Annotated in this window: 107 protein-coding genes and 3 pseudogenes (1 of these 110 only partly in view); 54 read left to right on the forward strand and 56 right to left on the reverse strand. The window is 71.2% G+C overall.

Annotated features, from left to right (window positions below; all coding sequences use genetic code 11):
* The first annotated feature begins 3 nt into the window (after nt 1-3).
* From ACWCQM_RS30165 to ACWCQM_RS30180, 4 genes are all read left to right on the forward strand, one after another.
* Nucleotides 4-111 (forward strand): hypothetical protein, encoded by a 108-nt coding sequence (locus ACWCQM_RS30165; protein ID WP_450918359.1) that lies wholly within the window; start codon nt 4-6, stop codon nt 109-111.
* A gap of 50 nt (nt 112-161) precedes the next feature.
* Complete coding sequence (locus tag ACWCQM_RS30170; RefSeq protein ID WP_450918251.1) at nt 162-1439, forward strand: thymidine phosphorylase; 1278 nt, start codon at nt 162-164, stop codon at nt 1437-1439.
* Nucleotides 1440-1537: 98 nt separating this feature from the next.
* Nucleotides 1538-2128 carry a Uma2 family endonuclease gene (locus ACWCQM_RS30175; RefSeq protein WP_450918252.1) on the forward strand — a complete coding sequence of 197 codons (591 nt, stop codon included), beginning with the start codon at nt 1538-1540 and terminating at the stop codon, nt 2126-2128.
* Between the two features lie 21 nt (nt 2129-2149).
* A complete protein-coding gene (locus tag ACWCQM_RS30180; protein WP_450918253.1) occupies nt 2150-2494 on the forward strand; it encodes an STAS domain-containing protein in 345 nt (114 codons plus the stop codon).
* A 7-nt stretch (nt 2495-2501) separates the two neighbouring features.
* Here the strand turns inward: ACWCQM_RS30180 and ACWCQM_RS30185 are convergent, their stop codons facing one another.
* The 4 genes from ACWCQM_RS30185 to ACWCQM_RS30200 all read right to left on the reverse strand — a co-directional run bounded on the left by ACWCQM_RS30185 (nt 2502) and on the right by ACWCQM_RS30200 (nt 6008).
* The gene (locus ACWCQM_RS30185; RefSeq protein WP_450918254.1) at nt 2502-2810 is read right to left on the reverse strand and encodes a hypothetical protein; all 309 of its coding nucleotides are present in this window, start codon (nt 2808-2810) and stop codon (nt 2502-2504) included.
* Nucleotides 2807-3820, reverse strand: a complete 1014-nt coding sequence (locus tag ACWCQM_RS30190) for a sigma-70 family RNA polymerase sigma factor (protein ID WP_450918255.1) — start codon at nt 3818-3820, stop codon at nt 2807-2809. Before ACWCQM_RS30190 ends, ACWCQM_RS30185 begins: the two co-directional genes overlap by 4 nt.
* Nucleotides 3821-3890: 70 nt before the next feature.
* Complete coding sequence (locus ACWCQM_RS30195; protein ID WP_450918256.1) at nt 3891-4607, reverse strand: L,D-transpeptidase family protein; 717 nt, start codon at nt 4605-4607, stop codon at nt 3891-3893.
* Nucleotides 4608-4697: 90 nt separating this feature from the next.
* On the reverse strand, nt 4698-6008 hold the full coding sequence (locus tag ACWCQM_RS30200) for an MFS transporter (protein WP_450918257.1): 1311 nt from the start codon (nt 6006-6008) through the stop codon (nt 4698-4700).
* A gap of 62 nt (nt 6009-6070) precedes the next feature.
* Between ACWCQM_RS30200 and ACWCQM_RS30205 the strand changes: the two genes are divergently transcribed.
* Complete coding sequence (locus tag ACWCQM_RS30205) at nt 6071-7024, forward strand: LysR family transcriptional regulator (protein ID WP_450918258.1); 954 nt, start codon at nt 6071-6073, stop codon at nt 7022-7024.
* A gap of 124 nt (nt 7025-7148) precedes the next feature.
* Here the strand turns inward: ACWCQM_RS30205 and ACWCQM_RS30210 are convergent, their stop codons facing one another.
* Entirely contained in the window at nt 7149-7907 is a 759-nt protein-coding gene (locus ACWCQM_RS30210; RefSeq protein ID WP_450918259.1) for an alpha/beta hydrolase family protein, read from the reverse strand.
* A 103-nt stretch (nt 7908-8010) separates the two neighbouring features.
* On the opposite strand from ACWCQM_RS30210, the gene ACWCQM_RS30215 reads away from it, so the two are divergent.
* Together ACWCQM_RS30215 and ACWCQM_RS30220 are read left to right on the forward strand one after the other, a co-directional pair.
* Nucleotides 8011-9165: an adenosine deaminase gene (locus ACWCQM_RS30215; protein WP_450918260.1), complete on the forward strand. Its 1155-nt coding sequence runs from the start codon at nt 8011-8013 to the stop codon at nt 9163-9165.
* 134 nt (nt 9166-9299) lie between these two features.
* Nucleotides 9300-9596 carry a hypothetical protein gene (locus tag ACWCQM_RS30220; protein WP_450918261.1) on the forward strand — a complete coding sequence of 99 codons (297 nt, stop codon included), beginning with the start codon at nt 9300-9302 and terminating at the stop codon, nt 9594-9596.
* Nucleotides 9597-9682: 86 nt separating this feature from the next.
* Here ACWCQM_RS30220 and ACWCQM_RS30225 read toward each other — a convergent pair whose 3' ends face one another.
* From ACWCQM_RS30225 to afsQ1, 5 genes are all read right to left on the reverse strand, one after another.
* Nucleotides 9683-9886 carry a PspC domain-containing protein gene (locus tag ACWCQM_RS30225; protein WP_073744506.1) on the reverse strand — a complete coding sequence of 68 codons (204 nt, stop codon included), beginning with the start codon at nt 9884-9886 and terminating at the stop codon, nt 9683-9685.
* Nucleotides 9887-9977: 91 nt separating this feature from the next.
* Complete coding sequence (locus tag ACWCQM_RS30230; RefSeq protein WP_450918262.1) at nt 9978-10553, reverse strand: VanZ family protein; 576 nt, start codon at nt 10551-10553, stop codon at nt 9978-9980.
* Between the two features lie 105 nt (nt 10554-10658).
* Complete coding sequence (locus ACWCQM_RS30235; RefSeq protein WP_450918360.1) at nt 10659-11291, reverse strand: hypothetical protein; 633 nt, start codon at nt 11289-11291, stop codon at nt 10659-10661.
* Entirely contained in the window at nt 11291-12823 is a 1533-nt protein-coding gene (locus ACWCQM_RS30240) for an ATP-binding protein (RefSeq protein WP_450918263.1), read from the reverse strand. Before ACWCQM_RS30240 ends, ACWCQM_RS30235 begins: the two co-directional genes overlap by 1 nt.
* Nucleotides 12820-13497, reverse strand: coding sequence for a two-component system response regulator AfsQ1 (gene afsQ1, locus ACWCQM_RS30245; protein WP_015578482.1), 678 nt, complete (start codon nt 13495-13497; stop codon nt 12820-12822). The genes ACWCQM_RS30240 and afsQ1 overlap by 4 nt, the downstream gene beginning before the upstream one ends.
* 182 nt (nt 13498-13679) lie before the next feature.
* On the opposite strand from afsQ1, the gene ACWCQM_RS30250 reads away from it, so the two are divergent.
* A complete protein-coding gene (locus ACWCQM_RS30250) occupies nt 13680-14426 on the forward strand; it encodes a SigE family RNA polymerase sigma factor (protein ID WP_450918264.1) in 747 nt (248 codons plus the stop codon).
* A 273-nt stretch (nt 14427-14699) separates the two neighbouring features.
* Here the strand turns inward: ACWCQM_RS30250 and ACWCQM_RS30255 are convergent, their stop codons facing one another.
* The gene (locus tag ACWCQM_RS30255) at nt 14700-15404 is read right to left on the reverse strand and encodes a uridine kinase family protein (RefSeq protein WP_450918265.1); all 705 of its coding nucleotides are present in this window, start codon (nt 15402-15404) and stop codon (nt 14700-14702) included.
* A gap of 63 nt (nt 15405-15467) precedes the next feature.
* Here ACWCQM_RS30255 and ACWCQM_RS30260 point away from each other — a divergent pair, with 63 nt between their 5' ends.
* Nucleotides 15468-15893 carry a hypothetical protein gene (locus ACWCQM_RS30260; protein WP_450918266.1) on the forward strand — a complete coding sequence of 142 codons (426 nt, stop codon included), beginning with the start codon at nt 15468-15470 and terminating at the stop codon, nt 15891-15893.
* Nucleotides 15894-15954: 61 nt separating this feature from the next.
* Here ACWCQM_RS30260 and ACWCQM_RS30265 read toward each other — a convergent pair whose 3' ends face one another.
* The 3 genes from ACWCQM_RS30265 to deoC are packed head-to-tail and all read right to left on the reverse strand — an operon-like array spanning nt 15955 to nt 19284.
* On the reverse strand, nt 15955-16902 hold the full coding sequence (locus ACWCQM_RS30265; protein WP_450918267.1) for an aldehyde dehydrogenase family protein: 948 nt from the start codon (nt 16900-16902) through the stop codon (nt 15955-15957).
* Entirely contained in the window at nt 16895-18331 is a 1437-nt protein-coding gene (locus ACWCQM_RS30270; protein WP_450918268.1) for an aldehyde dehydrogenase family protein, read from the reverse strand. Before ACWCQM_RS30270 ends, ACWCQM_RS30265 begins: the two co-directional genes overlap by 8 nt.
* A 5-nt stretch (nt 18332-18336) precedes the next feature.
* Nucleotides 18337-19284, reverse strand: a complete 948-nt coding sequence (gene deoC, locus ACWCQM_RS30275) for a deoxyribose-phosphate aldolase (protein ID WP_450918269.1) — start codon at nt 19282-19284, stop codon at nt 18337-18339.
* A 124-nt stretch (nt 19285-19408) separates the two neighbouring features.
* On the opposite strand from deoC, the gene ACWCQM_RS30280 reads away from it, so the two are divergent.
* Complete coding sequence (locus tag ACWCQM_RS30280; protein ID WP_450918270.1) at nt 19409-20047, forward strand: PH domain-containing protein; 639 nt, start codon at nt 19409-19411, stop codon at nt 20045-20047.
* Nucleotides 20048-20219: 172 nt separating this feature from the next.
* Here ACWCQM_RS30280 and ACWCQM_RS30285 read toward each other — a convergent pair whose 3' ends face one another.
* A complete protein-coding gene (locus ACWCQM_RS30285) occupies nt 20220-20465 on the reverse strand; it encodes a hypothetical protein (protein WP_450918271.1) in 246 nt (81 codons plus the stop codon).
* Entirely contained in the window at nt 20462-20665 is a 204-nt protein-coding gene (locus ACWCQM_RS30290) for a hypothetical protein (RefSeq protein ID WP_450918272.1), read from the reverse strand. Before ACWCQM_RS30290 ends, ACWCQM_RS30285 begins: the two co-directional genes overlap by 4 nt.
* 171 nt (nt 20666-20836) lie before the next feature.
* Here ACWCQM_RS30290 and ACWCQM_RS30295 point away from each other — a divergent pair.
* Both ACWCQM_RS30295 and ACWCQM_RS30300 read left to right on the forward strand, forming a co-directional pair.
* Nucleotides 20837-21579 (forward strand): annotated as a pseudogene (locus ACWCQM_RS30295) (DUF6879 family protein).
* A gap of 3 nt (nt 21580-21582) precedes the next feature.
* The gene (locus ACWCQM_RS30300; RefSeq protein ID WP_450918273.1) at nt 21583-22434 is read left to right on the forward strand and encodes a helix-turn-helix domain-containing protein; all 852 of its coding nucleotides are present in this window, start codon (nt 21583-21585) and stop codon (nt 22432-22434) included.
* A gap of 316 nt (nt 22435-22750) precedes the next feature.
* Here ACWCQM_RS30300 and ACWCQM_RS30305 read toward each other — a convergent pair whose 3' ends face one another.
* The 3 genes from ACWCQM_RS30305 to ACWCQM_RS30315 all read right to left on the reverse strand — a co-directional run bounded on the left by ACWCQM_RS30305 (nt 22751) and on the right by ACWCQM_RS30315 (nt 26130).
* Complete coding sequence (locus tag ACWCQM_RS30305; protein WP_450918274.1) at nt 22751-24391, reverse strand: phospho-sugar mutase; 1641 nt, start codon at nt 24389-24391, stop codon at nt 22751-22753.
* Nucleotides 24392-24763: 372 nt separating this feature from the next.
* A complete protein-coding gene (locus ACWCQM_RS30310; RefSeq protein ID WP_450918275.1) occupies nt 24764-25588 on the reverse strand; it encodes a purine-nucleoside phosphorylase in 825 nt (274 codons plus the stop codon).
* Nucleotides 25589-25692: 104 nt separating this feature from the next.
* Nucleotides 25693-26130 carry a gamma-glutamylcyclotransferase gene (locus tag ACWCQM_RS30315; RefSeq protein ID WP_307125293.1) on the reverse strand — a complete coding sequence of 146 codons (438 nt, stop codon included), beginning with the start codon at nt 26128-26130 and terminating at the stop codon, nt 25693-25695.
* A gap of 250 nt (nt 26131-26380) precedes the next feature.
* Here ACWCQM_RS30315 and ACWCQM_RS30320 point away from each other — a divergent pair, with 250 nt between their 5' ends.
* Nucleotides 26381-27820: an NAD(P)H-quinone dehydrogenase gene (locus ACWCQM_RS30320; protein ID WP_450918276.1), complete on the forward strand. Its 1440-nt coding sequence runs from the start codon at nt 26381-26383 to the stop codon at nt 27818-27820.
* 134 nt (nt 27821-27954) lie between these two features.
* Nucleotides 27955-28929 carry a DeoR/GlpR family DNA-binding transcription regulator gene (locus ACWCQM_RS30325; protein WP_267073963.1) on the forward strand — a complete coding sequence of 325 codons (975 nt, stop codon included), beginning with the start codon at nt 27955-27957 and terminating at the stop codon, nt 28927-28929.
* A 23-nt stretch (nt 28930-28952) separates the two neighbouring features.
* Here ACWCQM_RS30325 and ACWCQM_RS30330 read toward each other — a convergent pair whose 3' ends face one another.
* Together ACWCQM_RS30330 and ACWCQM_RS30335 are read right to left on the reverse strand one after the other, a co-directional pair.
* Nucleotides 28953-29582, reverse strand: coding sequence for a TetR/AcrR family transcriptional regulator (locus ACWCQM_RS30330; RefSeq protein WP_450918277.1), 630 nt, complete (start codon nt 29580-29582; stop codon nt 28953-28955).
* 88 nt (nt 29583-29670) lie between these two features.
* Nucleotides 29671-31425 (reverse strand): acetyl/propionyl/methylcrotonyl-CoA carboxylase subunit alpha, encoded by a 1755-nt coding sequence (locus ACWCQM_RS30335; RefSeq protein ID WP_450918278.1) that lies wholly within the window; start codon nt 31423-31425, stop codon nt 29671-29673.
* A gap of 388 nt (nt 31426-31813) precedes the next feature.
* Here ACWCQM_RS30335 and ACWCQM_RS30340 point away from each other — a divergent pair, with 388 nt between their 5' ends.
* Complete coding sequence (locus ACWCQM_RS30340) at nt 31814-32254, forward strand: hypothetical protein (protein WP_450918279.1); 441 nt, start codon at nt 31814-31816, stop codon at nt 32252-32254.
* Here ACWCQM_RS30340 and ACWCQM_RS30345 read toward each other — a convergent pair whose 3' ends face one another.
* The 4 genes from ACWCQM_RS30345 to ACWCQM_RS30360 all read right to left on the reverse strand — a co-directional run bounded on the left by ACWCQM_RS30345 (nt 32255) and on the right by ACWCQM_RS30360 (nt 34890).
* The gene (locus ACWCQM_RS30345; protein WP_450918280.1) at nt 32255-32866 is read right to left on the reverse strand and encodes a nucleoside triphosphate pyrophosphatase; all 612 of its coding nucleotides are present in this window, start codon (nt 32864-32866) and stop codon (nt 32255-32257) included.
* Between the two features lie 19 nt (nt 32867-32885).
* Nucleotides 32886-33014, reverse strand: a complete 129-nt coding sequence (mmpB, locus tag ACWCQM_RS30350; RefSeq protein ID WP_099174806.1) for a morphogenic membrane protein MmpB — start codon at nt 33012-33014, stop codon at nt 32886-32888.
* A gap of 73 nt (nt 33015-33087) precedes the next feature.
* The gene (locus tag ACWCQM_RS30355; protein WP_267073958.1) at nt 33088-33294 is read right to left on the reverse strand and encodes an acyl-CoA carboxylase epsilon subunit; all 207 of its coding nucleotides are present in this window, start codon (nt 33292-33294) and stop codon (nt 33088-33090) included.
* Between the two features lie 15 nt (nt 33295-33309).
* Entirely contained in the window at nt 33310-34890 is a 1581-nt protein-coding gene (locus ACWCQM_RS30360; protein WP_073744545.1) for an acyl-CoA carboxylase subunit beta, read from the reverse strand.
* 175 nt (nt 34891-35065) lie between these two features.
* On the opposite strand from ACWCQM_RS30360, the gene ACWCQM_RS30365 reads away from it, so the two are divergent.
* From ACWCQM_RS30365 to hutH, 5 genes are all read left to right on the forward strand, one after another.
* Nucleotides 35066-35935: a biotin--[acetyl-CoA-carboxylase] ligase gene (locus tag ACWCQM_RS30365; RefSeq protein WP_450918281.1), complete on the forward strand. Its 870-nt coding sequence runs from the start codon at nt 35066-35068 to the stop codon at nt 35933-35935.
* A gap of 165 nt (nt 35936-36100) precedes the next feature.
* Complete coding sequence (locus ACWCQM_RS30370) at nt 36101-37300, forward strand: adenylate/guanylate cyclase domain-containing protein (RefSeq protein ID WP_450918282.1); 1200 nt, start codon at nt 36101-36103, stop codon at nt 37298-37300.
* An 83-nt stretch (nt 37301-37383) separates the two neighbouring features.
* Nucleotides 37384-38196 carry an enoyl-CoA hydratase/isomerase family protein gene (locus ACWCQM_RS30375; RefSeq protein WP_450918283.1) on the forward strand — a complete coding sequence of 271 codons (813 nt, stop codon included), beginning with the start codon at nt 37384-37386 and terminating at the stop codon, nt 38194-38196.
* Nucleotides 38197-38260: 64 nt separating this feature from the next.
* Nucleotides 38261-39427: a diguanylate cyclase domain-containing protein gene (locus ACWCQM_RS30380; RefSeq protein ID WP_450918284.1), complete on the forward strand. Its 1167-nt coding sequence runs from the start codon at nt 38261-38263 to the stop codon at nt 39425-39427.
* Between the two features lie 78 nt (nt 39428-39505).
* Nucleotides 39506-41065 (forward strand): histidine ammonia-lyase, encoded by a 1560-nt coding sequence (hutH, locus tag ACWCQM_RS30385; protein ID WP_450918285.1) that lies wholly within the window; start codon nt 39506-39508, stop codon nt 41063-41065.
* 61 nt (nt 41066-41126) lie between these two features.
* Here hutH and ACWCQM_RS30390 read toward each other — a convergent pair whose 3' ends face one another.
* Nucleotides 41127-41447, reverse strand: a complete 321-nt coding sequence (locus ACWCQM_RS30390; protein ID WP_450918286.1) for a hypothetical protein — start codon at nt 41445-41447, stop codon at nt 41127-41129.
* Between the two features lie 108 nt (nt 41448-41555).
* On the opposite strand from ACWCQM_RS30390, the gene ACWCQM_RS30395 reads away from it, so the two are divergent.
* The 5 genes from ACWCQM_RS30395 (at nt 41556) to gdhA (ending at nt 47437) form a co-directional block, all read left to right on the forward strand.
* Complete coding sequence (locus tag ACWCQM_RS30395; protein WP_450918287.1) at nt 41556-41957, forward strand: hypothetical protein; 402 nt, start codon at nt 41556-41558, stop codon at nt 41955-41957.
* A 181-nt stretch (nt 41958-42138) separates the two neighbouring features.
* Nucleotides 42139-43401, forward strand: a complete 1263-nt coding sequence (locus tag ACWCQM_RS30400) for a L,D-transpeptidase (protein ID WP_450918288.1) — start codon at nt 42139-42141, stop codon at nt 43399-43401.
* 142 nt (nt 43402-43543) lie between these two features.
* Nucleotides 43544-45025, forward strand: a complete 1482-nt coding sequence (locus tag ACWCQM_RS30405) for an ABC transporter permease (protein ID WP_450918289.1) — start codon at nt 43544-43546, stop codon at nt 45023-45025.
* Nucleotides 45026-45072: 47 nt separating this feature from the next.
* Nucleotides 45073-45756 (forward strand): ABC transporter ATP-binding protein, encoded by a 684-nt coding sequence (locus ACWCQM_RS30410; protein ID WP_073744565.1) that lies wholly within the window; start codon nt 45073-45075, stop codon nt 45754-45756.
* A 295-nt stretch (nt 45757-46051) separates the two neighbouring features.
* Nucleotides 46052-47437 (forward strand): NADP-specific glutamate dehydrogenase, encoded by a 1386-nt coding sequence (gdhA, locus tag ACWCQM_RS30415; RefSeq protein WP_450918290.1) that lies wholly within the window; start codon nt 46052-46054, stop codon nt 47435-47437.
* 100 nt (nt 47438-47537) lie between these two features.
* On the opposite strand, the gene ACWCQM_RS30420 is transcribed toward gdhA, so the two are convergent.
* The gene (locus ACWCQM_RS30420; RefSeq protein ID WP_267073946.1) at nt 47538-47915 is read right to left on the reverse strand and encodes a YrdB family protein; all 378 of its coding nucleotides are present in this window, start codon (nt 47913-47915) and stop codon (nt 47538-47540) included.
* A 25-nt stretch (nt 47916-47940) separates the two neighbouring features.
* Entirely contained in the window at nt 47941-50100 is a 2160-nt protein-coding gene (locus ACWCQM_RS30425) for a sigma-70 family RNA polymerase sigma factor (protein WP_450918291.1), read from the reverse strand.
* Nucleotides 50101-50390: 290 nt separating this feature from the next.
* Between ACWCQM_RS30425 and ACWCQM_RS30430 the strand changes: the two genes are divergently transcribed.
* The gene (locus ACWCQM_RS30430) at nt 50391-51833 is read left to right on the forward strand and encodes an RICIN domain-containing protein (RefSeq protein WP_450918292.1); all 1443 of its coding nucleotides are present in this window, start codon (nt 50391-50393) and stop codon (nt 51831-51833) included.
* 92 nt (nt 51834-51925) lie between these two features.
* Here the strand turns inward: ACWCQM_RS30430 and ACWCQM_RS30435 are convergent, their stop codons facing one another.
* Entirely contained in the window at nt 51926-52297 is a 372-nt protein-coding gene (locus tag ACWCQM_RS30435; RefSeq protein WP_450918293.1) for a winged helix-turn-helix transcriptional regulator, read from the reverse strand.
* A gap of 83 nt (nt 52298-52380) precedes the next feature.
* On the opposite strand from ACWCQM_RS30435, the gene ACWCQM_RS30440 reads away from it, so the two are divergent.
* Entirely contained in the window at nt 52381-53310 is a 930-nt protein-coding gene (locus tag ACWCQM_RS30440; protein ID WP_450918294.1) for an NAD(P)-dependent oxidoreductase, read from the forward strand.
* Between the two features lie 137 nt (nt 53311-53447).
* On the forward strand, nt 53448-53813 hold the full coding sequence (locus tag ACWCQM_RS30445; RefSeq protein ID WP_450918295.1) for a helix-turn-helix domain-containing protein: 366 nt from the start codon (nt 53448-53450) through the stop codon (nt 53811-53813).
* 61 nt (nt 53814-53874) lie between these two features.
* On the opposite strand, the gene adhP is transcribed toward ACWCQM_RS30445, so the two are convergent.
* The 4 genes from adhP to ACWCQM_RS30465 form a co-directional block, all read right to left on the reverse strand.
* Nucleotides 53875-54906, reverse strand: coding sequence for an alcohol dehydrogenase AdhP (gene adhP / locus ACWCQM_RS30450; protein ID WP_450918296.1), 1032 nt, complete (start codon nt 54904-54906; stop codon nt 53875-53877).
* A gap of 207 nt (nt 54907-55113) precedes the next feature.
* Complete coding sequence (gene msrA, locus ACWCQM_RS30455) at nt 55114-55818, reverse strand: peptide-methionine (S)-S-oxide reductase MsrA (RefSeq protein ID WP_450918297.1); 705 nt, start codon at nt 55816-55818, stop codon at nt 55114-55116.
* 69 nt (nt 55819-55887) lie between these two features.
* Nucleotides 55888-56046 carry a hypothetical protein gene (locus tag ACWCQM_RS30460; RefSeq protein ID WP_450918298.1) on the reverse strand — a complete coding sequence of 53 codons (159 nt, stop codon included), beginning with the start codon at nt 56044-56046 and terminating at the stop codon, nt 55888-55890.
* A 31-nt stretch (nt 56047-56077) separates the two neighbouring features.
* Complete coding sequence (locus ACWCQM_RS30465; protein WP_450918299.1) at nt 56078-57181, reverse strand: hypothetical protein; 1104 nt, start codon at nt 57179-57181, stop codon at nt 56078-56080.
* Nucleotides 57182-57260: 79 nt separating this feature from the next.
* Here ACWCQM_RS30465 and ACWCQM_RS30470 point away from each other — a divergent pair, with 79 nt between their 5' ends.
* Nucleotides 57261-58406 (forward strand): cystathionine gamma-synthase, encoded by a 1146-nt coding sequence (locus ACWCQM_RS30470; protein WP_267073938.1) that lies wholly within the window; start codon nt 57261-57263, stop codon nt 58404-58406.
* 110 nt (nt 58407-58516) lie between these two features.
* On the opposite strand, the gene ACWCQM_RS30475 is transcribed toward ACWCQM_RS30470, so the two are convergent.
* Complete coding sequence (locus ACWCQM_RS30475; RefSeq protein WP_450918300.1) at nt 58517-58714, reverse strand: DUF1059 domain-containing protein; 198 nt, start codon at nt 58712-58714, stop codon at nt 58517-58519.
* Nucleotides 58715-58792: 78 nt separating this feature from the next.
* Nucleotides 58793-59323, reverse strand: a complete 531-nt coding sequence (locus tag ACWCQM_RS30480; protein ID WP_450918301.1) for a MarR family winged helix-turn-helix transcriptional regulator — start codon at nt 59321-59323, stop codon at nt 58793-58795.
* Nucleotides 59324-59480: 157 nt separating this feature from the next.
* On the opposite strand from ACWCQM_RS30480, the gene ilvA reads away from it, so the two are divergent.
* The 3 genes from ilvA to ACWCQM_RS30495 all read left to right on the forward strand — a co-directional run bounded on the left by ilvA (nt 59481) and on the right by ACWCQM_RS30495 (nt 62766).
* The gene (gene ilvA, locus ACWCQM_RS30485) at nt 59481-60710 is read left to right on the forward strand and encodes a threonine ammonia-lyase (protein WP_267073935.1); all 1230 of its coding nucleotides are present in this window, start codon (nt 59481-59483) and stop codon (nt 60708-60710) included.
* Nucleotides 60711-60880: 170 nt separating this feature from the next.
* Nucleotides 60881-61918, forward strand: a complete 1038-nt coding sequence (locus ACWCQM_RS30490) for an ATP-binding cassette domain-containing protein (protein ID WP_450918302.1) — start codon at nt 60881-60883, stop codon at nt 61916-61918.
* Nucleotides 61915-62766 (forward strand): ABC transporter permease, encoded by an 852-nt coding sequence (locus ACWCQM_RS30495; protein ID WP_450918303.1) that lies wholly within the window; start codon nt 61915-61917, stop codon nt 62764-62766. Before ACWCQM_RS30490 ends, ACWCQM_RS30495 begins: the two co-directional genes overlap by 4 nt.
* A 56-nt stretch (nt 62767-62822) precedes the next feature.
* Here ACWCQM_RS30495 and greA read toward each other — a convergent pair whose 3' ends face one another.
* Nucleotides 62823-63320, reverse strand: a complete 498-nt coding sequence (gene greA, locus ACWCQM_RS30500) for a transcription elongation factor GreA (RefSeq protein ID WP_145803723.1) — start codon at nt 63318-63320, stop codon at nt 62823-62825.
* Nucleotides 63321-63508: 188 nt separating this feature from the next.
* Nucleotides 63509-63910, reverse strand: a complete 402-nt coding sequence (locus tag ACWCQM_RS30505) for a DUF4307 domain-containing protein (protein ID WP_450918304.1) — start codon at nt 63908-63910, stop codon at nt 63509-63511.
* Between the two features lie 97 nt (nt 63911-64007).
* Between ACWCQM_RS30505 and mca the strand changes: the two genes are divergently transcribed.
* Both mca and ACWCQM_RS30515 read left to right on the forward strand, forming a co-directional pair.
* Nucleotides 64008-64889, forward strand: a complete 882-nt coding sequence (mca, locus tag ACWCQM_RS30510) for a mycothiol conjugate amidase Mca (protein ID WP_450918305.1) — start codon at nt 64008-64010, stop codon at nt 64887-64889.
* Nucleotide 64890: 1 nt separating this feature from the next.
* Nucleotides 64891-65169 carry a hypothetical protein gene (locus ACWCQM_RS30515; protein ID WP_450918306.1) on the forward strand — a complete coding sequence of 93 codons (279 nt, stop codon included), beginning with the start codon at nt 64891-64893 and terminating at the stop codon, nt 65167-65169.
* A gap of 278 nt (nt 65170-65447) precedes the next feature.
* On the opposite strand, the gene ACWCQM_RS30520 is transcribed toward ACWCQM_RS30515, so the two are convergent.
* Both ACWCQM_RS30520 and ACWCQM_RS30525 read right to left on the reverse strand, forming a co-directional pair.
* On the reverse strand, nt 65448-68666 hold the full coding sequence (locus ACWCQM_RS30520; protein ID WP_450918307.1) for a tetratricopeptide repeat protein: 3219 nt from the start codon (nt 68664-68666) through the stop codon (nt 65448-65450).
* 75 nt (nt 68667-68741) lie between these two features.
* Nucleotides 68742-69656 (reverse strand): LysR family transcriptional regulator, encoded by a 915-nt coding sequence (locus ACWCQM_RS30525; RefSeq protein ID WP_450918308.1) that lies wholly within the window; start codon nt 69654-69656, stop codon nt 68742-68744.
* 146 nt (nt 69657-69802) lie between these two features.
* On the opposite strand from ACWCQM_RS30525, the gene ACWCQM_RS30530 reads away from it, so the two are divergent.
* Nucleotides 69803-70855: a DMT family transporter gene (locus ACWCQM_RS30530; RefSeq protein WP_450918309.1), complete on the forward strand. Its 1053-nt coding sequence runs from the start codon at nt 69803-69805 to the stop codon at nt 70853-70855.
* A gap of 2 nt (nt 70856-70857) precedes the next feature.
* Here ACWCQM_RS30530 and ACWCQM_RS30535 read toward each other — a convergent pair.
* Nucleotides 70858-71088, reverse strand: a pseudogene (locus tag ACWCQM_RS30535) (Uma2 family endonuclease); the annotation flags it as partial.
* Between the two features lie 104 nt (nt 71089-71192).
* Here ACWCQM_RS30535 and ACWCQM_RS30540 point away from each other — a divergent pair.
* Nucleotides 71193-71296 (forward strand): annotated as a pseudogene (locus ACWCQM_RS30540) (DUF255 domain-containing protein); the annotation flags it as partial.
* A gap of 34 nt (nt 71297-71330) precedes the next feature.
* On the opposite strand, the gene ACWCQM_RS30545 reads toward ACWCQM_RS30540, so the two are convergent.
* The 6 genes from ACWCQM_RS30545 to ACWCQM_RS30570 all read right to left on the reverse strand — a co-directional run bounded on the left by ACWCQM_RS30545 (nt 71331) and on the right by ACWCQM_RS30570 (nt 76565).
* Nucleotides 71331-71738, reverse strand: coding sequence for a PIN domain-containing protein (locus ACWCQM_RS30545; RefSeq protein ID WP_450918310.1), 408 nt, complete (start codon nt 71736-71738; stop codon nt 71331-71333).
* Nucleotides 71735-71998, reverse strand: coding sequence for a hypothetical protein (locus tag ACWCQM_RS30550; RefSeq protein WP_450918311.1), 264 nt, complete (start codon nt 71996-71998; stop codon nt 71735-71737). Before ACWCQM_RS30550 ends, ACWCQM_RS30545 begins: the two co-directional genes overlap by 4 nt.
* 114 nt (nt 71999-72112) lie before the next feature.
* Nucleotides 72113-72652: a hypothetical protein gene (locus tag ACWCQM_RS30555; RefSeq protein WP_450918312.1), complete on the reverse strand. Its 540-nt coding sequence runs from the start codon at nt 72650-72652 to the stop codon at nt 72113-72115.
* Nucleotides 72653-72672: 20 nt separating this feature from the next.
* Nucleotides 72673-74661: a hypothetical protein gene (locus ACWCQM_RS30560; protein ID WP_450918313.1), complete on the reverse strand. Its 1989-nt coding sequence runs from the start codon at nt 74659-74661 to the stop codon at nt 72673-72675.
* A complete protein-coding gene (locus tag ACWCQM_RS30565) occupies nt 74658-75821 on the reverse strand; it encodes a 5'-methylthioadenosine/S-adenosylhomocysteine nucleosidase family protein (RefSeq protein WP_450918314.1) in 1164 nt (387 codons plus the stop codon). The genes ACWCQM_RS30560 and ACWCQM_RS30565 overlap by 4 nt, the downstream gene beginning before the upstream one ends.
* Nucleotides 75822-76565: an NUDIX hydrolase gene (locus ACWCQM_RS30570; protein WP_450918315.1), complete on the reverse strand. Its 744-nt coding sequence runs from the start codon at nt 76563-76565 to the stop codon at nt 75822-75824.
* A 264-nt stretch (nt 76566-76829) separates the two neighbouring features.
* Here ACWCQM_RS30570 and ACWCQM_RS30575 point away from each other — a divergent pair, with 264 nt between their 5' ends.
* The gene (locus tag ACWCQM_RS30575; RefSeq protein ID WP_450918316.1) at nt 76830-78851 is read left to right on the forward strand and encodes a thioredoxin domain-containing protein; all 2022 of its coding nucleotides are present in this window, start codon (nt 76830-76832) and stop codon (nt 78849-78851) included.
* Between the two features lie 57 nt (nt 78852-78908).
* Here the strand turns inward: ACWCQM_RS30575 and trhA are convergent, their stop codons facing one another.
* A complete protein-coding gene (gene trhA / locus ACWCQM_RS30580; protein ID WP_450918317.1) occupies nt 78909-79586 on the reverse strand; it encodes a PAQR family membrane homeostasis protein TrhA in 678 nt (225 codons plus the stop codon).
* 207 nt (nt 79587-79793) lie between these two features.
* Here trhA and ACWCQM_RS30585 point away from each other — a divergent pair, with 207 nt between their 5' ends.
* Entirely contained in the window at nt 79794-81620 is a 1827-nt protein-coding gene (locus tag ACWCQM_RS30585; RefSeq protein WP_450918318.1) for a phosphoenolpyruvate carboxykinase (GTP), read from the forward strand.
* A 270-nt stretch (nt 81621-81890) separates the two neighbouring features.
* Entirely contained in the window at nt 81891-83627 is a 1737-nt protein-coding gene (locus ACWCQM_RS30590; RefSeq protein ID WP_450918319.1) for an Ig-like domain repeat protein, read from the forward strand.
* A gap of 119 nt (nt 83628-83746) precedes the next feature.
* Here ACWCQM_RS30590 and ACWCQM_RS30595 read toward each other — a convergent pair whose 3' ends face one another.
* The 4 genes from ACWCQM_RS30595 to eno form a co-directional block, all read right to left on the reverse strand.
* The gene (locus ACWCQM_RS30595; protein WP_450918320.1) at nt 83747-84145 is read right to left on the reverse strand and encodes an SCO4983 family protein; all 399 of its coding nucleotides are present in this window, start codon (nt 84143-84145) and stop codon (nt 83747-83749) included.
* A gap of 125 nt (nt 84146-84270) precedes the next feature.
* Nucleotides 84271-85482, reverse strand: a complete 1212-nt coding sequence (locus ACWCQM_RS30600; RefSeq protein WP_073744621.1) for a pyridoxal phosphate-dependent aminotransferase — start codon at nt 85480-85482, stop codon at nt 84271-84273.
* A gap of 258 nt (nt 85483-85740) precedes the next feature.
* On the reverse strand, nt 85741-86553 hold the full coding sequence (locus ACWCQM_RS30605; RefSeq protein ID WP_450918321.1) for an arylamine N-acetyltransferase family protein: 813 nt from the start codon (nt 86551-86553) through the stop codon (nt 85741-85743).
* A 248-nt stretch (nt 86554-86801) separates the two neighbouring features.
* Nucleotides 86802-88103, reverse strand: a complete 1302-nt coding sequence (gene eno / locus ACWCQM_RS30610; RefSeq protein ID WP_450918322.1) for a phosphopyruvate hydratase — start codon at nt 88101-88103, stop codon at nt 86802-86804.
* Between the two features lie 177 nt (nt 88104-88280).
* On the opposite strand from eno, the gene ACWCQM_RS30615 reads away from it, so the two are divergent.
* Nucleotides 88281-88703: a MarR family winged helix-turn-helix transcriptional regulator gene (locus ACWCQM_RS30615; RefSeq protein WP_450918323.1), complete on the forward strand. Its 423-nt coding sequence runs from the start codon at nt 88281-88283 to the stop codon at nt 88701-88703.
* A gap of 12 nt (nt 88704-88715) precedes the next feature.
* Here the strand turns inward: ACWCQM_RS30615 and ACWCQM_RS30620 are convergent, their stop codons facing one another.
* The gene (locus tag ACWCQM_RS30620) at nt 88716-89240 is read right to left on the reverse strand and encodes a MarR family winged helix-turn-helix transcriptional regulator (protein WP_450918324.1); all 525 of its coding nucleotides are present in this window, start codon (nt 89238-89240) and stop codon (nt 88716-88718) included.
* A gap of 39 nt (nt 89241-89279) precedes the next feature.
* Here ACWCQM_RS30620 and ACWCQM_RS30625 point away from each other — a divergent pair, with 39 nt between their 5' ends.
* Nucleotides 89280-90176 carry an EamA family transporter gene (locus ACWCQM_RS30625; protein WP_450918325.1) on the forward strand — a complete coding sequence of 299 codons (897 nt, stop codon included), beginning with the start codon at nt 89280-89282 and terminating at the stop codon, nt 90174-90176.
* Nucleotides 90177-90353: 177 nt separating this feature from the next.
* On the forward strand, nt 90354-91199 hold the full coding sequence (locus ACWCQM_RS30630) for a S1 family peptidase (RefSeq protein ID WP_450918326.1): 846 nt from the start codon (nt 90354-90356) through the stop codon (nt 91197-91199).
* A 162-nt stretch (nt 91200-91361) separates the two neighbouring features.
* Here the strand turns inward: ACWCQM_RS30630 and ACWCQM_RS30635 are convergent, their stop codons facing one another.
* The gene (locus tag ACWCQM_RS30635; RefSeq protein ID WP_450918327.1) at nt 91362-92984 is read right to left on the reverse strand and encodes an N-acyl-D-amino-acid deacylase family protein; all 1623 of its coding nucleotides are present in this window, start codon (nt 92982-92984) and stop codon (nt 91362-91364) included.
* Between the two features lie 41 nt (nt 92985-93025).
* Entirely contained in the window at nt 93026-94357 is a 1332-nt protein-coding gene (locus ACWCQM_RS30640; RefSeq protein WP_450918328.1) for an amino acid deaminase, read from the reverse strand.
* A 106-nt stretch (nt 94358-94463) separates the two neighbouring features.
* Between ACWCQM_RS30640 and ACWCQM_RS30645 the strand changes: the two genes are divergently transcribed.
* The 4 genes from ACWCQM_RS30645 (at nt 94464) to ACWCQM_RS30660 (ending at nt 98309) form a co-directional block, all read left to right on the forward strand.
* The gene (locus tag ACWCQM_RS30645) at nt 94464-95513 is read left to right on the forward strand and encodes a sugar kinase (RefSeq protein ID WP_450918329.1); all 1050 of its coding nucleotides are present in this window, start codon (nt 94464-94466) and stop codon (nt 95511-95513) included.
* Nucleotides 95510-96268, forward strand: a complete 759-nt coding sequence (locus ACWCQM_RS30650; protein ID WP_356737729.1) for an IclR family transcriptional regulator — start codon at nt 95510-95512, stop codon at nt 96266-96268. Before ACWCQM_RS30645 ends, ACWCQM_RS30650 begins: the two co-directional genes overlap by 4 nt.
* 6 nt (nt 96269-96274) lie before the next feature.
* Entirely contained in the window at nt 96275-96685 is a 411-nt protein-coding gene (locus ACWCQM_RS30655; RefSeq protein WP_073744645.1) for a RidA family protein, read from the forward strand.
* A 151-nt stretch (nt 96686-96836) separates the two neighbouring features.
* Nucleotides 96837-98309 carry a GntP family permease gene (locus ACWCQM_RS30660; protein WP_073744647.1) on the forward strand — a complete coding sequence of 491 codons (1473 nt, stop codon included), beginning with the start codon at nt 96837-96839 and terminating at the stop codon, nt 98307-98309.
* 66 nt (nt 98310-98375) lie between these two features.
* Here ACWCQM_RS30660 and ACWCQM_RS30665 read toward each other — a convergent pair whose 3' ends face one another.
* Complete coding sequence (locus ACWCQM_RS30665; protein WP_450918330.1) at nt 98376-100475, reverse strand: serine/threonine-protein kinase; 2100 nt, start codon at nt 100473-100475, stop codon at nt 98376-98378.
* A gap of 184 nt (nt 100476-100659) precedes the next feature.
* On the opposite strand from ACWCQM_RS30665, the gene ACWCQM_RS30670 reads away from it, so the two are divergent.
* Nucleotides 100660-101973 (forward strand): Nramp family divalent metal transporter, encoded by a 1314-nt coding sequence (locus tag ACWCQM_RS30670; protein WP_450918331.1) that lies wholly within the window; start codon nt 100660-100662, stop codon nt 101971-101973.
* 82 nt (nt 101974-102055) lie between these two features.
* On the opposite strand, the gene ACWCQM_RS30675 is transcribed toward ACWCQM_RS30670, so the two are convergent.
* Nucleotides 102056-103789, reverse strand: coding sequence for a chitinase (locus ACWCQM_RS30675; RefSeq protein ID WP_450918332.1), 1734 nt, complete (start codon nt 103787-103789; stop codon nt 102056-102058).
* Between the two features lie 557 nt (nt 103790-104346).
* Here ACWCQM_RS30675 and ACWCQM_RS30680 point away from each other — a divergent pair.
* The 7 genes from ACWCQM_RS30680 to ACWCQM_RS30710 form a co-directional block, all read left to right on the forward strand.
* Nucleotides 104347-105213, forward strand: a complete 867-nt coding sequence (locus tag ACWCQM_RS30680) for a hypothetical protein (protein ID WP_450918333.1) — start codon at nt 104347-104349, stop codon at nt 105211-105213.
* A gap of 130 nt (nt 105214-105343) precedes the next feature.
* Nucleotides 105344-106051, forward strand: coding sequence for a Flp pilus assembly protein CpaB (gene cpaB, locus ACWCQM_RS30685; protein ID WP_267073904.1), 708 nt, complete (start codon nt 105344-105346; stop codon nt 106049-106051).
* 7 nt (nt 106052-106058) lie between these two features.
* On the forward strand, nt 106059-107351 hold the full coding sequence (locus ACWCQM_RS30690) for an AAA family ATPase (protein WP_450918334.1): 1293 nt from the start codon (nt 106059-106061) through the stop codon (nt 107349-107351).
* Entirely contained in the window at nt 107348-107770 is a 423-nt protein-coding gene (locus tag ACWCQM_RS30695) for a TadE/TadG family type IV pilus assembly protein (protein ID WP_450918335.1), read from the forward strand. Before ACWCQM_RS30690 ends, ACWCQM_RS30695 begins: the two co-directional genes overlap by 4 nt.
* Nucleotides 107771-107773: 3 nt before the next feature.
* The gene (locus ACWCQM_RS30700; protein ID WP_450918336.1) at nt 107774-108145 is read left to right on the forward strand and encodes a TadE/TadG family type IV pilus assembly protein; all 372 of its coding nucleotides are present in this window, start codon (nt 107774-107776) and stop codon (nt 108143-108145) included.
* 60 nt (nt 108146-108205) lie between these two features.
* Nucleotides 108206-109543: a CpaF family protein gene (locus ACWCQM_RS30705; protein ID WP_450918337.1), complete on the forward strand. Its 1338-nt coding sequence runs from the start codon at nt 108206-108208 to the stop codon at nt 109541-109543.
* A gap of 10 nt (nt 109544-109553) precedes the next feature.
* A protein-coding gene (locus ACWCQM_RS30710) for a type II secretion system F family protein (protein ID WP_450918338.1) crosses the window boundary here: on the forward strand, nt 109554-110220 show its 5' portion. 272 nt of this gene lie beyond the right edge of the window; the window shows 667 of its 939 coding nt (coding positions 1-667); its start codon is at nt 109554-109556; its stop codon lies off the right edge, out of view.

Below are 110220 nucleotides of genomic sequence, written 5' to 3' on the forward strand. Positions count from 1 at the left end.
ACGGTGTTCGTGTTCCCTGGTCAGGGTTCGCAGTGGGTGGGGATGGGTGCGGCGCTGCTGGACGGCCCGCCCGGAACGGCGCGGCGGAACGTTCACTCTCTATGCGCGTAGAGTCAGTCAGGACTCTCGCCCACCCCTCCGGCCGGAAGGACTCACCTCCCATGGACGCCATCTCCGTCATCCGCACCAAGCGGGACCGGGGCGAGCTCAGCCCCGAGCAGATCGACTGGGTCATCGACGCGTACACCCGCGGCGAGGTCGCCGACGAGCAGATGTCCGCGCTGGCCATGGCCATCCTGCTGAACGGGATGAACCGCACCGAGATCGCCCGCTGGACCGCCGCGATGATCGCCTCCGGCGAGCGCATGGACTTCGGCGCGCTCTCCCGTCCCACCACCGACAAGCACTCCACCGGCGGCGTCGGCGACAAGATCACCCTGCCGCTCGCCCCGCTGGTCGCCGCCTGCGGCGCGGCCGTCCCGCAGCTCAGCGGCCGGGGCCTCGGCCACACCGGCGGCACCCTCGACAAGCTGGAGTCCATCCCCGGCTGGCGCGCCCAGCTCTCCAACGCCGAGATGCTCGACGTGCTGGACACCACCGGCGCCGTGATCTGCGCGGCGGGCGACGGCCTGGCCCCCGCCGACAAGAAGCTGTACGCGCTGCGCGATGTCACCGGCACCGTCGAGGCCATCCCGCTCATCGCCAGCTCGATCATGTCCAAGAAGATCGCCGAGGGCACCGGCGCGCTCGTCCTGGACGTCAAGGTCGGCTCCGGCGCCTTCATGAAGACCATCGAGGACGCCCGCGAACTGGCCTCCACCATGGTCGCGCTCGGCACCGACAGCGGCGTCCGCACCGTCGCGCTGCTCACCGACATGGCGACCCCGCTCGGCCTGACGGCCGGCAACGCCCTGGAGGTCCGTGAGTCCGTCGAGGTCCTCGCGGGCGGCGGCCCGAGGGACGTCATCGACCTGACCCTGGCGCTTGCCCGCGAGATGCTCGACGCCGCCGGCCTCAAGGACGCCGACCCGGAGAAGGCACTCGCCGACGGCTCCGCGATGGACGTCTGGCGCCGCATGATCTCCGCCCAGGGAGGCGACCCGGACGCCGCCCTCCCCGTCGCCCGTGAGCAGCACGTGATCAGCGCCCCGTCCTCGGGCGTGCTGACCCGCCTCGACGCCTACGACATCGGCGTCGCCGCCTGGCGCCTCGGCGCGGGCCGCGCGCGCAAGGAGGACCCGGTGCAGGCGGGCGCGGGCATCGAGCTGCACGCCAAGCCGGGCGACACGGTGACGGAGGGCCGGCCGCTGCTGACCCTGCACACGGACACCCCCGAGAAGTTCGAGTACGCGCTGAAGGCCCTGCCCGGCTCGTACGACATCGCCCCGGCCGGCACGCCCTTCACCGCCACGCCGGTGGTGCGGGAGCGTATCGCCTGACCTGCGGTTTTCTCTTTCGGGTGAACGGGACCGGTGGACCACCGCCGGTCCCGTTCGGCATGCTGTTATCGGTGACGCACCGATAAGAGGAGACCGCCATGAGCGCACTCACTGTCGATCCCGGGCCGGGCCACGGCCAGGACTGGGACGACCTCGTCCGGATCTGGGAGGAGACGGACGCACCCGAGGGCTGCAAGGTGGAGATCATCGAGGGGATCGTCACCGTGTCGCCACCGCCGTCCAAGGACCACAACACCACTGCGGAACTGCTTCAGCGCAGGCTGTACTCCGTCATCCCGGAGGACTGGGGGATCTACCAGACGCTCGGTGTCTCCGTGCCCGGACGGGCCGGGCTGTACATCCCCGACCTCGTCGTCCTGCCCCGCGAGGTCGCGTCGGGGCCGGGCAATCGCGTATCGGCGGAAGACGTCCGGCTCGTCGTGGAGATCACCTCGCCGGCCAATGCCAACCACGACCGCATCGGCAAGGCGCACGGCTACGCGAAGGCCGGCATCGAGCTGTTCCTCCTGCTCGACCCGTGGCACACCGGGCGCCCGACCGCGACCCTGTACGGGGAGCCGAGCGACGGCACCTACCGGGTCCTGGAAGCGGTCGAGTACGGCGAGACGCTGACGCTGCCGAAGCCGTTCGGGCTGGACCTGGACACCGGGATCTTCCCGGTGAGCTGAGGCACACGTGCACGGGGGCCGATGAGTTTCCGGCATCCCGCCGGTCTCCCTGGTGTGGATGCCCCGACACCGAACGCCCTCGTCCTCACCGGCCGCGTCACCCGCGCCGATGTGCCGGACCTCTGCGCCCGGCTGGAGGCGCTGCTGAGCCGCGCCCCCGGGGCCGCCGTGGTGGAGTGCGACGTGGGCGGTGTCGTACGCCCCGACCTGGCCCTCGTCGAGGCGATGGCGCGGCTGGGACTCGTCGCCCGCAGGGCCGGGGGCGTCGAGCTGCGGCTGCTCAACGTTCCGGCCGAACTCGGGGCGCTGCTCGATCTGGTGGGGCTGACCGATGTGGTGCGCAACGTCCGGCCGGTCGCGGAGTGATCCGGGCTCAGCGGGCCGTGGCGTGATCGCGTATGACCGTGGCGCAGAAGTTCTGCCTGTCGGGTGGGGCCTCGTAACCCTCCCGGGCCTTCGCGAGCGACGCAACGGCGCTCGGCGAGTCCGAGGGCGGGGGTGTCGCCGTCGGGCACGAGCCCTCCGGCTGCGGCCCGGGCTCGGGGTTGCCGCTCGTCACGCCGGACGTGGGCGAGGGACCCGGGCCCGCCGTGGCGGACGGCTCGCCCAGCAGCAGCGTCGCCGCCCAGCCACCCGCCACCAGCAGTGCCCAGCCGATCACCACAGGGCGTCGCACCCTCACGCGTCGGCATCCAGGTGGTCCGGGAGCCCGAACAGCGGGAACCAGCGCGGGGTGTCCAGGAAGCAGTGCATCCCTGTGATGGCGCCGTCCGCGATGTCGATGACCTGGACCGCCCACGGCACGAAGCCCGGACCGTCCGGATTCGGCTTGTAGTGCGCGAAGGCCGGGGTGCCGTTGGCCTCGGTCGCCACCAGCCGGGAGCCCTCGCAGCTCGCGCCGATGCTGAGCATGAAGCCCGCGATGTCGTCGTGCCCCTGGAGCCAGAGGTCGAACGGCGGCATGGTCATCACGGCGTCCTCATGGAGCAGCGCCGTCAGCGCCGCCATGTCGTACCCCTCGAAGGCCGCCACATAGCGGTCCAGCAGCTTGCGCTGCTCCTCGTCCAGCGGGTTCGCGGTATCCGGCACCGTGCTGTCCGTGTCGGCGAGTGTCGCCCGGGCCCGCTGCAAGGCACTGTTGACCGAGGCGACCGAGGTGTCCAGCAGCTCGGCGACCTCGCTCGCCTTCCACGCCAGGACCTCGCGCAGGATCAGCACCGCGCGCTGCTTGGGCGGCAGATGCTGGAGCGCGGCCACGAACGCGAGGCGCACCGACTCACGGGCCACGGCGGCCTCCGCCGGGTCCGCCACCGTCGGCAGGATGCGGCCGTCGGGCATCGGCTCCAGCCAGGTGTTCTCGGGCAGAGGGCTGAGAGCGGCCTGGGCGAGCGGGGTCGGGCCGGTCAGATCCACCGGCCTGGCCCGCTTGTTGCCCGCCTTCAGCATGTCCAGGCAGACGTTCGTCGCGATCCTGTACAGCCAGGAGCGCAGCGAGGAACGGCCCTCGAACTTCTCGAAGTTGCGCCAGGCGCGCACCAGCGTCTCCTGGACCGCGTCCTCCGCCTCGAAGGCCGCGCCGAGCATCCGGTAGCAGTAACCGGTCAGCTCGACGCGGTGTCCCTCCAGACGGCTGTCGATGTCAGCCGCCGCCGTCAGATCACTCATCGCTCCACCCCTGTTGCGCTGTGACACCGCTCTCCCAGCACTGTGGAAGCTACCGCAGGGCACTGACAACGGGGGCGGGAAGCGAGGAAGCCGCTGCTCAGGTGCCGGGCTTGCGTCCGTAGACGAAGACGTCGTCGCCGTTCTTCAACAGGTTCCAGTATGACTTCGCGTCCGAGGGGCGCATGTTGACGCAGCCCGCCGATCCCGGGTTGTTGTACATGGACTTGGTGACGGAGTGGAACGCCTGCCCGCCGTCGAAGAACTGCGCGTACGGCATGGACACGTCGTAGAGCGTCGACCAGTGGTCGATGTTGCGCCAGTAGATCTTCTTGACGCCGGTGCGCGTCTCGTCACCGTTGCGCCCCGTGCGCACCGGGACCGGGCCGAACTTCAGCTTGGCGCCGTCCTGGATCCAGCTCAGCTGCCGGGTGAGGTCCACGCAGGCGATGCGGCCCTTGTTCGTGGGGCACTTCTTCGCCTTGTTCGGGGTCTTGCCCGCCGCCTTCTGCGCGGTGATCGTCTTCATCGTGCGCCAGGTGACCGGGCCCGCGTAGCCGATCGCCGGGGTGATGCCCTTGGAGACCTGGAACGAGCGGATCGCCTTGCAGTCCGCCGCCGACTGCTTCCCGTCGGCCGTCCGCCCCAGCCACTTCTCGACCTGCTTCTGGTACGGGCCCTTCGACGCCGTGCAGGACGCCGCCTGGGCGGCCGTCCCGGTGCTCAGGACCAGGGCGGGTGCCGCCACCAGCCCGGCGACGGACAGGACGGCCGCGCGCCGCGCCCGTACGCCGCGTATCTTCCCCATGCTTCTCATGTACGACTGCTCCCCTTCGCGTTCGCCCGCGGTGTGGTGACTCCGCTTGTTGGACGTGCGTCGGGGAGCCGCGGTTGTGCCGGGCAGGTCTCAGTTGTGCACCGTTGCGACCGCGCCGGCGCGGAGCCGCTCGGTCCGGGCCGCCCGGGTCCCGTACAGGGTGATCGACAGGACACCGAGGACCGCCAGGACCCCCAGCGTGACCGTGCCCGCCCAGCCGCCCGTGTGGAAGGCGACCGCGCCGAGCGTGCCGCCCGCGCTGGAGCCCAGGTAGTACGCGGACTGGTAGAGCGCGGAGGCCTGGGCGCGGCCCGAGGTCGCCGTGCGGCTCACCGAGGACGAGGCGACCGCGTGCCCGGCGAAGAAGCCGGCCGTGATCAGGACCAGGCCCGCCAGGACCGCCGCCAGCTGGTCGGCCAGGGACAGCAGCAGACCCGCGGCCGTCGTGGAGACGGCGAGGTAGAGCGCGCCCCGGCGGCCCAGCCGGGCGACGAGCTTGCCCGCGGCGGCGGAGGAGACCGTACCGACGAGGTAGACCAGGAAGATCGAGCCGACGATGCCCTGCGGGAGGCCGAAGGGCTCCTCGACGAGCCGGTAGCCGATCACGGTGTACACCGCACCGAACACCGTCATGAACAGCGCGCCGATCGCGTACAGGCGGCGCAGCAGCGGGTTGGAGAGGTGACCGGTGACGGTCTTCGCCAGGGCCTTCGGGTTGAGCGTGGCGGGGCTGAAGTGCCGCGCCCTGGGGATCAGGAAGTGGAAGACCACCGCGCAGGCCACGGCGAGCAGCCCGATCGCGCCGAGCGCCACACGCCAGCCCCACAGCTGGGCCACCCAGCCGGCCAGGATGCGCCCGCTCATGCCACCGATGCTGTTGCCCGCGACGAACAGCCCGATCGCGGCGACCAGGGCCTTGGGCCGCACCTCCTCGGCCAGGTAGGCCATCGCGGAGGCGGGGAGCCCGGCCAGCGCCGCGCCCTGGACCGCGCGCAGCGCGATCAGCCAGCCGAGCGAGGGGGCGAAGGGGATGAGCAGACCGATCACCACGGCGACGGCCAGGGAGGCCGTCATCATCTGGCGCCGCCCGAAGCGCTCGGAGAGCGCGCTCAGCGGGAGGACGCACAGGGCCAGAGCGCCGGTCGCCGCGGAGACCGTCCAGCTCGCCTGTCCCGCCGTGGCGCCGAAGGACGCGGAGACGGCGGGCAGCAGGGCCTGGGTGGAGTAGAGGAGTGCGAAGGTCGCGATCCCCGCCGCGAAGAGAGCGAAGCTCATCCGGCGGTAACCGGGACCACCAGGGGTGAGGCGGTCCGGGACGGCGGGGGAGGCGACGGCGGCGGCGGATGACGGAGCGGCGGCGTCCAGCAGGATGGTGGACGCCCCGGTACTGGCAGGAGGCATACGGCGAACGTAGACCTCACCGTTTCATGCGTCCAATGCATGAAACGGCCATAATCGTTCCCATGGTGCATCAATACAGTTCAGGGCCTCGGCTGTCACCGAGCAGTTACGAAGAAGACATCCGGGCCGTACTCGCTCCCCGCCTCGCGTACTTCGAGGCGGTGGCCCGCCACGAGCACGTCACCCGTGCCGCGCACGAGCTCGGCGTCCCGCAGTCGACGTTGTCGCGCGCCATGGTGAGGCTGGAACAGGACCTGGGCGTCGCCCTGTTCGCCCGCCGGGGCCGCACCGTCTCGCTCACCCCCGCGGGCCGCACCTTCCTCGGCTCCGCCGAACGCGCGCTGGCCGAGGTGGAGAAGGCGGCCGACTCCGTGCGCGCGGACGCCGACCCCACGGCGGGCAAGGTCGCCTTCGGCTTCCTGCACACCATGGGCTCCGAGACCGTGCCCGCCCTGATCCGCGCCTTCCGGGCCGACCATCCCCGGGTCCGTTTCCAGCTCGTCCAGAACTACGGCGAGGCCATGATCGACCGGCTGCGGGCGGGCGGCCTGGACCTCTGCCTGACCTCGCCCGTGCCCGACGCCCCGGACCTCGTCGCGATGCGCCTGGACGAGCAGCGGCTGCGTCTGGTCGTCCCCGACGACCACCGGCTCGCCGGGCGCCGGCGCATCCGCCTCGCCGAGGCCGCCGACGAAACGTTCGTCACCCTCGAACCCGGCTACGGACTGCGGCGGATCACCGACGACCTCTGCGCGGAGGCGGGATTCATCCCGCGCGTCGCGTTCGAGGGCGAGGAGGCGGAGACCCTGCGTGGCCTGGTCGCGGCCGGGCTCGGGGTGGCGCTGCTCCCGCCGCCCGCCGTCGCCAGGCCCGGTGTGGTCGAGCTGACGGTGACGGCGCCGCGCGCCGCCCGCGAGATCGGGGTGGCCTGGCTCGACGGCCATCCCGACACGCCGCCGGTGGCCGCCTTCAAGCGCTTCCTGCTCTCCCGCAGGGGAAGCCTCCTGCCGGACTGAGCCCCGAGCCGTCGGAAGCCGTCCTCGGCATGTCCACGAGCCGCCACCGCACACCGCCCCCAGTGCCACCGCGAGCCGCCCTCAGTGTCTCCGCGAGCCGTCCTGGTGTCTCCGCGAGCCGCCCTCAGTGCCGCAGCGAGCGCCCGAACCCCGCTGCCAGCGGCATCCGCAGCCCCAGAGGAGGGGGCGCGGCGAACGCGTCCGCGACCGGGCGGGCGTACGACCTGGCGAACAGCGAGCCCCGTATGAAGTCCGCAGCCAGCGCGACCACTTCGGAGCGGTGCTGGCGCAACGCGTGCCCGTCCGAGTGCACTTCGAAGCGGCAGGTGTGCCGGTTGGCCTTCTTGGCCCGCTCCGCCAGCCGGTAGGAGAGCTCCGGATCGGTCCTCTCGTCGTTCGTGCCGTGCACGATCAGCACCCGGCGCCCCGCGAGGTGCTTCACCGGCTCGGGCTCCCGCTCCGGGTGCTCCGGCAGCCAGGGGGCCATCGCCAGCACGGAGTTGACGGCGGAGTGCCCCGCGCCGCGCAGTGCCGCCCGGCCCCCCATGCCGTGCCCGACGAGACACACCGGGATGTCGCCGTAGCGGCGTACGACCTCGTCGGCCGCCCAGTGGGCGTCGGCCGCCGGATCGGCGCCCTCGTTCCAGCCGCGGGTGCGGTAGCGGACGACGTGCACCGCGAGCCCGTCGTCCTCGCCCGCGCGGGCCAGCATCCGGGCGAACGGCAGCTGTGCCGCGTACGAGAAGGCGGAGGGACGGCGTAGTGATTCGGACTCGCCGTCCGGGAGCAGCAGGGCCACGCCGCTGACCTCGGGTGCTGCTCCGGCCGTGTGGACGGCCCGTCCCAGCCTGGCGGCAGGCAGGGGAAGTGCGCGCTGTGCCATAACAGAACAGTGTCAGAAGGGCAGGTGTATTCCATCTGGCTTCACGGTCACTGTTACGCATCGGCAGTCGGCGCTCTACGCGCGTAGGCGCTAGAGTGCCCGGATGACGAGCCAGAGCCCGGATGTCCCCGGTCCCGACCAGATCCGCCGCGCGCCCAAGGTGCTGCTCCACGACCATCTCGACGGCGGCCTGCGCCCCGGCACCATCGTCGAACTGGCCCTCGCGCAGGGCTACGACGCCCTGCCGGAGACCGAGCCCGACAAGCTCGGCGTCTGGTTCCGCGAGGCGGCCGACTCCGGCTCCCTGGAACGCTATCTGGAGACGTTCGCGCACACCTGCGCCGTGATGCAGACCCGCGACGCGCTGGTCCGGGTGGCCGCCGAGTGCGCCGAGGACCTCGCCGAGGACGGCGTCGTCTACGCCGAGGTGCGGTACGCGCCGGAGCAGCACCTCACCGCGGGACTGTCACTCGAAGAGGTCGTCGAGGCGGTCAACGAGGGTTTCCGCGAGGGCGAACGCCGGGCGCGCGCCAACGGCCACCGCGTCCGGGTCGGCGCCCTGCTCACCGCGATGCGGCACGCCGCCCGCGCCCTGGAGATCGCCGAACTCGCCAACCGCTACCGTGACCTGGGTGTGGTCGGCTTCGACATCGCGGGCGCCGAGGCGGGCTTCCCGCCCACCCGGCACCTCGACGCGTTCGAGTACCTCAAGCGCGAGAACAACCACTTCACCATCCACGCCGGCGAGGCCTTCGGACTGCCGTCGATCTGGCAGGCCCTGCAGTGGTGCGGCGCGGACCGCCTCGGCCACGGCGTGCGGATCATCGACGACATCGAGGTCGCCGGCGACGGCAGCGTGACGCTGGGCCGTCTCGCCTCCTACGTACGCGACAAGCGCATCCCGCTGGAGCTCTGCCCGACCTCCAACCTCCAGACCGGTGCCGCGGCCTCGTACGCCGAGCACCCCATCGGGCTGCTCCGGAAGCTGCATTTCCGCGCCACCGTGAACACCGACAACCGGCTGATGAGCGGGACGAGCATGAGCCAGGAATTCGAGCGGCTGACCGAGACATTCGGATACACGCTCGACGACATGCAGTGGTTCACAGTCAATGCGATGAAATCAGCGTTCATTCCTTTCGATGAACGTCTGGCGATGATCAACGATGTCGTGAAGCCCGGTTACGCGGAACTGAAATCGGAGTGGCTCTTCCGTCAGACGGCTGCGACCAGCGGTTCTTCCTTCGCCGCCGGCTGAGAGAGGCGGACGGGGAACGGCCGGGAGCATCGAATCCCGGCCGTTTTCCGTGTCCCGGCATGTTTGCGGCGGGGGTGCGTCGCTGACTACGTTGCAGAGCCGCTCACATCCCCTTCCCCAAGGATGAATGTCACATGAAGCAGTCTGCTGTCAGGATTCTCGGTGTCGCCGCTCTCGGTGCCGCTTTCGCCGCCGCCGGCGCGGGCAGTGCCTCCGCCGTCGCCGTGCCCGTCGACGCCCTGGCCGGCGCGCTCCCCGCCGGTGTCGCGCTCGACTCCGTGACGGACGCCGTGCCCGCCGTGCAGAAGGCCGCCGGCGGCCTGCTCGACCAGCAGCAGCGCGGCAGCAGCGACCTCTCGGCGCCCGGCACCAACCTGCTCGGCGGCCTGCCCGCCGGCGGACTGACCGGCGCCCTGCCGATCGGCGGCTGACCACCCGCGGTCCCCGTACACGCATGTGGGGCGCGCACCCGGACCGGGTGCGCGCCCCACAGCTGTTCTCCCCGTGGCCGTGCCGGTCACCAGGCCGTCGCGGCAGGGGACTTCTCCGACGGCAGCAGCAGCCAGAGCGCCAGATAGAGCAGGAACTGGGGGCCGGGGAGCAGGCACGACACCAGGAAGATGATCCGCATCGTGCTCGCGGAGGTGCCGAAGCGCCGTGCCAGCGCCGCGCACACCCCACCGATCATGCGTCCCTCGACGGGTCGGACAAGTGCGGCCATGGTGGGCTCCTTCGTGAACCGTTCCGGGGAGCGGCTCCGTCGCGCTCCCACTGACTCCATGGTCGCTCCACGAGGGGGACAAAGCATCGCTCTACGGGGCGATACCGACCCTGGTAATCGTCGGGGTCGCCCCCTGGGGGGCCTCACCCAGGTAGCTCCGCGCCCCGTTCCTGATCCGGGACAGGTCGCCCGCCCCCGCCCGGTTGCCCCGGCGCAGCCGCGCCCTGGACAGCGGGACGACCAGCAGATGGGCCAGCGCCACGCCCACGGTGTTCAGCAGCAGGGAGTCCACGTCGACGACCTGGCCCGGCACGCCCGTCTGCGCCAGCTCGATGGCCATCGAGATCAGCGAGCCCGCCGCCACCGTGCGGGCCAGTGAGGCCCACGGGGAGACCAGCAGCCGGCCCCCGGCCATCGGCAGCAGTATGCCCAGCGGGGCCAGCAGCAGGAGCCCCTCACCGATGCGGCGGGCCGCCTCGGCCGGGCCCAGCGCCAGATCCGCCCTGATCCCGGCGAACGGGTGGAGGTTCGCCGCCGTCATCCAGGGCACGTCCAGCGGGCGCAGCGTCAGCCAGCCGACGAACAGCAGATGCGCGAGGAGCAGGGATACCCCCGCCGCGCGGAAGCGGATGACGGCCTGGCCGTCCGAACTGTGACGCACGTCCACCAAGACGCCACGACCGGCAGGATCGGTTCCGCCCCGTCCGGGGAAGGGTCTGTGACGAGCGGCACGACCCCGCGCGATCCCGCCCACAGCCCGCCCTCCCCGCTCTCAGGATGGCTCGGCAGCGCCCAGCGTGGGCACGTCCATGGGCCGGTTCCTGGTCTCCGCCGTGCACAGATAGCCCCGCGGGGCGTAGTCGCCGGGCCCGCCGAGCAGCACCGAGCCACCGCCCCCGATGGCCTCGTTCCCGGCGTAGGTGCACACGACCTGGGCGAGCGCCTCCGCAGGCAGGTCCTCCGGCTGCTCGCTGAGGCGGAGCGTGCCCGCCGGGTCGCCCTTCCGGGCCTCGGACGCCCGCAGCCCCGACGGTACGACGGTGGAGAAGCCCGCGCGCCGCTCCCCGGCGGACGGCTCCTGCTGGAGCTCGCCCAGCAGCGCCTGCGCGACCGCCAGCCGGTCGGACCGGGCCTCGTCCACCTCGACGGCGCGGTCCAGGGACACCAGCTGCGAGGCGCAGACCAGATAGATCCGTACGGAGACGCTCTCCGCCGGCGCGGCCGAATCCGCAGACGACGTCCTGCACGGCATCCGGGACGGCGCCGCCCCCGCGTCGACCGGCACCGAGGTGCTCCTGATCCCGCACCCGGCCGCCAGCGCCGCACCCGCCACGACCGCGGCCAGCACGGCGGCGGCCCGGCGCGGACCTCCGCGCCGGGCACCGTACGCCCGCTCGCTGCGCATCACTTCGCGTCGCCCTTCTCGTTGCTGTCGGGGTCGTCGTCCCCCGGAGCGCCGGTCAGGCTCTCCGCGTCGCGGGGGAGCCGCAGCACGAACACCGCGCCCTCGCCGTCCGGCAGGTTCGACGCGGTGATGTCACCGCCGTGGATGTGCGCGTTCTCCACCGCGATCGACAGGCCGAGACCGCTGCCCTCGGAACGGGGCCTGGACGCGCTCGCCTTGTAGAAACGGTCGAAGACGTGCGGCAGGACCTCCTCGGGGATGCCCGGCCCGTGGTCGCGGACCTCGATGACCAGCTCGTCGTCGTCGGTCCGCACGGACACCCGCACCGGTGAGCCGCCGTGCTTGAGGGCGTTGCCGATCAGATTCGCCAGGATCACGTCGAGCCGGCGGGGATCGAGCCGCACCATGATGCCGCGCTCCGCGTCCAGGTCGACGGCGTCCAGCCAGGCACGGGCGTCGATGCAGGCGGTCACCTGGTCGGCGACGTCGACCGTGTCCAGGACGAGGCGGGCCGTACCCGCGTCGAAGCGGGTGACCTCCATGAGGTTCTCGACCAGGTCGTTCAGCCGGCGGGTCTCGCTCACCACCAGGTGCACCGCGGGAGCGATCATCGGATCGAGGCTGTCCGCCTCGTCCTCCAGCACCTCGGCGACCGCCGTGATCGCCGTCAGCGGGGTCCGCAGCTCGTGCGACATGTCGGCGACGAACCTGCGGCTCGACTCCTCCCGCGCGCTCATGTCCGCGACCTTCTTCTCCAGCGAGCTCGCGGCCTTGTTGAACGTATGGGACAGCTCGGCCAGTTCATCCGTGCCCGACACCACGAGCCGGGTGTCCAGCTTGCCCTCGCCGAGCTTGCGCGCCGCGTCGCCCAGCCGCTGCACCGGCCGCAGCACGGTCGTCGCCGCCGCCTGGGCGAGCAGCGCCGAGCCGACGAGGGCCAGAGCGGTCGCGATCCCCAACGACCATGCCAGCGAGCTGAGATCCTCGCGCTCCTGGTCCAGCGACTTCAGCATGTAGCCGGAGGGGCCACCACCGATGATCTTCGTGCCGGCCACCAGATAGGGGGTGCCGCCGATCGTCGTCCGCTGCCAGAACAGGTGGTACTCATGGGTGTTGCTCGACGTCAGCGGCTGCTTCTTGTTCACCTGCTTCTGGAGCGAGGCCGGCACGTCGACCTTGGTGAAGGAGTCGATGTCGGACGACCCCGTGACCGGCTTGCCCTCGGACGTGCCGACCAGCAGCACGTGATAGCCGGGACCGCTGCTCGCCATCTGCTCGGCGGTGTCCCGCAGTTCCGCCGCCGTGGGCTGGAGCGGCAGCGAGGCCGCGCGGTTCTGCATCTGCCGGCGGAAGTCGCCGAGCGCCGCGTCCTGCGTACGCGTCAGGACGGCCTCGCGGTTGAGCCAGTACGCGATGCCCGACGCGGACACCGCGGCGGTCAGGGCCACCAGCGCGAACACGATCAGCAGCCGCAGCCGCAGGCTGGTCCAGCGAAGACCCGCGCGTATGGAACGCTTCGCGGAATCGCTCACTGAGGCGAGTCCAGCCGGTAGCCCACACCGCGCACGGTACGGATCAGGGTCGGCGAGGACGGCACGTCCTCCACCTTCGCCCGCAGCCGCTGCACACAGGCGTCCACCAGCCGGGAGTCACCGAGATAGTCGTGCTCCCACACCAGGCGCAGCAACTGCTGCCGGGACAGGGCCTGTCCGGGCCTGCGGCTCAGTTCGAGCAGGAGCCGCAGCTCGGTCGGGGTCAGCTGGAGGTCCTCCCCGTTCTTGGTGACCGTCATCGCCGAACGGTCGATGACGACACTCCCGAACGTCGCGGAATCGGTGGACTCCCGCTCCCCGCGGCGCAGTACGGCACGGATACGCGCGTCGAGCACGCGGCCCTGTACGGGTTTCACCACATAGTCGTCCGCGCCGGACTCCAGTCCCACCACGACGTCGATGTCGTCGCTGCGCGCGGTCAGCAGAATGATCGGCAGCTGGTCGGTACGCCGGATCCTCCGGCACACCTCGAAACCGTCGATCCCGGGCAGCATCACATCCAGCACGACCAGGTCCGGACGCTGCTCCCTGAGCAGCTCCAGGCCGTCCTCTCCCGTCGCCGCGGTGGCCACACGGTGGCCCTGGCGTGACAGCGAGAGTTCGAGGGCCGTGCGGATGGCGTCATCGTCCTCGATCAGCAACAGGAAAGGCACGGGGCTCATTCTGGCCCATGGTGGTGCCACGTTTCGACAATCCCCCCTACCCGATCCGCCGGCGCGACCGGCCGACATGCCCTGTGACAGGTCTGTGACAGTCGGGGGACAGCGCCATGAAACTGCCCCGGCAAGCTCATTGGCACACGGAACGAACGGACTCCACCGATGGGGGGCGCCACATGAACGCACTGCACAGCACCACCTCAAGCGCAGTTGTCACGCGCCTTCACGACGTCGGGCGGGGTCCGGAGAAGTCCGGCGCCGGAGTACGGGGGTGCGTCCGTGGCGCCGGGCGTCAGCACACGTCGTATCTGACGATGGTTGACGCGTCCACGGGGGAGAACGGGGGAAGCGCGTACGGGGAGGTCCCGGGGGAGCGGAAGCCCGCGGCGAAGACCGAGGACGCCGAAGCGGCGTTCACGGCCTACGTCCAGGAGCGCCGCGCCTCCCTGTACGCGACCGCCTACCACCTGACCGGCGACCGGTTCGAGGCCGAGGACCTGCTGCAGAGCGCCCTCTTCTCGACGTACCGGGCGTGGGACAGGATCAGCGACAAGGCGGCGGTCGGGGGTTACCTCCGCCGCACCATGACCAACCTGCACATCAGCGCGTGGCGCAGGCGCAAGCTCAACGAATACCCGACCGAGGAGCTGCCGGAGACGGTGGGCGACACGGACGCGATGCGGGGCACGGAACTGCGGGCGGTGCTCTGGCAGGCGCTCGCGCGGCTGCCCGAACTCCAGCGCACCATGCTGGTCCTCCGCTACTACGAGGGCCGCACGGACCCGGAGATCGCGTCCATCCTCGACATCAGTGTCGGCACGGTGAAGTCGAGCATCTGGCGGTCGCTCCGCCGGCTGCGCGAGGACGAGGTCCTCAGCTTCGGCCGTGACGAGGAGGAGTCCTTCGGCGAGCTGGTGGCCTGAGGTCTGCGGGGGGCACGGGGGAAACAAGGGATACGGGGGACCACGGGGGATACGGGGGGACCACGGGGGAAGCGCCGCCGCTTCGGGGGAGGCGGCGGTACGGGGGAAAGCGCAGCGGGGGCGGACAGGCCGGGGGGTCCTGTCCGCCCCCGCTCGTCGTGTGCGTGCCGGTGATCACTCAGCCGGACGACTTCGGGGAGGGCGCCGACGACGGCCGTGGCTGCCACCGCGGGCGGCCGGTGCCTCGCGGCGCTGGACCGCATGCCGGGAGGGTCAGTTCGACACCCGGCTGCGCGGGGCCCGGCAGCGGCCGGCGGCTGCTGCGGCGAGCCTGCCGAGGGCCTCGTCCCTGCCGCAGGGGTGGGCGCCCAGCGCGGTCTGGCGGGCCACGATGCCCCGCTCGGCCCGCATCAGCCGCCAGCCGCGCCGCAGCAGGAACGGCACGGACTTCCGGCCCTCCCGCAGATCCCGCGCCAGCCGCCGCCGGAACGTCGTGGAGGGGCGCCCGCGCAGGCACAGTGCGTCCGCGAGCAGGCCCAGCTCCTGGCAGCGCGCCACGATGTCCGCCGCGAAGATGCCCTCGGCGACGAACAGGGGGGTGCGCTCGATGTCGAGCGTCTCGTGGCCGGTCCGCGAGCTCGTGGAGATGTCGTACAGCGGTACGTCCGTGCGGCCGGTGCCGCACAGCTCGGCTATGGCCGCGACGGCCGCGTCGGCGTCCCAGGACAGCGCCGAGTCCCAGTCGATGTCCGTGCTGCCGGTGACCCGGGGCAGTGTCGGATCGTTTTCCTCCTTGTAGAAGTCGTCCAGGCGCAGCACCGGGAGACCGCTGCGGGCCGCGAGGGACGACTTGCCGGAGCCGGAGGGACCGGCGAGCAGCACGACGCGAGTGGGGATCGGTTGGGAACTCACAGAACAGAAGTGTGAGGCATTGACCCGCGCAGGGGATCCCCGGGAGGTCCTGTTGGTATCGAGCATCACACCTCAACTACTCTGCGCGCACGAATGATTACTCGACACGTCCCGATCAGGTGGGAGAACATGGCACGTCACGCACTGTCCAAACCCCGGCACCGCGCCCTGCTGCGCGCCGGTCTGACCCTCACCGCGCTGGGCGCGGCGCTCGGCGCCGGAGGTGCCGCCGCCCAGGCGGCGCCGCTGCCCGCGACGCCCGCCACCGGCGCGGACACCGCGGACAGCACGCTGGGGGCGGTGTCCGACGCCGCGGCGCCCGCACTGACCAGCGCGCTGGGCTACGGCCTCGCGGGGGCCGTCAAGCCCGTCACGGACCTCCAGCTCGACCCGCTCGCGGGCACGGGCGTGGACCCGCTGGACAACGCGGTGGGCGCCCAGATCGCCGACTTCAAGCCGGTGACCACGGCGCTGGTCACCGACCCGCTGACCAGCGGGGCCGCGCTCGGCGACCTGCCCGTCATCGGAGAGGTGACCGGTCTGATCACCGGCTGACCCGCCGTGCGCACGGGTGCGGGGCCGCCCGGAAGGGGCGGCCCCGCACCCGTGCGACGGGTCAGTACGAGGAGCCGGAGGCTCCCAGGGCGCCCGTGGGGTGCCAGACCGTCTTCGTCTCCAGGAAGGCCGTCAGCCGGCGCGTGCCGGGATCCGCCGACCAGTCCTCCCCGTCCACAGCCTGTGGACGGTCACTGTCGCGCGACTCCTGCCCGGTGCCGTGGCGGACGGCGAGCGGGCGGAGGACCCGCTTCAGGTTGTCGGCCGCCGCGGCCTCCAGCTCCCTGGCGAGGTCCGCGTCCGCGCCCGTGAGGTCGATGGCGTTGACGTCCTGGTGGGACGCCAGCGGGGCCGCGAGCTCCGCCGTCCTCCCCGACAGGATGTTGACCACACCGCCCGGCAGGTCCGAGGTCGCCAGGACCTCGCCCAGTGAGAGCGCGGGCAGCGGCGCACCGGCCGAGGCGAGGACGACCGCCGTGTTGCCCGTGGCGATCACCGGGGCGACCACCGAGACCAGACCGAGGAAAGAGGACTCCTGCGGCGCCAGGACGGTCACCACACCCGTCGGCTCCGGGGTCGAGAGATTGAGGAACGGACCCGCGACGGGGTTCGCCCCGCCCACGATCTGGCCGATCTTGTCGGTCCAGCCCGCGTACCAGACCCAGCGGTCCACCGCCGCGTCGACGACGGCCGCGGCCTTGGACTTCGAGAGCCCCTCGGCGTCGGCCACCTCGCGCACGAACTGCTCGCGGCGGCCCTCCAGCATCTCCGCGACGCGGTAGAGAATCTGGCCGCGGTTGTACGCCGTCGCCCCCGACCAGCCGCCGAACGCCTTGCGCGCGGCCACGACCGCGTCACGCGCGTCCTTGCGGGAGGACTGCGGGGCGTTCGCCAGCCACCTGCCCTTCGAGTCCGTCACCTCGTACACCCGGCCGCTCTCGGAGCGGGGGAACTTGCCCCCGACGTACAGCTTGTAGGTCTTGAAGACGCTCAGTCGCCCGTCAGACATCGAGGTAGGCCTCCAGACCGTGACGGCCGCCCTCGCGGCCGAAGCCCGACTCCTTGTATCCGCCGAACGGCGAGGTCGGGTCGAACTTGTTGAACGTGTTGGCCCAGACGACACCCGCGCGGAGCTTGTTCGCCACCGCGAGGATGCGGGAGCCCTTCTCCGTCCAGATGCCCGCCGAGAGGCCGTACTGGCTGTTGTTGGCCTTGGCGACGGCCTCGTCCGGCGTGCGGAAGGTCAGTACCGACAGCACAGGGCCGAAGATCTCGTCGCGGGCGACGGTGTGCGCCTGCGTGACGTCGGTGAAGAGCGTCGGGGCGAACCAGTAGCCAGAGGAAGGCAGTTCGCACGGCGCCGTCCAGCGCTCCGCGCCCTCCGCCTCGCCGGTCTCGACGAGCGCGGTGATCCGGGAGAGCTGCTCCGCGGAGTTGATCGCGCCGATGTCGGTGTTCTTGTCCAGCGGGTCGCCGAGGCGGAGCGTGGACAGCCGGCGCTTGAGGGAGTGCAGCACCTCGTCGCGCACCGACTCCTGCACGAGGAGCCGCGAGCCCGCGCAGCAGACCTGGCCCTGGTTGAAGAAGATGCCGGTGACGATGCCCTCGACGGCCTGGTCGACGGGGGCGTCGTCGAAGACGATGTTGGCGCCCTTGCCGCCCAGTTCCAGCGTGGCCTTCTTGTCCGTGCCCGCGATCTGCCGGGCGATGGCCTTGCCGACGGCGGTCGAACCCGTGAAGGCGACCTTGTTCACGTCCGGGTGCTCGACCAGCGCCGAGCCCGCGTCGCCGTACCCCGTCAGGATGTTGACGACGCCCTTGGGCAGGCCCGCCTGCCGGCAGATGTCGGCGAAGAACAGCGCCGACAGCGGCGTGGTCTCCGCCGGCTTCAGCACCACGGTGTTGCCGGTGGCGAGCGCCGGGGCGATCTTCCACGCCAGCATCAGCAACGGGAAGTTCCACGGGATGATCTGGCCGGCCACACCGAGCGGCCGCGGGTCCGCCCCGTAGCCCGCGTGGTCCAGCTTGTCGGCCCATCCCGCGTAGTAGAAGAAGTGCGCGGCGACCAGCGGGAGGTCCGCGTCACGCGTCTCCCGGATGGGCTTGCCGTTGTCCAGGGTCTCCAGGACGGCGAGCTCGCGGGAGCGCTCCTGGATGATCCGGGCGATCCGGAACAGGTATTTGGCGCGCTCGGAGCCGGGCAGCGCCGACCACTTCTCGAACGCCCTGCGGGCCGCCTTCACGGCCCGGTCCACGTCCTCGGCGCCCGCCCGCGCGACCTCGGAGAGCACCTCCTCCGTGGAGGGGCTGACCGTCTTGAAGACCTGCCCGTCGGCGGCCTCGGTGAACTCGCCGTCGATGAACAGACCGTAGGAGGGGGCGATGTCGACGACGGAGCGGGACTCCGGAGCCGGTGCGTAGTCGAATGCAGATGCCATGGGGATCAGTCCACCGTCACGTAATCGGGGCCGGAGTAACGGCCGGTGCTGAGCTTCTGGCGCTGCATCAGCAGGTCGTTCAGCAGGCTGGAGGCGCCGAAGCGGAACCAGTGGTTGTCCAGCCAGTCCTCGCCCGCCGTCTCGTTCACCAGGACGAGGAACTTGACCGCGTCCTTGGAGGTACGGATGCCGCCGGCGGGCTTCACGCCGATCTGGACGCCCGTCTGCTCGCGGAAGTCGCGCACGGCCTCCAGCATCAGCAGGGTGTTCGCCGGGGTCGCGTTGGTCCCGACCTTGCCGGTCGAGGTCTTGATGAAGTCCGCGCCCGCCAGCATCCCGAGCCAGGAGGCCCGCCGGATGTTGTCGTACGTGGAGAGCTCGCCGGTCTCGAAGATCACCTTGAGCCGCGCGGAGCCGCACTCGGCCTTCACGGCGAGGATCTCCTCGTAGACCTTGAGGTAGCGGCCGGAGAGGAAGGCCCCGCGGTCGATCACCATGTCGATCTCGTCGGCCCCGGCCGCCACGGCGTCACGGACGTCCGCGAGCTTGACGTCCAGCGCGGCACGTCCGGCGGGGAAGGCCGTCGCGACGGACGCCACCTTCACCCCGGAGCCGGCCAGCGCGGCGACGGCGGTCGCCGCCATGTCGGGGTAGACGCAGACCGCGGCGGTGCGCGGGGTCGTGCGGTCGGTCGGGTCGGGGTGGACGGCCTTGGCGGCGAGCGCCCGGACCTTGCCCGGGGTGTCCGCGCCTTCCAGCGTCGTCAGGTCGATCATCGAGATGGCGAGATCGATGGCGTACGCCTTGGCGGTCGTCTTGATCGAACGGGTCCCGAGAGAGGCGGCGCGCGCTTCGAGACCGACGGCGTCGACGCCGGGCAGCCCGTGCAGGAAGCGGCGCAGCGCACTGTCGGACGCCGTCGCGTCGGCGAATGCTGGTGCAGTGGTGGGCATGGTCACCACATGAGCATATCTACGCGCGTAGCGACCTGTACAGGGCCCTCCCCGTTTCGGGCCTTCCCCAGGACGGGCAAGGCCGCGCCCCGTCGGCCGCCCCGCTTCAGGCAGAATCGGGACCATGACGAGCCCCACACCCCCCGCCGAGCCCGCCTACGCCGACCGGACCTTCCGGTCGGGTGCCGGCCTGGTCAGCGGCATCCTGCTGATCCTGCTGGTCGGCTGGATCGGTGGCGACGCGGTATTCCAGGGCAGGGGATGGGTGCCATGGCTGGCGCTGGCCTCGCTGCTCATGGTGGTCCCGCTGATCGTCGCGTTCACGCTGCGGCCGGCGGTCTTCGCCGACGAGGAGCGCATCCGCATCCGTAACCCGTTCCGCACGATCGTGCTGCCCTGGAGCGACGTCTCCACCGTGCGCGCGGCGTACTCCAGCGAGATCTTCACCCACAGCGGTGCGAAGTACCAGCTGTGGGCGGTCCCGGTCTCGCTGCGCGAGCGCAAGCGGGCGGCCAGGAGGGCCGGCCAGCAGGCACACGACGACCCGTACGGCCGGACCTCCGTGCACGCCGACGTCCGCGACTCCCAGGCCCGCGCTGCGGCGGCCGACCGGACCGTGAACGACCTGCGGGAGCTGGCCGAGCGGGCCGCCGCCCGCAAGGAGCCGGGCACCACCACCGCGTCCGTGCGCTGGGCGTACGAGGTGATCGCCCCGGCCGCGGTCGGCGCGGTGCTGCTCGTGGTGCTGCTCGCGATCGGCTGAACCCGACGGTCCGGCTTTTTTCGGCACGCGCGCTTCACGGCGGCCTCAATGGATCGCGCTTGCCGCACCGACGTCACGACGGGACGGCGGGGGTGGGGCCAGATGCGCTGAGGGTGGCCGCCGACCTGGGCTGGGAAGACCTGGTGCGGGACGCCATCGCCCGGTGGAGTCGCTAAGTCTTGTCGGCCTCGGTCACCGGCTTGATGCGTTCCAAGGGCACGTCCCATTCCTGGCCGCCGCCCCGGGGGCGCATGAACGCCTGACGCTTACGCAGCTTGCCGTTCGACTTGTAGCGCTCCTCGATCACGCCTACCAGCAGCCCCGTGCGCTCCGAGACCGTGTCCATCACGAGCGTCTCGTGCGGCCATGGCAGCTTCCCGTGGTTGAGGGTCGTAGCTGGCTTCCGGTGCTGGGTCACTCGCGGCCTGCTTGCTGAAGTGTTTCGGCGAGGCGGGCGGCCACGTCCGCGCGCACCCGCCCCAGTTCAACGAGCCGTAGCGCGGGGGATGCGGGGTCCACTCGCAGCGACGGAAGCACGATTCCGACTTCGGCCAGCGCTGCCCGAAGGGATTCCGTTGCCACGTAGGGGTCAATGTCCTGCTGTTCCTTGGTTGCCATGAGCCGGACGCTAGAAGTGAGCGGCTGGCTGGCGATAGGCTGCTTTCTCGAATTTGCTCGATGGGGCGCGAGTATTGCTGCTGTTTGCTCGTGGACCCGGCCTGGCCCCGTGGTACCGAGCTGAGGCTCCGGACATGCTGCTGATCAACACCCCTGGAAGGGAGAGCGTCCATGGCTCGTCAGCTGCGATTCACCGGGACAGACAGCAAGGTCGACGGTTGCCCCGCCCTGCACACGGACGAAGGCACCGGCGAGATCATCGTTCAAGGACGCCCGTCACCGACCCGGAAGACCTCGCGCAGCTCCAGCACTTCGGGCCGGACGATGCAGCGGTGGCCGTGCCCCGCGAACTGCTCGTGAACTGGGGGCCGAAGGAGATGGAGCGGGTGCCGGAGATCGTCGACCGGGCCACCTTCCGCCGACTGTTCGAGACCTTCAAACACACCGCCTGGCGGCTGGAAACCCGACGCGGCTACGCCTCTGACCGTGAGGACCCCGACTTTCAGGAGTTCCTGGCCACCGGCTCCTCGCCGTGCGATCCCAACGAGCCCTGGTTCGTCAACATCAAGGCTCAGACCGAAACAGGCAAGCGCGTCGGCCGGGTGCGCATCGCTGACAAGCCGATGACCACCGAGCAGCGGTTCCTGCTCGACTACGCCCGGCACAACGCGGCGGTCGGCGAGGACATGCGCTACCTGTGGCGCGAGGACGCGGCCGACCTGCCCGCCGAGGACTTCTGGATCTTCGACTCACGTATCGTCGCCGTGCTGCGCTTCGATGGCGCCGACAACATCACGGACATCGAGCTGATCACCGAACCGGCTGAGGTCGTGCGGTACGCCGTCGTGCGTGACGCGGCGATGCACCACGCCATCCCGTTCGACCAGTTCGCCGAGTCCGAACAGAGCGCATGACCGGTGAGCACGGACTACCAGCAAGCCAGGGTGGCCCTGGGCGCGCGACTGCGCGAACTTCGGTTCACCTGCCCTGGTGGTCGGCTCACCGGTCAGCAGCTCGCGCAGCGGCTCGGCTGGCAGGGCTCCAAGGTCAGCAAGCTGGAGAACGGCAGGCAGACGGCCACCCCCGAGGACCTGAGGGCGTGGGCTGACGCGACCGAGCAGCCGGGTACGTACGCCGAGCTCGCCGCCCGGCTGGCCGGGTTTGAGTCGCACATCAGGTCATGGCGCAGGGCGCTGGCGAACGGGTTCAAGCCGCTGCACGAGGGCTTGAGCGCGGAGATCGACCGCACCTCACAGATGCGGATCTGGGAAGAGTCGGTGGTTCCCGGCCTGTTGCAGACCCCGGAGTACGCCCGCCACGTCATCCAACGCTATGCGGAGCTGCTCGGCGGAGCCAGCGACATCGAGGCCGCCGTGCGCTCCCGGACGCAGCGTCAGGAGTGGCTGTATCGCCCCGGTCGAAAGCTGCACGTCCTGATGTGGGAAGCCGGGTTGCGGTCGCTGATCTGCCCGCCCTCGGTGCTGGTCGCCCAGCTCGACCGTCTCACCGGGATGATCGGCATGGACACGGTGGAGCTGGGCGTCATCCCCTTCACGGCCTCCGTCAAGATCGTGCCCGCCAACGGGTTCTGGGTCCTTGATGACCGCCTGGTGGTCGCGGAGGACTGGCACGCCGAGATGTGGCTGGACGACGCCGACAACGTCGCCTTGTACTCGAAGGTCTGGCGGACCCTCCGCGAGTCGGCTGTGTACGGGGCCGACGCCCACAACGTCATCAACTCGGCCAGGCGCGCGCTGAACCCGGGTTGACGGGTCGTCTGGGCCGAGGGCTTCCGTGGGGTCTCGCCGGGCCTCGTGCCGGCGGGTACGGCCGGACGGCCCTGGGCGGGTACCGGAAGGCCGCCGGAGACCCCACGGGAGGCCGGGGCGATATATGCGACCTTCCCGGAAGGGAAACACCCGCTTGAAGCCGTCAGGGGCGGTGGTCATCACACCACCGCCCTCCTGTGCGGGGCCGTCATGGAGGCACTGAACGCCGCCGCGCGAGCGGAAGCCGAAGCCGCCGTGCCCCGGACACCGCCGGTGTCCGGGGCACGGAAGGCCGGATTCCCGCGCGGGCTGTCCGTCAGAGACCGGCAGCCGCCGCCAGGTCCCTCCGGACAGCGGCCAGCAGTTCCGCGCCCTTCGCCCGGGCCTCGGGGAGCCCTTCCCTGTCCGCGACCGGGACCACGGCCTCCAGATAGCACTTGAGCTTCGGCTCGGTGCCGCTCGGGCGGACGATGACCCGGGCTCCCGTCAGGTGGTAGCGCAGGCCGTCGGTGGGCGGCAGCGCGTCCGTGCCCAGGGAGAGGTCCTCGGCCGAGGTCACCGGGAGGCCGGCCAGGGAGACCGGGGGAGTCTCCCGCAGGCGCCGCATGGCGTCCGCGATGACCGTGAGGTCCTCCACCCGCACCGACAGCTGGTCCGTGGCGTGCAGACCGTGTTCCAGCGCGAGGTCGTCGAGCAGGTCCAGGAGGGTGCGGCCCTCCTCCTTCAGCGCCGAGGCCAACTCGGTGATCAGCAGGGCCGCCGTGATGCCGTCCTTGTCGCGGACGCCCTCCGGGTCCACGCAGTAGCCGAGCGCCTCCTCGTAGCCGTAGCGCAGGCCCTCGACACGGGCGATCCACTTGAAGCCGGTCAGCGTCTCCTCGTGGCCGAGACCGGCCTTCGCGGCGATCCGGCCGAGGAGCGACGAGGACACGATCGACTCGGCGAACACCCCGGAGACGCCGCGGCTGACCAGATGGGCGGCGAGCAGCGCGCCGACCTCGTCGCCGCGCAGCATCCGCCAGCCGCCCTCGGCCGACGCGTCCGGGACGGCCACGGCGCAGCGGTCGGCGTCCGGGTCGTTCGCGATGACGAGGTCCGGCCGCGCCCGGCGCGCGGTCGCGAAGGCGAGATCCATGGCGCCGGGCTCTTCCGGATTGGGGAAGGCGACGGTGGGGAACGCGGGGTCGGGATCGGCCTGTTCGGCCACGAGCACGGGCTCGGGGAACCCCGCCCGGGCGAAGGCGGCCGTGAGCACGGCGGTGCCCACGCCGTGCAGCGCGGTGTGGACGGTCCTGGCGGTACGGGGCGAACCGGGGCTGAGAACTGCGTCCGTACGGGCGAGATACGCCTCCAGGACCTCCTCGCCGAGGGTCTCCCAGCCCGACTCCGGGCGGGGCACGCCGTCGAGGGCGCCGACCGCCGCGATGGCGGCGGCGATCTCCGCGTCGGCGGGGGGCACGATCTGCGAGCCGTCGCCGAGATAGACCTTGTAGCCGTTGTCGCGCGGCGGGTTGTGGCTGGCGGTGACCTCCACGCCCGCGACGGCTCCCAGATGCCGTATGGCGTACGCGAGGACGGGGGTCGGCAGCGGGCGGGGCAGCACGGCGGCGCGCAGGCCGGCGCCGGTCATCACGGCCGCGGTGTCGCGGGCGAAGTCGGCCGACTTGTAGCGGGCGTCGTAGCCGATCACGACGAGGCCGCCCGTGCCGCCGTTCGCCTGGAGATACGCGGCGAGGCCGGCGGCGGCGCGGATCACGACCGACCGGTTCATCCGCATCGGGCCCGCGCCGAGCTCACCGCGCAGGCCCGCGGTGCCGAACTGGAGCGTGCCCGAGAAGCGCTCGGCGAGCGCGTCGAGGTCCCCGGCGTCGACGAGTCCGGCGAGCTCGGCGCGCGTGTCGGGGTCCGGGTCCTCGGCGAGCCAGGCCCTGGCCTGCGTGATGGGGTCCTGCTGCACGGTGTCCGCCTTTCTGCGGGATGCGGGGTGCGGGTGCGGGGTGGGTGTGCCGCTGCGCGGGGCGGGCCGGGGCTCTGCCCCGGGCCCCGCGCCTCAATCGCCGGCGGGGCTTGATCTGGTGGCCCAGTGTCGTGGGAGACGGCGCTCCGGCGCGGGTTTTCGGGGGCTCTGCCCCCGGGCCCCCGCGCCTCAAACGCCGGCGAGGCTGGATGCGGTCTCATGCAGCGGCGAGGCTGGATGCGGTCTCATGCAGAGGTGAGGCTGGATGCGTCTCATGCAGCGGTGAGGCTGGATGCGGCCTCAATCGCCGGCGAGGCTGGATGCGGTCTCATGCAGCGGCGACGCTGGATGCGGTCTCATGCAGCGGCGAGGCTAGATCCGTTCCAGCACCCGTGCCAGCAGCGCGCCCATCCGGGTGGCCGAGTCGCGGCCGGCCTGGAGGACCTCCTCGTGGTTGAGGGGTTCGCCGCTCAGGCCCGCCGCGAGGTTCGTGACCAGGGAGATGCCCAGCACCTCCGCGCCCGCCTCACGCGCCGCGATCGCCTCGAGCACCGTGGACATGCCGACCAGGTCGCCACCCATGACCCGGACCATGTTGATCTCGGCCGGGGTCTCGTAGTGCGGGCCGGGGAACTGCACGTACACGCCCTCTTCGAGCGTCTCGTCGATCTCCTTGCACAGGGCGCGCAGCCGCGGCGAGTACAGGTCGGTCAGGTCGATGAAGTTCGCGCCGACGATCGGCGAGGCCGCCGTGAGGTTGATGTGGTCGCTGATGAGGACCGGCTGGCCCGGGCGCATGCCCTCGCGCAGCCCTCCGCAGCCGTTCGTCAGGATGACGGTCCTGCAGCCCGCCGCGGCGGCCGTACGCACGCCGTGGGCGACGGCGGCGACGCCCCGGCCCTCGTAGAAGTGCGTGCGGCCGAGGAAGACCAGGGCACGCTTCTCGCCGATCCTGTACGAGCGGATCGTGCCGCCGTGCCCCTCGACCGCGGGCGCCGGGAATCCGGGCAGCGCGGTGACCGGGAACTCGGCCTCCGGAGTGCCGAGCGCATCGCCGGCGGGGGCCCACCCGGAGCCCATCACCAGGGCGACGTCATGGGTCTCGGCGCCGGTCAGCTCGCGCAGGCGGGCGGCGGCGTCGGCGGCGGCGGAGTGGGGGTCGCCCTGGACGTGGTCCGGAATAACAGATGCGTTCACGCGGATGAGGGTAACCGGTGATTCCCTACGCGCGTAGATGCGTCCGCTCAGAGTCTGGCCGGTCGTGCTCGTACTTTCGTACAGAAGGCGTCGGGGGGCGGTGCTCAGCAGGGGTGCTTGCGCAGGCCCATCACATAGTCGTGCGGCGCGCCCGCCGACTCGGCGGCGTCCGCCACCTCGCCCAGATAACGCGCGGAGGGCAGCCCGCCCTCGTAGCCGTTGAGGACGTACATCCAGGCGGGCTCCTCGCCGTCCAGGGTGTGTACCCGCACCCGCATCCGGCGGTAGATGTCGAGGCCGACACCCTCCCAGCGGTCCATGGAGTCCTCGTCCATGGGGGCCAGGTCGTACAACGCGACGAAGACCTGGGAACGGGGGGCCTCCACCACCGTGGCCAGCGCGCCCTCCCAGCCCATCTGCTCCCCGCCGAACGTCAGCCGCCAGCCGTTGAGCCAGCCCGTGCCGCGCAGCGGGGAGTGCGGAGCGCGGCGCGTCATCAGCCGCGCGTCGAGGTTGCCGGCGTACGCGGCGTAGAGCGACATGGGGTCGAGGGTACGGGAGGTGACGGGGGTGCGCGGGTTGCGGCGGGGAAGACCCCCGGTCGTGGGGGCCGGCGGGGCCGTGGAGGCCGTGGCCGGGCCAGGGCGGTTCCCGTATGGAGGGCCCCGGGGCGAAGCAGCTTGGCGCGTGCGGGACAATGAATTACGTACTGCATACGCCGGGGCGATCCCCCGGACCCCCGGCCGGGGCGGCAGACGGCCGTGGGATGACACCACGCGAGGCGGACTTTTCGTGACCCGGATCGTGATCATCGGCGGCGGCCCCGGCGGCTACGAGGCGGCACTGGTCGGCGCCCAGCTCGGCGCGGAGGTGACCGTCGTCGACTGCGACGGCCTCGGCGGCGCGTCGGTGCTGACCGACTGCGTGCCCTCCAAGACCCTGATCGCGACGGCCGAGGTGATGACCACCTTCGACTCCTCCTACGAGGAGCTCGGCATCATCGTCGCGGACGACACCCCGCACATGGAACAGGCCGCTCGGGTCGTCGGCGTCGACCTGGGCAAGGTCAACCGGCGTGTCAAGCGCCTCGCGCTCGCCCAGTCCCACGACATCACCGCCTCGGTCACCCGTGCGGGTGCCAGGGTCATGCGCGGCCGCGGCCGGCTCGACGGTCTCCAGGCCGCCGACGGGTCCCGCCAGGTCGTGGTGACCGCGGCCGACGGCACCGAGGAGCGGCTCACCGCCGACGCCGTGCTGATAGCGACCGGTGGCCACCCCCGGGAGATCCCGGACGCGCAGCCCGACGGCGAGCGCATCCTCAACTGGACCCAGGTCTACGACCTCGACCAGCTCCCCGAGGAGCTCATCGTGGTCGGCTCCGGTGTCACCGGAGCCGAGTTCGCGGGCGCCTACCAGGCGCTCGGCTCGCGGGTGACCCTCGTCTCCTCCCGCGACCGGGTGCTCCCGGGCGAGGACCCGGACGCCGCCGCCGTCCTGGAGGACGTCTTCAGGCGCCGCGGCATGAACGTCATGGCCCGCTCCCGCGCCCAGTCCGCCAAGCGCGTCGGCGACCGCGTCGAGGTCACCCTCGCGGACGGCCGTGTCATCTCCGGCACCCACTGCCTGATGGCGGTCGGCGCGATCCCGAACACCGCGGGCATGGGCCTGGAGGAGGCGGGCGTCCTGCTCAAGGAGTCCGGCCACATCCGGACCGACCGGGTCTCCCGCACCAGCGCCCCCGGGGTGTACGCCGCCGGTGACGTCACCGGGATCTTCGCGCTGGCCTCGGTCGCGGCGATGCAGGGCCGGATCGCGATGTACCACTTCCTCGGCGACGCGGTGGCTCCGCTGAACCTGAAGACGGTCTCCGCGAACGTCTTCACCGACCCCGAGATCGCCACCGTGGGTTACAGCCAGGCCGACGTCGACTCCGGCAAGATCGACGCCCGTGTCGTGAAGCTGCCGCTGCTGCGCAACCCGCGCGCCAAGATGCAGGGCATCCGGGACGGCTTCGTCAAGATCTTCTGCCGGCCCGGTACGGGCATCGTCGTCGGCGGCTGTGTCGTCGCCCCGCGCGCCAGCGAGCTGATCCACCCGATCTCGCTCGCGGTGGACAACAACCTGACGGTGGAGCAGATCGCCAACGCCTTCACCGTGTACCCCTCGCTCTCCGGATCGATCGCCGAAGTGGCCCGGCAGTTGCACACCCGCAAGAGCGCGGGCGAGGCGTAGCGCCCGGCGGCCACGGGCCGCGGCGTGACATGGGCGGGGCCCCTATACCACCAGGGGGCCCCGCGCATGTACAACTTCTGTTATTCGGCGCAAACTGCTGAAAAGCAACCTACGGCCAGGTTACTGTCAGTTTCGTGTTCGCTGCAGAACGTCGTCAATTGATCCTCGAAATGGTGCGCGCCAACGGGGCGGTATCGCTCCGTGAGCTCGCCCGCGTCGTCCAGACCTCCGAAGTGACCGTACGGCGGGACGTGCGGGCACTGGAGGCAGAAGGACTCCTCGACCGCCGGCACGGCGGTGCGGTCTTGCCGGGCGGTTTTACGCGGGAGTCCGGCTTTCCGCAGAAATCCCATCTCTCCACCGCGGAGAAGACGGCCATCGCCGACCTGGCGGCCGGTCTGGTCGGTGAAGGCGAGGCCATCGTGGTCGGCGCCGGAACGACCACGCAGGAGCTGGCCCGCCGGCTCGCGCGTGTGCCGGGCCTCACCGTGGTCACCAACTCACTGCTGGTCGCCCAGGCGTTGGCCCATGCCAACCGGGTGGAAGTGGTGATGACCGGCGGCACCCTGCGCGGGAGCAACTACGCGCTGGTCGGCAGCGGGGCGGAGCAGTCCCTCCAGGGGCTGCGGGTCTCCCGGGCCTTCCTCTCCGGGAGCGGGCTGACCGCGGAGCGCGGGCTGTCCACGTCCAACATGCTCTCGGCGAGTGTGGACCGGGCGCTGGTGCAGGCGGCGGCGGAGGTGGTGGTCCTCGCCGACCACACGAAGCTCGGCTCCGACACCATGTTCCAGACGGTGCCCACGGAACTGATCACCCGTCTGGTGACGGACGAACCGCCGGTCCATGACGAGCGTGCGGCCACGGAGCTCCAGGCGCTCGCCGACCAGGGTGTGGAGATCACGGTGGCGGGACCCGACACGGAGTCCCGCTCCGGAGGTGACCATGTGCCGCCCGGACGCCAGCCCCGGCAGGAGATGCCGCTGCCGGGGCAGCGGCGCACACAGGGCGGCCACGGGGCGCCCGGTGGGGGACTCGGACCGCAGCTGCGGAGCGCCGCCGCGCTGGCGGACGGTCCGGTGGGACGGGTCGCGGATCTCCGGCGCAGGTAGGGGCGCGGGCCCGGAGGCGCCCGTCAGGCCGGGGCGCCGGGCGGGGCCGAGGGCACGGGGCCGGCGGCCGGGTCGGCCTTCAGGCCGCGCAGGGTGAGGCGCAGCAGGCGGTCGGCCAGGGCAGGGTCGGCCGGGGTCTGCTCCGCGGCCAGCGCGATCGCGTTCGTCAGCTGCAGCAGGTCGTCGATCGACACGTCGGTCCGCACCGAGCCGCTCGACTGCGCGCGCGCCAGCAGCCGCGCCCCTGCCTGGCGCAGGGGCACATGGCAGGGCGTCAGCGCCGAAGTCTCGTTGCCCGAAGCGGACATGAGGGCCCCCGCCAGGCCGCGGTACTCGCCCGCATGGGTGATGATCGCGCCCAGCCAGTCCACCAGGGCGGTGCACGGCTGCTCGGCCCGCTCCAGTTCGCCGGAGCGCGCGATGAGCGCGGTCAGGGCCTCCTGGAACACCGCGTTGATCAGCGCCTCGCGGTGGGGGAAGTGCCGGTAGAGCGTGCCGATGCCGACCCCCGCCCGGCGGGCGATGTCCTCCAGCGAGGCATCCGTGCCGTGCGCCGCGAAGGACGCGCGGGCCTCGCCCACCAGCCGGTCGTAGTTGCGGCGTGCGTCCGCGCGCATGGGCCGGGCCGGTGTCGCCGCGGTGCTCATCGCCATCGCCCTGTCCTCCTGCCGTCCGCCTCGCTCCCAGGATGCCACTGGGGGCCCGGCGGATGCCGGGCCCCCAGTGCGGAAGAGCGAGTGCTCAGTCCTTGATCTCGCAGATCGCGGCGCCGGACGAGACCGAGGTGCCGACCTCGGCCGACAGGCCCTTCACCGTGCCGGAGCGGTGCGCGTTGAGCGGCTGCTCCATCTTCATGGCTTCGAGTACGACGATGAGGTCGCCCTCCTTGACCTCCTGGCCCTCCTCGACGGCGATCTTGACGATCGTGCCCTGCATCGGGGAGGCCAGCGTGTCACCGGAGGCCGCGGAACCGGCCTTCTTCGCCGCGCGGCGCTTCGGCTTCGCACCGGCCGCCAGGCCCGTACGCGCCAGGCTCATGCCGAGCGAGGAGGGCAGCGAGACCTCCAGGCGCTTGCCGCCGACCTCGACGACCACGGTCTCGCGGCCGGACTCCTCGTCCGCGTCCTGGTCGGCGGGCACCGCGAACGGCTTGATCTCGTTGACGAACTCCGTCTCGATCCACCGGGTGTGGACCCGGAACGGGTCCGAGGTGAACGCCGGGTCGACCACGACCGCGCGGTGGAACGGGATGGCCGTGGCCATGCCCTCCACCTGGAACTCGGCCAGCGCACGCGCGGCGCGCTGCAGCGCCTGCTCGCGGGTCGCTCCGGTCACGATCAGCTTGGCCAGCAGGGAGTCCCACGCCGGGCCGATGACCGAACCCGACTCGACGCCCGCGTCCAGCCGGACGCCCGGGCCGGTCGGCGGGGCGAAGGAGGTGACGGTGCCCGGGGCGGGCAGGAAGCCGCGGCCCGGGTCCTCGCCGTTGATCCGGAACTCGAACGAGTGACCGCGCACGGCCGGGTCGCCGTAACCGAGCTCCTCGCCGTCGGCGATGCGGAACATCTCGCGCACGAGGTCGAGGCCGGTGACCTCCTCGGTGACCGGGTGCTCGACCTGGAGGCGGGTGTTGACCTCCAGGAAGGAGATCGTGCCGTCCAGGCCCACGAGGAACTCGACCGTGCCGGCGCCGACGTAGCCGGCCTCCTTCAGGATCGCCTTCGACGCGGCGTACAGCTGCGCGTTCTGGTCCTCGGTCAGGAACGGCGCGGGGGCCTCCTCGACCAGCTTCTGGTGGCGGCGCTGGAGCGAGCAGTCACGCGTCGACACGACCACCACGTTGCCGTGGGAGTCGGCCAGGCACTGGGTCTCCACGTGGCGCGGCTTGTCGAGGTAGCGCTCGACGAAGCACTCGCCGCGGCCGAACGCCGCGACGGCCTCACGGACCGCCGAGTCGTACAGCTCGGGGATCTCCTCCAGCGTGCGGGCCACCTTGAGGCCGCGCCCGCCACCGCCGAAGGCCGCCTTGATGGCGATCGGCAGGCCGTTCTTCTCGGCGAACTCCACGACCTCGGCCGAGCCGCTCACCGGGTCCGGCGTGCCGGCCACCAGCGGGGCGCCGGCGCGCTGCGCGATGTGACGGGCCGCGACCTTGTCGCCGAGGTCCCGGATGGCGTGCGGCGGCGGACCGATCCACGTCAGACCGGCGTCCAGCACTGCCTGGGCGAACTCCGCGTTCTCCGAGAGGAAGCCGTAACCGGGGTGGATCGCGTCCGCCCCCGAATCCTTCGCGGCCTGGAGCACCTTGGCCATGTCCAGATAGCTGGCGGCCGGAGTGTCACCGCCCAGAGCGAACGCCTCGTCGGCCGCGCGCACATGCAGAGCGTCCCGGTCCGGATCGGCGTAGACGGCTACGCTCGCGATTCCGGCATCCCGGCAAGCCCGAGCAACACGGACAGCGATTTCGCCACGGTTGGCGATGAGCACCTTGCGCACGATGACTCCCTCCTTGAGAACAAGCTGAGTTTAGGGACTACCAACACGGCCCTACGACCCGTCCCCAGTAGTGAACTTGCCCACACGGAGTGTGATTCGAGGCTTCCTCGAGTCGCGAAATCCCTTGTCGCACCACGGTACGCCGGGATCCTGAACCGCACAGTAGCCACGAAGTGTGGCCCAAGTCTCTGTCCGGACGGTCAACGCCGCGCGGCGTTTCTTTGTGGACTCCCTACGAACGGCCGAGGGAATCTTTGCCGCGGCGCCGATGACCGGACGCCGGGGCGGCGTGGCGCGGGAGTGAACGGTGCGCGGTCCCTTGTCCGGAGCATTACTCGTTAGTAGGGTCCGCGCTACGCACGTACTGCAGGTAACAGGGGGTGGCGCCATGGTGCGCAGACCAGTGGCCTTCGTGACCGCGATCGTTCTGTTCGCGGAAGCCGTGGGCATCGTGATCGTCAACGCCGTCCTCGCCACGGTGGCCGACAACCAGAGCATGTCGCTCGCCGGGATCGATCCGGACGCCATGGTCACCGGCACGTGGGTGATGGGCGGCGTCTCCGGGGCCCTGCTGGTGCTCTGCGGGCTGATACCGCTGCTGGCGGGGATACGCGACCGGGCGCCCGGACGCCTCGCCAGGATCACCCTCATCGCCTGCGCGGTCGTGCACGGCGTGCTGGGCGCGCTGGCGGTCGGGCTGATCGGCTGGCCGGCGTTCGTGTTCCTGATGGCCGTCCTGGCGCTGATCGTGCTCACCCTGGTGGTGTACGAGCGCCGGGAGCCGGAGGCCGCGAAGACCGGCCCCGAGGAGGCTCCGGCGCCGGTGTGATCAGACCCACAAGTCGGTGACGGAGACGCCCAGTTCACCCAGCAGGCCGCGCAGCAGCGGCAGGGAGAGCCCGATGACGTTGCCGTGGCTGCCCTCGATCCCCTCGACGAACGGCGCCGAGCGGCCGTCCAGGGTGAACGCCCCCGCCACGTGGAGCGGCTCGCCCGAGGCGACGTAGGCCGCCACCTCGGCGTCCGTGGGCTCGCCGAACCTGACGACGGTGGACGCGGTCGCCGACGCCGTGCGGCCGGTGGCCGTGTCGATGACGCTGTGGCCCGTCCGCAGGACGCCGGACCGGCCGCGCATCGACTTCCAGCGGGCGGTGGCCTCCTCGGCGTCGGCGGGCTTGCCGTACGCCTCGCCGTCCAGTTCCAGCACCGAGTCGCAGCCGATGACGAGCGCGCCCGCGGCCTCGGGGCGGGCCGCCACCGCGGCTGCCTTCGCCTCGGCCAGTACGAGCGCCAGCTCGGCCGGGGTCGGCGCGGTGATCGCGTCCTCGTCCACACCGCTGACGATCACCTCGGGGGCGAAGCCCGCCTGGCGCAGGAGACCGAGACGGGCGGGGGAGGCGGAGGCGAGCACGAGGCGGCGCTGATCAGTCATACCGGCCATCGTAGGCGCGTCCGGAACGTCATCGGGTGCCCAGGACGAACATCGCCACGACCATGGCCAGCGCCAGCAGCAGCCCCGCCCGCCGCATCATGTCCTGGGCGTCGCGCAGTTCCTTGGGAGGCTTGTTCTCGGGGTCGGACCACAGCATGGTTCCGATGGTGCTCCGGACACGGCTGCGGCGCCTGAGTACGCGTACTCAAGCGCCGCTGACGTGCCCGGTCTCAGGAGGGCCAGTACGTCCGCGCCCAGGAGCGGGGCCCCGGCCGCAGCGCGCCCCGGCGGGCGATGCGCCCCGGGTCGGACCACTGTTCGGGCGGCAGCGGGGCGCCCGACGGCACCTCGGTCAGCGCCGCGGCGCGCGCCCGGACCACGGCGAGCGCGGCGGCGAGCTCCTCCGGGGTCGGATTGCCCCGTACGACCTTGATCATGGTGGCTCCCGGTGGCTAGAGGGGGATGTTGCCGTGCTTCTTCGGCGGCAGCGACTCGCGCTTCGTACGGAGCTGGCGCAGGCCCTTCACCAGGTGCGCGCGGGTGTCGGACGGCATGATCACCGCGTCGACGTAACCGCGCTCGGCCGCGACGTACGGGTTGAGCAGCGCGTCCTCGTAGTCGGCCATCAGCTCGGCGCGGGTGGCGTCCGGGTCGTCGGCGGCGGCGATCGTGCGGCGGTGCAGGATGTTCACCGCGCCCTGCGCGCCCATGACGGCGATCTGCGCGGTCGGCCACGCCAGGTTCAGGTCGGCGCCCAGGTGCTTGGAGCCCATGACGTCGTAGGCGCCGCCGAAGGCCTTGCGGGTGATCACGGTGATCAGCGGGACGGTCGCCTCGGCGTAGGCGTAGATGAGCTTGGCGCCGCGGCGGATGATGCCGCCGTACTCCTGGTCGACTCCCGGCAGGAAGCCCGGTACGTCGACGAAGGTGAGGACCGGCACGTTGAACGCGTCGCACGTGCGGACGAAGCGTGCGGCCTTCTCGCTCGCGTTGATGTCCAGACAGCCGGCGAACTGCATCGGCTGGTTGGCGACGATGCCGACCGGGTAGCCCTCGACGCGTCCGAAGCCGGTGATGATGTTCGGCGCGAACAGGGCCTGGGTCTCCAGGAACTCGCCGTCGTCGAGCACGTGCTCGATCGCGGTGTGCATGTCGTACGGCTGGTTCGCCGAGTCCGGGATGAGGGTGTCGAGCTCGCGGTCCTCGTCCGTGGTCTCCAGATCGGCTTCCTCCGGGAAGGCCGGGGCCTCCGAGAGGTTGTTCGACGGGAGGTAGGACAGCAGGGACTTGACGTACTCGATGGCGTCCTTCTCGTCGCCCGCCATGTGGTGCGCCACGCCGGACGTGGTGTTGTGCGTGCGGGCGCCGCCCAGCTCCTCGAAGCCGACGTCCTCACCGGTGACCGTCTTGATGACGTCGGGCCCGGTGATGAACATGTGCGAGGTCTGGTCGACCATGACCGTGAAGTCGGTGATCGCGGGAGAGTAGACCGCGCCGCCCGCGCACGGCCCGACGATCAGTGAGATCTGCGGGACGACCCCCGACGCGTGGACGTTGCGGCGGAAGATCTCGGCGAACAGGCCGAGCGCGGCCACGCCCTCCTGGATGCGGGCGCCCCCGCCGTCGTTGATGCCGATGACCGGGCAGCCGGTCTTCATCGCGAAGTCCATGACCTTGACGATCTTCTCGCCGTAGACCTCGCCCAGCGAGCCGCCGAAGATCGTGAAGTCCTGCGAGTACACGCAGACGGGGCGGCCGTCGACCGTGCCGTATCCGGTGACGACCCCGTCCCCGTAGGGGCGGTTCTTCTCGATGCCGAAATTGGTGGACCGGTGCCTCGCGAACTCGTCCAGCTCCACGAAGGAGCCCTCGTCGAGCAGGAGCTCGACGCGTTCCCGGGCGGTCAACTTGCCCTTGGCGTGCTGCTTTTCCACGGCACGGGCGGAACCCGCGTGTGTGGCCTCGTCGATACGGCGCTGGAGGTCCGCGATCTTGCCCGCGGTGGTGTGGATGTCGCTCTGCGGCTCGGACATCGGGTGGCGGCTCCCTGCCTGGTCACGGGGACGGCTGGTACATCCAGTAGAAGTGCTGGACCCATGTGTGCTCGACGGCTACCTGCTCGTCGGCCGGTGTTAGCTACTGATCCGTAGCGTATCGGCGCGGATACGGTTCGGCAGTGCGTCGTTGGCCACACCTAATGTGGGTTGCATGACACCTCCCGATGCGCCACACAACCGCTGGTCGGACCTCGACAGGCCGCCTCTGAACGTCGCGGCGCTCCGCCGCGGGCTGCTGAGACCGGACGGGCTGTGGACCTCGCTGGACGTCGTCGAGGCGACCGGCTCCACCAACTCCGACCTCGCGGCACGGGCGGCGGGCGGCGGGCTCGCGGAGGGCGCGGTGCTGGTCGCGGAGGAGCAGACCGCGGGGCGCGGACGCCTCGACCGGAGCTGGACGGCGCCGCCCCGCTCGGGCATCTTCCTCTCCGTCTACCTGACCCCCGGCGGCGTACCCGTCGAGCGGTGGGGCTGGCTGCCGCTGCTCACCGGTGTCGCCGCCGCGACGGGCCTCGCGCAGTCGGCGGGCGTCGACATGGCACTGAAATGGCCCAACGACCTCCTGGTGACCATCGCCGGCACCGAGCGCAAGACCGGCGGCATCCTCGCCGAGCGCGCGGGGGAGGGCGTCGTCATCGGCATCGGCCTCAACATCTCGCTGCGCGCGGCCGAGCTGCCGGCCCCGCACGCCGGTTCGCTGGCGCTCGCCGGAGCCGTCTCCACCGACCGCGAGACCCTGCTGCGGGCCGTACTGCGTTCACTCGAACAGTGGTACGGGCAGTGGCGCGACGCGAACGGCGACGCCGCCGAGAGCGGGCTCCAGGCCGCCTACGCGGCGGGCTGCGCCACCCTGGACCGCACGGTGCGGGCCGAGCTGCCCGGCGACCGGTCCGTCGTCGGCGAGGCCGTCGCGATCGACGGGGACGGGCGGCTGGTGCTGGCCACGGGCGACGGGCTCCAGGAGCCGGTGTCGGCCGGAGACATCGTCCACCTGCGCGGGGAGGAGGGCGGTCTCACCTGATCCGGCGCTCGGGGGTGTGCGTCCGCACATACGGGTGATGTCACGTATGACGGACCCGTAACCATGTCACCGGGGACGTGAGCCAGGGCACACCTGCCGTATCGTTGAGGCGATCCAGCGACAGATCGGCAGGGCAGTGCGCAGGGAACGGGCAGGAGGCGGCCGGTGACCGTCGACGACACGAACTCCGACGACGGCGCGGAGCCCTCGTCGGGGCCGTCGGTCCACTCGACACCGCATCACGAGGTCGACCACACGGCCGAACCGACCGACGACCCTCTCGCGATCCGGCTGGAGTCCCTGATCCTGGGGGCCGACCGCCGCTACACGCCGTTCCAGGCGGCCAGGACCGCCGGGGTATCCATGGACCTGGCCTCCCGGTTCTGGCGGGCCATGGGGTTCGCCGACATCGGGCAGGCCAAGGCGCTCACCGAGGCCGACGTGCTGGCACTGCGGCGCCTCGCCGGTCTCGTCGAGGCCGGACTGCTCAGCGAGCCGATGGCGATCCAGGTGGCCCGGTCCACCGGCCAGACCACGGCCCGGCTCGCCGAGTGGCAGATCGACTCCTTCCTGGAGGGGCTGACCGAGCCCCCCGAGCCCGGAATGACCCGTACCGAGGTCACGTATCCGCTGATCGAACTCCTCCTGCCGGAGCTCCAGGAGTTCCTGGTCTACGTGTGGCGGCGCCAGCTGGCGGCGGCCACCGGGCGGGTCGTGCAGACCGGGGACGACGAGGAGATGGTCGACCGGCGCCTCGCGGTGGGCTTCGCCGACCTCGTGGGCTTCACCCGGCTGACCCGGCGGCTGGAGGAGGAGGAGCTCGGTGAGCTGGTCGAGTCCTTCGAGACGACCTCGGCCGACCTGGTCGCCGCGCACGGCGGACGGCTCATCAAGACCCTGGGCGACGAGGTGCTCTTCGCGGCGGACGACGCGGGCACGGCGGGCGAGATAGCGCTCCGGCTGGTCGAGGCGATGTCCCAGGACACCACGATGCCCGCGCTGCGGGTGGGCATCGCGTTCGGCACGGTCACGACGCGCATGGGCGACGTCTTCGGTACGACGGTGAATCTGGCCAGCCGGCTCACGTCGATAGCGCCCAAGGACGCGGTGCTGGTCGACGGGGCCTTCGCCCAGGAGCTGATCAGGAACGGCGACGCCCCCGCGTCCGAGGCGCAGGCGGCCGAGGAGGCCGCGGCGGCGGCGGAGCGGGTGCGGCTGGCGGAGAAGGAGGGCCGGGCGCCGGACGAGGAGCCACCGCTGCCGACGTACCGCTTCGGGCTGCAGCCCATGTGGCAGCGGCCGGTGCGAGGGCTGGGCGTGGTCGAGCCCTGGCTCCTGGCCCGCCGGGGCAAACCGGCCGGCTGAGCCGCTGCCCTGGGACTCAACCCCGCGCGGCGGACGGCCCACCCTAGGATTCCGGTAACGCTCGTTAACCGGAGGGGTGCAGCATGGGTGTCACGTCCGAGCAGAGGTTCGGGGAATTCGTCGTCGTACGGCGCCACGAGGGCCAGGACCATGTCGCCGAGCTCGTGCTCGACCGGCCCAGGGCGATGAACGCGGTGAGCACCGCGATGGCGGTGGCCGTCGCCGAGGCGTGCGACGCGCTCGGGGCCGACCGGGACGTGCGGGCGACCGTACTCACGTCCAGCAGTGAGCGGGCCTTCTGTGTGGGCGCCGACCTCAAGGAGCGGAACTCCTTCAGTGACGCCGAGCTGGTGCGGCAGCGGCCCACCGCGCGGGCCGCGTACACCGGCGTGCTGGAGCTTCCGATGCCCGTCGTCGCCGCGGTGCACGGCTTCGCCCTCGGCGGCGGCTTCGAGCTCGCGCTGGCCTGCGACGTGATCGTGGCCGACCGCACGGCCGTGGTCGGCCTGCCCGAGGTCTCCGTCGGCGTCATCCCCGGCGGCGGTGGTACGCAGCTGCTGCCCCGCAGGGTCGGCGCGGCCCGTGCGGCCGAGCTGGTCTTCAGCGCGCGCCGGGTGGAGGCGGACGAGGCGCGTGAGCTCGGCCTGGTCGACGAGCTGGTCGAGGCCGGCCGGGACCGGGAGGCCGCGCTCGCCCTGGGCGCCCGGATCGCGGCGAACTCCCCGGTGGGGCTCAGGGCCGCCAAGCGGGCCCTGCGGCTGGGGCAGGGCCTGGATCTGCGGGCGGGGCTGGAGGTCGAGGACGCGGCCTGGCGGTCGGTGGCCTTCTCCGGGGACCGGGCCGAGGGCGTCGCGGCGTTCAACGAGAAGCGGAAGCCCAGCTGGCCCGGCGAGTGAGGCCCTGAAGATCATCAGCGCCGTCAACTGATCAAATCAGATCAAACCTACCTAAGCTGGGGCAATGGGCGGTGATGATGCGCGGTTGCGCGCGGTGGTGGCGCTTGCGCAGACGATGGCGGCGGCGTACACCCCGCGCGATTCGTGGCACGCGGCGGCGGTAGGGGCGTGCGAGGCGCTGGGCGGCAGCTTCGCCGCCCTGTCCGTGTGGGAGCGGGAGCAGGGCAGGCTGCGCGTGCTGGTGAACGCGGGGGAGCGGGCCGAGGGGGAGGAGCAGTTCCCCGAGGCCGAGGCCTACCCCGTGCACCAGTTCCCGGAGATCACCGAGTTCCTGCACGAGCGCTGGGCGGGCGGCGGCGAACCCGACGCCTGGGTGGAGACCGCCGACGGCACCCAGGCCCCGGGCGCACCGGCCCGGGGCGCCCGGCCGTTCTGTCATCAGCGCGTCGCGGCGCTGCGCAGGCGCGGCCGGGGCTGCTGCGTGGTCGCCCCGATCGTGCTGCACGGGAGGGCCTGGGGTGAGCTCTACGTGGCCCGCCCGGCGGGAGCCCCGGTCTTCGACCGGGACGACGCGGACTTCGCGACCGTGCTGGCCGCGGTCGTCGCGGCGGGCATCGCGCAGACCGAGCGGCTCGAAGAGGTCCGCCAGCTGGCCTTCACCGATCCGCTGACCGGCCTCGCGAACCGCAGGGCCGTCGACATCCGGCTCGACGAGGCGCTGGAGCTGCACCGCGCCGAGGGGGCCGTGGTCAGCCTGGCCGTCTGCGATCTGAACGGCCTCAAGACGGTCAACGACACGCACGGCCACGCCGTCGGCGACCGCCTGCTGGAACGTTTCGGCTCCGTGCTCTCGCTCTGCGGCGCCATGCTCCCCGGCGCGCTGGCCGCGCGCCTCGGCGGCGACGAGTTCTGTCTGCTGACCGTGGGGCCGTCCGCCGACGACGTCGTCCGGGTGTCCGAGGAGCTCTGCGCACGGGCCGTCGCCCTGGAGCTCGGCAACGGGGTCGCCTGCGGGGTCGCGTCCACGGGTGACGACATCGGCCCGGTCCAGTCCGCGCGCCGGCTCTTCCGGCTGGCGGACGCCGCCCAGTACCAGGCGAAGGCGGCGCACTCCCGTAAACCGGTCGTGGCGGGGCGCGACGGTGATGTGATCCGGCTCGCCGACTCCCCGCCCCGCTCGCCGCACGATCGCCGCCGGCTCCGGGGAAACCCGCCGAACGGTGACCGGTGACCGCCGCGAGACCCGTGTAAGGGGTCAAACCCACGACCACTGGTGACATGGCGGGTTTCAGTCCGTAGGCTTCTGAATATGGATATGCATACAGTCGTGGTGGGGACGTCCGGCACCACCGCCGACGACGTCATCGCCGTGGCACGCCAGGGCGCCCGGGTCGAACTCTCGGCCGCCGCCGTCGAAGCCCTCGCCGCCGCCCGCGAGATCGTCGACGCGCTCGCCGCCAAGCCCGAGCCGGTCTACGGCGTCTCCACCGGCTTCGGCGCCCTCGCCAGCCGTCACATCAGCCCCGGTCTGCGCGCGCAGCTCCAGCGCAACATCGTCCGCTCGCACGCGGCGGGCATGGGCCCCCACGTCGAGCGCGAGGTCGTCCGCGCCCTGATGTTCCTGCGGCTCAAGACCCTGGCCTCCGGCCGCACCGGCGTACGCCCCGAAGTCGCGCAGACCATGGCCGACGTGCTCAACGCGGGCATCACCCCCGTCGTCCACGAGTACGGCTCGCTCGGCTGCTCCGGCGACCTCGCCCCGCTCTCGCACTGCGCGCTGACCCTGATGGGCGAGGGCGACGCCGAGGGCGCCGACGGCGTCGTGCGGCCCGCGGCCGAGCTCCTCGCCGCGCACGGCATCACCCCCGTCGAGCTGCGCGAGAAGGAGGGGCTCGCGCTCCTCAACGGCACCGACGGCATGCTCGGGATGCTCGTCATGGCCCTCGCGGACCTGAAGAGCCTCTACACCAGCGCCGACATCACCGCCGCGCTCTCCCTGGAGGCGCTGCTCGGCACGGACAAGGTGCTCGCCCCGGAGCTGCACGCCATCCGCCCGCACCCCGGCCAGGGCGTCTCCGCCGACAACATGCTGCGGGTCCTCGCCGGGTCCGGCCTCACGGGGCGGCACGCCGACATCACGTCCGACGCCCCCCGGGTCCAGGACGCCTACTCCGTGCGCTGCGCGCCCCAGGTCAACGGCGCCGGCCGCGACACCCTCGCGCACGGGCGGCTCGTCGCGGACCGCGAACTGGCCTCGGCGGTGGACAACCCGGTCGTCCTTCCGGACGGGCGGGTCGAGTCCAACGGCAACTTCCACGGCGCGCCCGTCGCGTACGTCCTCGACTTCCTGGCGATCGCCGCCGCCGACCTCGGTTCGATCACCGAGCGCCGCACGGACCGGCTGCTGGACAAGAACCGCTCGCACGGGCTGCCGCCGTTCCTCGCCGACGACGCCGGGGTCGACTCGGGGCTGATGATCGCCCAGTACACCCAGGCCGCCCTGGTCAGCGAGATGAAGCGGCTCGCGGTCCCGGCGTCCGTCGACTCGATCCCGTCCTCCGCGATGCAGGAGGACCATGTCTCGATGGGCTGGTCGGCCGCGCGCAAGCTCCGTACCGCCGTCACCGCCCTCGCCCGGATCGTGGCCGTCGAGCTGTACGCGGCGACCCGTGGCGTGGAACTGCGTGCCGCCGAGGGGCTGACCCCCGGGCCCGCCTCGCTCGCCGTCATCGAGGCGCTGCGGGCCGCGGGCGTGCGGGGCCCCGGGCCCGACCGCTTCCTCTCCCCGGACCTGGCCGCCGCGGACGCCTTCGTACGGGAGGGCCGGCTCATCGCCGCGGTGGAACCGGTGACCGGGCCGCTGGCCTGATCCGGCCGGCGCACACGGAAGGGCTGCCGCGTCCGGGGGGACGCGGCAGCCCTTCCGTCGCTCAGAAACCGGTGCCCGGTACGGTGCCCCGGCGCATCGAGAACGCGATGAACCCCGCACCGACGCAGAGCGAGGCCGTGCCGCCGACGACGTACGGAGTCGTGTCGACGCCCGTGCCGGTGTCGGCGAGCGTTTCGCCGGAGATGAACTCCCCTGTGGCGGACCCCTGTCGGGCCTGCCCGGAGGAATCGGCGGTCGAGCCGGTGGAACTGCTCCGCGTGTCCGCCCCGCCGGTCGCGTTGGCGGAGGGGACGAACCAGAGAGCGCAGAGCAGGGTGCCTGCCGCTGTGGTGGTCAGCAGCGTGCGACGAGCGATGGACACAGAATCGATCCCCTTGCGACAGCCGTCAGTTAGCCCCCCGGGCCGATGCTAAGCAAAGCAGCGGGTCGGAGGAAACCCACAGCTCCCGGGGGCCTTACGCTCCCGCGTATGAGCACTTCGGAGACACCCGTATTTGTTCGGCTTCGCGTGGAGATGGTCCTGGAGATCAGCGACGCGGACGCCCTGACCGGAACGGCGCTGGAGAGCATCGCCGCCGATTTCACCGCCGAGGGAGCCTCCGCCGAGGAGTCGCCCGAGGAACGTACGCATGCCGAGGAGACGGTCAGGGCAGACGGAGCGGAAGCCCTCGCCTCGCTGATCGACCCCTTCGATCTGATCAGCCAGGTGCCCGGCGTCGAGCTGGCCCAGGCCTCCTGGAGCAGCGAGACGATCGACTACGACCCCGACGCCGAGGAATGGGCCGCCGGAGAGGACGGGGACGAGGCGTACTACGGGATCGAGGACAATGACACCGACGACGAAGAAGGCGGCGGGAACACGGAACGCTGACGCCCGCGGGGCCCTCCTCACGGGTGACGGGAACCAGCGCCCCCGCGGGCGCGTCGATCAGTGGTGTTCCCCACATCCACGCCGGATGTGGAACGGAACACCCGGTCGGAGTGTTCTTGGAACATTGACGGGGAATCGCCGTCGGGCGACCCTGTCCGGGGATCTTGGGGAATCGGCAACGATGGAGAAGCGTGTGATGACGGACAGCAAGCGGCGCAGGGGCCTCATGGCCGCGTCCGCACTGCTCGGCGGCGTACTGGTGCTTTCGGCCTGTAGCGACGACGGCGGCAACACGGGCGCGAGCGCCGAGAGCTCGAAGACGTCACAGGCGCAGGTGGACGAGGCCGCGGCGAAGGACGCTTCCGAGGCGCAGATAACGATCGCGCCGAAGAACGGTGCGACCAACGCGAGCATCAACAACGCCGCGATCGTCACCGTCGCCAAGGGCAAGCTGACCGAGGTCACCATGACCACGTCGGCGGGTGACGCCGTCGAGGGCACCCTCGCGGCCGACGGTTCCAGCTGGAAGCCCAGCGGCCAGCTGGAGCGCTCGACGACGTACAGGATCAGCGCCACGGCCGCCGACTCGGACGGCCGTGAGGCGCACGCCAACAGCTCCTTCACCACGGTCTCGCCCGAGAACAGCTTCATCGGGAACTTCACCCCCGAGGACGGCTCCACCGTCGGCGTCGGCATGCCCGTCTCGATCAACTTCAACAAGGCGATCACGAACAAGCAGGCCGTCCAGGACGGCATCACCGTGACGTCGAGCAGCGGCCAGGAAGTCGTCGGGCACTGGTTCAACAACCAGCGCCTCGACCTGCGCCCCGAGGACTACTGGCAGGGCGGCTCCACCGTCACGCTGAAGCTGGCGCTGGACGGCGTCGAGGGCGCCGACGGCGTCGTGGGCGTGCAGCAGAAGACGGTCACCTTCAAGATCGGCCGCAACCAGGTCTCCACCGTGGACGCCAAGGCGAAGACCATGACCGTCACCCGGGACGGCAAGACGGTGAAGACCATCCCGATCTCCGCCGGTTCCTCCGAGAACCCGACGTACAACGGCCAGATGGTGATCTCCGAGAAGTTCAAGGAGACCCGCATGGACGGTGCGACGGTCGGCTTCACGGACGACGACGGCAAGGGCGAGTACGACATCAAGGACGTGCCGCACGCCATGCGGCTGTCCACGTCGGGCACCTTCATCCACGGCAACTACTGGGGCGCCAAGTCGATCTTCGGCAGCGCGAACACCAGTCACGGCTGTGTCGGCCTCTCCGACACCCAGGGCGCCGACGACCCGAACACCCCCGCCGCCTGGCTGTACAACAACTCCATGGTCGGCGACGTGGTGATCGTCAAGAACTCCCCGGACAAGACCATCGCCCCGGACAACGGCCTCAACGGCTGGAACATGAGCTGGTCGGAGTGGACCGCCGGCTCCTGATCCCGTAGCAGGCACCCCTTTCCCCGCACGAAGGCGGCGGCACCCGGACGACCCGGGCGCCGCCGCCTTCGTCGTACGCGTTCTCATGCTGCTCTCATCGGAGACTTAACTCCTCATCACACCCGGTCCATATCTTCGCGCCATGTTCTTCACCTACCTCCGGCGCGAGCTGCGCCGCCGCAGAAAGGCGGCGCTCGTCGTCGCCTCGGGGCTCGCCCTCGGTATTGCGCTGGTCATCATCGTCAGCTCCGTCTCCTCGGGCATGAGCAAGGCCCAGGACAAGGTCCTCCAGTCGCTGTACGGGCTCGGCACCGACATGACGGTGACCAAGGCGGCGGCCGCCCCGGGCTCCGGGGGCAACGAGCGGCCCCGGTTCGAGTTCGACGCCCAGGACGACGAGGACGAGACCCAGAGCACCGACCGGGTCATGGTCCAGGGCTTCCAGACGCTGGCCGCCAGCACCGTCGACAAGGTCGGCAAGCAGACCGGTGTCGCGGACGCGGTCGGCGGGCTCAGCCTGACGGTCATGAAGGTGGACGGCCAGTTCACCCGGGGCCAGTTCAAGCAGGACGAGAGCTCGGGCAGCTCGGGCTCCGGCCAGGGCGGGCCCGGCGGCGGCCAGGGCGGCGGGCAGCCGCAGGGTGAGGTCCGGGGCGGCGGAGCGTCATTCGACGTCAACTCCTTCACCGTGTACGGCACCGACGTCACCCAGCAGGGCCTCGGCCCGCTGACCTCCTCCAAGATCACCAAGGGCCGGACGTTCAAGGCCACCGAGACGGACGCCAAGGTCGCGGTCGTCGACTCCGCCTACGCCAAGGAGAAGGAGCTCGCGGTCGGCAAGACCGTCACCATCTCCGGCACCACGTACAAGATCGTCGGCGTCTCCACCGCGGACAGCGGCGACGCGGCGGCCAACGTCTACATCCCGCTGAAGCAGGCGCAGACCGTCGCCGACTCCAAGGACAAGGTCACCACGGTCTACGTCCAGGCCGCGGACTCGCAGCAGATCGACACCGTCAAGGCCGCCATCCAGAAGAACATCTCGGGCACGACGGTCACCACCTCCGCCGACCTGGCCGACACGGTCTCCGGCTCCCTCTCCACCGCCTCCGACCTGGCCTCCAGCGTCGGCAAGTGGCTCTCCATCGCCGTGCTGGTCGCCGCGTTCCTCGTCGCCGGCCTGCTCACCTCCTCCGCGGTCAGCCGCCGCGTCCGGGAGTTCGGCACCCTCAAGGCCCTCGGCTGGAAGAGCGGCCGGGTCACCCGCCAGGTCATCGGTGAGGCCCTCGTCAACGGCCTGATGGGCGGCGTCCTCGGCATCGCCATCGGCCTCGCGGGCGCGTACGTCGTGACCGCCATCAGCCCCACCCTCACCGCACAGCTCGGCTCCTCCGGCGGGGGCGGCGGTGGCGGCGGCATGGGCGGCGGAGGCCCGATGGGCGGCGGCCCCGGCCGTCAGACCGCGGCCAAGACCCTCGACATCGCACTCACCGCACCGGTCTCCCTCAGCACGATCCTCGTCGCCGTCGTCCTGGCGGTCGCGGGCGGACTGATCGCGGGAGCCTTCGGCGGCTGGCGGGCCTCCCGGCTGCGGCCGGCAGACGCGCTGCGCCGCGTCGCGTGACACCCGCTCCGCCCCTCCCCTCCCGTACGTACAGCAGGAGTCCACACGTGTATCAGCTCAAGGGCGTCACCAAGCGCTACATGCGCGGCAAGAGCCCCGTCGACGCGCTCGCCGGTGTCGATCTGACCATCGAGGACGGCGGCCGGCTCGTCATCCAGGGTCCCACCGGCGGGGGCAAGTCCACGCTCCTGCAGATGCTCGGCGGACTGGACCGGCCCACCTCCGGCACCATCGAGCTCGACGGTGTCGACCTGGCGAAGCTCCCCGAGTCCCGGCTCACCAAGGTGCGAGCCGAGTCCATCGGATTCGTCTTCCAGAGCTTCAACCTGATCCCGACGCTCACCGCCCAGGAGAACGTCGAGACCGCGCTCGTCCCCCTCGGGATCGGCGCGAAGGCCCGCCGTGAGCGCGCCGCCGAGGCCCTGGAGTCCGTCGGCCTCGGCGACCGCCCCACCCACCTGCCGAGCGAGATGTCCGGCGGCCAGCAGCAGCGCGTCGCCATCGCCCGGGCCCTGGTCAAGCGGCCGAAGGTGCTGCTCGCCGACGAGCCGACCGGCAACCTCGACGAGTCCATGCGCGACGAGATCATGGAGCTGCTCGACGGGCTGTGGAAGGAGCACGGGCTCACCTTCGTGATGGTCACCCACGACAGCTCCCTCGCCCGCAAGGCCCCGAGGGTGGCGACCATCCGCAAGGGGAAGGTCACCGTCACGGAGAACGCGGCGGCCTGAACCACGGCGGCACGGACCTCACGGCCATGGCTTTCCGGCTGTGAGGTCCGTCACCCGTACGGGTCCCCCGTGGTGGTATCCGCACGGTCCGTCCGCTCCCCAGGGAGCGGACTTAGTCGTATACAAGGCCATATATCAGGGCGAACAACCCTGCCCACTCCGTGGATGTCGCTCCGGCGGGACCGGGCCGCGCTGCCAGACTTGGCGGGTGCAACCGGCCCCCACGGGCCGCAGGCGTCTCCGGGGACAGGGAGCGCCGACGCGCACGAGCCCACCCACGGAAGGTCTTGATCAGATGCCGGCCAGCTCCGACTCCCTCTCCCTCACCGCGCACACCGCCGCGAACCGTGTCATCGAGCCGCTCTACGCGGAGATCCTGCGGCGCAACCAGGGCGAGCTGGAGTTCCATCAGGCGGTGCGCGAGGTCCTCGAAACCCTCGGCCCCGTGCTGGCACAGCGGCCGGAGTTCGTCGACGCCCGGATCATCGAGCGGATCTGCGAGCCCGAGCGCCAGCTGATCTTCCGGGTGCCGTGGTCGGACGACGCCGGCGACATCCACGTCAACCGCGGCTTCCGCGTCGAGTTCTCCAGCGCCCTCGGTCCCTACAAGGGCGGGCTGCGCTTCCACCCCTCGGTCAACCTCGGCATCGTGAAGTTCCTCGGCTTCGAGCAGATCTTCAAGAACGCCCTCACCGGCATGCCCATCGGCGGCGGCAAGGGCGGCGCGGACTTCGACCCCAAGGGGCGCTCCGATGCCGAGGTCATGCGCTTCTGCCAGTCCTTCATGACCGAACTCCACCGCCACCTCGGGGAGTACACCGACGTCCCCGCCGGTGACATCGGCGTCGGCGGCCGGGAGATCGGCTACCTCTTCGGCCAGTACAAGCGGATCACCAACCGCTACGAGTCCGGAGTGCTCACCGGAAAGGGCCTCGGCTGGGGCGGCGCCCAGGCCCGCACCGAGGCGACCGGCTACGGCTGCGTCCTGTTCACCGCCGAGATGCTGCGGGTACGCGGCGAGTCCCTCGACGGCCAGCGCATCGCGGTGTCCGGCTCCGGCAACGTGGCCATCTACGCCATCGAGAAGGCCCAGCAGCTCGGCGCGACCGTCGTGACCTGCTCCGACTCGGGTGGTTACGTCGTCGACGAGAAGGGCATCGACCTCGCCCTGCTCAAGGAGATCAAGGAGACCGGCCGCGGCCGGATCTCCGAGTACGCCGAGCGGCGCGGCGACCATGTGCGCTACGTCGCCGGTACGGGCGTCTGGAGCGTCCCGGTGGACGTGGCCCTGCCCTGCGCCACCCAGAACGAGCTCCACGAGGCCGACGCGCTGACCCTCGTGCGCAACGGGGTCAAGGCGGTCGCCGAGGGCGCCAACATGCCCACCACCCCGGAGGCCGTCCACGTCCTCCAGGAGGCGGGCGTCGCCTTCGCCCCCGGCAAGGCGGCCAACGCGGGCGGCGTGGCCACCAGCGCCCTGGAGATGCAGCAGAACGCCTCCCGCGACTCCTGGACCTTCGCCCACACCGAGGAGCGGCTCGCGGAGATCATGCGGCACATCCATGACTCCTGCCACACGACCGCCGAGAAGTACGGCAGCCCCGGCAACTACGTGGTGGGCGCGAACATCGCGGGCTTCGAGATCGTCGCCGACGCGATGCTGGCGCAGGGCCTGATCTGACGGGACGGCGTCGCGTGGGCCGGTGCGGCGTCGCGGGGGCGGCGGGCACCCGCCCCCGCGACCCGCGCCGGGGCGGTGCCCGAGGGGCCCCGGACGCACGCTACCGGCGCCTGTAGTACTCCGCGCAGCCCGTGTTCGCCGCCGTCACCGCGGCCAGCACCCAGGCAGCCACGGGGTGCCCCGTCCCGTACACCGCCGCCGCGCCGCCGCCGAGGACCAGGGCCTTCACGGCCAGTACCCCCGCGAGCGGCAGCGAGAAGCGGGCGCGGGGCGCGGCGAACAGGCCCCACAGCGCCACGGCCGCCGCCGGTGTCCCGATGCCCAGGGCCGCCGACGCCGCCGCACCCTCCGGCGCCGTGAAGCCCCACCAGGCCAGAGCGCCGATCGCGACCAGCTCCAGGACGAACGCCAGCACCTCGTTCGCCGCGAACCAGGGGCGGTCCCACGGGAGAGCGCGGTGGTCATTGCCCGCCGTCATACGGAGTCCTCTCGCACGGGGACCCTCACGACGGGTCCCCCTGGGGTGTCATACGGGCGCCCGGCGCGGTGCCGGACGAGGTGAGGAACGCGGTACGGGGCAGGGTCGCGTCGGCCGCACGCGCCGCCTCGGCGGTGGACGGGTCGGTGGTGGTGAACACCGGCGCGGCGCCGCCGTCCCAGGTGTTGCCCTCGGAGCTGGCGGAATCCGCGAGCACCGCGTCCCGCCCCTCGTCGCTGTCCACCGCCGCGTTGGAGCTCAGCACGGAGGCGGCGGTCGGCAGATGGAAGTTCGTGCCGTTGCGGAAAGCCGTGTTGCGGGTGAGGCGGACCGCGCCCGGGTTCCCCTCGTCGTTGAAGCCGTGCCCGGCGTTGTCCCAGGCCGCGTCGTCGACGAGCACATGGGCGACGGAGGCCGAGGTGTGGCCGCCACCGAGCGTGAAGCCGTTGCCGTTGCGGTAGGACCAGGAGCCGCGCACGGTCACCGGGCTGGTGAAGCCGCCGAGGTCGATCCCGTCCGCTCCGTTGCCGTACGCACGGCAGCCGCTCACCGTGTTCCCGCTGCCCGAACCGAACTTGACCGCCAGGCCGACACCGCCCGCGTCGCCGGGCCCGTTGGCGTAGAAGTCGCTGTCCAGCACGGTGTTGTTCTCGGTGCCCGCGTCGCGCAGGGTGAGCCCGGACTCCGCGTTGCCGTGCATGGACAGGCCGCGGAAGACGGTGTTCCGGCAGCCGACGCAGACGTACGCGTGACTTGCCGAGCCCCGGATCTCCAGGCCCTGCACGGTCCAGTTGTCCGCCTCCTGCGTGACGGCCCAGGAGGAGGCCGGCAGCCCGGAGGCGTCGATGACGGGCCGCTCGCCCCGGTAGTTGCTGAGCGTGATGCGCCGGTCCGTTGTGCCGTCCGTGGTCAGGGACGTCTCCTCGGTGGGGCGGTAGGTCCCGCCGCGCAGCGCGATCGTCTGACCGGGGCGTACGACGGAGGCGGCCTTGGCCAGCGTGGCGTAGGGACGGGCCCGGCTGCCGTCCCCGTCGTCCGAACCGTCGGGCGCCAGATAGATGTCGGCGCTGGTCACACCGATCGCCGTGCCCGTCCGGCGCTCGGCGCGCGCCGCCGGGGACGCGGACGCCGACGCCGACGGCGAGGCGGTGGGCCTCCGGGAGGGCGTCGCGGGGACCGTGGCCGCCGGCTGCGCGGGGCGGCTCACCGCAGGGGGCGCGGCACGTGGTGCGGGGGCCGGGGAGTGCCACACCGGATAGGTCAGCGCCCCGGCCGCCACGGCGAGCGCCGCCGCCGACGCCGCGACCGATTTGGCCGTGAGGTGGTGCAGCAGATCGTGCACCCGGCCGGTGGCCGCCTGCCCGAGCAGGGAGGCCGCCTCCGCCGTGGTGCGTACGCCTTCCGCCAGCCCGCCGGGCACCGGCAGCAGCCCGAGCCCCGGCAGCAGCTTCTCCGGGGCGACCAGGCCCGTCCCCTGCGCCCCGCACTGCGGGCACTCGCGAACATGGCGGGTGAGCCGCTTGCGCCAGAGCGCGCCCGTGCCGCCGTCCCAGCCCTGAGTGGCCTCGGCCAGGCCGGGACAGCGGGGGGTGACGGCGAGGGCGCGTACGACCGTACGGGCCTCCTCCAGCCGCAGCTTCATGCGGCGGACCCGTACGGCGGTGTGCCGGGCGTTCAGACCGATGGCGTGGGCGACGTCGGCACGGGCGATGCGGCCCGCCTCCTCCTCCCACCACAGGGCGAGCAGCCGCCGGTCGTCCTCGTCCAGCCAGCGTGCCGCGAGGGCCAGATCCCGTCGCTGGCCCGAGAGTTCGAGCTCGGCCACGGTGCGTTCGGCGAAGTCGGTGAGCGGATCCGCGACGTTCTCCACCTCGTGTCCGTTGAGCCGGTCGCGGGCCGTACGCCGCTGGTACTGCTGCACCTCCCGGTAGGCGATGGCCACCGCCCAGGAACGGAACCGCTCCGGCTCGCGCAGTGACGGCAGCGCGCGGACGATCCGCAGCATGACCTCCTGCACGAGATCGTCGACATCCGCGTGCCCGTTCAGCGCCCGCCCGACGATTCCGTATACCAACGGCAGGTGTGCGGCGAGGAGTTCCTCCAGGGCCCGGGCGTCACCCCTGCGGGCGTCACCGACCAGCCCCGGTGTGTCGCGCACCGCCCGGCCGGTCCCGCTGTCCGTCATCCCGTCACGGCTCCTCACTCGCTTCGCGGCCGGTCACCGGCGCCCTCGCTGATGTGGACCTGCCGACCCGGGCCCAGAGGCAGGCATCGTGGCACAAGGGCCGGAAGCCGTAAAGAAGTTGTCGCTCCCGCCACCGCCGTCACCTGCGGCGCAGCCGTCCCGCCGGTACCGGCTCCCCGTCGCGGAAAAAGTTTCTTCCGGATTTCTGTCATCCACACCCGCCCCACGCATCTACCCGGGCACTGCGGCTCACAGCACCGCATGGTCCGGCCCATCCGAAGGAGCGAACGATGACCGAGAAACCGAACAGGCGGCGGCGTGCACCGGCCGTCGCGATCGTGCTGGGGGGTGTCCTGGCGGGAGCGCTGGCTGCTCCGGCGGGCGCCGCGGCGCTGCCGTCGGCGGGGGGTGTGTATCAGCTGGCGGTGAAGAAGAGCGGGAAGTGCGTCGACGTGCCCGGGGCGTCGTCGGCGAACGGTGCGCTGTTGCAGCAGTGGGGGTGTACGGAGGGTGCTGCGTGGCAGCAGTTCACGCTGACGGCGGACGGGTCGGGCGTGTACCGGCTGGTGAACAAGTCGAGCGGTAAGTGCGTGGATGTGCCTGCCGGTTCGAAGGTGAGCGGGGTGCAGCTCCAGCAGTGGGGCTGCGCCAGTCAGGCCAACCAGCAGTGGACGCTGACGGCGAGCGGGACGGACACGTTCCAGGTCATCAACGTGAACAGCGGTCTGTGCATGAGTCTCAAGGACGCCTCCACGGCCAGTGGTGCCGCGATCATCCAGGAGACCTGCACCGCCAACAGCAACAAGCAGTGGGCCTTCACGTCGGTCTCCGGGCGCACCTGGTCCGACAAGGCCGACGGCTTCGCCTCCACCGGGGGCGGCACCACGGGTGGGGCGGCCGGCCCGACCGTCACCGTGACGAACTACGCGGACCTGGTGAAGTACGCCACCGCCACGACCCCCTATGTGATCAAGGTGGCCGCCGCGATCACGGTCAGCCCGTACGGCCATGAGATACCGGTCAAGTCCGACAAGACGATCATCGGCGTCGGTACCTCGGGCCAGATCGTCGGCGGCGGCTTCTTCCTCGGCACCGGCATCCACAACGTCATCATCCGTAACCTCACCATCCGCGACACCCGGATGACCGAGGACGACCCCGATGACAAGGACTACGACTACGACGGTATCCAGATGGACACCGCCGACCACATATGGATCGACCACAACCGCATCGAGCGGATGAACGACGGGCTCATCGACAGCCGCAAGGACACCAGCTACCTGACCGTTTCCTGGAACGTCATGGGCGAGCAGAACAAGGCCTTCGGCATCGGCTGGACGGAGAACGTCACCGCGCGGATGACGATCCACCACAACTGGATCCACGACACCAACCAGCGCAACCCCAGCATCGACAACGTCGCCTACGCGCACCTCTACAACAACTACATGCAGAACGTGACGTCGTACGGGAACCTGTCACGCGGGGCCTCGAAGACCGTCATCGAGAACAGCTACTACCAGAGCGTCAACAACCCGTACTACCCCGACACCACTGCCGCGTCCCTCACCCAGACCGGCAGCATCTGCGTCTCCTGCACCGGCAAGCAGCAGACCAACGGGACGACGTTCAAGCCGGGTGACCACTACAGCTACACCCTGGACCCGGCCGCGGACGTCCCCTCCCTGCTCAAGCAGTACGCCGGACCGCAGAGCAGCATCGGCGGCTGAGCCGCCCGGCGGCAGACGTCATGCCGCCGTCCGTCGCACGGGCCCGGTACGGGACAGAGCGTGTCCCGTGCCGGGCCCGGTGCGATGCGAGCTCAGGTGGGGAAGCCGGCAGCCACATCGACCGCTTCGAGCCGTTCGCGACGCGTCCGCTCGGTCCCCCACATCCCGAGTGGCGCCAGCGCCTGATTGAGCGTGTGCCCGTGCTCGGTGAGGGAGTACTCGACCCGCGGCGGCACCTCGGCGTACACCTTCCGGTGCACGAGGCCGTCCTCCTCCATCTCGCGCAGGTGCTGCGTCAGCATCTTCTCGCTCACCCCCGCCAGGCCGCGGCGCAACTCACTGAAGCGGCGCACCCCGTGGGCGTCGAGCTCCCAGAGGATCAGCCCCTTCCACTTGCCGCTCACCACATCGAGCGCCGCGTCGATACCGCAGATGTAAGGCCCGCGTCTCGGCACCTTGGCCATCGGTGATCCCCTAACTCAATGGTAAGTACCGCAGTAAATAGTGGGTACTTCCGAGAGTAATGACGCTCGCCGAGCATGGAGGGGTGAACGAGCCACAGAACCTCACCCCCCGTCAGGGCAGCGCCGCTGTCACCGTGATCGGGCTCGGCCCGATGGGCCAGGCCATGACGCGCACGCTTCTCGCCGCCGGCCACCACGTCACCGTCTGGAACCGCACCCCGGGCCGGGCCGACGGCGTCGTCGCCGACGGAGCGACGCTCGCCGGGACACCCCGCGAGGCGGTCGAGAAGAGCGGCCTCGTGCTCCTCAGCCTCACCGACTACCAGGCGATGTACGACATCCTCGGCAGCGCCACCGGATCGCTCGCCGGCCGGACTCTGGTCAACCTGAGCTCCGACACCCCCGAGCGGACCCGGGAGGCGGCCACCTGGGCGGCAGGCCACGGGGCCACCTTCCTCACCGGAGGTGTCATGGTCCCCGCGCCGATGGTCGGCACCGAAGCCGCCTACGTCTACTACAGCGGGCCCGGCGAGGCGATGCGCACCCATCAGCCGGCTCTGGCACTGCTCGGCACACCCAGGTACGTGGGCGAGGACCCGGGTCTCGCCCAGCTGATGTACCAGGCGCAGCTCACCGTCTTCCTCACCACGCTGTCCGGACTGATGCACGCCACCGCGATGCTGGGGGCGGCGGGGCTGAAGGCACGGGATGTGCTGCCGGAACTGCTCGCCACCGCCGACTCGACCGGCGACATCATGCGGGCCGGCGAGGACAGCCCCGGCGCCGCGCTGGACGCCGGGGAGCACCCCGGCGACCTCAGCACGGTCACCATGATGGGTGCGACGGCCGACCACATCGTCGACGCCAGCAGGTCGCTCGGCCTGGACCTCGCGCTCCCGCTGGCGGTGCGGACCCACTACCGGCGCGCGATCGACGACGGACACGGAGGCGACAACTGGACGCGCATCATCGACGGCATCCGTGCACCGCGCCGCTCGGAGCCCGCCCCGTGACGTGTCTTCGGGACCCGCGTCTTCGGGACCCGCGTCTTCGGGACCCGGGAACGGTGACCGTTCTGCCGACAGCAGATCCGCCCGGCGCGCAGCGGCTTCCCCACCCGCGCCGGGCGCACCGCTCCTAGGCTGGAGCGATGAGCAGCCACGCATCGAACCGGGCCCGCGTCATCCCTCTGCGTCCCGTCCCCGCGACACCGGGGCCCGCCCCTGCCAAGGAGCCCCTCTGGCGGGACGTCGTCGGCGACGTCCTGCGCCGGGAGCGCCTCACGCAGGAGCGGACGCTCAAGGACGTGGCCGAGGCCGCCCGGATCTCCGTGCCGTACCTCTCCGAGATCGAGCGCGGACGCAAGGAGGCCTCGTCCGAGGTGCTCGCCGCGGCGGCCCGTTCGCTCGGGCTCGGGCTGGCTGACGTGCTGTCCCTGGCCGGGACGGAGCTCGCCCGACAGAGGCGGACGGCTCCCGTCGGGGGCCCCATGGGCGGGGTGCTGCTGGCCGCCTGAGCGGGCGGCGCGCCCAGGGGGAGGCGCTCGGACCCGGGCCGCGCCACCAGGGGCGCGCTCGTCAGTGGCTCATGTCCATCACCACGCGGCCGTCGATGCGCCCCGCGGTCATCTCGGCCAGGATCTCGTTGATGTCGGCCAGCGGCCGGACGGTGTACGTCGGCTCGATCAGGCCCCGCGCGAAGAAGTCGATGGCCTCCGACAGGTCGGCGCGGGTCCCCACGATCGAACCCCGGACTGTCAGGCCGAACAGCACGGTGGAGAAGATGTCCAGCGGGAACTGCTCGGGCGGCAGCCCCACCAGCGAGAGCGTCCCGCCCCGCCGCAGTGCGCCCACGGCCTGGGAGAACGCCGCCCCGTTGACGGCGGTCACCAGCCCGCCGTGCACCCCGCCCCCGGTGAACTCCTGGATCGCGGCGGCCGGGTCGGGGACGGTGAGCGCGTTGACCGCCAGTTCGGCGCCGTGGCGGCGGGCCAGCGCGCACTTCTCGTCCGAGACGTCGACGGCGACCACCCGCATCCCCATGGCACGCGCGTACTGCACCGCGATGTGGCCGAGGCCGCCGATTCCCGAGATGAGCACCCACTGGCCCGGCTTCACCTCGGACTCCTTGAGGCCCTTGTAGACCGTCACCCCCGCGCAGAGGATCGGTGCGACCGCCGAGAGGTCCACGCCCGGCGGGATCACGGGGGCGTAGGCGGCGTCCACCAGCATGTACTGGCCGAAGGAACCGTCGACCGAGTAGCCGCCGTTCCGCTGGTTGGGACAGAGGGTCTCCCGGCCGGTCTCGCAGAACTCGCACGCCCCGCAGGCCGACCAGAACCACGCGTTGCCGACGGTGTCGCCGGCCTTGAGTCGCGAGACCCCGTCGCCGACGGCGACGACCTCGCCCACCCCCTCGTGGCCCGGGATGAAGGGGACCGTGGGCTTCACCGGCCAGTCGCCCTGCGCCGCGTGCAGATCGGTGTGGCAGACGCCGGAGTAGAGCACCTTGACCAGGGCCTGACCGGGCCCGGGATCCGGGAGCGGCACCTCCTCGATGACGAGCGGTGCCGTGAAGTCCTTGACCACTGCTGCCTTCATGACCGGCATGGCGGAGCCTCCGAGTGGGGGAGAGGGAATCCTTGGTTCCTGACCAGCAGTCTGCGATGGCTCCGCACCCGGCGCGACCGGTGGCCGGAGTGAGGCCCAGGTGATCGCCGGCCGGTACCGCATGCGCACCGTCCCCGGCACCAGGGGGTGCCGGGGACGGTGCGCATGCCGTGCGTGCGGGCCGGGGGACGGCCCGGGAACCTGCGGTCAGGCCCCCGGCGCCGGCGCGATGCCCGTCGGGCAGGCGCGGCCCCAGTTCGTCTCGGAGGGCGACTCCAGGGTGGCTCCCGTGCCGCCGATGCCGCAGTAACCGTCGGGGTTCTTGTCGAGATACTGCTGGTGGTACGCCTCGGCGGGCCAGAAGGTGCGGCCCTCGGCCGGGAGGATCTCCGTGGTGATCGTGCCGTAGCCGGCGCCCGTCAGCACCTGCTGGTAGGCCTCGCGGGACGCCTCGGCCGCCTCCGCCTGCTCGGGGGAGTGGGTGTAGAGCGCCGAGCGGTACTGCGTGCCGACGTCGTTGCCCTGGCGGAAGCCCTGGGTCGGGTTGTGGGACTCCCAGAAGAGCTTCAGGAGCTCGGCGTAGCTCACGACCTTCGGGTCGAAGACGACACGGACCGCCTCCGTGTGGCCCGTCAGGCCCGAGCAGGTCTCCTCGTACGACGGGTTCTCGGTGTAGCCGCCCTGGTAGCCGACGAGCGTCGTCCAGACGCCCTCGGTCTGCCAGAACTTGCGCTCGGCGCCCCAGAAACAGCCCAGCGCGAAGTCGGCGACCTCCAGGCCCTGCGGGTACGGGCCGGTCAGCGGGTTGCCGAGGACCGTGTGGCGGGACGGCACCGTGAATTCGGGGGTGGGACGGCCGCGCAGGGCCTCCTCGGGGGTGGGGAGCTGCGGTGTGCGGTGGGTCAGGAACATGCGGGGGCTCCTCCGGGGGTCGGGGTTCGCTCCGTACAACGCCGCGGGGGCGTCGTGGATTCCACGGTCTCAGGCGGCGGGGGCCGGGGGATCGCGGCGTTCGTCACCCTCGCGGACGCCGGACGCCGGCGACTCGTAGGAGGCCAGGTAGGCGGCCGTCTTCCTGCGTGTCCGCAGCCAGAAGAAGACGGCGAGGCCCAGCAGGATCAGCGGGATCAGTCGTTCCATGGATGTGCCGGTCCAATCCGAGGAGTGCGGGTCAGTGGGGCAGGGTCGCGGGGCTGCCGCCGTTCGCCTCGTACCCGGCGACGGCCAGCGCGCGGTACACCGTGTACTCGGCGGCCGGGTCCGGGTTCTGGGTCCAGGGCAGCGCGCCCACGTGCCCGTCGATGTGGACGAGCTGGTGCATCGCCTCCGACCAGCGCTCCATGCGCACGAGAAAGAGGACCAGCAGGTGCCGGACATGCGCGAGCATCGGGTCGTCGGCGCGGGCCGCGTGCACGGCGAACATCGCGCCCTCGACCGCCTTCGTCACGACGACGCCCCGGTAGAAGCCCTGCACCAGATTGACCTCGGGCAGATGCTCGTACACCGCGAACAGCGGCAGCGCGGCGAGCAGCGAGCCCTGCGGGGCGCGGGCGGCGGCCGTCGTCGCGAAGCGGTCGGCCTCCTCGCGGGAACCGTGCCACTTCTCGCACCAGAAGTGCAGCGCCGCGATGTGCGCCCCCATGTGCGCGGGCGCGCGGTCGATGATCTTCGCCCAGAGCTGGTCGAACTGCTCGTGGGAATAGCCCAGTCCCCGGGCGGCGGCCAGCTCCACGATGTACGGCACGGGGTCGCCCGGCGCCAGCAGGGCGGCCTCGCCGCAGACCGCGCGGGCCTCCTCCAGGATGATCCGGAAGTCGTCGGTGCCCACCGTGCCCGTGCGCCACGCCTGCTGCACCAGGAACTCCGCGTGCACCGCCGCGGCGCCCGCGTCCTTCGGGGCCTCGGCCCGCCACGCCCTCAGCCACGCGCCGCCCGTGCCGGGCTGCCGGGCCAGCTCCAGCGACGCCGCGCCGGCGAACGCCTGCACCCGCTGCCAGCGGGTCTCGCCCTCCTTGGGCGTGCCCGCGAGCAGCTGCGAGGCGGCCCGCCACTCCTGGGTGCGCTGCACGACGTCGAGCACATCGAGGAGGTCCTGGTCGGGCCCGGGCATCCGGACGTCCAGCTCCTCCTGGCGCGCGAAGCCGTATGTGTCCGGGTCGGCGGCGTCGGGCGAACCGGGCGCGACCTGGCGGATTCCGCCACGGCGGCGCAGCATGAGCGGGCCGACGACAGCGACGAGCATGCACACGGCGAGCAGGAACCAGAGAATCTCCATGCGGCCCATTGTCCCCGGACGGGTAACGGAGCGGCGAGTGGCCCGTAACCACCCGTCGGACGAACTACGCTCGGGCCCCATGAGCGACCAGCACAGCTTCGAGACCCTCGCGATCCACGCCGGCAACACGGCGGATCCCCTCACCGGCGCAGTGGTCCCCCCGATCTACCAGGTGTCCACGTACAAGCAGGACGGTGTCGGCGGACTGCGCGGCGGCTACGAGTACAGCCGCAGCGCCAACCCGACGCGCACCGCGCTGGAGGAGAACCTCGCGGCGCTGGAGGGCGGCCGGCGCGGGCTCGCCTTCGCGTCGGGGCTCGCCGCCGAGGACTGCCTCCTGCGTACGCTGCTGACCCCCGGCGACCACGTCGTCATCCCGAACGACGCCTACGGCGGCACGTTCCGGCTGTTCGCGAAGGTCGCCTCGCGCTGGGGCGTGGAGTTCTCGGTCGCCGACACCTCGGACATCGGCGCCGTCCGTGCGGCGATCACCCCCCGGACCAAGGCGATCTGGGTGGAGACCCCCTCCAACCCGCTGCTCGGGATCACCGACATCGCGGCCGTCGCCGGAGTGGCCCGGCAGGCGGGTGCGCGGCTCGTCGTCGACAACACCTTCGCCAGCCCCTACCTCCAGCAGCCGCTCTCGCTCGGCGCCGACGTCGTGGTGCACTCCACCACCAAGTACATGGGCGGCCACTCGGACGTCGTGGGCGGCGCGCTCGTCGTCAGCGACCCGGAGCTGGCCGAGGAGCTCGCCTACCACCAGAACGCGATGGGCGCCGTCGCCGGGCCCTTCGACGCGTGGCTGGTGCTGCGCGGCATCAAGACCCTCGCGGTGCGCATGGACCGCCACGACGAGAACGCCACCAAGGTCGCCGACCTGCTGACCCGGCACCCCAAGGTGACCCAGGTCCTCTACCCGGGGCTGCCGGAGCACCCCGGACACGAGGTCGCCGCCAAGCAGATGAAGGCCTTCGGCGGGATGGTGTCGTTCCGGGTCGCGGGCGGCGAGGAGGCGGCGGTCGAGGTCTGCAACAGGGCGAAGCTCTTCACGCTCGGTGAGTCGCTCGGCGGCGTCGAATCGCTCCTGGAGCACCCCGGCCGCATGACGCACGCCTCCGCCGCCGGCTCCCCGCTGGAGGTGCCCGCCGACCTGGTCCGGCTGTCCGTCGGCATCGAGAACGCCGACGACCTGCTGGCCGACCTGACGCAGGCGCTCGGCTGACGGGACAGCCCTCATGCCCGGCGGCCAGGAGCGACATGCTCCTGGCCGCCGGGCGGACCGGTGCTCACAGCTCCCGACATCGGTCGTGTGGGGCGCCGGTCTCGTCGCCGTCAGTGACTGACGGCGACCTTCTCGTCCTCCAGCATGCCCTTGATCTGCTCACGCAGCTCCGGGCTGTCCTTGTGCTCGTGCACCGACACCGCGTGCTCGGCGGCGGCCCGGACGACTTCGTCCTCCTCACCCGAAATGGCGAGTGAGCAGTTGGAGACGCTCGGATACTTGCGGCAGTCTGCGATCTTCCGTGTCATGGCGGCCTCCTCGGCTCGCGAGTCCACGCCCTTCAAGGGTAGATCGCAACGGCCGGACGGACAGGCCGGGAGCGCCGGTCAGCTCTCCGGCGCCGGCTGGTGCGCGGCCTGCCGCGCCGCCAGCGAGGAGTTGAACCGGGTCAGCAGGAGGCAGAACGTGTCCCGCTCCTCCTCGCTCCAGCCCTCGGTGACCTGCGACATCAGCTCACGCCGGGAGGCGCGGACCTCCTCCAGGCGGGCCTGGCCGCGCGGCGACAGCTGCAGCACGACGGCGCGCCCGTCCTCCGGGTGGGAGGTGCGCTTGACCAGCCCCGTGTCGACGAGCGGGGCGACCTGCCGGGTCACCGTCGAGGAGTCGATCCCCATGCCGGCGGCCAGCGCCTTGACGCCCATCGGGCCTTCCACATCGAGCCGGTTCAGCAGCAGGTAGGCCGCCCGGTCCATCGAGTTGCGGACCTGGCCGACGCCGCCGAGGCGCGTCTGCTCGGCACGGCGGGCGAAGACGGCCACCTGATGCTGGAGAACATCGAGAAGGTGGTCCGTTCCCGGATGTCCGGGGGTCGCGCCCCCGGAAGGAGACGCGGCAGTCGTCATGTCCTGAGGGGGCATGGCCGGAGGCTCTCTTCGTGCGGTGTCGGATGGGTGGGGGACAGAGTACGCGGCCACGGGGCAACGTGTACCAGCGCTGCACAAACCTGTGGACACCACCGCAGGCCGCCATGAGATGCGTCGGCCCCGGGCGCTCCGAGCTGCAAGACTTGCCGTCATGACCTTCCGTACGTCAGCCCCCTTCCCTCCCCTCATCCTCGACGACATCCGAGGGGCGCAGAAGATGCTGTCCGGGGTGGCCAGAACGACCGGCATGGAGGGCAGCCGTCATCTGAGCTCACTCGTCGGAGCGCCCGTCCACTTCAAGTGCGAGAACCTCCAGCGCACCGGTTCGTTCAAACTGCGCGGCGCGTACGTGCGGATCGCGGGCCTCAGCCCCGTCGAACGGGCCGCCGGAGTCGTGGCCGCGAGTGCCGGGAACCATGCGCAGGGTGTCGCACTCGCCTCTTCGCTGCTCGGCGTACGTTCTACGGTCTTCATGCCGGTCGGCGCCCCCCTCCCCAAGGTCGCCGCGACCCGTGAGTACGGTGCCGAGGTCCGGCTGCACGGGCACGTGGTGGACGAGACGCTCGCCGCCGCCCAGGAGTACGCGGAGCAGACCGGGGCCGTCTTCATCCACCCCTTCGACCACCCGGACGTCATCGCGGGCCAGGGCACCGTGGGCCTGGAGATCCTGGAGCAGTGCCCCGAGGTGCGCACGATCGTCGTGGGCATCGGCGGGGGCGGGCTCGCGGCCGGTATCGCCGTGGCGGTGAAGGCGCTGCGCCCCGACGTCAGGATCGTCGGCGTCCAGGCGGCGGGTGCGGCGGCCTTCCCGCCCTCGCTGTCGGCCGGGCATCCGGTGGCGCTCGACTCGGTGCAGACCATGGCCGACGGGATCAAAGTGGGGCGCCCCGGCGATCTCACGTTCCCGCTGGTCCAGGAGCTGGTGGACGAGGTCCGTACGGTCTCCGAGGACGAGCTCTCCAGCGCCCTGCTGCTCTGCCTGGAGCGGGCCAAGATGGTCGTGGAGCCGGCCGGGGCGATCCCCGTGGCGGCGCTGCTCAGTGATCCGAAGGCGTTCCGCGGCCCCGTCGTCGCCGTGCTGTCGGGCGGCAACGTGGACCCCCTGCTGATACAGCGCATCCTGACGCACGGCATGGTCGCGGCGGGCCGCTACCTGAGCCTGCGGCTCCGGCTCACCGACCGGCCCGGCGCACTGGCCGCGATGCTCGCCACCCTGTCCGTCGCCGACGCCAACGTGCTCGACATCCAGCACGTACGGACCGATCCCCGGCTCGGGCTCACCGAGGCGGAGGTGGAACTCCACCTGGAGACCAAGGGACCGGAGCACTGCGAGGAGGTCGCCACGGCGCTGCGGGACGCGGGCTACACGGTGAGGGCCTGAAGGACCTGAGGGACGGGGGCCGGCCGGGGGAACCGGGTGCAAAACCGGTTGTGGGCCGCCCCGGTTGCCCATAGCGTGCACCGCCGAGCGGTCCGCAGCGGGCGTGCGTGCGCCGGGAATCCTAGGATCTGCTCAGGACGTCACCCGAGAAACCACTGGGGGAATCCCGTATGCCAGGCGCCATCTATGCCGAAGGCCTGGTGAAGACCTTCGGCGATGTACGAGCACTGGGCGGCGTCGATTTCGACGTACCCGAAGGCACCGTCCTCGGCCTGCTGGGGCCGAACGGCGCAGGCAAGACGACCGCCGTACGCGTCCTGACCACCCTGCTCCAGCCGGACAGCGGCCGGGCCGTGGTGGCGGGCATCGACGTACTGAAGAACCCCAACGAGGTACGCCGCTCGATCGGCCTCTCCGGCCAGTTCGCCGCAGTCGACGAGTACCTCACCGGCCGCGAGAACCTCCAGATGGTCGGGCAGCTCTACCAGATGAGCTCGCGCGACGCGAAAAAGCGGGCGGGGGAGCTGCTGGAGAAGTTCAACCTCGCCGACGCCGCCGACCGCACCGCGAAGACGTACTCCGGAGGCATGCGCCGCCGCCTCGACCTGGCGGCGGCGCTCGTCGTCTCCCCGCCCGTCATGTTCATGGACGAGCCCACCACCGGCCTCGACCCGCGCAACCGGCAGCAGCTCTGGGAGGTCATCCAGGAGCTCGTCGCGGGCGGCACGACGCTGCTGCTGACCACGCAGTACCTGGAGGAGGCCGACCACCTCGCCCACGACATCTGCGTCATCGACCACGGCAAGGTGATCGCCCGCGGCACCTCCGACGAGCTGAAGGCCCGCACCGGCGGCGAACGCGTCGAGGTCGTCGTCCACCGGCCGGACGAGATCGGCCCGGCCCGCTCGGTGCTCGCCACGTACGGCAAGGGCGAGATCTCCGTCGCCGAGCACACGCGCAAGCTGACGGTCCCGGTCACCGGCGGGGCCAAGCTGCTCGCCGAGGTCATCCGCGACCTGGACGCCCGCGGGGTGGAGATCGACGACATCGGGCTGCGCCGCCCCACCCTCGACGACGTCTTCATCTCCCTCACCGGCCACGCCGCCGAGCTGGAGAAGAACGGCCAGGACCCGTCGGCCGAGGCCGCTCAGGTCCGGAAGGACGCCGCCGGGGCCGCAGAGGCCGGCGAGAAGGAGGACGCGAAGTGACCGCCGTGACGGAGACTCCGGCGCCGCGCAAGTCACGCGGTGCCCTCGCCCAGTCGGTGGCGGATTCGCTCGTCGTCGCCAAGCGCAATCTGATCCGCATGGCCAGGATTCCCGAGATGGTGATCTTCGGCCTGGTGCAGCCCATCATGTTCGTGGTGCTGTTCACCTATGTGTTCGGCGGATCGATCAAGGTCGGGGACTCGATCTCCCCCCAGGCCTACCGTGAGTTCCTGATGGCCGGCATCTTCGCGCAGACCGTCACGTTCGCCACCGCGGGCGCCGGCGCGGGCATCGCGGACGACATGCACAAGGGGCTCATCGACCGCTTCAGGTCGCTGCCCATGGCCAGGGGCGCCGTCCTCACCGGGCGCACGATCGCCGACCTCGTGCAGACCGCCCTCACGCTCGTCGTCCTCGCGGGCGTCGCGCTCATCGTGGGTTGGCGGACCCACGAGAACCTCGGCAAGGTGCTGCTCGGCTTCCTGCTGCTGCTCCTGCTCGGCTACGCCTTCTCCTGGATCGGCGCGCTGATCGGCCTCGTCGTCCGCACACCGGAGGCGGCCACGTCCGGCGGGCTGATCTGGCTGTTCCCGCTGACGTTCATCTCGAACGCCTTCGTGGACGCCAACCAGATGCCGACGTTCCTCCGCTACATCGCGGAGTGGAACCCGTTCAGCGCCACCGTGCAGGCCTGCCGCGTGCTGTTCGGGAACCTGCCGCCGGGCTTCGTGACACCGGACGCCTGGCCCATGCAGCACCCGATCACGGCTTCGGTCCTCTGGTCGGTGATCATCCTCGTGGTCTTCCGCACGCTGGCGGTCCGCAAGTACCGCTCCGCGACCGCCTGACCCCGCCCACGACAAAGCCCCGGCCGCGCGGCCGGGGCTCCGTCGTGCGCCGAGGCTCAGCCCTGGTACGGCTTCGCAGAGATGATCTTCACGGTGGCCTTCTTGCCGTTGGGCAGCTCGTACTCCGCGTCGTCACCCACCCGCTTGCCGTTCACGCCCGTGCCGAGCGGCGACTGCGGGGAGTACGTCTCGATGTCGGTGCTCGCGTACTCGCGGGAGGCGAGCAGGAAGGTGACCGTGTCGTCCGGGTCGCCGTCGAAGGCGATCGTCACGACCATGCCGGGCTCGACCACGCCGTCGTCGGCGGGGGCCTCGCCGACCTTCGCGTGCTCCAGGAGCTGGGTCAGCTGACGGACCCGGAGCTCCATCTTGCCCTGCTCCTCCTTGGCCGCGTGGTAACCGCCGTTCTCGCGGAGGTCACCCTCCTCACGGGCCGCCGCGATCTTGACGGAGATCTCCGTGCGCGCGGGACCAGACAGGTACTCCAGCTCTGCCTTCAGCTGGTTGTACGCCTCCGGCGTGAGCCAGGTGACGTTATCGCTGGTCTGGGTCACAGGGTGCTCCTCGTCGGTGCTGGGAATACAAAGCAACGCCCTACCCCAAGCATGCGCTGCCACGGGTGGGCGAAACAACGAGCCTAACAATTCCGCGCGAAAAGGGGGAGAAGGTAAATCGTCACACGCGCGTTCCCGCAGGTCGGCGCGGGAGCGTGCGCATCACGGGCGGCGCGCTCCCGGTGCGGTCAGCCCGCGGAGCAGGCGACGAGCTCCACCGCGGTCGCCCTGGATGTGGTGCGCAGGGAGACCACGTCGTCGATCCGCTCGGAGCGCTGGTCGAAGCGGAAGTCCGCGCGCCCCACCTCGGCACCGTCCTCACTCAGGGCGCGCAGGGTGCAGTGCCCGTCGGCGGCCCGCTCCTTGCGCACCTCCAGGTGGGCTTCGGCGCGGCTGTCGGAGGCGATCCGGGACTTGATGACCTCGGCGCTGATGTCCTGGCCGGAAACGTAGTCGTAGCCGAACCAGCCGATCATGCCGAGGAAGGCGACGCCCAGCACGGAGCCGATGATCTTCAGCTTGCGGTCCGCGCGCTGGTCCCGGGACCGGCCGTAGCGCTCCTCGGGCAAGGCCTCGCGCACCGCCGCCATGATCGTTCCTCCTGTACAGGGGATCGTGGAATTTTCCACCCCCCGGTTCAGTCACTATAGAAGCCGACCTTCGCGACCAATCACTGAGGACCGAGTCTTGACCGAGCAGCTGAGACTGATGGCCGTTCACGCCCACCCCGACGACGAGTCGAGCAAGGGCGCGGCCACCATGGCCAAGTACGTGTCCGAGGGGGTGGACGTCCTGGTCGTCACCTGCACGGGAGGCGAGCGGGGTTCCATCCTCAACCCGAAGCTTCAGGGGGACGCGTACATCGAGGAGCACATCCACGAGGTGCGCAAGAAGGAGATGGACGAGGCCCGGGAGATCCTGGGCATCAAGCAGGAGTGGCTCGGCTTCGTCGACTCGGGTCTGCCCGAGGGCGACCCGTTGCCGCCGCTGCCCGAGGGCTGCTTCGCCCTGGAGGACGACGAGACGGCGGCGGGGCGTCTCGTCGCGAAGATCCGCGCGTTCCGGCCGCAGGTGATCACCACCTATGACGAGAACGGCGGGTATCCGCACCCGGACCACATCAAGACCCACACCATCTCGATGATCGCCTTCGAGGCGGCGGCGGACACCGAGAGGTTCTCCGAGGCCGAGTTCGGCCCCGCGTGGCAGCCGCAGAAGCTCTACTACAACCAGGGCTTCAACAAGCCGCGCACGGTGGCCCTGCACGAGGCGCTGCTCGCCCGCGGGCTGGAGTCACCGTACGGCGACTGGCTGAAGCGGTGGGACGAGTTCGAGCGCGCCGAACGCACGCTGACCACGCACATCCCGTGCGACGACTTCTTCGAGATCCGTGACAAGGCGCTGATCGCGCACGCCACGCAGATCGATCCGGACGGCGGCTGGTTCCGCGTCCCGATGGACGTCCAGCGGGAGGTCTGGCCGACCGAGGAGTACGAGCTGGCCAAGTCCCTGGTCGCCACATCCCTCCCCGAGAGCGACCTCTTCGCGGGCATCCGCGACAATGCCTGATATGTACGCGACCCAGGCACTGACGCAGCTCGTCCCGTTCGCCGCCGATGAGCTCGACAAGAACAAGGTGACTCCCGGCGTCCTCGGCTTCCTCGTCTTCGCGGCGCTCGCCGTGGGGGTCTGGCTGCTGATGAAGTCGATGAACCGCCACATGGGCAAGGTCAACTTCGAGGAGGCCCCCGACCTGGCGGCGCAGGCGGAGCCCGCGGCCGACGGCGGGAAGGCCCAGGCCGGCGCTCCGAGCGCCGCGGGGACGTCGAGCCCGTCCGGCAAGGGCTGACACGGCAAGGGCCGGCACGGGGCGCCTGCGCGGGCGCGGGCGGGCGGCGGCGCGGTGCCGCTGTGGGTACGGGCTGACGTGGCGCGGGCCGCTGTGGGTACGGGCTGACGTGGCGCGGGCGGGCGGCGGCGCGGTGCCGCTGTGGGTACGGGCTGATGTGGCGCGGGCCGCTGTGGGTACGGGCTGCCATGGCGCGGTGACGGCGAGGGCGGGGCAGTGGCTCCGGCCCGCCCCGCCCTTCGCCCTGCCCCGTCCCCCCGGCTCTTCCCGGCGTCGCCTCAGGGGCGTACGCCCACCGGCACCCCCATGACCTCACGGGCGTGCCGGGACGGGGTCAGGCCGAGGCGCCAGGCCTGCCAGCCGTCGTCCAGGTCCACCCCGCGGTTCAGGACGACCCGGAAGGCCTCCGCGCAGTCCTCCAGTTTGGTGTCCCGCAGCGGGTGGGAGGCCTCCAGGAGGTCCGCCAGCTCCTGCTGGGCCACCGCCGTGCCCACCTCGCTGCCGCCCGGCGAGGCGTAGGGCAGCAGCGTGCAGCGCAGGAACGCCGCCCAGTCGCCGCCCCTGGCATCGCCGTACGAGGCGAACAGGGTGATCGCTTCGCCGCACATCTCCAGGGCCTGCGCCGCGCGGTTGTTGCCGCCGTCGATCAGGGCCAGCTCCAGGCAGGTCCAGGCCTCCCCGTGGGGCACCCCGATCCGCCGGAAGTCGGCCCGCGCGTCCATCAGGAGCTGGCGGGCGAAGCCGGAGTTGCGCAGGTTCCCGGTCTGCGCGGCGCGCTGGTCGCGGGTGACCCGGCCCGAGTGGTGGCGGGCGCAGGCCAGCCCGTACACGTCCCGCATCCGGGAGAACATCGTGCGGGCCCGCTCCAGCTCCCGCACCGCCTGGTCGGTGTCGCCGTCCTCCTCCAGCGCCTGCCCCAGGTAGTAGCGCGTCCAGGCCTCGCCCCGCGCGTCCTCGTTACCCCGGTGCCGGGCGAGGGCACCGCGCAGCTGCTCCACCGCCGGTGCGTGGTCGCCCTCCAGCAGCCGGGCGCGGGCCAGCTGGGTCAGGGCCCACGCCTCCCCGCGCTCGTCCCGGGTGCGGCCGTACAGCTCCAGCGCGGTCGTCAGCTCCTCCTCGGCCCTGCTGACCTCGCCCATCCGCAGGCAGACCTGGCCGAGCTGGAAGTGCGACCAGGCCTCGCCGTGCAGAGACTCACCCTCGCGGTGCAGGGTCAGCGCGGTGTCCAGCAGGGTCAGCGCCTCGGCCAGATTGGCCCGGTCGCGCTCGACGGCGGCCAGGGCGTGCAGGGACCAGGCGCGGTCCTCGGCCTGCTCGGGCGATGCCTGGAGGCCGAGCGCCTCCCGCAGCCGCGCCGAGGCCTCGGTCAGATTGCCCTGGTGGTGCAGCGTGATGCCGAGCGAGCAGAGCGCGAGGGCCGCGCCCGCGTCGTTGTGCGCCTCGCGGTAGAGGCCGACGACGGAGGACAGCGTCGTACGGGCCTTGTCGAGCTCGCCGAGCTGACGGGCCGCGATTCCCGTACGCCACTGGACCGACCGCTCCAGGAGCCCTTGGTCGACCGCCTGCGTCAGCTCACTGATCTCGCCGAGGCGGTAGAGGTCGCCGCGCAGCAGGCAGTAGTCGCACAGGGCGCCCAGCAGATGGAGCACCGCCCCCTGGTCGACGCCCTCCGCGTGCCGCAGCGCCGAGGTGATGAAGCTCGACTCGTCGTCCAGCCAGCGCAGTGCGGCGTCCAGCGAGCTGAAGCCGTGCGAGCCGAACTGCCCGGCGCGGGTGGACATCTTGCCGTCCACCATGCGGATCACGGCGTCCGCGAGCTCCGCGTAGTTCTGGATGAGGCGTTCCTGCGCGGCGGTACGGTCCGCCGCCGGCTCCTCGTCGGCCAGCCTGGCCAGGGCGAAGGCCCGCACGAGGTCGTGCAGCCGGTAGCGCGCGCCCCGCACATGGGACAGGAGCCCGGCCCGGGACAGCGTCTCCAGCAGCCGGCCGGCCTCCTGCTCGTCGGCGGACAGCAGCGAAGCCGCGGCGGCGGCCCCCAGGCTGGACCGCCCGGCCAGCGCGAGCCGCCGCAGCAGCCGCCTGGCCGGCTCGGGCTGGTCGGTGTAGCGCAGCCACAGCGCCCGCTCGACCGGCGCCACCGGACCGTACGCGCCGAGGGCGGTGGCGAGCTCGGCGCGGTTGCGCGCACCGAGCGCGGAGCCGGCGACGCGCAGGGCGAGCGGCAGCCCGCCGCAGAGCTCGACGACGGTGTCGGTCGACGGGTAGTCGTACGGGCCGGCCTCCTCGTCACCGGCCGACTCGCGCAGCAGCTCCTCGGCGCCCGCCGCGTCCAGCCCGCCCACATGCAGGTGATGGACCCGGGCCGGGATGTCGGCGGGCAGTTCGAGGGCCTCGCGGGCGGTGACGAGGACCAGGCTGTCGGAGCGTTCGGGCACGAGCGTGCGGACCTGGGCGGCGTCGGTGGCGTCGTCCAGGATGATCGTCACGGGGGTCCCCGTCAGATGCTGGTGGTAGAGCTCGCTCAGGCGCCGCACGTGCTGCTCGGCGGAGGACCTCTCCCGGAACAGGAGCTGTTCACGGGGCGCGCCCAGCCGGTTGAGCAGGTGCAGCAGGGCGTCCCGGGTGGGCAGCGGACTCTCGCCCGCCACGTCCCCGCGCAGATCGACCACGCACGCCCCGCGGAACTGGTCCCTGAGCGCATGGGCGGCCCGCACCGCGAGCGTGGTGCGCCCGGCGCCCGGGGGGCCGTGCAGGACGACGACCGTCGGCCTGGTCTCCGTCGCGGCACGGGCGGCGTGCACCCACTGGGCGATCTGGGCGAGTTCGGCCCGGCGCCCGGCGAACGGCCCTTCCGCGGCCGGCAGATGGCCGAAGGACTGTTCGAGGAGTGAGCGGGTGCGGGCGGCCGCGCTGCGGTCGCCCCCGCGCAGCTGCGCCACCACGGACGCGGCGGCCTTCTTCGGCGGACGGTTCGCGGCGGTCAGCATGCGCTGCTGGTCGAGGAACGGGCGGATGCCCCGTACCTCCAGAGCCGTCAGCCACTGGAGGCGCAGCTGTTCGGGGCCGCCGGGCTGGTTCAGCTCTCCCGCCCTGCGATGGGCGGCGGGCCAGTGGGCGACGGTCACCCGGGCGACCGTCGCCGTGGTCCCCGCGACGGCGACGACGGCGCCCGCGCCCAGGGCGAGCCCGGTGGCGGTACCGAGCGCCAGGTCCGCGCCGAAGGCCGCCGCCGCCGCGACACCCGTCACCAGCAGGGGTGTTCCGAGTGATGCCTTGCTGAACCGCGCCGACAGCGGCTGCGCACCCGTCCCCGCGGCGTCGAGCGCCCGGGTGTACGCGGCGTACTCCTCGGCCGCCCCCGCCGCCATCGTGTCGAGCGCACCCCGCGCCCGTGCCAGCAGTGCCCCGGAGTCCGTCCGGCCTCCCGTCCGCCGCGCCTCCTCCTCCACGGCACGTACCAACAGCCGTTCGGCTTCCGCCCGATGGCTGTCCCGCATGCGTCCCCCCAGGTTCCGGTGCGTCCGGCCCGACCAGTGGCCGTCGTAGCCACCCAGTGTCCTGCGTACGGGCCGTCAGCGCGAGGGAGCCGCCGGGCCGGCGGTGACGGCCGCCTCCCGCAGCGCCTCCATCAGGTCGCTCAGTGCGGGCTGCTGGAGCGACACCTCCCGCGCGGCGGCCGAGATCACGCGCACGGGTTCGGGGTTGCGGACCGGGCGCACGACGACGCCGGGGTGCCGGCTGCGCAGTCCGAGCCCGGGCATCAGGCTCACGCCGAGACCGGCGGCGACGAAGCCCTGCGCGGTGGCGTAGTCCTCGCTCTGGATGGCGAAGTCGGGGCTGAAGCCGGCCGCCGCGCAGGATTCGGTCACCGCTTCCAGACAGGGCCCGGGCGGCTCGCAGCCGACCCACTGCTCGCCGGAGAGCTCATGCAGCTCGATGACCTCCTGGCCGGCGAGCGGATGGCCGAGCGGGAGCACGGCGGCGTACGGGTCGTCGAGGAGGTGGACGAGCCGGAAGCCGCTGCCGATGCGGCCCGACGCCTGCACGACGACGGCGATGTCGGCCCGGCCGTGCACCAGTTCCTGGAACGGGTCCTCCGGATCGGTGAGTTCGGCGTCGATGCGGACGCCGGGATGCGCGGCGCGGAGCCCGGCCAGGGCGGGCGCCACCAGCGTGGAGCCGGCCGAGGCGAAGTAGCGGATCGACAGGCGCCCGGTGCGTCCGGCGCGGAGATCGGCGAGAGCGGTCTCCGCCTGGGCCACCGCCGAGCTGATCAGCGCCGCGTGCTCGGTCAGCAGCAGACCGGCGGCCGTCGGCCGCACCCCCCGGCCCACCCGCTCCAGCAGTGCCGTGCCCGCCTGCTTCTCCAGGGCCGCCATCTGCTGGCTCACGGCGGACGGCGTGTAGCCGAGGTGTGCCGCGGCGGCGGTGACCGTGCCGCTGGTGACCACCGCGCGCAGGACCTGTAGTCGCCTCACATCAAGCATGTAGCAGAGCTTAACAGATCAGGTAGAACCATTTGCTTGTCATTAAGTCTCGGCTGGGGCACCTTCGAAGAGCCGCGACGGACCGTGAATCCGGCGGCACCCAGGAGCCCTGGCGCGAACCGAGTGCTGAACCACGTGGAGGAAGCATGATGAACGGCAGTACGCGGAGTCTCCGGGGCGGACTGCGGGTGGCGGTCCTCGCCCTGCTGTGGGGCTCGACGTTCCTCTGGATCGAGCTGGCCCTGCGGGGCCTCTCCCCGCTCCAGGTCACCTTCGCCCGCTGTGCCCTCGGAGCGCTCGTCCTCGTCGTCGCCTGCCGGGTGGCGGGGCACCGGCTGCCCCGGGGCGTCGCCGTATGGCGGCACATCGCCGTCGCGGCCTTCTTCTGCAACGCCCTGCCGTTCGCGCTGTTCAGCCTGGGCCAGCAGAGCGTCGGCTCCGGTCTCGCGGGCGTCCTGAACGCCACGACCCCGCTCTGGTCGCTCGCCCTGGGCCTCGCCCTCGGCTCCGAACGCGGCCTCCGTCCCGTACGCCTGACGGGCCTTCTGCTCGGCTTCGCCGGCACGGTCCTCATCTTCGCCCCCTGGCGGACGACCGGTGCCGCCGGCTGGGGTGCCCTCGCCATCATCGGCGCCGCGGCCAGCTACGCCGTCGCGTTCACGTACATGGGCCGCACCCTGGTCCGGAGGGGCACCCCCACCCTCTCGCTCTCCGCCGCCCAGCTCGTCGCCGCGAGCGGACTGACCGCGGTGGCGGTGCCCTTCGGAGGCCTGGATTCCATCGACCCCGGCCCGACGGTGGTCGTCGCGGCCGTCGTCCTCGGCGTCCTCTGCACCGCGATCACCTTCCACCTCACGTACCGGATCATCAACGACGAGGGCGCCACCAGCGCCGCCGTGGTCGGCTACCTCCTGCCCGTCGTCTCCGTACTGCTCGGAGCGGTCGTGCTGGGCGAGGAGATCGGGGTACGGGTGGTGCTGGGCATGGCCGTCGTGCTCGTCGGAGTCGGGATGACACGGCGTCAGGGCCCGTCTGGGGTCACCGGGGAGGAGGAGCTGAGCGAACCGGCCGCCGACGGGGCGGTCGGCTCATCGTCGCGCGCCACCGTGAGGCGCGGTCAGACGGCGCCGAGGTCGACGGAGACGGAGAAGGGCGCGGCTGTCCTGATCGCGCCGGTGAACAGCTCGCCGTCCCTTTAAGCCAGGCGGACGTCGAAGTCCGTGTCGGCGTTCCAGTCCGGGCCTGCGGCGGCGTCCAGGGCGTTGCCCAGGATGCGCGCCAGTCGGTTGTGCCGCTTGGAGGCGCTCGGGCGCACGACGACCATTCCGTCGACGATCTCGATGCAGGCGCACTGCTCCTCGGACCAGGAGTCGTACTGCTCCGCGCTGATCTGGGTGTGCATCCACGTGGGTGTCGGCATCTCGGCGGTCATGGTGTACCTCCGTAGAGGGGCCTCGGCAGTCCCGGCGCTGCTGGGTTCAGCGTACTGGCCGGTGATGCGAGGATGCTCGGCTTCGGAGGGCGCCCCGGTCCGACCTGCCCGTCGACTGGTCGCCGTGGTCGCCCGAGGCGTTCGAGGAGGCCCGGCGGCGTGGTGTCCTGGTGCACTCGGCGTCGGCCACTCCAGCTGCCTCTGGTGCCGGTGAACTCGTCGAAACCAGTGGTCGGCGGTGCTTACACGTCCTTGATGATCACGCGTTGCCCGCACAGCTTCGACCAGTCGTCACGGTCCGAGGTCAGAACGATCACGGGAGGGGGAACGCGGAGTGAGAGCGCGGCAACGAGGGCGTCGATCGCGTACTTGTGCCCGTGCAGCCCGCCCGCGTCCTGAAGCAGTTCCACCGCGGTCAGGGAATCCTCCTGGCTGACAGGTTCCACCCGCAGCCGGGAGAGCACCCACTTCAAGCGCGCCAGATCGGTCTTCCCGTGTACGGCTTCGACAATGGTCAGCGCGGACACGAGGACAGGGACCGCGGCCTGGCGGGAGGCTTCGATGCGAGCCGCCATTCTGCGGTCGTTGCGCAGGAGCAGGGAGAGCGCCTCGGAGTCGAGCACCAGCGAGCGGGCCGGCTGCTCCTTCACGCGGCGCCCCTTTCCGCCTTCTCGTCTCCGAACAGTTCGCGACGGGCGGCTTCGATCTCCTGCTCCGTGAGTGCGCCGTACTCCTCCTCGTGGGATGCCACGATCTCGGCGAGCCCGTCCATGGCGAGCTGGTGCCTGACAGCTTCGGTGATGTAACCGGACAGCCCTCGGCGGCCGGTCCTTGACCGGAGTTCACTGACCAGCTCCGAGGGCATGGAAACAGAGATGTTCTCGGTGACTCCGGATCGGTTCTGCTTCATGGACTCAGTGTAAGACCATGTCTATTACATTCGCGAGATCGTCCGTGCGCCTGCCTGTACGCGTCGTGGAAGCAGCCCCGCAGCCCAGGAGGCCGTCCGGCGACAGGGCAGGCGCTACCGCTCCGCACGGCGCAGGAACTGCCAGGCCAGCACCGCCAGGGTGAGCGTCTGTACAAGTGAAGTGAGCACGAGAAAGGGCTGTACGGCGGGGGAGCACCAGAACACGGTCATGCAGACCATGGGCAGGATGAGGTACGTGAACAGGTCCACCGCAGTCTGAAGCCGCTTGCGCATGGCGCGACCCGCAACGGTGCGGTGATAGATCTCCCAGCCGAACACCGTGCCGTGGACGGAGGCGAGCGCCCCGAGACGCGGTCCGAGTTGGTCGCGGACGTAGCAGCCGATCGCCGAGATCTTTTCGTCGTTCACCAGGTAGGTCCAGCCCAGGATCAGGCAGATCGCGGGGGCGGACAGCAGCAGTCGGGGCTGTCCGGTCTGGACGGTGAGCGCCACGACTCCAGTGACCGCGGCGAGCGTGAAGTAGAGCAGGTTGTCGCGGAATCCTATGCGGGTTTTCTGTTCCTCCTTGAGGCGGTCGTACTCGGCCAGCAGGACTTTGCTCTCGGTCACATCGTCCATGGAGGTCACAACCATTCCTATGCTCGATTCCAGGATCAGCCGACGATCTGGAAGCGCGTCAGGCCGTCAGGGTTGTGCCGTTCGATCCAGTCCTTCCCGTCTGCCGCGATGCCCTCCAGGAGACGGAAGGTATGGGTGAAGCCGGCAGCGCTGAGACTGATCTCGGAAATCTCCCCGGCGCTCTCGTCCGGTGCCAGCTGAAGGGCATCGGCGTCCTTGACACGGATTTTCCGGGCCGGTCCATTGGTGAGGATGAGCTCCAGGTCGTAGCCGACATCGGCGTTCTCCGTCACCTGCACCGAGGACAGTGCCTCGAACCGGTAGTTGCTCCGCTGCTCGTTCATACGCGTGGAGTCGGAGAAGTTGAGCTCGGAGCTGACTTCGCGGATGCCGTCCCGGGTGAACAGGAACAGGCGGATGACGTAGTGCGAGTACCGCCATGGGCCGCCCTGGACCCGGGCCCGTCTGCAGGATCGCGCCGGGGTCACCAAGATGGTGTGCGTGATCAGATCCCGCCAGGTGAGCCGGTGGTGTCGCAGCGCCTCATTGACGAACGAAGTCTTGTCGCAGGTGAGCCAGGTCTCCATTTCCAGCTCACTGGGGCGGGTTGCGTCGAGGTGCGTCTTCCAGCGCTGATGAGCCTTCTGCCGTGCGGCCAGCTCTTCCTGGTACTCCCGAGCCTCCCGGGCCAGTCGGTGCCTTTCACGCCGGATCTTCAGCCACAGCTGAGCGGCCGCGTGCCCCGACCAGGCCGCGCCGAGCAATGCCAGGAACGCCCACAGCGGTCGCGGCTGGGTGGCACCCGAGACCGCCGTGCCGAACCCTGACAGGGCTGCGGCGCCGAGAACGGCGAGGGCTGCCATGGTCAGGGCCTTCGTCCTGGTCGGCGTCCGGTCCTGCAGATGCCTGTCGAACAGGGTGCCGTTGTTGTGTCGGTTCCGGGCCTCCTCGGCGAGGTAACGGATCAGCCAGGTGACTCGATCGATCGTGACCCGGCTCTCCCGGTAGAGGTCCGCGATCTCAGCGGCGAGGTCGCTGCGGACCTCGGCGGTGTGTGCAAGCCAGGTATCCGGGGTGAACCCATGGGGTGTGCGGATGCTGAAGTAATGATCGAAATTACTGTGGACGCGTTTGGTGAACCCGTCCTCGTCAGCTGCGGGGCCGGGCCGCTGCGGGGCGTCGGCCCCGGCCGTGCGGCCCGGCCGTGCTTCCCGGCCCCACCACTGGACGCCGTATCGGGCCGCGGTGTGGCCGGCGCCGAGTGCCACCAGTGACTCGAAGACCGCTTGGGCTGGGTGCGCGGTCCATGCCAGGGCCCCGAGGGCCACACTGCTGACCACGAACAGAGCCACCCGGAGCGGGAGAGCGGCCCGGGCAGCAGCAGCGGCAGCAGTGCTCAGGCGGGGGATCACGGCCCGCGCCCCGATGGGGGAGGGCTCGAAGTAAGCCCAGACCCGCTGGGCCCGGTCGTTGGCGAAGCGCTCCGCTCCGGCCCGTTCGACGGTCTCCGCCCATAGTTCGTCCTTCAGCCCTCCGGTGAGCATGAAGTCGAGGTGGCGAAGGATCGCATCGTGCTGGCGGGGCGGCAGGTCCTGCAGTTGCTTCAGCACAGGTCCGGTCGCTCCGTCGGCGGCGCCGAGTGCTGCCAGCAGATCGAAAGTGACGCGCAGGGCACTTTTCCACTGGTCCTCGGCATAGGCCCGCACGAGCCCGGAGGCATGGTGCAGTCGCTGCACCTCTTCGACGCTGAGGTCGTGGTAGGTGCGTGCGCTGAGCGTGGCGAGCACCCAATGGAACCGCACCTCCGCGTTGTGGTAGCCGTGAGCGATCGCATCAGTGATCATCTCGCGGGCGCGGCTCGGAACGCCGTCCTCCAGGAGCCGCACGCCCACCCTGTACTTCTCCTGTGGCGAAGCATCCGGGTGGACGAAGTAGACGTTGGAGTTGTGTACGGTCCCGGCCTGGATACCGATGGTGGAGTCGTACGCAGACATGCTGTGGTCGGCACCATCGTTGTCGCTCATGCTCGGTCACCGGCTGCGGCGATCATCGGGGCCAGCTCGGCCATCAGCTCAGGGCACTCCGCGACCAGTCCGCGCAGTCTCCTGAGCGTCATGGCCGCCCGCTTGGACGAATCAGAGGTGTGTTCCCCGGCCGACCGGAGGGCGGATTCCAGGTCGGCCAGGGCCTCTTGGTAGGTGTCCTCGTCGAGGCTGCCTTCAGCGCGGTGCTGCTTCAGATTCCCGCGAAAACCGTTGAGTGCGGCGAGCAGGTCCAGCGGGCCGGACTGCTGCGGAGCCGGGGTCATGTGAACGCTGCTGCCCGTGACCGAGCCCGCCATGATGCCAACGGTGCTGTTGTGGGCCGTGTTGCTGACGCGCCGATCGAGTCGGTCTGCCGAAGGGGCCTTGTCGTCTCGGGGCACGGCGGTCTCCTCCTGTTCCCTCGAAAGTTCCACCGCCAGTCGAATGGCGAACGCCGCCGCGTTCGCTGCGGCCTGCGGCTGCCGGCTGCGGTCGTCCGTACTGTTCTTCGTGCCGTCCGCCCGGTCGCTGATTCCCCGGATGATGGCTACGGGCGCCCTGTTGAGATGGCCGGCTTGTGCCACACCGGCCGCCTCCATCTCGATGGCGAGTGCGTCGTTGTAGTGCTGTCGGATCCACTTCGCTTCGGCGGAGATTCTTGAGTTCTGGACGATCTCGCCGGCGGCGATCGCCCCGAAGCGCACCTGTGGCGCGTGCTCGTGACCGGACGTGGAATCCGCCCAGTCGTCCAAGCGAGCCAGGTGCGAAGCGAGCTGGCTGATGCCGTGCGGTGCTTCCCATACCCGTGGGCGGGCTTTGAGCCCGTCGTCCTCGCTGGTCCCGCCGTGGTAGGCGTACACGTGTGACGCCATCACCACGTCGCCCAGCCTGGTGGCGTCCCACAAGGCGCCGGCGACCCCTACGAACAGCACGGCCGCCGGTGAGAACTCCTGAATCGCGCGTTCGGCGATCACGGCGGCAGAACTGTTCCCCTTGCTTGTCAGGCCGAGTGCGACACGGCACGACGTGCCCTGCACGGTTCCCGTTTCGAACCGTGTACCTCGCTCATGGCGGTGCACCTGTGGACTCGCCAGTTTCCGGCGCACAGCCTGGTACTCGAGATTGAGGGCGGTGAGAATCACCACCGGGCCATTCGACATCTATTCCTCATCCCCTTTCGTGTGCTCTTCCGTAGCGGACGGCGCGGGGCGGATCAGCGGTGGGAACAGGACGGTCTTCGGACCGGCCCGGTACAGCCGTGCCGGCCGTCCTCCCGTGCTCCTGCGGTCCGTGCCGGCGGGGATGATGAATCCCTTCGCGGCTTGGACCTTCCGGTAGAAATTGCGAGTGTCGAGCCCGGTGCCCCAGACGGCCTCGTACACCTGTTGCAGCTCTGCGATGGTGAACTCCTCACCGCAGAACGCCGTGGCCAGCGACGAGAACTCAAGCTTGGTACGGGCGTGTTCGATCCCGTCCGTTGCGATTCGATGGTGGTCGAAGGCAAGTTCGACCTCACCGGACAGCACGGCTTCCGCAGGAACCCATGCCGCGTCAGTGGCATCCGTGCCCGCAACCGGGTCGGGCAGTCCCGGTGCGATCGCCAGGTGTGCGACGGAGACGACCCGGCCCCGGGGGTCGCGGCTCGATTCTCCGTACACGGCCAACTGCTCGAGGTGCACCCAGCTGGATGCCAGGGCCGTTTCCTCGTTCAGTTCGCGGTGGGCGGCGTCCAGGATCTCCTCGCCGTCGTGGTTCAGGAACCCGCCGGGCAAGGCGTGCATACCTCGGAAAGGGTCTTCGCCCCGCTCCACCAGGAGGACGTGCAGGCGGCTCTCCCGCAGCGTCAGGATCACGAGATCGACCGTGAGCAGTACAGGGGGCGGTGACCACTCGTCATGGTGCATGTCCTGAACGGTACTTCACTTACTGTCAGTTTCACAAGAAGTAGGGTTTACCGGCGCGCTCGACTCGGCGGGCCTGGCGCTCCCGGGCACGGTGCGCTGTCCCGGGCCCGGTCCGTCGCGGTTCCGGTCGGGGGCGGGCGTGCATGCCTCCGTGCCTCGTGAGCCCGCCGCCGGCACCGGGAGGGCGCCCCGGTCCGACCTGCCCGTTCCCGTCCCGCCCGTGGCGCGCGGGTGTCGTGGGGGCGGGTGCGCGAGGATTGGGGCATGGCCAACCGACTTGCGCAGACCACGTCCCCGTATCTCCTGCAGCACGCCGACAACCCCGTCGACTGGTGGCCGTGGTCGCCCGAGGCGTTCGAGGAGGCGCGGCGGCGGGGTGTCCCGGTGCTGCTCAGCGTCGGCTATGCCAGCTGCCACTGGTGCCATGTGATGGCCCACGAGTCGTTCGAGGACGCGACCGTCGCCGAGTACCTCAACGCGCACTTCGTGCCGGTGAAGGTCGACCGTGAGGAGCGTCCCGACGTCGACGCCGTGTACATGGAGGCCGTGCAGGCCGCGACCGGTCAGGGCGGCTGGCCGATGACCGTGTTCCTGACCGCCGACGCCGAACCCTTCTACTTCGGCACCTATTTCCCGCCCGAGTCCCGGCACGGCATGCCCTCCTTCCAGCAGGTCCTGGAAGGGGTCGTGGCCGCCTGGACCGACCGCCGGGACGAGGTGGCGGAGGTGGCCGGGCGCATCGTGCGCGATCTCGCGGGCCGGTCCCTCGCCGGCGGAGGCGCCGGACTGCCCGGCGAGGCCGAACTGGCGCAGGCGCTGCTGCGGCTGACCCGGGACTACGACGAGAAGCACGGCGGCTTCGGCGGGGCGCCGAAGTTCCCGCCGTCCATGGTCATCGAGTTCCTGCTGCGCCACCACGCCCGTACGGGGGCCGAGGGCGCCCTGCAGATGGCCGCCGACAGCTGTGCGGCGATGGCGCGCGGCGGGATCTACGACCAGCTCGGCGGAGGGTTCGCCCGGTACTCCGTGGACCGGGAGTGGGTGGTGCCGCACTTCGAGAAGATGCTCTACGACAACGCGCTGCTGTGCCGTGTGTACGCCCATCTGTGGCGGGCCACCGGATCGGACCTGGCCCGTCGTGTCGCCCTGGAGACCGCCGACTTCATGGTGCGGGAACTGCGCACGGCCGAGGGCGGGTTCGCGTCCGCGCTGGACGCCGACAGCGAGGACGCGCGGGGGCGGCACGTCGAGGGCGCGTTCTACGTGTGGACGCCCGCGCAGCTGCGCGAGGTGCTGGGGGAGGAGGACGGCGCCTTCGCCGCCGGACACTTCGGGGTGACCGAGGAGGGCACCTTCGAGGAGGGTTCGTCGGTCCTGCGGCTCGTGGGGGCCGGGGAGGCGGAGGAGCCGGCGCGGGTCGCCGATGTGCGGGCCCGGCTGCTGGCGGCGCGTGAGCTGCGGGCCCGCCCCGAGCGGGACGACAAGATCGTGGCCGCCTGGAACGGCCTGGCGATCGCCGCGCTCGCCGAGACCGGGGCGTACTTCGACCGCCCGGACCTGGTCGAGCGGGCCACCGAGGCCGCCGATCTGCTCGTACGGGTCCATATGGGTGACGTCGCCCGGCTCTGCCGCACCTCGAAGGACGGCCGCGCCGGGGACAACTCCGGGGTGCTGGAGGACTACGGCGATGTCGCGGAGGGCTTCCTCGCGCTCGCCTCCGTCACCGGTGAGGGCGCCTGGCTGGAGTTCGCTGGCTTCCTGCTGGACATCGTGCTGGAGCGCTTCACCGGCGAAGGCGGACAGCTGTTCGATACCGCTGATGACGCGGAGCGGCTGATCCGGCGCCCCCAGGACCCCACCGACAGCGCCACCCCCGCGGGCTGGACCGCCGCGGCGGGCGCCCTGCTCTCGTATGCCGCGCACACCGGCTCCGAGGCGCACCGCACGGCCGCCGAGGGGGCACTCGGGATCGTCACGGCGCTGGGCCCGAAGGCGCCGCGGTTCATCGGCTGGGGCCTCGCGGTCGCCGAGGCGCTGCTGGACGGGCCCCGTGAGGTCGCGGTGGCCGGTCCCGTCGCCGGGGAGCTGCACCGCACGGCGCTGCTGGGACGGGCGCCCGGCGCGGTCGTCGCCGCGGGCGAGGGGCCGAACGCGGGGAGCGAGTTCCCGCTGCTGGTGGACCGGCCGCTGGTGGGCGGCGCGCCGACGGCGTACGTCTGCCGCCACTTCGTCTGCGACGCGCCGACGACGGACGCGGGGGAGCTGGCCGCGAAGCTGGGCGGCTGAGGCGGGGTACGGCGAAGGGCCCGGCCTGGTGGCCGGGCCCTTCGCCGTACGGGCGGATCACTGCTGGTAGGCGACCAGGGAGATGCCGACGTAGTGCACGATGAACGCCGCCAGGGTCAGCGAGTGGAACACCTCGTGGAAGCCGAACCAGCGCGGTGACGGGTTCGGCCGCTTGAGGCCGTAGATGACGCCGCCCGCGCTGTAGAGCAGCCCGCCGACGACGACGAGGACCAGCACCGCGATGCCGCCGGCGCGCATGAAGTCCGGCAGGAAGAAGACCGCGGCCCAGCCCATCGCGATGTAGCACGGCGTGTAGAGCCAGCGCGGGGCGCCGACCCAGAAGACGCGGAAGGCGATGCCCGCCGCCGCGGCGCCCCAGACCGCCCACATGAGCGGCCGGCCGGTGGCCTCGGGCAGCAGGAGGAGCGTCAGCGGGGTGTAGGTGCCAGCGATGATCAGGAAGATGTTCGCGTGGTCCAGCCTGCGCAGCACCGCCTCACCGCGCGGGCCCCATGTGCCGCGGTGGTAGACCGCGCTCACACCGAAGAGCAGGCAGGCGGTGAGTACGTAGACGGTGCAGGCAACCCGCGCGCGCGTGCTGTCGGCGAGGGCGATCAGCGTGATGCCGGCTATGACCACCGCGGGGAACATGCCCGCGTGCAGCCAGCCGCGCATCCGTGGTTTGACCGGTACGGGATCGGTGAGCTCGACGGGTCCGGGCGCGGCAGAAGTCATGTCCGCATGCTACCTACGCCCCCGTAGGTCGCCGCCATGAGTGGCGATGCTCACGTGGGCGGCCCTCTGGACATATGGGCGAGATGGTCGGATGATCAAATGAGTGCGGTCGGCACCGGATGAGCGCCAGGGGAATTCGAAGGGGTCAGCATCCGGGTCGCAGCCCCCACGGGGCCTGACAACACACCCTCTTCACAAGGAGCGATCGTGGCGCGAGACATCGCGGCTCCCCTCACTGTTCCCACTCGGCACCAGGAGCTCGTCTCCTGGGTGGACGAGATCGCGGCCCTGACCCAGCCGGACCGCGTGGTCTGGTGCGACGGCTCGGAAGCCGAGTACGAGCGCCTGTGCGGGGAGCTCGTCGCCAAGGGCACCTTCACCAAGCTGGACCCGGTCAAGCGCCCCAACTCGTACTACGCCGCCTCCGACCCGAGCGATGTCGCCCGCGTCGAGACCCGGACGTTCATCTGCTCCGAGAAGGAGGAGGACGCCGGTCCGACGAACCACTGGAAGGACCCCGCCGAGATGCGGGAGATCTTCGTGGGGGAGAAGGGCGTGTTCCGCGGCTCCATGCGCGGCCGAACGATGTACGTCGTCCCCTTCTGCATGGGTCCCGTCGGCTCGCCGCTCTCCGCGATCGGCGTCGAGATCACCGACTCCGCGTACGTCGCCGTCTCGATGCGCACCATGACGCGCATGGGCCAGGAGGTCCTGGACGAGCTCGGCGCCGACGGCTTCTTCGTGAAGGCCGTCCACACGCTCGGCGCCCCCCTGGCCGAGGGCGAGGCCGACGTCCCGTGGCCCTGCAACTCCACCAAGTACATCTCCCACTTCCCCGAGGACCGCGAGATCTGGTCCTACGGCTCGGGTTACGGCGGCAACGCCCTGCTCGGCAAGAAGTGCTACGCCCTGCGCATCGCCTCCGTCATGGCACGGGACGAGGGCTGGCTCGCCGAGCACATGCTGATCCTCAAGCTCACCCCGCCGCGCGGTGAGTCCAAGTACGTCGCCGCCGCCTTCCCCAGCGCCTGCGGCAAGACCAACCTCGCCATGCTGGAGCCCACGATCTCCGGCTGGACCGTCGAGACCATCGGCGACGACATCGCCTGGATGCGCTTCGGCGAGGACGGGCGGCTTTACGCGATCAACCCCGAGGCCGGCTTCTTCGGTGTCGCGCCCGGCACCGGCGAGCACACCAACGCCAACGCGATGAAGACGATGTGGGGCAACTCCGTCTTCACCAATGTCGCGCTCACCGACGACGGTGACGTGTGGTGGGAGGGCATGACCGAGGAGGCGCCCGCGCACCTCACGGACTGGAAGGGCAACGACTGGACGCCCGAGTCCGGTACGCCCGCCGCCCACCCCAACGCCCGCTTCACCGTTCCGGCCGGCCAGTGCCCGATCATCGCGCCGGAGTGGGAGGACCCGAAGGGCGTGCCGATCTCGGCGATCCTTTTCGGTGGCCGCCGCGCCTCCGCCGTCCCGCTGGTCACGGAGTCCTTCACCTGGCAGCACGGCGTCTTCCTCGGGGCCAACGTCGCCTCCGAGAAGACCGCCGCCGCCGAGGGCAAGGTTGGCGAGCTGCGCCGCGACCCGTTCGCCATGCTGCCGTTCTGCGGCTACAACATGGGCGACTACATGAAGCACTGGGTCAGCGTCGGCGCCGACAAGGCGGACCAGTCGAAGCTCCCGAAGATCTACTACGTCAACTGGTTCCGCAAGAACGCCGCGGGCCAGTTCGTGTGGCCCGGCTTCGGTGAGAACAGCCGCGTCCTGAAGTGGATCGTCGAGCGTCTGGAGGGCACGGCCGAGGGCGTCGAGACCCCGATCGGCATCCTGCCGGCCAAGGGGTCCCTGGATGCCGAGGGTCTCGACCTTTCCGAATCCGACCTCGACTTCCTGCTCGACGTCGACAAGGAGGTCTGGCGCGAGGAGGCGGCGCTGATCCCCGAGCACCTCAACACCTTCGGCGACCACACGCCCCAGGAGCTGTGGGACGAGTACCATGCGCTGGTCCAGCGCCTCGGCTGACCCGCCTCGTTCCCCGCGGCACGGCCCCGTCGACATCCGCCCTGACCTGTGGGGGTCAGGGGCCCGCCGCGGTACGGCACCCGGAGCACCTCATCGCTCCGGGTGCCGCTCCCTTTCCGGCGGGTGGCCGCCGTCGCAACTCCGTCCCGATTTGATCGAGAACGTCCAGGCATCGCCAACAACTTGCGCACACAACCTCCACATCTGTTGCATGATGCTCACAGGACGCCCGAGATGACGGGGCGTCAACAACTCTGTGGGGGGACGCAGTTGAACAGGTCAGGGAAAGCCGGGCGCGGCATCGGAGCCGTCATCGCGCTCACGCTCGCCGGGGCGGGACTCACCGTGGTCGCGGCACCCGCCGCGCACGCGGCGGACGACGACGTGGCCAAGCTGCCGATCACGTCGTTCTCCAGCATGGTGGTCGACTCCGTGCACGAACGCGTCTACATCAGTGACGACACCAGGAGCCTGAACACCAAGTCGTCGGTGCTCGTCTACAACTTCGAGGGCCAGCGGGTCGCCACGCTCACGAGCTCGCAGGGCGCCGTGGGCGGCATGGCGCTCTCCACGGACAGCACGAAGCTCTTCGTCTCGGAGATGGGCCGGATCGCCGCGTACGACACCGAGACGTATGTGAAGTCCCTCCACACGTCGACCAGTTACTGGGGCGAGTGCGGACGCCAGGTCGCCTACTCGGGCGGCAAGGTGTGGCACACCGAGACGCCCACCGCCAGCGGGTGCGAGCAGTACCGGAGCTACCTCTACGGCAGCACCCTCGGCTCGCCCACCACTACGGGCTGGGACGGCACCGGGAAGCTCTACTTCGCGACGACGCCCCAGGCCCCGGACACCCTGGTCATGGGTCAGACGCTGAGCACGGCCGGGACCAACCCCTACCTCACCACCTTCGACAGCAGCGGTGACACGCTCGTCCGGGGGCCGCAGCGCCGCTTCGCGGACAGCGCGGGGGTGGGCGGTCTCGACCTCAAGGACCTGGCGCTGTCCCCCGACGGCAGCCGGATCGCGGTCGCCGACGCCGCGCACGGCACCCGGCTGCTGGACGCGGCCGATCTGTCGGACGCCCCGACGCCCTACCGCCCGCTGCCGGAGGGGGCGAAGGCGTCCGCCGTCGCCTTCAGTGGTGACGGCGAGTACATCGCACGGGGCGCCGAGGCCACCGGCTCGGCGCCCGACCTGCTGATCCAGAAGGCGGACCCGGAGGAGGGCGCGTCGGCGTTCGAGTTCGCCTTCGAGGGCGAGCTCGACGGGGCCCGCGTCGTACCGCGCGGCCTCGCCTGGTCGAAGGACGGCTCCCGGCTCTTCGCCCTCACCATGAACGCGTCCGCCACGTCCTTCTGGCTCCACGTGATCCAGCCGCCCGCCGCCCAGTACGACTCCCGCTTCACCGGTTCGCTCTCCACGAGCCCCGGCACCCCGGTCGTCGGTGAACCCCTCGGCATCCGGGGCCGCCTCGAACTCGACGGACCCGCGCCCGCTGAGCCGGTCAAGGTCTCGGCGGTGCGCCACGACGCGAACGGCGACCGCAAGCTGGCGGCCGTGGAGGTCGCGGAGGACGGCACCTTCACGGTCCTCGACGTCCCGGCGCTGGTCGGCGAGGCCACGTACACCCTGTCCTTCCTCGGGGACGTGACCCACCGCCCGGCCGAGGACGTCACCCTCGCGGTGACCGTGGCCAAGGCGCCGACGGCCATCACGCTCACTGCTCCGGCGGAGACGACGAAGAACCAGAGCCTGGAAATCACCGGGACCCTGACCGGCCAGGGCCGGGCGCTCCCCCCGGGCATCACCCTGTCCGTGGAGCGGGCCGACAAGAGGGGCACCAACCCCCTCACATCGGCGGCGGTCACGGCCGACGGCACGTTCACGATCCGGGACCTGGCCTCCGTCCGGGGCGAGGTCGTCTACACGGTCTCCTACGCCGGGGACGACGTGCACACCGCGTCGACCGCCTCGGCCACCGTGCGGGTCCGGGCCGCCGGCTGACCGCTCGCGCGCCGGTCCGTCCCGAGGGGCGTGAGGCCCGCGCCGCCCTTCCGGGCGGCGCGGGCCTCACGTGTGTGGCACCCGGTCCACGCGTCTTCGCGACCCGTGGACCGGGGCCGTCAGGGGGTGCCGACCAGGGCGGTCTGCGTCGGTGCGCCCGCGAGGGCGGCGGTGTGCGCGTCCATGGACTCGGCCGCGAGGATCGCGACGGCCGTGTCCGCGCGGGACGCGGCGACCACGAGGGCCCGGCCCGCGAGGGCGTGGGCGCGGCGGTGCAGTGCCGCCGAGGACGCGCCGCTCCGTCCGGCGTGCCGGGCGGGCGGTGCCGTGCGGAGCCGGGCGATCTGCTCGGCGATGCGGTCGCCGTCTGCGGTCAGCCCCAGCTCGTCGGTGACGGCGAGCAGGGCGGCGAGGTGTCCTGCGAGCTGGATGTCCAGCTCGTCCTCGCGGCTGCGGTGCGGGAAATCGGCGTTGTCGGCCGATGTGTGGACCGATTTGGTGCGGATCGGCTCGTACATGGATGGCCTCCTGGCGTTGCAGTAAGCCTATCCTATCTTAGATTCCGTCTAAAGTTGTGAGCGGTCCGGGCGCTGGGGCGGGGCATCCCGCACCTGGCCCGGGCGCCGGGTGCGGGATGCCCGCCTCAGGGCTGGCTGTAGCCGTCCAGGAACTTCCCGATACGGGTCACGGCATCGGTCAGGTCCTTCGCCGGTGGCAGCGTGACCACCCGGAAGTGGTCGGGTTCGGGCCAGTTGAAGCCCGTACCCTGCACGACCATGATCTTCTCGGCCCGCAGCAGGTCGAGGACCATCTGCCGGTCGTCCTTGATCTTGAAGACCTTCGGGTCGAGCCTCGGGAAGAGATACAGCGCCCCCTTCGGCTTCACACAGGTCACGCCGGGGATCTGCGTCAGGAGGTCGTACGCCACGTCCCGCTGCTCCAGGATGCGTCCGCCGGGCAGCACCAGTTCGTTGATCGACTGCCGGCCGCCGAGCGCGGTGGCCACGGCGTGCTGCGCGGGCATGTTGGCGCAGAGCCGCATGTTGGCCAGGACGGTCAGCCCCTCGATGTACGAGGAGGCGTGCGCCTTCGGGCCGCAGACCGCCATCCAGCCGGAGCGGTATCCCGCGATCCGGTAGTTCTTGGAGAGCCCGTTGAAGGTGAGCACCATCAGGTCGGGGGCGATGGCGGCGGTCGGGGTGTGGGTCGCGCCGTCGTAGAGGATGCGGTCGTAGATCTCGTCGGAGCAGACGACCAGGTTGTGGCGCCGGGCGATCTCCGTCAGCCCGCGCAGCATCTCGTCGTCGTAGACAGCGCCCGTCGGATTGTTCGGGTTGATGATCACCATGGCCTTGGTGCGGTCGGTGATCTTCCGCTCGACGTCCGCGAGGTCCGGCATCCAGTCGGACTGCTCGTCGCAGCGGTAGTGCACGGCCGTGCCGCCGGCCAGTGAGACCGAGGCGGTCCACAGCGGATAGTCCGGGGCGGGGACCAGCACCTCGTCGCCGTCGTCGAGCAGGGCCTGCATCGACATCTGGATCAGCTCGGAGACGCCGTTGCCCAGATAGATGTCCTCGACGCCGAGGTCGATGCCCTTGGTCTGGTAGTGCTGCATCACCGCACGGCGCGCGGACAGCAGGCCCTTCGCGTCGCCGTAGCCGTGCGCGCCCGAGAGGTTGCGCAGGATGTCCTCGAGGATCTCCGGCGGGCACTCGAAGCCGAACGCGGCGGGGTTGCCCGTGTTGAGCTTGAGGATGCGATGGCCCGCCGCTTCGAGCCGCATGGCTTCCTCGAGGACGGGGCCGCGGATCTCGTAACAGACGCCGGAGAGCTTTGTGGACTGGATGACCTGCATGTCCGCGAGCTTACGACCGTGTTTCGCGCGGTGCTCCCGGTTTGCCTGCCGGTTGCTCCCTCCGGGGGCGTCCGGTGGGGCGCCGGGTCTTCCATCGGCATGCCGGCCCCGGCCGCGGACCGTGGGAACGGCCGGTCGGGGCGGTGCCGCGGCTTGGAATGCGGGCGTGCGGCGGAGGACCGGGTGAGATGCGCCACGCGGGGGCGCACACAGGGCGCGGACACGTGCCCCCGGCCCCGTGGGCGCGGGTGCGGCCGGTCAGCCGGGCAGCACGGTCCCCTCGGGCAGCCGTACGCCGAAATCGTCCGCCAGCACCCGCAGGACCTCCTCCGGCCCGCCCAGCTCCCGCTCGGTCACCGTGCCGTCGTCGGCCGTCTCCACCAGCGTCCGCCCGGACAGGGCGCGGTGCAGGCCGGGCAGGGTGCGCTGGGCGTACAGCGCCTGCCGGAAAGGCGAGCGCGGGTTCGTCGCGATGTGCCAGTTGATGACCTCGTAGTCCGGGGCCTCGAACGGCTCCAGGGTGAACTCGTACTGCGGCTCCCAGTAGCCGCCCTTGTCCGCCTGGAGCTCCCACATCTCCAGCGGCCCGTCGTGCGGGGCGTGCACCAGCCGGTGGCGGCGCGGAGTGTCGAGCAGCTCCGCGTCCACCACCAGCGGGATCGGCTCCAGCAGCGCCCCGTGCGAACCGAAGCCGACATCGGCCAGCCAGGAGGCGGACTCACCCTCCACGTCCACCTGCATCAGCATGTGCGTACGGGGCCGGACGTCACCCGGTGCCGCCCCCAGGACCACCCGCGCGGCAAGCAGCGTCACCCGGAAACCGAGCTGGGTCAGGGCGGCCGCGAGGAGGGTGTTGTGCTCGTAGCAGTAACCGCCGCGCTCACCGCGGACGAGCTTCCTCTCCAGGTCGGGGAGCGCGAGGGAGGGCGCGCCGCCGAGGAGGGGTTCCAGATTCTCGAACGGGATGCCCAGCATGTGGGCGCGGTGCACGGACCGCAGCACCTCCACGGTGGGACGGCGCTCCCCGGACCAGCCGATGCGGGTGAAGTAGGCGTCGAGGTCGAGTGTCATACCCCGACACTACGCAGACACCTCGGGGGTTTCTCAAGTGCCTTCGCGGCACAGGAGATACGGGGAACCCGCCCCACGTGTGCAGGGCGACGGGCACCGGTCCGCGCGCTGCGGACACGTCCTGCCCCCTCCGCGCGCGGCCCACTCCGGCGCCGCGAGCCCCTGCTCCGGCACCTCCGCCGCGAGCCCCTGCTCCGGCACCTCCGCCGCGAGCCCCTGCCCCGGCACACCTCGTCGGCCGCCGCCCGTCAGGAGCGGTTCAGCACCGCTCCGCCCGCGTACCGCGCGGACGCGCCCAGCTCCTCCTCGATCCGGATGAGCTGGTTGTACTTCGCGGTGCGGTCGGACCGGGACAGCGAGCCGGTCTTGATCTGGCCGCAGCCCGTCGCCACCGCGAGGTCCGCGATGGTGGTGTCCTCCGTCTCGCCCGAACGGTGCGACATCACGACGGTCCAGCCCGCGCGGTGCGCGGTGGCGACCGTGGCGAGGGCCTCGGTCAAGGTGCCGATCTGGTTGACCTTGACCAGCACCGAGTTGCCGGCACCGGTGCGGATGCCCTCGCGCAGCAGGGCCTCGTTCGTACAGAACACGTCGTCGCCGGTGAGCTGGCAGCGGCCGCCCACGCGGGCGGTCAGTTCCCGCCAGCCGTCCCAGTCGTCCTCGGCCATCGGGTCCTCGATGGAGACGATCGGATAGGAGTCGATCAGCTTGGCCAGGTAGTCGGCGTGCTCGGCCGGCGTACGGCGCACTCCTTCGCCCGCGTACACGTATGCGCCGTCCCGGAAGAACTCGGACGAGGCCGGGTCCATGACCAGGCCGATGTCCGCGCCGGGGCGGTATCCCGTGCGCTCGACGGCCTTCATGACGAAGTCGAGCGCCTCCTCGGCGGTACGGAGCGCGGGCGCGAAGCCGCCCTCGTCGCCGACCCCCGTGGAGTGCCCCGCGGACAGGAGGTCGCGGCGGAGCGTGTGGAAGATCTCGGAGCCCATGCGGACGGCCTCCGCGAAGGTCTCCGCGCCGACCGGGGCGATCATGAACTCCTGGAAGTCCAGCGGGTTGTCGGCGTGGGCGCCGCCGTTGACGATGTTCATCATCGGCAGGGGGAGAAGGCGGGCGCCGGAGCCGCCGAGGTAGCGGTAGAGCGGCTGGCGGTGGGACGCGGCGGCGGCCTTCGCGGTGGCGAGGGAGACCCCCAGGAGCGCGTTGGCGCCGAGCCGGGACTTGTCGGCCGTGCCGTCGAGCGCGACGAGCGCCGCGTCGAGCCCCGCCTGATCGTCCGCGTCGAGCCCGGTGACCGCCGACGCGATGTCACCGTTGACATGAGCGACCGCGCGGTCGACGCCCTTGCCGTGCCAGCGCCCGGAATCGCCGTCCCGCAGCTCCACGGCTTCCCGTGCGCCGGTGGAGGCGCCGGAGGGGACCGCGGCGCGGCCGAGAGATCCGTCGGCGAGGCGGACATCGGCCTCGACGGTGGGGTTGCCCCGGCTGTCGAGGACCCTGCGGGCGGTGACGGAGCGGATGACGGTGGATTCGACTGCTCTGGAAGCCATGGGAGGCCCTTCGCGTTGACGCGCGCCGCGGCTCTGCTGCGACAACGCTGGCGCGTGCCGCGACGAGGTCGACTCTACAGCAATGCTGTTCAGTTCCGCTGTTCAGTTGTGCTGTTCAGTTCTGCTGTGCAGATGAGCTGCACAGCTTCGCTGGTGACCACCGGGTTAAAGTGCCCTATGCCCACCCCGGAACCCGCCGCCGTCGCCACCGAACTGCGTAACGCGATGGGCAAGCTGACCCGGCGCGTGAAGCACGAGGACCGGATTCCGCTCGGCCAGGTCTCGGTGCTCGGCACCCTCGACCGCGACGGGGCCATGACCACCAGCGATCTGGCGGCGGACCAGCGTGTGCGACCGCAGTCCATGGCCCGCGCGGTCGGGCTGCTCATGGAGCAGGGCCTCGTCGTCCGCAGGGCGCACCCCACGGACGGCCGCAAGTCCCTGGTGGAGCTCTCCCCGGCGGGGCGTGCCGCTCTCGACGCGGAGCGCGGGCGCAGGGCGGGCTGGCTCGCCCAGGCCATCGAGCTCGAACTCACCGGCGAGGAGCGTGAGGTGCTGGCGCGCAGTGTCGCCCTGATGGAGCGGCTCGCCGCGCGCTGAGGTCCTCCGGGGTCAGTCGCCGGACCGCGGCGGCTCGACCCGGGCCAGCCAGGTCGTCAGCAGTGACTCCAGCTGCCCGGCCTCCTCGGGGGACAAGGCGTCGAGCAGTGCGCGCTCGTTCCGCATGTGCGCCGTGAACGCCTGGTCGATCAGCTGCCGTCCCGCCGGGGTGAGCGCGACGACGCGGCCCCGGCCGTCGGCCGCCGAGCGGCGGCGGGTGACGAGGCCGTCGCGCTCCAGACGGTCGATCCGCTTCGTCATGGCGCCGGTCGTGACCATGGTGTGGGCGGCCAGTTCCCCCGGGGCGCGCTCGTACGGCTCGCCCGCGCGCCGGAGCGCGGCGAGCACGTCGAACTCTCCCTCGCTCAGACCGTGCCGGCGGTACACCGCGCACAGCTGCTCGGTGAGCAGTGCGCCCAGCCGGTGCAGCCTCCCGATCACGGCCTGGGGGCGCACATCGAGATCCGGGCGCTCACGGGCCCACTCGGCCTGGATCCGGGCCACATGGTCCAGCGGCTCTCCGGGGTGCTCCTGCATGATTTCACTATAGCTTCCCGGGAAGACATAATGGCTTCCATGGAAGCTAATCTGCGCTGGACGCTCGTCACGGCCGTGGCTCCGGTGTCCTGGGGCACGAACTACTTCGTCACCCACGCCTATCTGCCCGCGGGGGAGCCGCTGTACGGCGCCGCGATCAGGGCGCTGCCCGCCGGGCTGCTGCTCCTCGCCGTCCGCAGGGAGCTCCCGCGCGGCTCGTGGTGGTGGCGCAGCGCCGTCCTCGGGCTGCTCAACACGGGCGTCTTCTTCGCCCTGGTGTACATCGCCGCCCAGACCCTCCCGACCAGCCTGGCGTCGACGATCATGGCCACCTCGCCGATGGTCATGATGGCGGTCGCGTGGGGGCTCGTCGCGGAGCGCCCCCACGCGCGGCACCTGGCCGGGGCGGTCGTGGGGGCCGGGGGCGTGGCGCTCATGCTGCTCGGTGGTGACGCGTCGGCCTCACCCGGTGGGGTCATCGCCTCGGTGGCGGCCATGCTGCTGTCGTCCCTGGGGTACGTCCTGGCCAAACGGTGGGGCGGCGAGGTTGATCTGCTCGCCTCCACCGCCTGGCAGTTGACCGCCGGAGGGCTGTTGCTGCTGCCGTTCGCGGTGCTCGTCGAGGGTGCGCCGCCCTCCCTGGACGGCCCGGCACTCCTGGGTTTCGCCTACGTCGCCGTGGTGGCGACGGCCCTCGCCTTCGCCGCCTGGTTCGCCGGCCTGCGGCACCTGCCCGCCGCGACGGTCGGTCTGGTGGGTCTGCTCAATCCCGTGACGGGGGTCCTGCTGGGAACGCTGGTCGCCGGTGACGTGCTCACGGTCCGGCAGTTCTGCGGGCTGGCCCTCGTGCTGGCGGGGGTCCTCCTCGGGCGGCCGGCGGCCCGGCGGGCGGCAGGGGTCCGTGCGTTCGCGCGTACGGCCCGGCCGGTGCGCTGATCCGGCCGCTGCCCGTCCGGGACGGGGAATCGATCCAGCCGTCGCCCGGTCCGGCAAGAGGCGGCATCCGTACGCGGCTTGATCCCGCCCCTTGTCGGGCACTCCTCCGTGCGCAAGCATGCGCATGTCAAAACCGGAAGAACTCCGGTCACTGACACTTCTGGAGGGGACCCCCACATGAAGAAGCCTCTCGTCGGCGCACTTCTTTCCGTCCTGTTCCTCGGGGCGGGCGTCGCACCCGCGGCGGCGTCCACGGCCACGAGCCCGGACACGGCCGAGGCCCGCGCCGCGGCCGTGACCTTCGCCGGCACGGTCGCGCTCAGCAACTGCTCCGGCTCCGTCGTCCGGGCGCCCTCGTCGCAGCCGGGCGACCCCGCCCTCGTCCTGTCCAACGGCCACTGCCTGGAGACCGGCTTCCCGGACCCGGGCGAGGTGGTGCTCAACAAGGCGTCGACCCGCAGCTTCACCCTGCTGAACGCGGCGGGCAGCGGCGTCGGCACCCTGCGCGCGTCCAAGATCGCGTACGGGACGATGACCGACACCGACGTCTCCCTGTACCAACTGACCAGGACCTACGCCCAGATCGAGAGCTCCTACGGCATCAAGGCCCTGGAACTCGACGCGGCGCACCCGGTCGTGGGCACCGCGATCACGGTCGCGTCCGGCTACTGGAAGCGCACCTACAGCTGCGCCGTCGACGGGTTCGCGTACCGCCTGAAGGAGGGGGCCTGGACCTGGAAGGACTCGCTTCGCTACACCTCCGCCTGCCAGACCATCGGCGGTACGTCCGGATCCCCGGTGATCGACAACGCGACCGGCAAGGTGGTCGCCGTCAACAACACGGGGAACGAGGACGGGCAGCAGTGCACCGACAACAACCCGTGCGAGGTCGACGAGAACGGCACCGTGACGGTCCGCGAGGGCATCAACTACGCCCAGCAGACCTACGGCATCGTTCCGTGCATCGGCACCGGTAACCAGATCGACCTGAACCGGTCCGGCTGCGCGCTGCCCAAGCCGTAGCCCGGGGCGGGGGTCTGTAATCGCCGTGCAGGATTCTGCACCCGGCGCGGACACCGAAATGGCTCCGCAGCGCTCCCTTCCTGCTTCGGCGTGGCCGGATCCTGCCACGCCGAAGCCGGCGCCGGAGCCGAAGCCGAAGCCGGTGCGGCCCGGAGCCGCCCTTCAGCTCCGCCCGGCGCCCGTCCCCCGCACGGCCCGGCCCGCGAGGACGGAGGTCCGCTTGCCGTCCTCGATGACGAACCGGCCGTCGATCAGGACGTGCGGGATGCCCACCGGGAGGGTGCGCGGCTCGTCGAAGGTGGATCCGGCCGCCACCGTGTCCGGGTCGAAGAGGACCAGGTCCGCCCGGTAGCCCTCGCGGACGAGACCGCGGTCGGGCAGGCGCAGACGGGCGGCCGGGCGGGAGGTGAGGTGGGCGACGCAGTCCTCCAGCGAGAGGATGCCCAGCTCGCGCACGTACCGCCCGAGATACTGCGGGAAGGTCCCGTAGGCGCGGGGGTGCGGCTTGTCGCCCTGGAGGATGCCGTCGCTGCCGCCGGTGTGCACCCGGTGGCGCATGATCTGCCGGACGTTCTCCTCGTGGCCGACGTGCTGGAGGATCGTCGTGCCGAGCCTGTCCTCGACGAGCAGCCGGCGGGCCGTCACCCAGGGCTCCTCGCCGCGCAGCCGGGCGGACTCCGCCACCGTACGGCCGACGTACGACGACAGGCCGGGCGAGCCGACGCCGGAGATCTCGATCGTGTCCCACTCGATCGGGACGCCGTGGCAGCCGTCCGAGCCCACGACCTCCATGTGGTGGCGGATACGTCCGGCCGTCGCCCCGTCCGCGAGCCGGGTCAGGACCGACTCCGGACCGCCTTCGCTCGCCCAGCTGGGCAGCATCGCGACGAGGGTCGTGCAGCCGGGGGTGTACGGGTAGGTGTCCAGGGAGATGTCGGCGCCCTCCGCGAGGGCCGCGTCCAGGAGGGCGAGGAGGTCGGGGGCCTTGCCCTCGTTCACCCCGAAGTTCATGGTGGCGTGCGCGAGATGCAGGGCGCAGCCCGCGTCACGGGTGAGCCGCACCATCTCCTCGTACGCCTGGAGCGCCCCTGCCCCGTACGAGCGGTGGTGCGGGCAGTAGTAGCCGCCGTGGGCCGCCACCACCCGGCACAGCTCGGTGAGTTCGGCGTCCTTGGCGTACATCCCGGGGGTGTACGTCAGGCCGGAGGACATGCCGACCGCGCCCTCGGTCATCCCCTGCGCGACGAGCTCCCTCATGCGCTCCAGCTCGGCGTCGGTGGCGGGGCGGTCGTCCCAGCCGACGGCGAGCATCCGGACCGTGCCCTGCGGGATGAGGTAGGCGGCGTTGACGGCGATGCCCTGCCCGCCGAAGTTGCGGTCGAGGCGGTCCAGATAGCCGCCGACGGTGCGCCAGTCGAAGTCGATGTCGCCGCCGTCGCCGTTCCACCCGGCGATGGAACGGCGGACCTCGGCGAGGGTGCGGTCGTCTGCGGGGGCGTACGACAGGCCGTCCTGGCCGAGGACCTCCAGGGTGACGCCCTGGGCGGCCTTCGCGCTGTGTTCGGGGTCGCGCAGCAGGGCGAGATCGCTGTGCGCGTGCATGTCGATGAACCCCGGTGCGAGCGCGAGCCCGTCGGCGTCCAGGGTGCGGGCGGCGGTGAGGCGGGGGCCCCCGCCCTCCCCGCGGATCTCGGTGATCCGGCCGTCCGTGATGCCTACGTCGGCGCGGTAGGAGGGGGCGCCGGTGCCGTCGACGACGCGGGCGTCGCGGATGACCAGGTCCATGGGATGTCGCCTTTCGCGGTGGGGGAGGGGGCCCGCAGGGATCAGAAGAAGGTGCGGATGTAGTCGGTGACGGTGCCGTCCGCCTCCACCAGCGGGATCAGCTGCCACTTGTCGAAGGACGTGCAGGGGTGGGAGAGCCCCATGCCGATCCAGTCGCCGACCTCCAGCTCGGCGCCCGCGTCCGTCCGTACCCAGCCGTGCTGGTCGGAGAGCCCGCTGACGGTGACGCCGGTGGCCGGGCGCACCGAGCCGTCGCGTCCGGAGCGGACGACCTGTGCCTCGGGGAGGTCCAGGTCGTAGGCGGCGTCCCGCTTCCCGGCGTTGACGAAGGCCTGCTCCGGCGTGGGACGGGAGACGACCTGGGCCCAGAGCCGGAAGGCGGGTTGCAGCGCACCCTCCTCGGGGATCCGGTTGAAGGGGGTGAGGTGGCGGTAGTGCCCGTCGTCGTGGCTGACGTACGCACCGGAGCGGAGCAGCTTGAGGACCGGCCGGCTCAGCTCGGGGATCTCACCGAAGACATCGGCGACGGCGTCGAACCACGCGCTGCCGCCCGCGCTGACCAGGATCTCCTCGCCGTCCGCGAGCGCGCCGAAGCGGCCCGCCGCGTCGAAGTCCGCCGCCAGGGCGACCAGCCGGCGCAGCCACTCCCGTACCCGCTCGGGAGAGGCGTCCGGCACCTCGCCCTCGTAACCGGCGACACCCACCAGACGCAGGGTCGACGTGGCGGCCACCGCGTCGGCGACCGCCGCGCAGTCGGCATCCGTGCGGGCGCCGGTGCGGGCACCCTGGCCGGCCCCCAGCTCCACCACGACGTCGACGGGGCGTACGGCGCCCGCCGCGCGCAGGGCCTCGTCCATCAGCTCGACACCGCGCACGGAGTCGGCGTAACAGGCGAAGGTGAAGTCCGGGTCGGCGTCCAGCTCGGCGGCGAGCCAGCGCAGCGCGACCGCGTCGACGAGCTCGTTGGCCAGGAAGATCCGCCGGATGCCGTACGCCCGGTAGACCCGCGCCTGGTGGGGCACGGCCGCGGTGATGCCCCAGGCGCCGTACTCCAGCTGGCGGGCGAAGAGCTGCGGGGACATCGACGTCTTGCCGTGCGGCGCGAAGGCCAGACCGTGCCGTTCGGCGTACCTCTCCAGGAGGGCGAGGTTGGCCTCGACCGACTCGGCGGACAGGGCCAGGACGGGCGTGGTGAAGCCTCCCGTGAAGAGGTTGCGGCGCTCGGCCGCCAGGGCGCCGACGGTCAGCCCCTCCGCGTCGGGCGGCAGGGCCTTGAAGCGGTGGTCGACCACTTCGCCGGCGAGTGCCTTCGCGGACTGTTCGGCGGACTGCTGGGCGGCCAAGGGATCCTCCTCGGAGACTTGCCGTTGCATTATGTGCAACGACCATTGCGCATATCGCTCGACGCTGTCTAACATCCGAGCCGATGCCGGGTCAATGGTCCGCCCGGCGCCCACGGCCGACCACGAGGAGCCCAGAGTGCCCGGAATCGCAGCCAGGACAGCCACCGCGGACGTCGTCTGCCTCGGCGAGTCCATGGTGACGTTCCTGCCCTCCCGGCCCGGCCGCCTCGCCGACGTCCCCTCGTTCGGCCGGGGAATCGGCGGCGCCGAGTCCAACGTCGCCTGCGCGCTGGCCGCCGCCGGCCACCGGGCGGCCTGGGTCGGCCGGGTCGGCGCCGACGGATTCGGCGACCACCTCGTCGAGGCCATCGCCGGCTACGGGGTCGACACCTCCGCCGTCCGCCGCGATCCGGACCGCCCCACCGGCATCTACTTCCGCACGGCGACGGACAGGGCCACCGACGCCCACGAGGTGGCGTACTACCGGGCCGGGTCCGCCGCCTCGGCGATGTCCCCGCACAACGTCCCGCACGAGGACGTCCTCGCCGGCCGCGTCCTGCACCTGTCCGGCATCACGGCCGCGCTCTCCGCCGACTGCCTGGCGCTCCTGGACGACCTCACCGCCCCCCGCGAGAACCGCCCGCTGATCTCCTTCGACGTCAACCACCGGCCCGGCCTCTGGCGCGACGGCGGCACCGGCCCCGAGGTGCTGCTCGGCCTCGCCCGCCGGAGCGACCTCGTCTTCGTCGGCGAGGACGAGGCCGAGGAGGCCTGGGGAATCCACGGCGCCCACGCGATCCGTACCGCCCTGCCGGAACCGGACGTCCTGGTCGTCAAGCGCGGCCCGGACGGCGTCACGGTCTTCTCGCGGGAGGCGGGCCGGGACACCGTCACCGAGGTCCCCTCCCTGCGCGTCGACATCGTCGCCGCCGTCGGGGCGGGCGACGCCTTCGCCGCCGGATTCCTCTCCGCCACCCTGCGCGACCTGCCCGTACGCGACCGGGCCCGGCACGGCCACCTCATGGCCGCCGCCGTGCTCACCGTCCCCGGCGACCTCACGGCACCCCCCTCCCGCGCCCACGCCGACCGGCTCGCCGCCCTGGACGACGAGGCCTGGGGCACACTTCGTCTCGGCCCCGGCTGGACAGCCGCCGCAGGGGCGAACGAGGAGGTACGAGTCACATGAGCCAGACCGTCGACCGCGCGCTGAGCATCCTGCCGCTGCTCGCCCAGGGCCCCGCCGACCTCGGCCAGGTCGCCGAGCGGCTCGGGGTCCACAAGTCCACGGCGCTGCGCCTGCTCCGTACGCTCCACGAGCACGGACTCGTCTACCGCCAGGAGGACCAGCGCTACCGCCTCGGCGCCCGGCTCTTCGCGCTCGCCCAGGAAGCCGTCGAGAACCTCGACGTGCGCGAGATCGCCCACAGCCACCTCGTCGCGCTCAACGAGCAGTGCGGGCACACCGTCCACCTCGCGGTGTACGAGGAGAACGAGGTCCTCTACATCGACAAGGTCGAGAGCCGCTACCCCGTGCGCATGTACTCACGGATCGGCAAACCCGTCGCGATCACCGTTGCCGCGGTCGCCAAGCTGCTCCTGGCCGACCTCACCGAGCCCGAGCGGCGCGTGATCGCCGAACGGCTCGACTACCCCATGTACACGTCCCGTTCGGTCCCGAACGCCGGCGCCTTCCTCAAGGAGCTCGCCGTCGTACGCGAACAGGGCTGGGCCACCGACCTCGGCGGCCACGAGGAGTCCATCAACTGCGTCGGCGCCCCCATCCGGGGCGCGGACGGGCGCGTCGTCGCCGCCATGTCGGTGTCCGCACCGAACGTGGTCGTCACGGCCGAGGAACTCCTCACCCTGCTCCCGCTGGTGCGCCGCACCGCGGACACGATCAGCCGGGAGTACTCCGGCACCACCCCCACCAAGAAAGCCTGAACCGCCATGACCGAGAAGACCGCTCTCACCCCCAGCACCCACACGACCCCGCCCGCCAAGTTCTCGCACGGCGTGAAGAAGGGGAACATCCTCCAGGTCGCCGGTCAGGTCGGCTTCCTGCCCGCCGTCGAGGGCCAGGCCCCCACCCCGGCCGGCCCGACCCTGCGCGAGCAGACCCTCCAGACCTTCGCCAACGTCAAGGCGATCCTGGAGGAGGGCGGCGCGAGCTGGGACGACGTGATGATGATGCGCGTCTACCTCACGGACGTGGACCACTTCGCCGAGATGAACGCGATCTACAACGAGTACTTCGGCGAGCAGGACCTCAAGGCCCCCGCCGCGGCCCGTACGACGGTCTACGTCGGCCTGCCCAAGGGGCTGCTCATCGAGATCGACGCCCTCGCCGTTCTCGGCTGACCCGGCCGGCCCTCCGCACCAACGCCCGAACCGCTCTCCCCGCCTCAGCACCCAGCACCACGGCACGGCGCCCCGCCCCCTCCCCCGAGGGGCGCCGTGCCGCGCTCCCCCCTGCCCCGAAGGGCCCCGTCACCAACGGAGTTGACCGCTCATGCTGCTCGCCGCCGCCCCCACGCCCGAGGCGCCACCCCACACCGGTGGGCTGCTGCTCCTGATCGGCGGAACGCCCGGTCTGCTGACCGTCGCCGCCCTCGGGATCGCGCTGCTGCTGTTCCTGATCATCAAGGTCCGGCTCCAGCCGTTCGTCGCGCTGCTCGCCGTGTCCATAGCCGTCGGCCTCGGCGCCGGTCTCTCCGTCACCGAACTCTTCGGCACGGTCCAGAAGTCCGCCGCCGTCTCGGTCATCGAGTCCGGCATGGGCGGCATCCTCGGACACGTCGCGATCATCATCGGCCTCGGCACGATGCTCGGCGCGATCCTGGAGGTCTCCGGCGGGGCAGAGGTCCTCAGCGCCCGGCTGCTCAACCTCTTCGGCGAGAAGCGCGCCCCGCTCGCCATGGGACTCACCGGCCTGATCTTCGGCATCCCGGTCTTCTTCGACGTCGGCATCTTCGTCCTCGCGCCGATCGTCTACGCCGCCGCCAAGCGCTCCGGCAAGTCCGTCGTCCTGTACGCGATGCCCCTGCTGGCCGGCCTCTCGATGACCCACGCGTTCCTGCCGCCGCACCCCGGACCGGTCGCCGCCGCGGGCCTCTTCAACGTCTCCCTCGGCTGGGTCATCCTGATGGGCGCCGTCGTCGGCATCCCGTCCGTGCTCGCCGCCTGGGCGTACGCCGCCTGGATCGGCAAGCGCATCTTCGTCGAGGTGCCCCAGGACATGGTCGAGGCGGCCGAGGAGTCCAAGGCAGCCGTCGTCGCCGAACAGCGCGCCGCCGGGGTCACCCCGCACGAGAAGCCCGTCGCGCTCGGCACCGTACTCGCGATCATCGGCACCCCGCTGGTGCTGATCCTGGCCGCGACGTTCTCCTCCATCGCGCTGGACCCCTCCACCCCGCGCTCGGTCATCGAGTTCTTCGGCAACCCGTTCGTCGCGCTGACGATCGCGCTCTTCCTCGCCTACTACCTGCTGGGCATCCGGCGCGGCTGGTCCCGCAAGTCCCTCGAATCGGTCTCCACGGCCTCGCTCAAGCCGGTCGGCAACATCCTGCTGGTCGTCGGCGCGGGCGGGATCTTCGGAGCCGTGCTGAAGGGCAGCGGCATCGCCGACGCCCTCGCCGACACCTTCAACGACGTCGGCCTGCCGGTCATCCTGCTCGCCTGGCTGATCTCCGTCGTCCTGCGCGTCGCCCAGGGCTCGGCGACGGTCGCGATCGTCACCACCGCAGGCATCGTCGTCCCGCTCGTCGAGGGCCAGGACATGTCGCAGGCGCACCTCGCCCTGATCATCATGGCGATCTCCGCGGGCTCCATCTTCGCTTCGCACGTCAATGACGGCGGCTTCTGGATGGTCTCGAAGTACTTCGGCATCTCCGAGCGGGACACCCTGAAGACCTGGACGGTCCTGGAGACGGTCCTCTCGGTCGCCGGCTTCGTGGTCGCCGCGGCGCTCAGCCTGGTGATCTAGGGCCCCTCGTCCGGCTCGCCCGGACCCGGCCCGACCGCCGATGAGGCGACAGGCCGTGTCCGGGGCTCAGACCCACTTCACGCAGAGCACCGTCCTGTCGTCGTTCACCTCGAAACGCCAGTAGTCCTCGTGGTCGGTGCTGCTCTCCGAGCAGTAACCGGGCGGATACGTCGACTCGGCCCGCCACCGGCCGGTGATCTGAAGGATCACGTCGTAGCCCTGGGGCACGGTGTCCTTCCCGCAGCTCCACACCGTCATGAGCCGGGCGTCCGTCATCCGGTCTCCCTCGTGCTTGGCGACGAAGCACTCGCCCACCCGGAACTGGCGCTCCACGCAGAGCGTCGTGCTGAACTCCGGCTCCGAACCGGAGTGGGTCCAGTACGACTCGCCCGAGCCGTCCGGGCAGTCGGAGCCGCTGATCCCGCTGTCCGTGGACGTCACACGGAGATAGGCGTCGGAGGCGTCGCAGTCCACGGTCTCGGGGGTCTCGGTCGACCAGTCGCCGTACCCGTCGTCGTACGCGGTGAGGCAGTCCCCGGACGACACGGCGCTGAACGCCTCGTCCTCCTCGTCCGGGGTCGGCTCAGGGGCCGGTGCGGACCCGCCACCGGTTCCCGTGTCCGTGCTGATGCCGGTGGCCGTGGCCGTACTGCTGCCCGATCCGGTGTTCTCCGAATCCGACCCGGTGTCGGGCCTGTTGGCCAGCCAGAGGATCAGGGCCAGAACGGCCAGCGCCACGATCACGCCCACCACGGAGGAGGAGCTCTTCGACGGGGACGGCGGGGGAGGCGTGGGCGTACGCGCCGGGCGAGGCGTCCTGGGCGGTGCGCCGGCCGAGGGCGAGGACGCCTGCGCCCGCGCCTGCCGGGCCGTGTGCTGGGCGGCCCGTGCCCTGGCCGCCTGCTCCACCCGCTCCCGCTCCTTCCTCGCCGCCTTCAGGCGCTCCTGTTCCTGCTTCCGCTCCCGCTCGGCCTGCTCCCGCCGGACCCGTTCCCGCTCGGCCCGTTCCCTCTCCTTCTTCTCCGCCTTCTTCCGCCGCTCCTCCTCGGCCTTCCTCCGCTCCAGCTCCTGCTGCCACTCCTGCTCGCGCAGCCGTTCCTGGACGAGCCGGGCCTGCTCCCGCTGCGCCTGCTCCCGCTCGGCCCGTTCCCTCTCCCGCGTGTAGATCCGCGTCTCGTCGGGCGGCGGGACCACGCCCGTCCTCTGGTCGACCGTCAGGCCCTCGGGGTCCGTGCTCCCCGTGCCGCGCCCGGCTCCGCGCGCCAGGTCGCGCCCCTGGTTCTCGTACTCCGTGATCAGGTCCGTCCACCGCTGCGGAAGCCAGCGGCGGCCGTCCTGCGAGACCGGCAGCCCGGCCAGCGACTGCCGGAACCGTTCCAGCATCTCCGCGGGCACGGGCCGCTGCCGGGGGTCGGCCGCCAGGCAGGGACGGATCAGTGTCGCGAGTTCCTTCGGCAGGCCGTCGAGGTCCAGCTCGCCCCGCTGCACCCGAGCCAGCAGCGCCAGGGTGTCGCTGTCCGCGCGGTACGGAGGCCGGCCGAGCGCCAGATGGAAGAGCGTCGCCCCGAGCGAGTACACGTCCGACGCCTCCGTCGACGGCTCGCCCCGCGCCTGCTCGGGCGAGGTGAAGGCGATCGTGCCCAGGGTCAGGCTCGTGCGGGTGATGTCGTTCGCGTGCGAGATGCCGAAGTCGATCACTCGGGGCCCCGCCAGCGGCAGCAGGATGTTCTGCGGCTTGAGGTCCCGGTGGATGATGCCCTCGCGGTGCAGCGTCACGAGCGCCTCGGCCGTGCCGGCCGCCAGCCAGCGGACCGCCGAGCCGGGCAGCACCCCTGCGGTGCGGACCAGCTCCGACAGGGAAGGGGCCGCGATGTAGTCGATCGCCATCCAGGGCCGGTCCGCCCGGGGGTCAGCGTCCCTCACCCGCGCCGTGAACGTGCTGTCGATACGCTGCGCCAGCTCCACCTCACGGGTGAAACGCCGCCGGTCGATGTCGCTCACGACGCCCTCGGCCAGCAGCGTCTTGACGGCGGCCAGCTGCCCGCCGGAACTCCGCGCGAGATAGATCCGCCCCATGCCCCCGGAGGCCAGCCTCCCGAGCAGTTCGTACGTACCGAGTGTCGCCGGGTCCCCACTGCCCAACGGCTCAACTCGCGCGCCAGTCATGCCACTTCCCCCGTCCCGCAGCCATACTGTCCAGCGCGCCAAGCGTCCCACGGCGAGTCGGGGTGTGCACCACTCTCTCCTGTCACGGAACGTCCACAGCTGTCCGGGAAGTGAGCCGCCGGCCACGGGTGCGGCACGACGCGACCCCTTGTGCGATTCCGCGCTTTGCGCTTCGTTGATCGACATGGCGGAGACAAGCGGAACCACAGAGACCGGGGAGCTGGACTCCCGGCCACGTCGATCGAGCTGGCGTTACATCGGTCCCGGAATCGTCGTCGCGGCGACCGGAGTCGGGGCGGGCGACCTGGTCGCGACGCTCATCGCGGGAAGCAAGTTCGGCTACACCCTCATGTGGGCGGCCGTGATCGGCTGCCTCGTCAAGATCTCGCTCGCCGAGGCGGTGGGCCGCTGGCATCTCGCCACGGGCCGCACCCTCTTCGACGGCTGGCGCACCCTCGGCGGCTGGACCACGGGCTACTTCGCCGTGTACGTCGTCGTCTGGGGCTTCGTGTACGGCGCGACGGCGATGTCCTCCAGCGCCCTGCCCATCGTGGCGCTCTTCCCGGACGGACCGGGGCTGAAGACCTGGGCGATCATCACCGGGCTGATCGGCCTGGTCTTCGTCTGGTTCAACCAGTACGCCGTCTTCGAGAAGGTCATGACGGTCCTGATCGGCGTGATGTTCGTCGTCGTGGTCTATGTCGCGATCCGGGTGGTGCCGGACGTCGGAGCCTCCTTCGCGGGGCTGCTCCCAGTGCTCCCCGACGGCTCGCTGATCTACACCCTGGGCCTGATCGGCGGGGTCGGCGGAACCATCACCATGGCGGCGTACGGCTACTGGGTGAACGCCAAGGGATGGTCCGACTCCTCCTGGATGAAGGTGATGCGGATCGACAACCGGGTCGCCTACATCACCACCGGCGTCTTCGTCGTCGCCATGCTGATCGTGGGCGCGGAGCTGCTGCACTCCTCCAGCATCGCGCTGACCAAGGGCGACCGGGGCCTGATCGACCTCGGCGTGATCCTGGAGGAGCGCTTCGGCGCGGCCACCGCGAAGCTGTTCCTGGTGGGCTTCTTCGCGACGTCGTTCTCGTCGCTCATCGGCGTGTGGCACGGCGTGAGCCTGATGTTCGCGGACTTCGTCGAGCGGACGCGCGCCGCCCGCACCGGAGCCGCGGACGCGGACGCCGGGCGGGCGGGCAGCGGGACCGTCGGCCGGCAGGAGCGGTCCGTGCCGTTCCGCGCGTACCTGCTCTGGCTGACCTTCCCGCCGATGACGCTGCTCTGGCTGGACGAGCCGTTCGGGCTGGTCATCGGCTACGGCGTCCTGGGCGCCTTCTTCATGCCGTTCCTGGCCCTGACCCTGCTCTGGCTGCTCAACTCCTCCCGTACGCCGAGGGAGTGGCGCAACGGCTGGCTCAGCAACGGGATGCTGGGCGCGGCCGGTCTGCTGTTCGTCGTGCTGTGCGTCCAGCAGGTGCGCGACCTGCCCTGGTGACATCGGCGTACGTATCCGTGGTACGCACACAGCAGCGCCGCCGGGGGAGCGGCGGCGCTGCTGGCTCGATGGTCCGGCGGGGTTACGGCAGCCCGTGGACGTGCGGGCCGACCGCGTTCGACCAGGCGTTGCCCGCGGTGGCGTCCCAGTTCGTGGACCAGGTCATCGCGCCGCGCAGCTCCGGGTAGGTCCGGGAGGGCTTGAAGGAACCGCAGCTGGTGCCCTTGGCCAGGCAGTCCAGGGCCGCGTTCACGATGGACGGGGCGACATAGCCGCTGCCCGCGCCACGGGTGGAGGCGGGGACCCCGAGGCCGACCTGCGACGGGGCGAGACCGCCCTCCAGCTGGATGCAGGCGAGCGCGGTGAGGAAGTCCACCGAGCCCTGCGAGTAGACCTTGCCGTCGCAGCCGAGCATCGAACCGCTGTTGTAGTACTGCATGTTGACGACGGTCAGGATGTCCTTGATGTTGAGCGCCGTCTTGAAGTACTCACCGGAGGTCGACTGCATGTCGATGGTCTGCGGAGCCATCGTGATGACGAGGCCGGAGCCCGCCTTCGACGAGAGCGAGCGCAGCGCCTTCGTCATATAGGTGGAGTTGAGGCCGTTCTCCAGGTCGATGTCGACGCCGTTGAAGCCGTACTCCTGGATGAGCGCGTACACCGAGTCGGCGAACGCTGTGGCGGATGCGTCGCTGTTGACCGCGACGGAGCCCTTCTCACCGCCGACCGAGATGATGACGTTCTTGCCGGCGGCCTGCTTGGCCTTGATGTCGGCCTTGAACTGGGCGACGGTGTAGCCGTTCAGCCCCGCCGAGTCCAGGGTGAAGGTGACGGCGCCCGGCGTGGCCGTGGCGTCCGCGAAGGAGACGGCGATGATGTCGTAGTTCGCGGGGACGTCGCTGAGCTTCTGGACGGTGGCGCCGTTGTTGAAGTTCTGCCAGTAGCCCGTCACCGCGTGCTTGGGCACCGAGGTCACCGGGCCGGGGCCCGGGTCGGTGACCTTCGCCGTACGGCCGCTGACCGTGGCCGACCTGACGGACTCACCGGCGGCGTTGGTCGCGCTCACGGAGAACTGGTACGCGGTGTCGGCGGCCAGCCCGGTCACCGTGGCGGAGGTGCCCGTGGAGGTCGTCGCCTTCGCGCCGTCCCGGTAGACGGTGTAGCCGGTGGCGCCGGAGACCGCGTTCCAGGTCAGGGCGACCGAGGAGGACGTCGTCGTGCCGACGGCCAGCCCGGCGGGGGCCCCGGGGACCGACGGCTCGGGGTCCGTGCCGCCTCCGCCGTCCGGGCCGGTCACCTGGACGTCGTCCGCGTAGTAGGCCGCCTGGCCGTACCAGCCGTGGGTGTAGACGGTCACGGAGGTGGTGGAGGGGCCGGTGGTGAAGGTGGTCTTCAACTGGGTCCAGGCGCTGGAGCCGGGCGACCAGGTGGAGACGTCCGTCGTGCCCGTCCCGCTCGCCCCGATGTAGGCGTAACCACCCTGCACCCAGGAGCTCAGCTGGTAGGTGGAGGAGGGCTTCACGGCCACGGTCTGCGTGCACTTGGCGTTGTCCTGCCCGGCCGGGGTGGCCTTGAGCGCGGAGGTGCCGCCGTGCACGGGGGAGGAGACGGTGGCCCCGCTGCCCCCGGAACAGGTCCAGTTGGCGAGCCCGGACTCGAAGCCGGCGTTCTTGGCCACGTTGACGTCGGCGGCCTGCGCGGTGGTGACGAGTCCGGTGACGCCCAGCGTCCCGGCCGCGACGACGGCGACGGCCCCGCCGAGGAGAGGCCGGACCCGGCGCCTTCTGTGCCTGCTGCTGCCTGCGGAGCGTTCCACTTGCTGCCTCCGGTGGGGGAGTTGGGGGTGCTGGCGGGAACGGTGGCCACCGTTGGCCGATAAACTGGTCCAGACCAATCAAGATGTCAAGACCTCTGGCGGTCCGGATGGGGGAGGCGGGCAGGTGGACGCCCTGAGGGAGGGCGCGTTCACCCTCGGGTGGAGCCCCCGCTCTTCGCCGGGGCACCCGCACGGGTGACTCGTTGGAGACGTCCCGCACCGTCACGGAGTGAATATCGCGAAGGCGTCACGGAAAGCGGCAACGCCCCTTCTGACGTGGGCGGATGAATTCCACCGCTTTTCAAACCCGGACAGCGGGGGTAACCCTCCGCAGTGGTACAGGAGTTAACGACTCTGCTTTTCGTCCGATTTCGTACGGGCGCGTTGCGAACGCCCGTGCCGGATGTCTGCGGACTGGACTCCGATATCTGTTCTCTGCCTGGTATGACGTGGTTAAAGTGCTGGGGAAGAAGCACGGAGCAGGAGCGATTGCGGCCGGAGTCCTCACGGACGACGGCCGGAGCCGAACGGGGAAGAGCGTGCCGACCGCAATAGCAGTGACCAGTGCTGACCTGGTGCTACCGCCGACCGATCAGCAGACACCGACCGCGGCTCTGCTGCAGGCTCCCGAGGAGCAGACCCTCGAACTCGCCATCGGTGACATGCACCTGCTCCTGGAGCAGCACGGCTATGTGATCGCGGTGTACCCGGCGGGCATCAGCCGCGCCCATGAACGCAGGCTGCACGCCATCCGGTCCGTCCTGGAGAGCGACCGCATCGCCCTGCTCAAGGTGGATCTGCCCCCGCTCGGCGTGGCCGTGCTGGTGCGCCAGCTGCGCCAGCTCTCCATCTGCGACTTCAGCCCGGGAGTGGTGGCGGCGGCGGCCCGGCTGCTCGCCCACTACATCCACGCCGGGGCCCTGCTGAACTCGGTGGCCAGGCTCGACCGGGTGCCCGTCAGCCTCAAGACCCATGCCAAGTCCTGGGTCCCCGGATCGCAGTTCGCCGTACTCGCCGGCCCCAACCCCCAGCTCATCAAGATCGGCCCGGGTGTCGAACCGCCCGCCGGACCGGAGTTCCCCACCCATCTGCTGGTGGCAAAGGGGCAGTTGAGCTCCGAATGGGTGCAGCAGAGCCTCGCCCCCGCCTGGAAGGTACAGGCCATTGCGGAGTGTGCGCTGCCTTCCGCCTCACCACGCTGGTGGGGCACGGGGAAGCTGGTGGAATTCGCCTCCTTCCTCCCGGACATCTCGGTGATCTACCAGCTCGTTTCCTCCGTACGGCGGGAGAACTGCCACTGGTGCGGAATGGAGCTCATCGGCGACCGCTGCGGCTTCTGTTCGTCCCCGCTGGCCACATCCGAGAACCGAATGCACTCCGCCGGTGTCCTGAACCATGGAGCGCCCGCACCACCCGGCTCCTGACGTCCCCGCTCCATCCCGCTCCCGACGTTCGCGCTCCTGACGTCCCCGTCCCCGTTCCGCTCCTCAGACACCGCGCATCTCTCTCTGTCCGCTGCCCCACGCATCCGATTCGAACGAGGTTGTCCGGCCCATGAACTCCCGCCAGCGCCGCGGCGTGATACTCCTGCTCCTGTCGGTCCTGTGCGCCTTCGGCGCCTTCGCCGGGGTGCTCTCGGTGATCAGTGACGTCAATTCGAAGGTCGGGCCCGAGGTCACGGCGTATCAGGTCAAGGGCAACGTGGCGCCCTACACCGCCCTGACCAGCGGGCAGTTCGAGAAGGTCTCGATGCCGAAGCGCTGGCTGTCCGCCAACGCCGTCACCGACATCTCCGAGGTCGACGGCAAGATCGCGGTCACCGAACTGCGCAAGGGCTCGCTGCTCCAGGCCGACATGATGGAGAAGCGCCCGGCCCTGCGGCCCGGCGAGCAGGAGATCGCCATCATGATCGACGCGGCCACGGGTGTCGCGGGCAAGATCACCGCCGGAGCGACGGTCAACGTGTACGCCACGTTCGCCGGCGAGAACGACGGGGAACCCGCCCAGTCCAAGGTCATCGTCTCCAACGCCCGGGTGCTGGACGTCGGCAAGCTGACGGCGCTGGACCCGGACAACGACAACAGGTCCAGCCAGGCCACGGAGGCCGTCCCGATCACGTTCGCGCTCAACACCCTCGACACCCAGCGCATCGCCTACGCCGAGTCGTTCGCGGAGCACGTGCGGCTGGCGCTCATCGCGTCCGGCAGCGACGGCACGATCCGTCCGGGCGACCGGACCTACACGCTCGACAAGGACAAGTGAGGATGGGATGACCACCAGGATCCTCCCGGCAGTGGGTGAGGCGGACGCGGCCAGGTCCGTCACCACACTGCTCAGTCAGCTCCCCGACGCGGAGCCCGCGGCTCCCGTCGGTGACTCCACCCAGCTCATCGACACGCTCGCCCGCCTCGCGGGCGAGTCCCTCGACGAGCTGCCCGAGGTCGTACTGGTCCACGAGCGGATCGGCCCGGTACCGGCCCTGGAGCTGATCCGGGAGGTCTCCCTGCGCTTCCCCGCCGTGGGGGTCGTACTGATCACCATGGACGCGAGCCCCGGTCTCTTCTCCGCCGCCATGGACTCCGGCGCGCGGGGGCTCGTCACCCTGCCGCTGAGTTACGAGGAACTGGCCAACAGGGTCCAGGCCGCTGCCCAGTGGTCCGTCGGGGTCAGGCGCCACCTCGGGGCCGGCGGTGATGTCTTCACGGGCCCCGGCGGCACCGTCGTGACCGTCACCGGAGCCAAAGGCGGCGTCGGCGCCACCGTCGCCGCCGTGCAGATCGCCCTGGCCGCCCAGACCTCGGGCAACACCGTGGCACTGGTCGACCTCGACCTCCAGACCGGTGACATCGCGTCGTACCTCGACGTCCAGTTCCGGCGCTCCATCGTGGACCTCGCCGCGATCTCCGACATATCGCCCCGCGTGCTGTCCGACGCCGTGTACAACCACGACACCGGGATGGCCCTTCTCCTGGCGCCCGGCGAGGGCGAGCGCGGCGAGGAGGTCAGCGACCGTTCGGCACGCCAGATCGTGAGCGCGCTGCGTTCGCGGTACGAGGTGGTGGTGATCGACTGCGGCAGCCAGATGCAGGGCGCCAACGCCGCCGCGGTCGAGATGGCGGACATCGCCCTGCTGGTCACGACGCCGGACGTGGTGGCGGTGCGCGGCGCCAAACGCATCGTGCGGATGTGGGACCGGCTGCAGATCCGCAAGGCCGAGGAGACGGTCACGGTGGTCAACCGCTTCAACCGCAGCACCGAGATCCAGCCGCCGCTCATCCAGAAGATCACCGGCACCCGGATGGCCGGCACGGCCGTCCCCGCGAACTTCAAGGAGCTGCAGGGCGCGGTCGACGCGGGGCGGATGCACGAACTCGACGCGAAGAGCGTCGTCAAGCAGGCGCTGTGGGCGCTGGCCGGTGAACTGGGGCTGGTGAAGGTACCCGCGGGCGCCGAAGGCAGTGGCAAGTTCCGGAACGACCGGGGCTCGATCGGGCGCTCACTCCGGCGCGCGAAGGCGGAGCCCGGGGCCGCGGGACGACCGAGGGGGCAGACCGAACGATGACAACCACCGGCAGAGAACGCCCGGGCATACGGGCGGGGCGGGTACGCCTCCGCCCCGGTGAGCGGGACCGCGGCCAGACCGCGGTCGAGTTCGTGGGTGTCACCCCGCTGATCATCCTGCTGCTCGTCGCCCTGTGGCAGTGCGCCCTGATCGGCTACACGTTCAGCCTGGCGGGCAACGCGGCGGACGTGGGCGCACGGGCCGGCACCGGAGCGCGCTGGCAGCAGGCCGAGGCCTGCGACCGCGCGGCCAAGGAGGACCTGCCCGACGCGTGGTCCTCGGCCGCTTCGGTGCGCTGCTCGGCCGACCGCGGGCTGTACAGGGCGGAGGTCGCCCTCAAGGTGCCCGTCCTCGTGCCCGGAGTACTCGACTTCCCCATGACGGTCACCGGCGACGCCGCCTCGGTGAAGGAGGGCTGAGCGATGGAGCGGAACCCCCGGGCGCGCCGCGAACGCGGCCAGGTCGCCATCGAGTACATGGGATTCATCCCCCTCCTGCTGATCGTCGGCCTCTGCGCGATCCAGCTGGGTGTGGCGGCGTACGCGGCCAACCAGGCGGGCACGGCCGCCAGGGCCGCAGCCCGCACGGCGAGCCACGACCGGCCGGAGAGCACCCCGGAGGACGCGGGCCGCCGAGCCATCAGCGGCTGGCTCGCCGACGAGTCCACGTTCACCCCCAGCTGGGGCGGTGACGAGGTGACCTACACCGCGAGGGTCAAGGTCCCCTCCGTCATCCCCGGGATGGAGAACGCCTTCGGCTGGGCCGAGCGCAGCTCCACGATGCCCCGCGACTGAGCGGGACCGCACGCGACGGACCCGGCACCACCGGAACGTCTTGACCGAGGAGTTACGGAAATGAGCCTGCGGGCACGCATCACCGCCCCCGAGGAGCAGACGGGCGGGCGGGAGGACGGCCACCTGGTCGCCACCTACCGGGCCAAGCTGCTCGAGGAGATCGACCTCGCGGAGATGTCCTCGCTCGCGGCGGCGGACCGGCGCGCCCGGCTGGAGCGCGTACTCGGCCACATCATCAGCCGCGAAGGACCCGTCCTCTCGACGGTCGAACGCTCCCAGCTCATCCGCCGGGTCGTCGACGAGGCTCTGGGACTCGGCATCCTGGAACCGCTCCTGGAGGACGCCTCCATCACCGAGATCATGGTCAACGGACCGGACCAGATCTTCGTCGAGCGCAGCGGCAAGGTCGAGCAGCTCCCCATGCGGTTCGGCTCGCACGAGCAGCTCATGCAGACCATCGAGCGGATCGTCTCGACCGTCAACCGCCGTGTGGACGAGGCCAATCCGATGGTCGACGCGCGCCTGCCCAGCGGCGAGCGCGTCAACGTGATCATCCCGCCGCTCTCGCTGACCGGTGCCACCCTCACCATCCGGCGTTTCCCGCGCGCCTTCACGCTCCAGGAGATGATCGGCTTCGGGTCCCTGGACGAGCAGATGCTGGTCCTGCTCTCCGGGCTGGTCCAGGCGAAGCTCAACGTCATCGTCTCCGGCGCCACCGGCACCGGGAAGACCACCCTGCTCAACGCGCTGTCCGGCCTCATCCCCGGCCATGAGCGCATCGTCACCATCGAGGACTCCGCGGAGCTGCAGCTCCAGCAGAACCATGTGATCCGGCTGGAGACGCGCCCCGCGAACGTCGAGGGCAAGGGCCAGATCACCATCCGCGACCTGGTCCGCAACTCCCTGCGTATGCGCCCCGACCGGATCGTCGTCGGTGAGGTCCGGGGCGGGGAGTCCCTCGACATGCTCCAGGCGATGTCCACCGGTCACGACGGATCGCTGGCCACGGTCCACGCCAACAGCGCCGAGGACGCCCTCATGCGCCTCCAGACCCTGGCCTCGATGTCCGAGATCAAGATCCCCTTCGAGGCGCTGCACGACCAGATCAACAGCGCGGTCGACGTCATCGTCCAGCTCACCCGCTTCGCCGACGGAGGCCGCAAGATCACCGAGATCGCCGTGCTCGACTCCCACGGCCGGGACAACTACCGCATCGTCACCGTCGCCCGCTTCAACGCGCAGCCGATGGCCGCCGACGGGCGGATCTACGGGCAGTTCCAGTATCTCCCGCTCCCGCGAAAGATCGCCGAGCGCCTCTACATGGCCAGCCAGCCCATCCCGCAGGCCTTCGGGGTCGCCGCGTCCGACGAACAGCTCGCCACCCGAGAGGCCAAGTAGGTACCGCCCCATGACCAATCTCCCTCTGCTCACCGTCGGCATCACGCTGCTGTGCTGCGTGCTGGGCGTCGTCGGCCTGCACGCGTACTCAGGCGGGAAGGCCGACCGCGAGGCCCTCGTCGACCGGCTCTCGCACACCGGACAGATCTCCGTGGAGGGCCGGCAGCGCCGGTTCCGGGGGATCGACCGCCGGCTGCGGTCCACGGGCCTCGGCCGGAGGATCGAGCTGAAGCTCGCGGCCACCGGACTGGAGATCACCCCGGGCGAGTTCTTCGTCTACGCCCTCGTGGCCATGGCCGGGCTGTGGATCGTCGCCTCGTCGCTGCTGGCCAACTTCTTCGGACCGGTCGCCGCGCTGATCGGACTCTGGGGCACGAACGCCTTCCTGGAGTGGCAGCGCACCAAGCGCACCGACCGCTTCATCAACCAGCTCCCCGAGCTCTCCCGCATCCTCGCCAACGCCACCCAGGCGGGCCTCGCCCTGCGCACCGCGATCGGCATGGCGGCGGAGGAGCTGGAGAACCCGGCGGGCGAGGAACTGGCCCGGGTCGCCCGCAGGCTCTCCGTGGGGGAGTCCCTCGACGACGCGCTGAGCGAGCTGACGGAGCGGCTGCCCTCGCGTGAGCTCGTCGTACTCGTGACGACCCTGGTCCTGTCCAACCGGGCGGGCGGTACGG

The sequence above is a fragment of the Streptomyces sp. NPDC002125 genome, from assembly GCF_053593715.1.

Bases quoted from the DNA above. Each gene is read 5' to 3' on its own strand.
- ACWCQM_RS30175 (WP_450918252.1), top strand. From the start codon at position 1,538: ATGAGCGCACTCACTGTCGATCCCGGGCCGGGCCACGGCCAGGACTGG.
- ACWCQM_RS30615 (WP_450918323.1), top strand. From the start codon at position 88,281: ATGCCCACCCCGGAACCCGCCGCCGTCGCCACCGAACTGCGTAACGCG.
- ACWCQM_RS30220 (WP_450918261.1), top strand. From the start codon at position 9,300: ATGAAGCAGTCTGCTGTCAGGATTCTCGGTGTCGCCGCTCTCGGTGCC.
- ACWCQM_RS30705 (WP_450918337.1), top strand. From the start codon at position 108,206: ATGAGCCTGCGGGCACGCATCACCGCCCCCGAGGAGCAGACGGGCGGG.
- ACWCQM_RS30565 (WP_450918314.1), bottom strand. From the start codon at position 75,821: ATGTCGAATGGCCCGGTGGTGATTCTCACCGCCCTCAATCTCGAGTAC.
- ACWCQM_RS30475 (WP_450918300.1), bottom strand. From the start codon at position 58,714: ATGACACGGAAGATCGCAGACTGCCGCAAGTATCCGAGCGTCTCCAAC.
- ACWCQM_RS30695 (WP_450918335.1), top strand. From the start codon at position 107,348: ATGACAACCACCGGCAGAGAACGCCCGGGCATACGGGCGGGGCGGGTA.
- ACWCQM_RS30445 (WP_450918295.1), top strand. From the start codon at position 53,448: ATGAGCAGCCACGCATCGAACCGGGCCCGCGTCATCCCTCTGCGTCCC.
- ACWCQM_RS30525 (WP_450918308.1), bottom strand. From the start codon at position 69,656: ATGCTTGATGTGAGGCGACTACAGGTCCTGCGCGCGGTGGTCACCAGC.
- ACWCQM_RS30600 (WP_073744621.1), bottom strand. From the start codon at position 85,482: ATGCAGGTCATCCAGTCCACAAAGCTCTCCGGCGTCTGTTACGAGATC.
- ACWCQM_RS30250 (WP_450918264.1), top strand. From the start codon at position 13,680: ATGAACGCACTGCACAGCACCACCTCAAGCGCAGTTGTCACGCGCCTT.
- mmpB (WP_099174806.1), bottom strand. From the start codon at position 33,014: ATGCTGTGGTCCGACCCCGAGAACAAGCCTCCCAAGGAACTGCGCGAC.
- ACWCQM_RS30210 (WP_450918259.1), bottom strand. From the start codon at position 7,907: ATGGCACAGCGCGCACTTCCCCTGCCTGCCGCCAGGCTGGGACGGGCC.
- ACWCQM_RS30435 (WP_450918293.1), bottom strand. From the start codon at position 52,297: ATGGCCAAGGTGCCGAGACGCGGGCCTTACATCTGCGGTATCGACGCG.
- ACWCQM_RS30505 (WP_450918304.1), bottom strand. From the start codon at position 63,910: ATGGCGGCGGTGCGCGAGGCCTTGCCCGAGGAGCGCTACGGCCGGTCC.
- ACWCQM_RS30375 (WP_450918283.1), top strand. From the start codon at position 37,384: ATGGGTGTCACGTCCGAGCAGAGGTTCGGGGAATTCGTCGTCGTACGG.
- ACWCQM_RS30235 (WP_450918360.1), bottom strand. From the start codon at position 11,291: ATGCGCAGCGAGCGGGCGTACGGTGCCCGGCGCGGAGGTCCGCGCCGG.
- ACWCQM_RS30340 (WP_450918279.1), top strand. From the start codon at position 31,814: ATGGTGCGCAGACCAGTGGCCTTCGTGACCGCGATCGTTCTGTTCGCG.
- adhP (WP_450918296.1), bottom strand. From the start codon at position 54,906: ATGCCGGTCATGAAGGCAGCAGTGGTCAAGGACTTCACGGCACCGCTC.
- ACWCQM_RS30605 (WP_450918321.1), bottom strand. From the start codon at position 86,553: ATGACACTCGACCTCGACGCCTACTTCACCCGCATCGGCTGGTCCGGG.
- ACWCQM_RS30635 (WP_450918327.1), bottom strand. From the start codon at position 92,984: ATGGACCTGGTCATCCGCGACGCCCGCGTCGTCGACGGCACCGGCGCC.
- ACWCQM_RS30555 (WP_450918312.1), bottom strand. From the start codon at position 72,652: ATGGTTGTGACCTCCATGGACGATGTGACCGAGAGCAAAGTCCTGCTG.
- ACWCQM_RS30315 (WP_307125293.1), bottom strand. From the start codon at position 26,130: ATGTCGCTCTACGCCGCGTACGCCGGCAACCTCGACGCGCGGCTGATG.
- ACWCQM_RS30660 (WP_073744647.1), top strand. From the start codon at position 96,837: ATGCTGCTCGCCGCCGCCCCCACGCCCGAGGCGCCACCCCACACCGGT.
- ACWCQM_RS30255 (WP_450918265.1), bottom strand. From the start codon at position 15,404: ATGCTCGATACCAACAGGACCTCCCGGGGATCCCCTGCGCGGGTCAAT.
- ACWCQM_RS30265 (WP_450918267.1), bottom strand. From the start codon at position 16,902: ATGTCTGACGGGCGACTGAGCGTCTTCAAGACCTACAAGCTGTACGTC.
- ACWCQM_RS30550 (WP_450918311.1), bottom strand. From the start codon at position 71,998: ATGAAGCAGAACCGATCCGGAGTCACCGAGAACATCTCTGTTTCCATG.
- ACWCQM_RS30290 (WP_450918272.1), bottom strand. From the start codon at position 20,665: ATGGCAACCAAGGAACAGCAGGACATTGACCCCTACGTGGCAACGGAA.
- ACWCQM_RS30365 (WP_450918281.1), top strand. From the start codon at position 35,066: ATGACACCTCCCGATGCGCCACACAACCGCTGGTCGGACCTCGACAGG.
- ACWCQM_RS30460 (WP_450918298.1), bottom strand. From the start codon at position 56,046: ATGGAACGACTGATCCCGCTGATCCTGCTGGGCCTCGCCGTCTTCTTC.
- ACWCQM_RS30195 (WP_450918256.1), bottom strand. From the start codon at position 4,607: ATGAGAAGCATGGGGAAGATACGCGGCGTACGGGCGCGGCGCGCGGCC.
- ACWCQM_RS30470 (WP_267073938.1), top strand. From the start codon at position 57,261: ATGAGCGACCAGCACAGCTTCGAGACCCTCGCGATCCACGCCGGCAAC.
- ACWCQM_RS30700 (WP_450918336.1), top strand. From the start codon at position 107,774: ATGGAGCGGAACCCCCGGGCGCGCCGCGAACGCGGCCAGGTCGCCATC.
- hutH (WP_450918285.1), top strand. From the start codon at position 39,506: ATGGATATGCATACAGTCGTGGTGGGGACGTCCGGCACCACCGCCGAC.
- deoC (WP_450918269.1), bottom strand. From the start codon at position 19,284: ATGCCCACCACTGCACCAGCATTCGCCGACGCGACGGCGTCCGACAGT.
- ACWCQM_RS30280 (WP_450918270.1), top strand. From the start codon at position 19,409: ATGACGAGCCCCACACCCCCCGCCGAGCCCGCCTACGCCGACCGGACC.
- ACWCQM_RS30465 (WP_450918299.1), bottom strand. From the start codon at position 57,181: ATGGAGATTCTCTGGTTCCTGCTCGCCGTGTGCATGCTCGTCGCTGTC.
- ACWCQM_RS30490 (WP_450918302.1), top strand. From the start codon at position 60,881: ATGCCAGGCGCCATCTATGCCGAAGGCCTGGTGAAGACCTTCGGCGAT.
- ACWCQM_RS30630 (WP_450918326.1), top strand. From the start codon at position 90,354: ATGAAGAAGCCTCTCGTCGGCGCACTTCTTTCCGTCCTGTTCCTCGGG.
- ACWCQM_RS30330 (WP_450918277.1), bottom strand. From the start codon at position 29,582: ATGGCGATGAGCACCGCGGCGACACCGGCCCGGCCCATGCGCGCGGAC.
- ACWCQM_RS30420 (WP_267073946.1), bottom strand. From the start codon at position 47,915: ATGACGGCGGGCAATGACCACCGCGCTCTCCCGTGGGACCGCCCCTGG.
- ACWCQM_RS30345 (WP_450918280.1), bottom strand. From the start codon at position 32,866: ATGGCCGGTATGACTGATCAGCGCCGCCTCGTGCTCGCCTCCGCCTCC.
- ACWCQM_RS30690 (WP_450918334.1), top strand. From the start codon at position 106,059: ATGACCACCAGGATCCTCCCGGCAGTGGGTGAGGCGGACGCGGCCAGG.
- ACWCQM_RS30360 (WP_073744545.1), bottom strand. From the start codon at position 34,890: ATGTCCGAGCCGCAGAGCGACATCCACACCACCGCGGGCAAGATCGCG.
- ACWCQM_RS30170 (WP_450918251.1), top strand. From the start codon at position 162: ATGGACGCCATCTCCGTCATCCGCACCAAGCGGGACCGGGGCGAGCTC.
- ACWCQM_RS30650 (WP_356737729.1), top strand. From the start codon at position 95,510: ATGAGCCAGACCGTCGACCGCGCGCTGAGCATCCTGCCGCTGCTCGCC.
- ACWCQM_RS30430 (WP_450918292.1), top strand. From the start codon at position 50,391: ATGACCGAGAAACCGAACAGGCGGCGGCGTGCACCGGCCGTCGCGATC.
- ACWCQM_RS30620 (WP_450918324.1), bottom strand. From the start codon at position 89,240: ATGCAGGAGCACCCCGGAGAGCCGCTGGACCATGTGGCCCGGATCCAG.
- eno (WP_450918322.1), bottom strand. From the start codon at position 88,103: ATGGCTTCCAGAGCAGTCGAATCCACCGTCATCCGCTCCGTCACCGCC.
- msrA (WP_450918297.1), bottom strand. From the start codon at position 55,818: ATGTTCCTGACCCACCGCACACCGCAGCTCCCCACCCCCGAGGAGGCC.
- ilvA (WP_267073935.1), top strand. From the start codon at position 59,481: ATGACCTTCCGTACGTCAGCCCCCTTCCCTCCCCTCATCCTCGACGAC.
- gdhA (WP_450918290.1), top strand. From the start codon at position 46,052: ATGCCGGCCAGCTCCGACTCCCTCTCCCTCACCGCGCACACCGCCGCG.
- ACWCQM_RS30270 (WP_450918268.1), bottom strand. From the start codon at position 18,331: ATGGCATCTGCATTCGACTACGCACCGGCTCCGGAGTCCCGCTCCGTC.
- ACWCQM_RS30380 (WP_450918284.1), top strand. From the start codon at position 38,261: ATGGGCGGTGATGATGCGCGGTTGCGCGCGGTGGTGGCGCTTGCGCAG.
- ACWCQM_RS30395 (WP_450918287.1), top strand. From the start codon at position 41,556: ATGAGCACTTCGGAGACACCCGTATTTGTTCGGCTTCGCGTGGAGATG.
- ACWCQM_RS30180 (WP_450918253.1), top strand. From the start codon at position 2,150: ATGAGTTTCCGGCATCCCGCCGGTCTCCCTGGTGTGGATGCCCCGACA.
- ACWCQM_RS30560 (WP_450918313.1), bottom strand. From the start codon at position 74,661: ATGAGCGACAACGATGGTGCCGACCACAGCATGTCTGCGTACGACTCC.
- ACWCQM_RS30215 (WP_450918260.1), top strand. From the start codon at position 8,011: ATGACGAGCCAGAGCCCGGATGTCCCCGGTCCCGACCAGATCCGCCGC.
- ACWCQM_RS30575 (WP_450918316.1), top strand. From the start codon at position 76,830: ATGGCCAACCGACTTGCGCAGACCACGTCCCCGTATCTCCTGCAGCAC.
- ACWCQM_RS30655 (WP_073744645.1), top strand. From the start codon at position 96,275: ATGACCGAGAAGACCGCTCTCACCCCCAGCACCCACACGACCCCGCCC.
- ACWCQM_RS30665 (WP_450918330.1), bottom strand. From the start codon at position 100,475: ATGACTGGCGCGCGAGTTGAGCCGTTGGGCAGTGGGGACCCGGCGACA.
- ACWCQM_RS30205 (WP_450918258.1), top strand. From the start codon at position 6,071: ATGGTGCATCAATACAGTTCAGGGCCTCGGCTGTCACCGAGCAGTTAC.
- ACWCQM_RS30570 (WP_450918315.1), bottom strand. From the start codon at position 76,565: ATGCACCATGACGAGTGGTCACCGCCCCCTGTACTGCTCACGGTCGAT.
- ACWCQM_RS30480 (WP_450918301.1), bottom strand. From the start codon at position 59,323: ATGCCCCCTCAGGACATGACGACTGCCGCGTCTCCTTCCGGGGGCGCG.
- ACWCQM_RS30595 (WP_450918320.1), bottom strand. From the start codon at position 84,145: ATGTACGAGCCGATCCGCACCAAATCGGTCCACACATCGGCCGACAAC.
- ACWCQM_RS30515 (WP_450918306.1), top strand. From the start codon at position 64,891: ATGTACGCGACCCAGGCACTGACGCAGCTCGTCCCGTTCGCCGCCGAT.
- ACWCQM_RS30670 (WP_450918331.1), top strand. From the start codon at position 100,660: ATGGCGGAGACAAGCGGAACCACAGAGACCGGGGAGCTGGACTCCCGG.
- ACWCQM_RS30425 (WP_450918291.1), bottom strand. From the start codon at position 50,100: ATGACGGACAGCGGGACCGGCCGGGCGGTGCGCGACACACCGGGGCTG.
- ACWCQM_RS30400 (WP_450918288.1), top strand. From the start codon at position 42,139: ATGGAGAAGCGTGTGATGACGGACAGCAAGCGGCGCAGGGGCCTCATG.
- ACWCQM_RS30260 (WP_450918266.1), top strand. From the start codon at position 15,468: ATGGCACGTCACGCACTGTCCAAACCCCGGCACCGCGCCCTGCTGCGC.
- ACWCQM_RS30200 (WP_450918257.1), bottom strand. From the start codon at position 6,008: ATGCCTCCTGCCAGTACCGGGGCGTCCACCATCCTGCTGGACGCCGCC.
- trhA (WP_450918317.1), bottom strand. From the start codon at position 79,586: ATGACTTCTGCCGCGCCCGGACCCGTCGAGCTCACCGATCCCGTACCG.
- ACWCQM_RS30225 (WP_073744506.1), bottom strand. From the start codon at position 9,886: ATGGCCGCACTTGTCCGACCCGTCGAGGGACGCATGATCGGTGGGGTG.
- ACWCQM_RS30355 (WP_267073958.1), bottom strand. From the start codon at position 33,294: ATGATCAAGGTCGTACGGGGCAATCCGACCCCGGAGGAGCTCGCCGCC.
- ACWCQM_RS30625 (WP_450918325.1), top strand. From the start codon at position 89,280: ATGGAAGCTAATCTGCGCTGGACGCTCGTCACGGCCGTGGCTCCGGTG.
- cpaB (WP_267073904.1), top strand. From the start codon at position 105,344: ATGAACTCCCGCCAGCGCCGCGGCGTGATACTCCTGCTCCTGTCGGTC.
- ACWCQM_RS30405 (WP_450918289.1), top strand. From the start codon at position 43,544: ATGTTCTTCACCTACCTCCGGCGCGAGCTGCGCCGCCGCAGAAAGGCG.
- ACWCQM_RS30530 (WP_450918309.1), top strand. From the start codon at position 69,803: ATGATGAACGGCAGTACGCGGAGTCTCCGGGGCGGACTGCGGGTGGCG.
- ACWCQM_RS30640 (WP_450918328.1), bottom strand. From the start codon at position 94,357: ATGCAACGGCAAGTCTCCGAGGAGGATCCCTTGGCCGCCCAGCAGTCC.
- ACWCQM_RS30520 (WP_450918307.1), bottom strand. From the start codon at position 68,666: ATGCGGGACAGCCATCGGGCGGAAGCCGAACGGCTGTTGGTACGTGCC.